At 59.4% G+C, this 115,343-nt stretch carries 103 protein-coding genes and 1 pseudogene (2 of these 104 cut by a window edge); 58 read left to right on the top strand and 46 right to left on the bottom strand.

Annotated features, from left to right (window positions below; genetic code table 11):
- The 11 genes from QSV77_RS19205 to QSV77_RS19155 all read left to right on the top strand — a co-directional run.
- A protein-coding gene (locus QSV77_RS19205; RefSeq protein ID WP_302734697.1) for an ABC transporter permease crosses the window boundary here: on the top strand, positions 1-50 show its 3' portion. 1,075 nt of this gene lie to the left of the window's left edge; only the last 50 of its 1,125 coding nucleotides appear in the window; the start codon falls outside the window, past its left edge; it ends in the stop codon at positions 48-50.
- Between the two features lie 8 nt (positions 51-58).
- Positions 59-1,783 carry an ABC transporter ATP-binding protein gene (locus QSV77_RS19200; RefSeq protein WP_269699989.1) on the top strand — a complete coding sequence of 575 codons (1,725 nt, stop codon included), beginning with the start codon at positions 59-61 and terminating at the stop codon, positions 1,781-1,783.
- Positions 1,784-1,827: 44 nt separating this feature from the next.
- Entirely contained in the window at positions 1,828-3,015 is a 1,188-nt protein-coding gene (locus QSV77_RS19195; RefSeq protein ID WP_142857958.1) for a galactarate dehydratase, read from the top strand.
- Positions 3,002-3,868, top strand: coding sequence for an aldose 1-epimerase (locus QSV77_RS19190; RefSeq protein WP_302734696.1), 867 nt, complete (start codon positions 3,002-3,004; stop codon positions 3,866-3,868). The genes QSV77_RS19195 and QSV77_RS19190 overlap by 14 nt, the downstream gene beginning before the upstream one ends.
- Before the next feature lie 135 nt (positions 3,869-4,003).
- Positions 4,004-4,804 carry a FadR/GntR family transcriptional regulator gene (locus QSV77_RS19185; RefSeq protein ID WP_142842000.1) on the top strand — a complete coding sequence of 267 codons (801 nt, stop codon included), beginning with the start codon at positions 4,004-4,006 and terminating at the stop codon, positions 4,802-4,804.
- A gap of 78 nt (positions 4,805-4,882) precedes the next feature.
- On the top strand, positions 4,883-6,391 hold the full coding sequence (locus tag QSV77_RS19180) for an ABC transporter substrate-binding protein (RefSeq protein ID WP_302734695.1): 1,509 nt from the start codon (positions 4,883-4,885) through the stop codon (positions 6,389-6,391).
- A gap of 68 nt (positions 6,392-6,459) precedes the next feature.
- A complete protein-coding gene (locus QSV77_RS19175; protein WP_006311351.1) occupies positions 6,460-7,407 on the top strand; it encodes an ABC transporter permease in 948 nt (315 codons plus the stop codon).
- Between the two features lie 10 nt (positions 7,408-7,417).
- A complete protein-coding gene (locus QSV77_RS19170) occupies positions 7,418-8,290 on the top strand; it encodes an ABC transporter permease (protein ID WP_302734692.1) in 873 nt (290 codons plus the stop codon).
- A 21-nt stretch (positions 8,291-8,311) separates the two neighbouring features.
- Positions 8,312-10,096, top strand: a complete 1,785-nt coding sequence (locus tag QSV77_RS19165) for a gamma-glutamyltransferase family protein (RefSeq protein WP_302734691.1) — start codon at positions 8,312-8,314, stop codon at positions 10,094-10,096.
- Between the two features lie 4 nt (positions 10,097-10,100).
- Positions 10,101-11,912 (top strand): ABC transporter ATP-binding protein, encoded by a 1,812-nt coding sequence (locus tag QSV77_RS19160; protein WP_302734690.1) that lies wholly within the window; start codon positions 10,101-10,103, stop codon positions 11,910-11,912.
- A 122-nt stretch (positions 11,913-12,034) separates the two neighbouring features.
- Entirely contained in the window at positions 12,035-12,649 is a 615-nt protein-coding gene (locus QSV77_RS19155; protein WP_302734689.1) for an ankyrin repeat domain-containing protein, read from the top strand.
- Between the two features lie 30 nt (positions 12,650-12,679).
- Here QSV77_RS19155 and QSV77_RS19150 read toward each other — a convergent pair whose 3' ends face one another.
- On the bottom strand, positions 12,680-14,797 hold the full coding sequence (locus tag QSV77_RS19150) for a PAS domain-containing sensor histidine kinase (RefSeq protein WP_302734688.1): 2,118 nt from the start codon (positions 14,795-14,797) through the stop codon (positions 12,680-12,682).
- Positions 14,794-15,540 (bottom strand): response regulator transcription factor, encoded by a 747-nt coding sequence (locus QSV77_RS19145; protein ID WP_046801265.1) that lies wholly within the window; start codon positions 15,538-15,540, stop codon positions 14,794-14,796. Before QSV77_RS19145 ends, QSV77_RS19150 begins: the two co-directional genes overlap by 4 nt.
- Before the next feature lie 240 nt (positions 15,541-15,780).
- Here QSV77_RS19145 and QSV77_RS19140 point away from each other — a divergent pair, with 240 nt between their 5' ends.
- The 4 genes from QSV77_RS19140 to QSV77_RS19125 all read left to right on the top strand — a co-directional run bounded on the left by QSV77_RS19140 (position 15,781) and on the right by QSV77_RS19125 (position 21,294).
- Positions 15,781-16,779 (top strand): ABC transporter substrate-binding protein, encoded by a 999-nt coding sequence (locus QSV77_RS19140; protein WP_065116807.1) that lies wholly within the window; start codon positions 15,781-15,783, stop codon positions 16,777-16,779.
- Between the two features lie 114 nt (positions 16,780-16,893).
- The gene (locus QSV77_RS19135) at positions 16,894-17,919 is read left to right on the top strand and encodes an ABC transporter substrate-binding protein (RefSeq protein ID WP_046801267.1); all 1,026 of its coding nucleotides are present in this window, start codon (positions 16,894-16,896) and stop codon (positions 17,917-17,919) included.
- Between the two features lie 85 nt (positions 17,920-18,004).
- The gene (locus QSV77_RS19130; RefSeq protein WP_174033661.1) at positions 18,005-20,236 is read left to right on the top strand and encodes an iron ABC transporter permease; all 2,232 of its coding nucleotides are present in this window, start codon (positions 18,005-18,007) and stop codon (positions 20,234-20,236) included.
- Positions 20,233-21,294, top strand: a complete 1,062-nt coding sequence (locus QSV77_RS19125; RefSeq protein WP_065116804.1) for an ABC transporter ATP-binding protein — start codon at positions 20,233-20,235, stop codon at positions 21,292-21,294. Before QSV77_RS19130 ends, QSV77_RS19125 begins: the two co-directional genes overlap by 4 nt.
- A 6-nt stretch (positions 21,295-21,300) precedes the next feature.
- Here QSV77_RS19125 and QSV77_RS19120 read toward each other — a convergent pair whose 3' ends face one another.
- On the bottom strand, positions 21,301-21,501 hold the full coding sequence (locus QSV77_RS19120) for a hypothetical protein (protein WP_142842009.1): 201 nt from the start codon (positions 21,499-21,501) through the stop codon (positions 21,301-21,303).
- Between the two features lie 185 nt (positions 21,502-21,686).
- Between QSV77_RS19120 and QSV77_RS19115 the strand changes: the two genes are divergently transcribed.
- The 4 genes and pseudogenes from QSV77_RS19115 to QSV77_RS19100 all read left to right on the top strand — a co-directional run bounded on the left by QSV77_RS19115 (position 21,687) and on the right by QSV77_RS19100 (position 27,213).
- Positions 21,687-22,025 carry a hypothetical protein gene (locus QSV77_RS19115; RefSeq protein ID WP_046801270.1) on the top strand — a complete coding sequence of 113 codons (339 nt, stop codon included), beginning with the start codon at positions 21,687-21,689 and terminating at the stop codon, positions 22,023-22,025.
- 258 nt (positions 22,026-22,283) lie between these two features.
- Positions 22,284-23,192: pseudogene (locus tag QSV77_RS19110) on the top strand (Bug family tripartite tricarboxylate transporter substrate binding protein); the annotation flags it as partial.
- A 463-nt stretch (positions 23,193-23,655) separates the two neighbouring features.
- Positions 23,656-25,446: an ABC transporter ATP-binding protein gene (locus QSV77_RS19105; protein ID WP_302734687.1), complete on the top strand. Its 1,791-nt coding sequence runs from the start codon at positions 23,656-23,658 to the stop codon at positions 25,444-25,446.
- Positions 25,447-25,626: 180 nt separating this feature from the next.
- The gene (locus QSV77_RS19100; RefSeq protein ID WP_302734686.1) at positions 25,627-27,213 is read left to right on the top strand and encodes an ABC-F family ATP-binding cassette domain-containing protein; all 1,587 of its coding nucleotides are present in this window, start codon (positions 25,627-25,629) and stop codon (positions 27,211-27,213) included.
- Here the strand turns inward: QSV77_RS19100 and QSV77_RS19095 are convergent.
- Positions 27,194-27,523: a tetratricopeptide repeat protein gene (locus QSV77_RS19095; RefSeq protein ID WP_302734685.1), complete on the bottom strand. Its 330-nt coding sequence runs from the start codon at positions 27,521-27,523 to the stop codon at positions 27,194-27,196. The two genes, QSV77_RS19100 and QSV77_RS19095, sit on opposite strands and share 20 nt — an antisense overlap.
- Positions 27,524-27,640: 117 nt before the next feature.
- Positions 27,641-28,720: a LacI family DNA-binding transcriptional regulator gene (locus QSV77_RS19090; RefSeq protein WP_302734684.1), complete on the bottom strand. Its 1,080-nt coding sequence runs from the start codon at positions 28,718-28,720 to the stop codon at positions 27,641-27,643.
- A 237-nt stretch (positions 28,721-28,957) separates the two neighbouring features.
- On the opposite strand from QSV77_RS19090, the gene QSV77_RS19085 reads away from it, so the two are divergent.
- The 8 genes from QSV77_RS19085 (at position 28,958) to QSV77_RS19050 (ending at position 37,167) form a co-directional block, all read left to right on the top strand.
- A complete protein-coding gene (locus QSV77_RS19085; RefSeq protein ID WP_046801275.1) occupies positions 28,958-29,935 on the top strand; it encodes a substrate-binding domain-containing protein in 978 nt (325 codons plus the stop codon).
- A gap of 118 nt (positions 29,936-30,053) precedes the next feature.
- Positions 30,054-31,544, top strand: a complete 1,491-nt coding sequence (locus tag QSV77_RS19080) for a sugar ABC transporter ATP-binding protein (protein ID WP_302734683.1) — start codon at positions 30,054-30,056, stop codon at positions 31,542-31,544.
- On the top strand, positions 31,537-32,553 hold the full coding sequence (locus QSV77_RS19075) for an ABC transporter permease (RefSeq protein ID WP_302734682.1): 1,017 nt from the start codon (positions 31,537-31,539) through the stop codon (positions 32,551-32,553). The genes QSV77_RS19080 and QSV77_RS19075 overlap by 8 nt, the downstream gene beginning before the upstream one ends.
- Positions 32,550-33,545, top strand: a complete 996-nt coding sequence (locus QSV77_RS19070) for an ABC transporter permease (RefSeq protein ID WP_046801277.1) — start codon at positions 32,550-32,552, stop codon at positions 33,543-33,545. Before QSV77_RS19075 ends, QSV77_RS19070 begins: the two co-directional genes overlap by 4 nt.
- 1 nt (position 33,546) lies before the next feature.
- The gene (locus QSV77_RS19065; protein ID WP_302734681.1) at positions 33,547-34,395 is read left to right on the top strand and encodes a sugar phosphate isomerase/epimerase; all 849 of its coding nucleotides are present in this window, start codon (positions 33,547-33,549) and stop codon (positions 34,393-34,395) included.
- A gap of 29 nt (positions 34,396-34,424) precedes the next feature.
- Entirely contained in the window at positions 34,425-35,096 is a 672-nt protein-coding gene (locus QSV77_RS19060) for a nucleoside triphosphate hydrolase (protein ID WP_302734680.1), read from the top strand.
- Positions 35,097-35,118: 22 nt separating this feature from the next.
- A complete protein-coding gene (locus tag QSV77_RS19055; RefSeq protein ID WP_269700011.1) occupies positions 35,119-35,988 on the top strand; it encodes a sugar phosphate isomerase/epimerase family protein in 870 nt (289 codons plus the stop codon).
- A gap of 183 nt (positions 35,989-36,171) precedes the next feature.
- Entirely contained in the window at positions 36,172-37,167 is a 996-nt protein-coding gene (locus QSV77_RS19050) for a hypothetical protein (RefSeq protein ID WP_302734679.1), read from the top strand.
- A 95-nt stretch (positions 37,168-37,262) separates the two neighbouring features.
- On the opposite strand, the gene QSV77_RS19045 is transcribed toward QSV77_RS19050, so the two are convergent.
- From QSV77_RS19045 to QSV77_RS19035, 3 genes are all read right to left on the bottom strand, one after another.
- Positions 37,263-37,661 carry a hypothetical protein gene (locus QSV77_RS19045; RefSeq protein ID WP_302734678.1) on the bottom strand — a complete coding sequence of 133 codons (399 nt, stop codon included), beginning with the start codon at positions 37,659-37,661 and terminating at the stop codon, positions 37,263-37,265.
- A gap of 215 nt (positions 37,662-37,876) precedes the next feature.
- The gene (locus tag QSV77_RS19040; RefSeq protein WP_302735275.1) at positions 37,877-38,185 is read right to left on the bottom strand and encodes an Atu4866 domain-containing protein; all 309 of its coding nucleotides are present in this window, start codon (positions 38,183-38,185) and stop codon (positions 37,877-37,879) included.
- Between the two features lie 21 nt (positions 38,186-38,206).
- Positions 38,207-38,929, bottom strand: a complete 723-nt coding sequence (locus QSV77_RS19035; protein ID WP_302734677.1) for an SDR family oxidoreductase — start codon at positions 38,927-38,929, stop codon at positions 38,207-38,209.
- Positions 38,930-39,046: 117 nt separating this feature from the next.
- Between QSV77_RS19035 and QSV77_RS19030 the strand changes: the two genes are divergently transcribed.
- A complete protein-coding gene (locus QSV77_RS19030) occupies positions 39,047-39,955 on the top strand; it encodes a LysR family transcriptional regulator (RefSeq protein ID WP_302734676.1) in 909 nt (302 codons plus the stop codon).
- 33 nt (positions 39,956-39,988) lie between these two features.
- On the opposite strand, the gene ehuA is transcribed toward QSV77_RS19030, so the two are convergent.
- The 11 genes from ehuA to QSV77_RS18975 form a co-directional block, all read right to left on the bottom strand.
- The gene (gene ehuA / locus QSV77_RS19025) at positions 39,989-40,768 is read right to left on the bottom strand and encodes an ectoine/hydroxyectoine ABC transporter ATP-binding protein EhuA (RefSeq protein ID WP_269700016.1); all 780 of its coding nucleotides are present in this window, start codon (positions 40,766-40,768) and stop codon (positions 39,989-39,991) included.
- Complete coding sequence (gene ehuD, locus QSV77_RS19020) at positions 40,765-41,457, bottom strand: ectoine/hydroxyectoine ABC transporter permease subunit EhuD (RefSeq protein ID WP_302734675.1); 693 nt, start codon at positions 41,455-41,457, stop codon at positions 40,765-40,767. Before ehuD ends, ehuA begins: the two co-directional genes overlap by 4 nt.
- Positions 41,458-41,469: 12 nt before the next feature.
- Positions 41,470-42,135, bottom strand: a complete 666-nt coding sequence (ehuC, locus tag QSV77_RS19015) for an ectoine/hydroxyectoine ABC transporter permease subunit EhuC (protein ID WP_269700018.1) — start codon at positions 42,133-42,135, stop codon at positions 41,470-41,472.
- Positions 42,136-42,195: 60 nt separating this feature from the next.
- Positions 42,196-43,047 carry an ectoine/hydroxyectoine ABC transporter substrate-binding protein EhuB gene (ehuB, locus tag QSV77_RS19010; RefSeq protein WP_302734674.1) on the bottom strand — a complete coding sequence of 284 codons (852 nt, stop codon included), beginning with the start codon at positions 43,045-43,047 and terminating at the stop codon, positions 42,196-42,198.
- A gap of 61 nt (positions 43,048-43,108) precedes the next feature.
- Positions 43,109-44,122, bottom strand: a complete 1,014-nt coding sequence (doeB, locus tag QSV77_RS19005) for a N(2)-acetyl-L-2,4-diaminobutanoate deacetylase DoeB (protein ID WP_302735274.1) — start codon at positions 44,120-44,122, stop codon at positions 43,109-43,111.
- 4 nt (positions 44,123-44,126) lie between these two features.
- Entirely contained in the window at positions 44,127-45,305 is a 1,179-nt protein-coding gene (gene doeA, locus QSV77_RS19000; protein ID WP_302734673.1) for an ectoine hydrolase DoeA, read from the bottom strand.
- Complete coding sequence (eutC, locus tag QSV77_RS18995) at positions 45,302-46,315, bottom strand: ectoine utilization protein EutC (protein ID WP_302734671.1); 1,014 nt, start codon at positions 46,313-46,315, stop codon at positions 45,302-45,304. The genes doeA and eutC overlap by 4 nt, the downstream gene beginning before the upstream one ends.
- Positions 46,312-47,331 carry a hydroxyectoine utilization dehydratase EutB gene (gene eutB, locus QSV77_RS18990; protein ID WP_302734669.1) on the bottom strand — a complete coding sequence of 340 codons (1,020 nt, stop codon included), beginning with the start codon at positions 47,329-47,331 and terminating at the stop codon, positions 46,312-46,314. The genes eutC and eutB overlap by 4 nt, the downstream gene beginning before the upstream one ends.
- A gap of 70 nt (positions 47,332-47,401) precedes the next feature.
- Positions 47,402-48,850, bottom strand: a complete 1,449-nt coding sequence (locus QSV77_RS18985) for a PLP-dependent aminotransferase family protein (RefSeq protein ID WP_302734667.1) — start codon at positions 48,848-48,850, stop codon at positions 47,402-47,404.
- A gap of 168 nt (positions 48,851-49,018) precedes the next feature.
- Positions 49,019-50,422 carry an aspartate aminotransferase family protein gene (locus tag QSV77_RS18980; protein ID WP_302734665.1) on the bottom strand — a complete coding sequence of 468 codons (1,404 nt, stop codon included), beginning with the start codon at positions 50,420-50,422 and terminating at the stop codon, positions 49,019-49,021.
- Positions 50,423-50,436: 14 nt separating this feature from the next.
- Positions 50,437-51,915 (bottom strand): NAD-dependent succinate-semialdehyde dehydrogenase, encoded by a 1,479-nt coding sequence (locus tag QSV77_RS18975; protein ID WP_302734663.1) that lies wholly within the window; start codon positions 51,913-51,915, stop codon positions 50,437-50,439.
- Between the two features lie 121 nt (positions 51,916-52,036).
- Between QSV77_RS18975 and QSV77_RS18970 the strand changes: the two genes are divergently transcribed.
- Complete coding sequence (locus tag QSV77_RS18970; RefSeq protein ID WP_142842036.1) at positions 52,037-52,504, top strand: Lrp/AsnC family transcriptional regulator; 468 nt, start codon at positions 52,037-52,039, stop codon at positions 52,502-52,504.
- A 157-nt stretch (positions 52,505-52,661) separates the two neighbouring features.
- Here QSV77_RS18970 and QSV77_RS18965 read toward each other — a convergent pair whose 3' ends face one another.
- Together QSV77_RS18965 and QSV77_RS18960 are read right to left on the bottom strand one after the other, a co-directional pair.
- A complete protein-coding gene (locus QSV77_RS18965; protein WP_142842037.1) occupies positions 52,662-53,870 on the bottom strand; it encodes an MFS transporter in 1,209 nt (402 codons plus the stop codon).
- A 137-nt stretch (positions 53,871-54,007) separates the two neighbouring features.
- Positions 54,008-54,421, bottom strand: coding sequence for a 4-oxalocrotonate tautomerase family protein (locus tag QSV77_RS18960; RefSeq protein ID WP_269700025.1), 414 nt, complete (start codon positions 54,419-54,421; stop codon positions 54,008-54,010).
- Between the two features lie 89 nt (positions 54,422-54,510).
- Between QSV77_RS18960 and QSV77_RS18955 the strand changes: the two genes are divergently transcribed.
- The 3 genes from QSV77_RS18955 (at position 54,511) to QSV77_RS18945 (ending at position 57,071) form a co-directional block, all read left to right on the top strand.
- Entirely contained in the window at positions 54,511-55,353 is an 843-nt protein-coding gene (locus QSV77_RS18955) for a LysR family transcriptional regulator (RefSeq protein WP_302734662.1), read from the top strand.
- Positions 55,354-55,545: 192 nt separating this feature from the next.
- Positions 55,546-55,749 carry a CsbD family protein gene (locus QSV77_RS18950; RefSeq protein WP_142842040.1) on the top strand — a complete coding sequence of 68 codons (204 nt, stop codon included), beginning with the start codon at positions 55,546-55,548 and terminating at the stop codon, positions 55,747-55,749.
- Positions 55,750-55,988: 239 nt separating this feature from the next.
- Positions 55,989-57,071, top strand: a complete 1,083-nt coding sequence (locus QSV77_RS18945) for a hypothetical protein (RefSeq protein ID WP_302734661.1) — start codon at positions 55,989-55,991, stop codon at positions 57,069-57,071.
- A gap of 56 nt (positions 57,072-57,127) precedes the next feature.
- Here the strand turns inward: QSV77_RS18945 and QSV77_RS18940 are convergent, their stop codons facing one another.
- Complete coding sequence (locus tag QSV77_RS18940) at positions 57,128-58,897, bottom strand: diguanylate cyclase (protein ID WP_302734660.1); 1,770 nt, start codon at positions 58,895-58,897, stop codon at positions 57,128-57,130.
- Positions 58,898-59,183: 286 nt separating this feature from the next.
- A complete protein-coding gene (locus tag QSV77_RS18935) occupies positions 59,184-60,035 on the bottom strand; it encodes a ferritin family protein (RefSeq protein ID WP_302734658.1) in 852 nt (283 codons plus the stop codon).
- A 177-nt stretch (positions 60,036-60,212) separates the two neighbouring features.
- Between QSV77_RS18935 and QSV77_RS18930 the strand changes: the two genes are divergently transcribed.
- Genes QSV77_RS18930 through QSV77_RS18900 form a run of 7 tightly spaced genes read left to right on the top strand, consistent with a single transcriptional unit; the run spans position 60,213 to position 69,040 of the window.
- Complete coding sequence (locus QSV77_RS18930) at positions 60,213-62,486, top strand: NosR/NirI family protein (RefSeq protein WP_302734657.1); 2,274 nt, start codon at positions 60,213-60,215, stop codon at positions 62,484-62,486.
- A gap of 23 nt (positions 62,487-62,509) precedes the next feature.
- The gene (gene nosZ / locus QSV77_RS18925; protein ID WP_046801298.1) at positions 62,510-64,423 is read left to right on the top strand and encodes a TAT-dependent nitrous-oxide reductase; all 1,914 of its coding nucleotides are present in this window, start codon (positions 62,510-62,512) and stop codon (positions 64,421-64,423) included.
- Positions 64,420-65,799, top strand: coding sequence for a nitrous oxide reductase family maturation protein NosD (locus tag QSV77_RS18920; RefSeq protein WP_302734656.1), 1,380 nt, complete (start codon positions 64,420-64,422; stop codon positions 65,797-65,799). The genes nosZ and QSV77_RS18920 overlap by 4 nt, the downstream gene beginning before the upstream one ends.
- Positions 65,796-66,716: an ABC transporter ATP-binding protein gene (locus QSV77_RS18915; protein ID WP_302734655.1), complete on the top strand. Its 921-nt coding sequence runs from the start codon at positions 65,796-65,798 to the stop codon at positions 66,714-66,716. Before QSV77_RS18920 ends, QSV77_RS18915 begins: the two co-directional genes overlap by 4 nt.
- Positions 66,713-67,540, top strand: a complete 828-nt coding sequence (locus QSV77_RS18910) for an ABC transporter permease (protein ID WP_302734654.1) — start codon at positions 66,713-66,715, stop codon at positions 67,538-67,540. The genes QSV77_RS18915 and QSV77_RS18910 overlap by 4 nt, the downstream gene beginning before the upstream one ends.
- A complete protein-coding gene (locus QSV77_RS18905; protein WP_302734653.1) occupies positions 67,537-68,085 on the top strand; it encodes a nitrous oxide reductase accessory protein NosL in 549 nt (182 codons plus the stop codon). Before QSV77_RS18910 ends, QSV77_RS18905 begins: the two co-directional genes overlap by 4 nt.
- Positions 68,078-69,040, top strand: coding sequence for an FAD:protein FMN transferase (locus QSV77_RS18900; protein WP_302734652.1), 963 nt, complete (start codon positions 68,078-68,080; stop codon positions 69,038-69,040). Before QSV77_RS18905 ends, QSV77_RS18900 begins: the two co-directional genes overlap by 8 nt.
- 395 nt (positions 69,041-69,435) lie before the next feature.
- Here the strand turns inward: QSV77_RS18900 and QSV77_RS18895 are convergent, their stop codons facing one another.
- Positions 69,436-69,831, bottom strand: coding sequence for a hypothetical protein (locus QSV77_RS18895; RefSeq protein WP_302734651.1), 396 nt, complete (start codon positions 69,829-69,831; stop codon positions 69,436-69,438).
- 391 nt (positions 69,832-70,222) lie between these two features.
- On the opposite strand from QSV77_RS18895, the gene catB reads away from it, so the two are divergent.
- Positions 70,223-70,852 (top strand): type B chloramphenicol O-acetyltransferase, encoded by a 630-nt coding sequence (gene catB, locus QSV77_RS18890; protein WP_302734650.1) that lies wholly within the window; start codon positions 70,223-70,225, stop codon positions 70,850-70,852.
- A gap of 96 nt (positions 70,853-70,948) precedes the next feature.
- Here catB and gstA read toward each other — a convergent pair whose 3' ends face one another.
- Positions 70,949-71,584, bottom strand: a complete 636-nt coding sequence (gene gstA, locus QSV77_RS18885; RefSeq protein ID WP_142842052.1) for a glutathione transferase GstA — start codon at positions 71,582-71,584, stop codon at positions 70,949-70,951.
- A gap of 150 nt (positions 71,585-71,734) precedes the next feature.
- Here gstA and QSV77_RS18880 point away from each other — a divergent pair, with 150 nt between their 5' ends.
- Positions 71,735-72,064: a helix-turn-helix domain-containing protein gene (locus QSV77_RS18880; protein WP_302734649.1), complete on the top strand. Its 330-nt coding sequence runs from the start codon at positions 71,735-71,737 to the stop codon at positions 72,062-72,064.
- Positions 72,065-72,156: 92 nt separating this feature from the next.
- Here QSV77_RS18880 and QSV77_RS18875 read toward each other — a convergent pair whose 3' ends face one another.
- The 5 genes from QSV77_RS18875 to QSV77_RS18855 form a co-directional block, all read right to left on the bottom strand.
- Positions 72,157-73,404 (bottom strand): oxalate decarboxylase family bicupin, encoded by a 1,248-nt coding sequence (locus QSV77_RS18875; RefSeq protein WP_142842053.1) that lies wholly within the window; start codon positions 73,402-73,404, stop codon positions 72,157-72,159.
- Position 73,405: 1 nt separating this feature from the next.
- On the bottom strand, positions 73,406-73,885 hold the full coding sequence (locus QSV77_RS18870) for a hypothetical protein (RefSeq protein ID WP_271363197.1): 480 nt from the start codon (positions 73,883-73,885) through the stop codon (positions 73,406-73,408).
- A 311-nt stretch (positions 73,886-74,196) separates the two neighbouring features.
- Entirely contained in the window at positions 74,197-74,571 is a 375-nt protein-coding gene (locus QSV77_RS18865) for a response regulator transcription factor (RefSeq protein ID WP_142842055.1), read from the bottom strand.
- Between the two features lie 67 nt (positions 74,572-74,638).
- Positions 74,639-75,295 carry a response regulator transcription factor gene (locus QSV77_RS18860; protein WP_302734648.1) on the bottom strand — a complete coding sequence of 219 codons (657 nt, stop codon included), beginning with the start codon at positions 75,293-75,295 and terminating at the stop codon, positions 74,639-74,641.
- On the bottom strand, positions 75,288-76,868 hold the full coding sequence (locus QSV77_RS18855; protein WP_302734647.1) for an ATP-binding protein: 1,581 nt from the start codon (positions 76,866-76,868) through the stop codon (positions 75,288-75,290). Before QSV77_RS18855 ends, QSV77_RS18860 begins: the two co-directional genes overlap by 8 nt.
- A gap of 186 nt (positions 76,869-77,054) precedes the next feature.
- On the opposite strand from QSV77_RS18855, the gene QSV77_RS18850 reads away from it, so the two are divergent.
- Positions 77,055-77,456 (top strand): hypothetical protein, encoded by a 402-nt coding sequence (locus QSV77_RS18850; protein ID WP_302734646.1) that lies wholly within the window; start codon positions 77,055-77,057, stop codon positions 77,454-77,456.
- 78 nt (positions 77,457-77,534) lie between these two features.
- On the opposite strand, the gene QSV77_RS18845 is transcribed toward QSV77_RS18850, so the two are convergent.
- From QSV77_RS18845 to QSV77_RS18835, 3 genes are all read right to left on the bottom strand, one after another.
- A complete protein-coding gene (locus QSV77_RS18845) occupies positions 77,535-78,362 on the bottom strand; it encodes a calcium-binding protein (protein WP_302734645.1) in 828 nt (275 codons plus the stop codon).
- Positions 78,363-78,891: 529 nt separating this feature from the next.
- The gene (locus QSV77_RS18840) at positions 78,892-79,254 is read right to left on the bottom strand and encodes a type II toxin-antitoxin system RelE/ParE family toxin (protein ID WP_302734644.1); all 363 of its coding nucleotides are present in this window, start codon (positions 79,252-79,254) and stop codon (positions 78,892-78,894) included.
- A gap of 2 nt (positions 79,255-79,256) precedes the next feature.
- Positions 79,257-79,508, bottom strand: coding sequence for a transcriptional regulator (locus tag QSV77_RS18835; protein ID WP_302734643.1), 252 nt, complete (start codon positions 79,506-79,508; stop codon positions 79,257-79,259).
- Between the two features lie 190 nt (positions 79,509-79,698).
- Between QSV77_RS18835 and QSV77_RS18830 the strand changes: the two genes are divergently transcribed.
- On the top strand, positions 79,699-80,064 hold the full coding sequence (locus QSV77_RS18830; protein WP_302734642.1) for a hypothetical protein: 366 nt from the start codon (positions 79,699-79,701) through the stop codon (positions 80,062-80,064).
- A gap of 128 nt (positions 80,065-80,192) precedes the next feature.
- Here QSV77_RS18830 and QSV77_RS18825 read toward each other — a convergent pair whose 3' ends face one another.
- Positions 80,193-80,939, bottom strand: a complete 747-nt coding sequence (locus tag QSV77_RS18825) for a BPL-N domain-containing protein (RefSeq protein WP_302734641.1) — start codon at positions 80,937-80,939, stop codon at positions 80,193-80,195.
- Between the two features lie 106 nt (positions 80,940-81,045).
- A complete protein-coding gene (locus tag QSV77_RS18820; RefSeq protein WP_302735273.1) occupies positions 81,046-82,500 on the bottom strand; it encodes a hypothetical protein in 1,455 nt (484 codons plus the stop codon).
- 322 nt (positions 82,501-82,822) lie between these two features.
- On the opposite strand from QSV77_RS18820, the gene QSV77_RS18815 reads away from it, so the two are divergent.
- From QSV77_RS18815 to QSV77_RS18805, 3 genes are read left to right on the top strand one after another with little or no spacing between them, the layout of a single operon-like run.
- Positions 82,823-83,278 carry a PepSY domain-containing protein gene (locus tag QSV77_RS18815; protein WP_302734640.1) on the top strand — a complete coding sequence of 152 codons (456 nt, stop codon included), beginning with the start codon at positions 82,823-82,825 and terminating at the stop codon, positions 83,276-83,278.
- 3 nt (positions 83,279-83,281) lie between these two features.
- On the top strand, positions 83,282-83,947 hold the full coding sequence (locus tag QSV77_RS18810) for a response regulator transcription factor (RefSeq protein WP_142843027.1): 666 nt from the start codon (positions 83,282-83,284) through the stop codon (positions 83,945-83,947).
- Positions 83,944-85,299 (top strand): HAMP domain-containing sensor histidine kinase, encoded by a 1,356-nt coding sequence (locus QSV77_RS18805; RefSeq protein WP_302734639.1) that lies wholly within the window; start codon positions 83,944-83,946, stop codon positions 85,297-85,299. Before QSV77_RS18810 ends, QSV77_RS18805 begins: the two co-directional genes overlap by 4 nt.
- A 618-nt stretch (positions 85,300-85,917) precedes the next feature.
- Here QSV77_RS18805 and QSV77_RS18800 read toward each other — a convergent pair.
- The 4 genes from QSV77_RS18800 to QSV77_RS18785 form a co-directional block, all read right to left on the bottom strand.
- Entirely contained in the window at positions 85,918-86,880 is a 963-nt protein-coding gene (locus tag QSV77_RS18800; RefSeq protein WP_302734638.1) for a hypothetical protein, read from the bottom strand.
- 82 nt (positions 86,881-86,962) lie between these two features.
- Positions 86,963-88,648 (bottom strand): iron ABC transporter permease, encoded by a 1,686-nt coding sequence (locus tag QSV77_RS18795; RefSeq protein ID WP_302734637.1) that lies wholly within the window; start codon positions 88,646-88,648, stop codon positions 86,963-86,965.
- A complete protein-coding gene (locus QSV77_RS18790; protein ID WP_237681461.1) occupies positions 88,645-89,742 on the bottom strand; it encodes an ABC transporter ATP-binding protein in 1,098 nt (365 codons plus the stop codon). The genes QSV77_RS18795 and QSV77_RS18790 overlap by 4 nt, the downstream gene beginning before the upstream one ends.
- A gap of 103 nt (positions 89,743-89,845) precedes the next feature.
- Positions 89,846-90,838 carry an ABC transporter substrate-binding protein gene (locus tag QSV77_RS18785; protein WP_302734636.1) on the bottom strand — a complete coding sequence of 331 codons (993 nt, stop codon included), beginning with the start codon at positions 90,836-90,838 and terminating at the stop codon, positions 89,846-89,848.
- A 291-nt stretch (positions 90,839-91,129) separates the two neighbouring features.
- Between QSV77_RS18785 and QSV77_RS18780 the strand changes: the two genes are divergently transcribed.
- The gene (locus tag QSV77_RS18780) at positions 91,130-92,263 is read left to right on the top strand and encodes an ROK family transcriptional regulator (protein ID WP_302734635.1); all 1,134 of its coding nucleotides are present in this window, start codon (positions 91,130-91,132) and stop codon (positions 92,261-92,263) included.
- A gap of 408 nt (positions 92,264-92,671) precedes the next feature.
- On the opposite strand, the gene QSV77_RS18775 is transcribed toward QSV77_RS18780, so the two are convergent.
- The gene (locus QSV77_RS18775) at positions 92,672-93,595 is read right to left on the bottom strand and encodes an SRPBCC family protein (RefSeq protein ID WP_302734634.1); all 924 of its coding nucleotides are present in this window, start codon (positions 93,593-93,595) and stop codon (positions 92,672-92,674) included.
- Complete coding sequence (locus QSV77_RS18770; protein ID WP_302734633.1) at positions 93,592-93,933, bottom strand: helix-turn-helix transcriptional regulator; 342 nt, start codon at positions 93,931-93,933, stop codon at positions 93,592-93,594. Before QSV77_RS18770 ends, QSV77_RS18775 begins: the two co-directional genes overlap by 4 nt.
- Positions 93,934-94,219: 286 nt before the next feature.
- Here QSV77_RS18770 and QSV77_RS18765 point away from each other — a divergent pair, with 286 nt between their 5' ends.
- From QSV77_RS18765 to QSV77_RS18750, 4 genes are all read left to right on the top strand, one after another.
- Positions 94,220-94,438 (top strand): hypothetical protein, encoded by a 219-nt coding sequence (locus tag QSV77_RS18765; RefSeq protein WP_046800490.1) that lies wholly within the window; start codon positions 94,220-94,222, stop codon positions 94,436-94,438.
- A 46-nt stretch (positions 94,439-94,484) separates the two neighbouring features.
- Positions 94,485-94,889 (top strand): hypothetical protein, encoded by a 405-nt coding sequence (locus QSV77_RS18760; protein ID WP_142843079.1) that lies wholly within the window; start codon positions 94,485-94,487, stop codon positions 94,887-94,889.
- Between the two features lie 321 nt (positions 94,890-95,210).
- On the top strand, positions 95,211-96,104 hold the full coding sequence (locus QSV77_RS18755) for a DMT family transporter (RefSeq protein WP_302734632.1): 894 nt from the start codon (positions 95,211-95,213) through the stop codon (positions 96,102-96,104).
- 153 nt (positions 96,105-96,257) lie between these two features.
- Complete coding sequence (locus QSV77_RS18750; protein WP_302734631.1) at positions 96,258-98,267, top strand: hypothetical protein; 2,010 nt, start codon at positions 96,258-96,260, stop codon at positions 98,265-98,267.
- Positions 98,268-98,604: 337 nt separating this feature from the next.
- On the opposite strand, the gene QSV77_RS18745 is transcribed toward QSV77_RS18750, so the two are convergent.
- The 3 genes from QSV77_RS18745 to QSV77_RS18735 all read right to left on the bottom strand — a co-directional run bounded on the left by QSV77_RS18745 (position 98,605) and on the right by QSV77_RS18735 (position 102,623).
- Entirely contained in the window at positions 98,605-99,666 is a 1,062-nt protein-coding gene (locus QSV77_RS18745) for an ABC transporter ATP-binding protein (RefSeq protein ID WP_046800484.1), read from the bottom strand.
- Positions 99,659-101,410 carry an iron ABC transporter permease gene (locus QSV77_RS18740; RefSeq protein ID WP_225341525.1) on the bottom strand — a complete coding sequence of 584 codons (1,752 nt, stop codon included), beginning with the start codon at positions 101,408-101,410 and terminating at the stop codon, positions 99,659-99,661. The genes QSV77_RS18745 and QSV77_RS18740 overlap by 8 nt, the downstream gene beginning before the upstream one ends.
- 148 nt (positions 101,411-101,558) lie before the next feature.
- Positions 101,559-102,623: an ABC transporter substrate-binding protein gene (locus tag QSV77_RS18735; RefSeq protein WP_142843085.1), complete on the bottom strand. Its 1,065-nt coding sequence runs from the start codon at positions 102,621-102,623 to the stop codon at positions 101,559-101,561.
- Between the two features lie 308 nt (positions 102,624-102,931).
- Between QSV77_RS18735 and QSV77_RS18730 the strand changes: the two genes are divergently transcribed.
- Genes QSV77_RS18730 through QSV77_RS18720 form a run of 3 tightly spaced genes read left to right on the top strand, consistent with a single transcriptional unit; the run spans position 102,932 to position 106,081 of the window.
- Positions 102,932-103,606: a response regulator transcription factor gene (locus QSV77_RS18730; protein ID WP_080843196.1), complete on the top strand. Its 675-nt coding sequence runs from the start codon at positions 102,932-102,934 to the stop codon at positions 103,604-103,606.
- A complete protein-coding gene (locus tag QSV77_RS18725) occupies positions 103,593-104,984 on the top strand; it encodes a sensor histidine kinase (protein WP_302734630.1) in 1,392 nt (463 codons plus the stop codon). The genes QSV77_RS18730 and QSV77_RS18725 overlap by 14 nt, the downstream gene beginning before the upstream one ends.
- Complete coding sequence (locus QSV77_RS18720) at positions 104,981-106,081, top strand: ABC transporter substrate-binding protein (protein WP_302734629.1); 1,101 nt, start codon at positions 104,981-104,983, stop codon at positions 106,079-106,081. The genes QSV77_RS18725 and QSV77_RS18720 overlap by 4 nt, the downstream gene beginning before the upstream one ends.
- Before the next feature lie 190 nt (positions 106,082-106,271).
- Here QSV77_RS18720 and QSV77_RS18715 read toward each other — a convergent pair whose 3' ends face one another.
- Positions 106,272-109,061 carry a bifunctional aconitate hydratase 2/2-methylisocitrate dehydratase gene (locus QSV77_RS18715; RefSeq protein ID WP_271363342.1) on the bottom strand — a complete coding sequence of 930 codons (2,790 nt, stop codon included), beginning with the start codon at positions 109,059-109,061 and terminating at the stop codon, positions 106,272-106,274.
- Positions 109,062-109,336: 275 nt separating this feature from the next.
- Complete coding sequence (locus QSV77_RS18710; protein WP_302734627.1) at positions 109,337-111,280, bottom strand: methyl-accepting chemotaxis protein; 1,944 nt, start codon at positions 111,278-111,280, stop codon at positions 109,337-109,339.
- Positions 111,281-111,741: 461 nt separating this feature from the next.
- Between QSV77_RS18710 and QSV77_RS18705 the strand changes: the two genes are divergently transcribed.
- The 4 genes in view from QSV77_RS18705 to QSV77_RS18690 are tightly spaced (at most 41 nt apart) and all read left to right on the top strand, a layout consistent with a single transcriptional unit that may run on beyond the window.
- Positions 111,742-112,893 (top strand): extracellular solute-binding protein, encoded by a 1,152-nt coding sequence (locus QSV77_RS18705; RefSeq protein WP_065116457.1) that lies wholly within the window; start codon positions 111,742-111,744, stop codon positions 112,891-112,893.
- Positions 112,894-112,934: 41 nt separating this feature from the next.
- Positions 112,935-113,774, top strand: coding sequence for an ABC transporter permease (locus tag QSV77_RS18700; protein ID WP_302735272.1), 840 nt, complete (start codon positions 112,935-112,937; stop codon positions 113,772-113,774).
- A gap of 1 nt (position 113,775) precedes the next feature.
- A complete protein-coding gene (locus tag QSV77_RS18695; RefSeq protein WP_110760116.1) occupies positions 113,776-114,600 on the top strand; it encodes an ABC transporter permease in 825 nt (274 codons plus the stop codon).
- A gap of 8 nt (positions 114,601-114,608) precedes the next feature.
- Positions 114,609-115,343 carry the 5' portion of an ABC transporter ATP-binding protein gene (locus QSV77_RS18690; RefSeq protein WP_302734626.1) on the top strand. It continues 300 nt past the right edge of the window, so the window shows 735 of its 1,035 coding nt (coding positions 1-735); its start codon is at positions 114,609-114,611; its stop codon lies beyond the right edge, outside the window.

Raw genomic sequence — 115,343 nt, 5'->3', positions numbered from 1 at the left:
ATCTGCTCGGTGACGGTCTGCGCGACGCAGCCGACCCCTATAACAAGTGAGGCCCCGGATGAGCGATATTCTCTCCATGAAGCCAGCAAAGCCGCTGCTTGAAGTCCGTAATCTGGTCACCGAGTTTCCGGTCAGAAACGGGGTATTCCGGGCGGTCAACGATCTGTCTTTTTCCATCGACCGCGGCAAGACGCTGTGTGTCGTCGGCGAAAGCGGTTCGGGCAAGTCCGTCACCGCCCGCTCGATCCTGCAGATCATCGACAGCCCCGGCTCCATTGCATCCGGGTCGATCATCCTCAACCGCGCCGATGGCACGTCTCTCGACCTCGCAAAGCTCGATCCGCGCAGCCGGGCGATCCGCTCGGTACGCGGCGCAGATATTGCGATGATCTTTCAGGAGCCGATGTCGTCGCTTTCACCCGTGCACACCGTGGGTGACCAGATCACCGAGGTGCTGCGGCTGCATCTGAAGATGAGCAAGGCGCAGGCGCGGGCCGAGGCCATCGAGCTGCTGCGGCAGGTGGAAATCCCCAATCCTGAAAAGGCGCTGGATCGTTATGCCTTCCAGTATTCCGGCGGCATGCGCCAGCGCGCCATGATTGCCATGGCGCTGGCCTGCAAGCCGCAGCTTCTGATCGCCGACGAACCGACGACGGCGCTTGACGTGACGACACAGGCCGAAATCCTCGACCTGATATCGCGGCTGCAAAAGGCGCATGGCATGGCGGTGCTGTTCATCACCCACGACATGGGTGTGGTGGCGCAGATTGCCGATGACGTGCTGGTCATGCATCACGGTGTCGCCAAGGAATATGGCACTGTCGAGCAGATATTCCACAGCCCGCAGGATCCCTATACCCGCATGTTGATCGGCTCGGTGCTGAAACTGGAGCAGAAAGCGGAAATCCGGCTTGCCCGCCCGCCGCTCGATCTTGCCGCAGCGCCCATCCTGGAGGTCAACGACCTCTCCATGCATTTCGGCGAGATGAAGGCGCTGGATGGCGTCTCGATCAAGCTGTTGCCCGGCGAGACGCTCGGCATCGTCGGCGAAAGCGGTTCCGGCAAGACCACGATGGGCCGCTCGATCATGCGCCTTTACGATCCGACCGGCGGCGAAATGCGCTATCGCCGGGCGGATGGCACGGTGGTCGATTTGGCCAAAATCGAAGGTGCCGAGCTGAAAGCCGCACGGCGCGAATTGCGCATGGTCTTCCAGGACCCGTTCGGCTCACTCAATCCGCGCATGACGGTGGCGCAGGTGATCGGCGAGCCGTTGCTGGTCAACGGCATTGCCAGGGGCAGGGAACTGGATGAACGCGTCTGCGCCCTGATGGAGCAGGTGGGTCTCGACCCGACCGGGCGTGAGCGTTACCCGCACGCCTTTTCCGGCGGCCAGCGCCAGCGCATCGGCATCGCCCGTGCCATCACGCTGAAGCCGCGCATCATCGTGGCGGATGAGGCGACATCGGCGCTGGATGTTTCGGTGCGGTTCCAGGTGCTGGATCTGCTCATGCGGCTGCAGGACGAACTGGGGCTTGCGTACATCTTCATCAGCCACGATATCGGCGTCATCAGATACATGTGCGACCGCGTCGGGGTGATGTATCGCGGCAAGCTGGTGGAAGTGGGAGAGGCGGAAAAGGTCTGCAACGCGCCGGATCACCCCTACACGCAGGCGCTTCTTTCCGCCATTCCGCGCCCCGACCCGCGCGACCGGGATCGCACCCGAAGGTTCCGTTATGTCGAGCCATCCGAGATCAAGAACGGGGTTGCGGCCCGATAACGTCGCGGCCGTTGCATCCTGCAATTCACGAGGAAGACTAAAGCATGAAAATCGATCGCATGCGGGTATTCGTCACCCGCGACAAGGACCGTCCCCGCGTTGTCGTCGCTCTCGATACCGATGACGGTCTGACCGGCTGGGGTGAGTGTTACAATCACGGCCCCGATCTCGCCCTGCCGCCGTTGCTGGATTATCTCTATGGTTTCCTTGCCGGGCAGGACCCGACGCGGGTTGAATATCTCTACAATCTCCTTCTGCAGCAAAACCGTTTTCCGCCCGGCGCGCTCGGTCTCTCGGCCATCTCGGCGCTGGACCATTGCCTCTGGGACCTTGCCGCCAAGGCGGCGGGGGTGCCGGTCTACAAGCTGCTGGGCGGCGAAGTGCGCGACCGTATCAAGGTCTATGCCGGGGTCTACACGGCTCCGGACGCTCCGGCTGCAAAGGAAGAGTTCGATCGTCTGAATGAAGACTGGGGCTTCACGGCCTTCAAGCTCAGCCCGTGGCGCCTCGATATCCACGCCCATCGCTGGGGCGAGGTGGTGCGCAGTTCTGCCGAATATTTCCGCTCGCTGCGTGAAACCGTGCGGCCCGACTACGACATTGCCTTCGATGCCCATGCCAAGATTTTCGAGCCTGCGGCCGCCCGCCAGCTCGGCAACGCGCTTGCCCCTTACGATCCGCTGTTCTTCGAGGAGCCGTTGCGTCCGGAAAACATCGAGATGTGGGGAGACCTGAAGCAGGGGCTGAACTGCACGCTGGCAACAGGGGAAAGTCTGTATAATCGCAATGAGTTCCTGCGTCTTCTTCAGGTAAAGGGTGCGGATATCATCCAGCCTGATATCTGCGTCGTTGGCGGCATTTCTGAGATGCGCCGCATCGCCACGCTTGCGGAAGCCCATTTTGTCAGCATCGCGCCGCATAACCCGATGGGGCCGCTCGCCACCGCCGTCAATGTGCATTTTTCCGCTGCCCAGCAGAATTTCCGTATTCTCGAATACCGGCTGCCGAAAGGGCAATGCTACGTCTATGGCGGCACCGATCTGGAAAAACGCGAGGATGAAACCCGTTATGTCGTCGACCCCTATCTGCCGAAGGATGGATATCTGGAACTGAGGCCGGATCGCCCCGGCTGGGGTGTCGAGATGGATGAAAAAGCCATGCAGGAAGATGGTTATGTTCACTGGCAAAGACGGGTGCCGAAACGGCCTGACGGATCCTATGCCTTTGCCTGAAACGGTTGCAATAAGCTGCGGGCCGTTTTCGGCCCGCCTGCGCCCCGCATGGGGCGGCAGGATGACCCATCTGCACCATGCAGACCACGGCGATATTCTGGTGCCGACAAGCGAGGAGGGTTTCGAGCCGCTCAACTGGCCGCGCGCCGGCGCATACCCGCTGTTTCCTTATCACAACCGGCTTTATGGCGGCTCATTCGTTCATGCCGGCGTTCGCCATGACCTCCTGCCACATCCGGCCCTTGCGCCGGATGCCATGCATGGACCTGCTCACCGGCGCGCATGGGAGATTTCCGACCTGGATTCGGATCGGGCACGGCTGTTACTTGACTATGAGGCTGACGGGGAATGGCCCTTTTCCTTCCGTGCCGAACAGTCCTTTCTGCTTGAAAACACCGGCCTCACCGTGGATCTGTCGATCACCAATCTCGCGGACGTGCCCGCGCCGATGGCGCTCGGATGGCATCCCTATCTGGCCGCCGGACTTGGTTGCGACGCGCGCACGGATGCCAGACTGCAATATCCGCTGGACCCGCAGAACGTGCCGACCGGCCAGCCGGCAGTCCCTCGCCACAACGCCGCCATTCCCGCTGCAACGGGATACACGTTGCATTATACCGACTGGTCAAATGCGCATGTGCAATTTGACAGGTTTTCGCTGCGGATCGAGGCCGATCCGGTTTTTGGCCATCTCGCCGTTCACCGCATGGACCGCTATCTTTGCCTCGAGCCCGTTTCCATGGCCGCCGGAGCGCTTGGCCTGCCGGAGACGCAGCAAGAAGCGTCTGGCGTCAGGATCATCCCGCCCGGAGAGCGCCTGTCGGGACGCATCCGGCTTTCCATCGGGCCTTAAGGAACACAGGGCAGGTGAGAACGTCATGCGCCTGCGTCGCACTTCACTCTCAAAAAAACGCCACATGCCCATATTTTGAGCGTGAAAAATCGTCGCTCAAAAATGCGCTTGACGTCGGCAAGAATTTCTCACCAAATGAACCAATATCAGATTGGTTCAGACAAATGGTGCGGCGTGGCAGCAGGCCCTAACGACAATTCCAACTACGCCTTGGCGCGGTTGCGTGACTATATTCAGGCGAATCATCTCGCGAGGGACGGGCGTCTGCCGACGGAACGGGCCTTTGCGGAGACTTTTAGCGTCGGCCGCCGTTCTATCCGTCGGGCGCTGGAGGTTCTGGAAGCCGAAGGCCTGATCTGGCGGCGGCAGGGGGCCGGAACCTTTGTGGGTGAAAAACCGGATGATTGGTCCGCCCAGGTCACGGAACTGGTCGCTGGAACGGATTTCATGGAAATCATGGAAGTGCGCCTGCGCATAGAACCGCAGCTGGCGCAGCTTGCGGCCATGCGCGCCAAACCGGCCGAGGTGGAGCGCATGCGCGCGCTTGTTCAAAAGACCGGCCAGAGCACGGATGCCGACGCCAAGGAATTATGGGATGGCTCGCTCCATCGCCAGATCGCCCAGAGCGCCGGCAACAAGCTTTTCCTGTCGATCTTCGATGTCGTCAACCGCATTCGCCAGGACGATGCATGGCAGTCGATCCGCGAGCTTGCCCGGCGCAGCGGCACGAATGGCAGGGCGTCTTTCGAACAGCATATGGCCATTGTCGAAGCCATTGCCGACCGTGATCCGGCGCGCGCCGGTGAAGCCATGCGCCAGCATCTTCTCATGCATCAGGAAAGGCTGATCCGCGCCACCTCGCTCGGCTTTCTGGAGGAAAACACCGGGGAGGGCAATGCGGCCGAGGCCGATAATTCGCTGACTGAGGCCTCCTGAGGCCACGGATGAAAACTGTCGTCCCGCAAGGGGCGGCCAATGACAAAAAGTCAAAATAACCAGACCAGAGGAACGAACATGAAAAAGATCCAGACACTGACTGCGGCGCTGCTCGCCAGCGCATTGCTCGCCGCACCGGCGCTATCGTCCGAATTGCGCATCGGCCTCAATGACGATGCCGATGTGCTCGACCCTGCGCAATCGCGCACCTTCGTTGGCCGCATCGTCTACACCGCCATGTGCGACAAGCTGGTGGATATCTCGCAGGACATGAAGATCGTGCCCCAGCTTGCCACCGAATGGGCCTGGTCCGAAGGCGGCAAGGTGCTGACCATGAAAATCCGCGATGGTGTCAAGTTCCACAATGGCGAGACGCTTGATGCGGCTGCCGTGGTCGCGACCATCGAGCGCAACATGACGCTGCCGGAATCGCGCCGCAAAAGCGAGTTGTCCTCCGTCGAGAAGGTTGAGGCGACGGGACCGCTGGAGGTGAAATTCACGCTGAAGACGCCCGACGTTACCCTGCTGGCACAGCTTTCCGACCGCGCCGGCATGATCGTTGAACCGAAGGCGGCCAAGGAACTGGGCGCGAATTTTGGTTCGAAACCGGTTTGTGCCGGGCCGTTCAAATTTGTCGAGCGTATCCAGCAGGACCGTATCGTGCTCGAGAAATTCGCTGACTATTGGGACAAGGACAAGGTCCTCGTCGACAAGGTCGTCTATCTGCCGATCCCCGATACAACCGTGAAGCTTGCAAACCTTCGCGCCGGCGACCTCGATATTGCCGAACGCATTTCGGCGTCCGATGCGGAATCCGTCAGGAACGATTCCAAGCTGACCTATGCCGATATAATCGGGCCGGGTTACATGGCCATGTATGTCAACATGAACAATGGCGCGCGTGCGGATAATCCGCTCGGCAAGGACAAGCGCCTGCGGCAGGCGTTTTCCTATGCCATCGACCGCGAGGCGATCGGCCAGATCGTTTTTGAAGGCACCTCCAAGGGTGGCAACCAGGCGTTCCCGCCGACGAGCCCATGGTTCAACCAGAATCTGCCGGTACCACCGCGCGATATCGACAAGGCCAAGCAGTTGATGAAGGAGGCGGGTTACGAGAAGCTCGACGTCGAGCTGCAGCACGCCAACAACACCACACAGACGCAGATGATGCAGGTCATCCAGTCCATGGTGGCGGAGGCCGGTTTCAACGTCACCCTGAAGGCGACGGAATTTGCGACGCTGCTGTCCGAACAGACCGCCGGCAATTACCAGCTCAGCCGTTCCGACTGGTCGGGGCGCATTGATCCCGATGGCAACCTGCACCAATTCGTCACCTGCAAGGGCGGCATCAACGATGTGAAATATTGCAATCCTGAAGTCGACAAGCTGCTGAACGAGGCCCGCGCCTCGACCGAAGATGCGGTGCGCAAGGAAAAATATGATGCCGCAAGCGTCATCCTCAACGATGACATGCCGATCATCTATCTTGGCCACCAGCCCTATGCCTATGCCATTTCCAACAAGGTCAAGGGCTGGGCGCCGTCGCCCGATGGCATGATCCGCCTTCTCGGCGTTTCCAAGGACTGACAGCTTTGAACAGGTCGCACGGCTTGCCGTGCGGCCCCCAGCACCTGACTCAAACGGGGGGCAATGCCATGCCTGTTTATATCGGCAAGCGACTGCTGGTCGCGATCCCGACGCTTCTCATCATTTCGATCTTCGTTTTCTCGCTGCAGAAACTCCTGCCGGGCGATCCGGTTCTTGCCATGGCTGGCGAGGAGCGCGACCCGGCGACGATTGAATTCCTGCGGGAAAAATATCGCCTCAATGACCCCGTTCCACTGCAATATCTCAACTGGCTGGGCGGCGTGGTGACGGGTGATTTCGGCATTTCGCTGCGCACCAACCAGCCGGTGCTGGAACTGATCGGCCAGAAGCTGCCGGTCACCATTCAGCTGGCTGTCATGGCGATGTTCTTTGCCATGGTCATCGGCATTCCCATCGGCATTCTCGCTGCCGTCAAGAAGAATACGTGGATCGACTACACGGCCAATATCGTGGCGCTTTCCGGCCTGTCCATCCCGAATTTCTGGCTCGGCATCATGCTGATCCTGCTGGTGTCGGTGAAGCTCGGCTGGCTGCCGGCGTCCGGTTATGAATCGATCTTCGTCGACCCTGTCCGTTCCATCGAAACCATGATCATGCCGGCCTTCGTGCTGGGCAACGCGCTTGCGGCAACGCTGATGCGTCATACACGTTCGGCGATGGTGGCGGTCTTGAGTTCCGATTATATCCGCACCGCCCGGGCCAAGGGGCTTTCGCCGCGTGAGATCATTCTGTCGCACAGTTTCCGCAACGCGCTGCTGCCGGTCATCACGCTGCTGGCGCTGCTCTTCGGCGAGTTGCTGGCCGGCGCGGTCCTGACGGAGCAGATTTTCACCATTCCCGGCTTCGGCAAGATGACGGTCGATGCGGTGTTCACCCGCGATTATGCCGTCGTGCAGGGCATCGTGCTCTGCACCGCCGTCGGTTTCATTCTCATGAACCTTCTGGCCGACATTGCCTATGTCCTGCTCAACCCCCGCCTCAGGGCGACCATCTGAGGCTGATATCATGACCGTTCTCGATCAAAACCTATCCGTACCGGCGACACGACAGGAAAGCCGCGCCTGGAAAAAAATGAAGCGCAACAAATCGGCGCTTGTTGGCATGACCATTGTGCTGTTCTTCGCCGTGCTTGCCATAGCCGCACCGATCCTGCCGATTGCCGACCCGGTTGCGACCAGCTGGTCGGCCATCCGCAAGGCGCCATCGGCGGCCCACTGGCTCGGCACCGACGATCTTGGCCGCGACATTCTCTCGCGCATGATCTATGGCGCCCGCGCCTCGCTGATGGCAGGTGTCGTCTCGGTGATGATCGCGGTGGTCATCGGCGTGCCCTTCGGCCTGATTTCGGGCTATTTCGGCGGCTGGGTGGACATGGTCATCTCCCGTATCACCGAAGCGCTCCTCGCGATGCCCTTCCTGATCATGGCGATCGCGCTCGCCGCCTTCCTCGGCCCGAGCCTCACCAATGCGATGATCGCCATCGGCCTTTCCGCCATGCCGGTTTTCGTGCGGCTGACGCGCGGGCAGGTGCTGGCGGTCAAGATGGAGGATTATGTCGAAGGCGCGAGGTCCATCGGCCTCAACCACATCGACATCATGACCCGCTACATCCTGCCGAATGTCTTTGCCCCCATCATCGTGCAGGCGACGCTGACGGTGGCGACCGCCATCATCGCAGAGGCGAGCCTTTCCTTCCTCGGGCTTGGCCAGCAGGCACCGGCGCCCTCCTGGGGTTCGATGCTGAACACCGCGAAGAATTTCCTCAGCCAGGCGCCGTGGATGACGATGTGGCCCGGCATCGCCATCTTCCTCGTCGTCATCGGTTTCAACCTTCTGGGTGATGGCCTGCGTGACGCGCTCGATCCGCGCGAAGCATGATTTTTTACAAGGAATATCGGAATGACTGAATTCACAACACGCCCTGAAATCCTTGGCACCTTCGGCGTCGTCACCTCAACGCACTGGATCGCCTCGGCCGTCGGCATGGCCATTCTCGAAAAGGGCGGCAATGCTTTCGACGCCGCCGTCGCCACCGGTTTCGTGCTGCAGATCGTCGAGCCGCATCTCTGCGGTCCGGGCGGGGATATGCCGGCCGTGTTTTATTCAAAGCAGAAGGACAAGGTCGAAGTCATCTGCGCACAGGGTCCGGCCCCGAGCGGTGCGACGATCGAACATTACACTTCGGAAGGGCTGAAACTGATCCCCGGCGACGGGCTGCTGGCCACCGTCATCCCCGGTGCCTTCGACGGCTGGATGCTGATGCTGCGCGATTATGGCACGATGAGCGTGCGCGACGTGCTGGAACCCGCCATCTATTATGCCGAGCAGGGGCATCCAACGCTGCCGCGTGTCTCCGCCACCATCAAGGGGCTGGCCGATTTCTTCGAGAAGGAATGGCCGACATCCCATGAGACATGGCTGCCGGGCGGCGCGGCTCCCGAGCCTCACGCCAATTTCCGTAATCCGGTTCTGGCTGCGACCTATCAGCGGATTATCACCGAAGCCGAAGCGCGCACCGGCCGCGAAAACCAGATCGAGGCGGCGCGCGATGCCTTCTACCGGGGTTTCGTTGCGGAAGCTATCGACAGTTACGTAAAGACGGCGGAAGTCATGGATGCCAGCGGCGCACGGCACAAGGGCGTGCTGACGGCGCAGGATATGGCCGGGTGGAGCGCGACCGTCGAAGCGCCGCAGACGCTTGATTATCACGACTGGACGATTGCGAAGACGCCCGCCTGGGGACAGGGTCCGGTTCTGCTGCAATCGCTTGCGCTGCTGAAGGGCTTCGACATTGCCGCGATGGACCCGTCCGGGCCTGATTTCATCCACACCATCGTTGAGGCCATGAAGCTCGCCTTTGCCGACCGTGAGGTCTATTACGGCGACCCGGAATTTGGTCAGATACCAACGGAATATCTTCTCTCCGAGGGGTATAATTCCGGACGCCGGGCGCTGATCGGCCGCGAGGCCTCGCTGGAGCTGCGCCCCGGCACCGTGCCCGGATACGAAAATCAGGTGGACGCCACCATGGCGATGCTGGCCGAGATGAGCGGCAAGGGCACCGTCTACGAGCCGACCATGTCGCACCTGACGGAGAAGCGCGGTGACACGGTGCATATCGACGTCATCGACCGCTGGGGCAACATGGTGTCCACCACGCCGTCGGGTGGCTGGCTGCAATCGTCGCCGGTCGTGCCGGGCCTCGGTTTCGCACTCAATTCCCGCGCCCAGATGTTCTGGCTGAAGGAAGGTCTGCCGACCTCGCTCGCGCCGGGCAAACGCCCGCGCACCACGCTGACGCCGTCGCTTGCGCTGCATCAGGGCCGGCCCTCGATGGTCTTCGGCACGCCGGGGGGCGATCAGCAGGATCAGTGGCAGCTGCCTTTCTTCCTGCGTTACGCGCATCACGGCAAGAACCTGCAGGCGGCCATCGACATGCCTTTGTTCCACACCTCGCATTTTCCGGGCTCGTTTTATCCGCGCACCAGCTCACCGGGTGAAATCATGGTGGAAAGCACAGCGGGTGAGGCGACGCTCGATGAGCTTCGCCGTCGCGGCCACCGGGTCACGGTTGCCGATGCCTGGTCGGTCGGGCGACTGACCGCAGCAAGGCGGGATGCGGACGGCCTGCTGCGGGCGGCCGCGACACCGCGGCTGATGCAGGCCTATGCGGTGGGGCGGTGAGACCATGGAAACAAAACCCGTCCTCTCCGTCCGTAACCTGACCACGTCCTTTCTCGTTGATGACGAATGGAAAAGCGTCGTGCGCAACGTCTCCTTCGATGTTGCGCCCGGTGAAACCGTTGCAATCGTCGGCGAATCCGGTTCCGGCAAGTCCGTCACTTCGCTGTCGCTCATGCGTCTGCTTGCGCCTTCCTCCAGCCGGATCGAAGGCGAAGTGCTGCTCAATGGGCGCAATCTGCTGGCGCTTTCCGAAAAAGAGATGCGCGGCGTGCGCGGCAACGATATTTCGATGATCTTTCAGGAGCCGATGACCTCGCTCAATCCGATCTTCACCATCGGCCGCCAGATTTCCGAAGTCCTCATCAGGCACAAGGGGCTTTCGAAACAGGAGGCGCGGGCGGAGACGGTGCGGCTTCTGGAAAAGGTGCGTATTCCCAATGCGGCCAGTCGTTTCGACGAATATCCGCACCAGTTTTCCGGTGGCATGCGCCAGCGGGTGATGATTGCCATGGCGCTCGCCTCGCGGCCGAAGCTGCTGATCGCCGATGAGCCGACGACGGCGCTCGACGTCACCATTCAGGGGCAGATCCTCGATCTCATCAAGCTGCTGCAGGAAGAGGAGGGCATGTCGGTTCTCTTCATCACCCACGACATGGGTGTGGTGGCCGAAATCGCCGACCGGACGATCGTCATGTATCGCGGCGACGAGGTCGAGACCGGACCGACCGAGGAGATATTCAAACGCGGCAAGCACCCCTATACGCGGGCGCTGCTTTCGGCGGTGCCGAAGCTCGGCTCGATGCGTGACCGGCAATGGCCGACGCGTTTTCCGGTGCTCGACATGAAAACCGGTCTTTCAACCGAGCCTCAGGAGGTGGCCGAGACCGTGGCGAGCGGTCAGACGCCGGTCCTGTCGGTCAAAAACCTTGTCACGCGTTTCCCCATCCGCTCCGGACTGCTGGCGCGGCAGACGGGTGCGGTTCATGCCGTCGAAAACGTCTCCTTCGATCTGTTCCAGGGCGAGACGCTGGCGCTGGTCGGTGAATCCGGCTGCGGAAAATCCACCACGGGTCGCTCGATCATGCGCCTCGTGGAGCCGTCGTCCGGCGATGTATCGCTCGATGGCTACGATGTGATGCGGCTTGATACCACCGGCCTGCGCAACATGCGCAAATCCGTCCAGATGATCTTTCAGGACCCGTTCTCGTCGCTCAATCCGCGCATGACGGTGGGCACGGCGATTTCCGAACCGTTCATCAAGCACAGGCTGGGCACCACGAAACAGGCGAAGGAAAAAACCGCCGATCTCCTGGAAAAGGTCGGCCTGTCGGCCGATATGGCCGGCCGCTACCCGCATGAGTTTTCCGGCGGCCAGCGCCAGCGCATCGCCATTGCCCGGGCGCTTGCGCTTGATCCCAAGGTGATCGTGGCTGATGAAAGCGTCTCGGCGCTCGATGTCTCGATCAAGGCGCAGGTCTGCAACCTGTTGCTCGACCTGCAGCAGAGCCTAAACCTCGCCTTCCTGTTCATCAGCCATGACATGGCGGTGGTGGAACGCGTCAGTCACCGTGTGGCGGTGATGTATCTCGGCGAGATCGTCGAAATCGGCCCGCGGGCGGCGGTCTTCGACAATCCGCAACATGCCTATACGAAAAAGCTGATGGCGGCGGTGCCGGTGCCCGATCCGGCGCGGCGCGGTATAAGACGCAGCGTTTCCAATGACGAGCTGAAAAGCCCCATACGGGCAATGGGTTATGAAACGCCGGAGCGGACTTACGCGACCGTTTCACCCGGCCATTTCGTGCAGATGGCCTGAGGCGGCAAAAAGCGGGTCTTGAAGCGAATGCGGGTCGTCTGGAATAATGGTGCTGCCCGCACCACCGGTGCCGGCATTCTTTCGAGGTGGTGATGCGACGACTGGTTTTATGTGGAGTGCTGATGATGACCCTTGGCGCAAATGCTCAGGCTGCCGTTCTGGAAGCGGTAACGGCGAAGGATCACGTGCGGCTTGAACAACTGCTGAAAAGCAGTGGCGCCACCGAAGAGCGGAACGCGCAGGGCCAGACGCGTCTGCTGGTGGCGGTATGGCAGAACGACGTAGCGGCGGCGCGCCTGCTTCTCGATGCCGGTGCCGATGTCGATGCCCGCGACAATATCGAGGACAGCCCGTTTCTGGTGGCGGGTGCACAGGGCAGAACCGAAATTCTGCGGATGATTCTGAAAAAGGGTGCAAATCTTGAAAGTACCAACCGCTTTGGCGGTACTGCCCTCATTCCAGCCGCAGAAAAGGGACATCCGGAAGCTGTCGATATGCTGCTTGCAGCCGGTGTGGATGTCGATCACGTCAACCGGCTCGGCTGGACGGCCCTGCTTGAAGTCACAATCCTGAGAGATGGCGGGGCGGTATCGCAGCGGATCGTCCGGTCGCTTCTTGCCGGTGGCGCTGACGTTGCGGTGAAGGATTTTGACGGAAGGACCGCGCTTGCCCATGCCCACGAAAGAGGGCTGACGGAAATCGTTGCGCTGCTGGAGGCCGCCGGCGCGAAGGATTGACCGGCCGCCTGGCCGAGCGCGGAAGCCGCTTCAGGCCGACCTTTGCGCCAGCCCGGTGCCTGCCGGAAATGTCAGCTGCACCTTCGCCCCTTCACCGGGCTTGGAACTGATATGCGCCTCGCCGCCGCTCTGGCGCACGAAGCCATAGACCATGGCAAGGCCAAGGCCCGCGCCGCCATGGTCGCCGCGGGTGGTGAAATAGGGCTCAAACGCCTTGTCCACCGCCTCCGGCGTCATGCCAATGCCTTCGTCGGTGACCGATATCACCAGTGCATCCTTCTCGCAGGCCGCCACGATCGAGATCAGACCGCCATCAGGCATGGCTGCCGCCGCATTGAGGCAGAGATTGAGGATGGATTGCTCGAAAAGTGCCGGGTCGAGCGGGATTGTGGGAAGACCGTCATCGAGGTTGAGCGCGATCCGGCATTTGGGGCCGACCGCGATCTCGAGAATATCGGCCATGCCGCGCAGCAGGTTGGCGACATTGATGGAGCTTGGATGGATCGGCTGCTGGCTGCCGATGGTCAACATGCTGCTGGCGAGAGACCGGCCGCGATCCGCCGCCTTGCGGATGCGGGCGATGTGGCGGTTCTGGCGGTCGTTGAAGCCCGCCTCGCGCTCCAGCAGGCCAAGACTGCCGGTGATGATGCCGATCATGTTGCCCACCTCATGGCTGACCTGGTGGGTCATGCGCATGATGCCGTCCAGACGCTGGGCCTTTACGGCTTCCGCCTCCTGCCGATCTAGTGCCGTGACATCGCGGGCAAGCAGCACGATGCCGCCATCCGGCTGGCGCGACATCGATACTTCGATCACCCGCTCGTCCGTGGTGCGGTGGCGCACGACGGCGCGCTCCATCAGTTCGCCCTTTTCGCTCTCGAAGGGCAGCAGCATCGGATCGATTTCCGGGACCGGCTCGACAAACCGGCGGATCGGCAGTTTTCGCGACGAGCCGGAGCGCCCAACCAGTTCGATGATGCGGCGGTTCATGGTGATCGGCCGGCCGGTTGCATCAAACAGCGCTATGCCCTCATTCATGTTGCGGAAGGTCGAGCGGATGGTGCGGGCCGCCGCTTCCGCCGTGCGCCTGAGGCGCGAGACGCGGTCGACGCTGTCATGAAAGGCGCGGAATGCGTCGAGCAGGCGGATCAGCTCCGTTTCCGAGCCGCTATAGGAGGGTGGGCCGACATCCTTTTCGCCTTTGGCAAGCGCATTCATGCCGTTGGAGAGCGCCGCGATCCCGCGTGACACCCGCATCACCGAGCGGATGGAGAGGATCGCCACCACCAGAACCAGAAGGGAGGCGAGGGCCACGATGACCAGCAGGCGACTGAGCGCATCGGAGGTGGAGATCAGGTCTTCGTTCAGGCTGCGGGCAACCGCATCGCCCTGGGTTTCCGTGACATGGGAAAGATCGCGCGATACGGTGTGAAGGCGGGAGACCGAGGCGCGGATGGCGAACATTTCGAGGAGATAACGGCTCTGGGCCGCAAAGACCCGCTCATAGGGCTGTAGTTCGGCCACGGGCAGGCGCTCGCCGGGGTAACCCTGCTGGCGGGCCGTGGTTTCTGCCACATAACGGCGGCGCAGTTCGCCCAGCTGGAAAAGACTGTCGGATGCGGAGGCGGCCTGCACGATACCGTTCATGCGCCGGCGCAGCTCCGGGTCGAGGATGCCCTGACCGGTGGCGATTTCGCCCAGTGCCGCCGCCGCTTCCGCCTTGTGCGCCTGCGCGGCATCGGCATCCTTCGCAAGATCGAGCGTCTGCGCCCGGATAAGCTGGAGCAGTTCAACGATGCGTTCGCTCGCAAAGCCACGCACTGCCCGCTCGCCGCTGCCCGGCCCGGTCATCTCAAGCAGCAGGTCGACCTGCTGGACCACGGAGCGGCTTTCGCTGGAAACGCGATAGGGCGAGGCGGCATTCATCAGGAAAGGTGCACTGGAGACGAGATCGGAGACCTGCCGCGAGACCAGCGATGCCTTTGCTAGACTGGAAAAGGCCTGCAAACCATAGGCTGCCATCTCATCGCGGGCGCGCTGCAGGCCATAGATGGCGATGGCTGACAGGCTGAAGACGAGGACGCAGGTAAAGACGATCGCAAAAGGCAGGCGAAAGGCAATCGAGGAAAGGAAGGAACGGCTGATCACGGGGAAAGCTCGCCCTCATCGGTATGGAGCACATATCCCTTGCCGCGCCGGGTCTTGATATGGCGCGGCAGATCGGGGTTTATCTCGATCTTGCGCCTGAGCCGCAGCACCAGCACATCGACATTGCGGTCGATATAGCGGTCGCTTTCCGAACCCAGCCGGTCGAGGATCTGCGAGCGGCTGACGGGCTGGTTGGGCGTTTCGGCGAGAATTTCCAGCAGCGCGAATTCGGCACTGGTCAGCGTGCGGCTGCGATCCGCGAGGCAGACGGCCCGGCGGGCATCGAGATCGATCGCCCAGTCACCGAGGCGAAGGGCCGTGCGGCCATGATCACGTTCGCTGTCCTTCTCCTGTTTCAGCGAGGGAATCGTCCGGCGCAACACGGCCTTGATCCGCGCCGTCAGTTCGATGGGTTCAAAGGGTTTGACGACATAATCGTCGGCGGCGGTTTCCAGACCGAGAACCCGGTCGGCGGCGCTGCCGGCGGCCGTGACCATGACAATGCCGATATCACTATCGACCTTGCCGCGCAGCCGCTGGGCAAAGGTGCGGCCGGATGTGCCGGGCAGATTGTGGTCAACGAGCACCAGCTGCATCCTGTCCCGCGCCAGTATCTCGTCCGCTTCCTCGGCGGAGCGGGCGCAGGTGGGCAGCCAGCCCTCGGCCTCGACGAGGTCCGAGATAAGCTCGGCCATATCAGGATCGTCCTCGACGATCAGAATGCGAACCTTCTGATTAAGCACTGCATCTTCCTCCCGCCGTCATCATAGGCTCGGCTGCGGCGATCTTCAAAGGCTCGCTGGTTATCTCCCCTGTCATAATTGTAATATCTGTAATCTTGTTCGGCGGTGCGGTGAAAGATTGGTAACCATTCTTCGATTGCGGTACGGGCCGAATGTGACATGCTGTTGGTGGAGACTGGAACGGGGAGGTTCCAGGCAGGGAGGCTTTAAGTGAAACGATTGACCGCACTTGCGGCGAGCATGGCTTTATGGCTGTGCGGCGCAGGGCATGGCATGGCCGAGCCGAAGTTGAACGTCCTGTGCGGCGTCGACGAGGCCTGGTGCGTGGCCATGCAGCGGGCTTTCGAGGCAAAAAGCGGCCTTGAGATTTCGATGGTTCGCAGGAGCACAGGCGAAATTCTCGACCAGATTCGTGCTGAACGCTCTCACCCGACAGTCGACGTCTGGTGGGGCGGCACCGGTGATACCCATCTGCAGGCCGGCTCGGAAGGGCTGCTGGACGAATATCAGCCGCGGCACCCGCAGGATCTGTTGCCCTGGGCGCAGAATTTTTATGCGATGTCCGGATCAAGGTCCGCCGGCATTTATGCAGGGGCGCTGGGTTTCGCTTATAATTCTGAACTGCTCGCCAGAAACAATCTGCCGGCTCCCACCTGCTGGAAGGATCTGGCCAAGGATATTTATCGCGGCCATATCCTGACCGGCAATCCGAACTATTCCGGCACCGCCTTCACCATGCTCGCCACGCTGGTCCAGCTGTTTGGCGAGGAGGAGGCCTTCGGTTTCATGACGAAACTGAACCAGAATGTCGTGGGTTACACCAAGGTGGGTGCAGCGCCCGTCAAGGCGGCGGCGCGGGGCGAGGTGCTGATCGGGATTTCCTTCATGCATGACGCGGTGACCCAGAAGATCGAAGGATTTCCGCTGGTCATCGTCGCCCCCTGCGAAGGCACCGGTTACGAGATCGGCGCGGTCAGCATCGTCAAGGGCAACCGCAATACGGCCCTTGCGCAGGATTTCGTGGAATTTGCGCTGAGCCCGGAAGGGCAGGCGACCGGGGCTGCGGCCGGCCAGAACCAGGTGCCTTCCAATGCCCGGGCGACACTGCCGCTGACCGCACCCGATATATCGATGATCAAGATGGTGGATTACGACTTCGCCACCTTCGGACAGCCCGAAGAGCGAAGTCGGTTATTGAGCCGCTTCGACAGCGAAATCCACCCGAGCCAGACCCAGTAGGGGTCAGAAAACCGACATCCCAAAAGACAGCGTGCGCGCCGCAGGGCGCCGCGACCGGCAGCGCCATGTCCGCGCGTGCCCAGGAATTCAGACGCAAGCTACAGGAGGATAACCATGCGACTGACGATACTTTCCACCCTGCTTTTTGCCGGCACGGCACTGAGCGCCGTTTCCGCGCAGGCGGCGGGCGAACTGAACCTCATCTGCTCGGCCGATGTCGTGATCTGCGAACAGATGAAGGGCGATTTTGAAAAGTCGCACGACATCAAGGTCAATATGGTGCGCCTGTCTTCTGGCGAGACCTATGCCAAGGTGCGTGCGGAGGCCCGCAACCCGAAGACCGATATCTGGTGGGCCGGTACCGGCGATCCGCATATGCAGGCGGCCTCGGAAAACCTGACGCTGGAATACAAATCGCCGATGCTCGACCAGTTGCAGGACTGGGCCGTGAAACAGGCCGAAAGCACCGGTTACAGGACTGTCGGCGTTTATGCCGGTGCGTTGGGCTGGGGCTACAACACCGAAATCTTCAAGTCGAAGGGTTACAAGGAGCCGAAGTGCTGGGCCGACCTGCTGGCGCCGGAACTGAAGGGCGAAATCCAGATCGCCAATCCGAACTCTTCGGGCACCGCCTATACCGCGCTTGCCTCGCTCGCACAGATCATGGGCGAAGATCAGGCGATCGACTATCTGAAGAAGCTCAACGTCAATATCTCGCAATATACCAAGTCGGGTTCCGCACCGGTCAAGGCGGCGGCGCGTGGCGAGACGGCGCTCGGCATCGTCTTCATGCATGATGCGGTGGCGCAGACGGCGGAAGGCTTCCCCGTCAAGTCGATCGCGCCTTGCGAAGGCACGGGTTACGAAATCGGCTCCATGTCGATCATCAAGGGTGCCCGCAACCTCGACAATGCCAAGACCTGGTACGACTGGGCGCTGAAGCCGGAAGTGCAGTCGCGCATGAAGGACGCCAAGTCCTTCCAGCTTCCCTCCAACAAGACGGCGGAAGTGCCGAAGGAAGCGCCGAAGTTCGAGGACATCAAGCTCATCGACTACGACTTCAAGACCTATGGCGACCCGGCCAAGCGCAAGGCGCTTCTGGAACGCTGGGACCGTGAGGTTGGTGCGGTCGCCAACTGATCTTAACTTCGGCGACAGGCATCCCGGCTTTTAAAGCCGGGGTGTCCGCCACTCTTTCATCGGCATGAAATAAGCGAGGTCGGCCATGACACGTGGCAATCGCAGGCTGGACATCGTCCTGGCGCTCGGGGCTTTTGCCCTCATTCTTCTCCCCTGGTATCGCATCGAAGGCGGCTTTTTCAGCTTCCGCTGGCTGTCCGGATTTTTTTCCACCGCCAGCAATGCGCCGGGCGTGCTGCAGATACTGTCCTATGGAAAACCATGGCTTGTCGGCATCGTTCTTTTCTTCCTCGCCGCATGCCTTGTCCGGCCGATGCGTGATCCGATGCGCCGGGGCGGGTTGCTTGCCTTTATCGGTGCTGCCGGTCTGGTTTTCCTTGCCTTGCAGGGGCTGGCGATCGGCTTTACCGGCTGGACCTGGACGGTGAGTGAAAACCTCTTCGGCATGCTTGCCGATGGTCAGGCGTCCATGGGGGCGGGTGCCGTCGTCATGTCGTTCGTCTTCGTGCTTCTTTTTGCCTTCGGACTTGCCGAACGTGGCGTCATGAAAGGCGACGCTTTTGTCGTCGGCGCCATTTCCGTTCTGGTCTTCCTCGTTGCGGTTTTTGTCTTTTATCCGATCGGCAGCATGCTGATCGCCTCCGTTCAGGATTTCGACGGCTCCTTCAATGCCGATGGCTTTATCCGCAATATCAAGGATCCCGGCATCTGGAGCCTTGGCTGCGTCACGGGTGAAGAGCGTTGCGGCGTTGCCTGGCGCACATTGTTTCTCGCCCTGATGACCGCCTTCGGCTCGACCGTGCTCGGGCTTGGCTTTGCGCTGATCGCCACCCGTACGCGCTTTCCCTTCAAGAAAGGCCTGCGGCTTCTCACCGTTCTGCCGATCATCACGCCGCCTTTTGTCATCGGCCTTGCGCTGACGCTGCTGTTCGGCCGCGCTGGCGTCGTCACCGAATGGCTTTCCTATCTCTTCGGCATCGAACCCGGTCGCTGGCTTTATGGCATGACCGGTATCTGGATCGCGCAGGTTCTTTCCTTCACGCCCATCTCGTTTCTGGTGCTGATCGGCGTGGTCGAAGGCGTCAGCCCGTCGATGGAAGAAGCCTCGCAGACGTTGCGTGCCGACCGCTGGCGCACCTTCTGGCGGGTGTCGTTGCCGCTGATGAAGCCCGGTCTCGCCAATGCCTTCCTGATCGGCTTCATCGAGAGCATGGCGGATTTCGGCAATCCGCTGGTGCTTGGCGGCACCCATGGCGTGCTGTCGACGGAAATCTTCTTTGCCGTCGTCGGCTCCCAAAATGATCCCTCCCGCGCCGCGGTTCTGGCGATCATCCTCCTGTGCTTCACGCTTTCGGCCTTCCTTGCCCAGCGTTTCTGGCTGGCAGGCAAGAATTTCGCCACGGTGACGGGCAAGGGCGACAGCGGCGCGCATATTGCCCTGCCACGCGGCCTGTCCATTGGTGTTCACGCCATCGTCGTGCCGTGGATGGTCTTCACCATCGTCGTTTATGGCATGATCCTTGTAGGCGGTTTCGTGAAGACCTGGGGTCTCGATAATTCCCTGACCTTCGATCACTACATCCGCGCCTTTTCCGTCAGCTTCTCGAACGGCTCGATCGCCTGGACGGGCGTTGCCTGGAATTCGTTCTGGACGACGATGGAGATCGCGCTGGTTTCGGCGCCGCTCACCGCTGCCGTTGGCCTGCTGACCGCCTACATCATCGTGCGGCAGAAATTTGCCGGGCGGAACCTCTTCGAATTTGCGCTGATGATGAGCTTTGCCATTCCCGGCACGGTTATTGGCGTCAGCTACATCATGGCCTTCAACCTGCCGCCGGTGGAAATGACCGGTTCGGCACTCATCCTCATCGCCTGCTTCGTCTTCCGCAACATGCCGGTCGGCGTGCGCGGCGGCATCGCGGCGATGAGCCAGCTCGACAAGAGCCTTGACGAGGCCTCGCTGACGCTGCGGGCCAATAGTTTCCGCACCATCCGCAAGGTCATCCTGCCGCTCTTGAGGCCCGCGATCACGGCCGCACTGGTCTATTCCTTCGTGCGCGCCATCACCTCCATCAGCGCCGTCATCTTCCTTGTCAGCGCCCAGTACAACATGGCGACGTCCTACATCGTCGGCCTTGTCGAAAACGGCGAATATGGTGTGGCGATCGCCTATTCCTCGATGCTGATCGTGGTGATGATCACCGTCATTACCGGCTTCCAGCTCATTGTTGGTGAGCGACGCCTGCGGCGCGAAAACCGCGTCGCCGGCCTGCCATCCGCTTCCTCCGTTCCTCTTGCCCAGGAGAAAACCGCATGATTTCCGTAAAACCCGGCTCCGTCACCTTTCAGAATGTCCGCAAGACCTTCGGCGCCTTCACCGCCATTCCCGACCTGTCACTCACCATCGAGCCCGGCACGCTGGTAACCCTGCTTGGCCCCTCCGGTTGCGGCAAGACGACGACGCTGCGCATGCTGGCGGGTCTCGAACATCCGACCAGCGGCCGCATCCTCATCGGCGACAAGGATGTGACCATGCTGCCTGCCAATGAGCGCGATGTCTCGATGGTCTTCCAGTCCTATGCGCTTTTCCCCCACATGACGGCGCTCGATAATGTCGCCTACGGCTTGCAATCCTCGGGATTGCGCAAGGCGGAAGCGCGGGAGAAAGCGGAAGAGGGGCTGAAGCTCGTGGGCCTCGCCGGCATGGGCCACCGCCTGCCCGCCGAACTTTCCGGCGGCCAGCAGCAGCGCGTGGCGGTCGCCCGCGCTTTGGTGCTGGAACCGCAGGTGCTGCTGCTGGACGAGCCGCTCTCCAACCTCGATGCCCGCCTTCGCCGCCGGGTGCGCACTGAAATTCGCGAATTGCAGCAGCGGCTCGGTTTTACCGCCGTTTATGTGACGCATGATCAGGATGAGGCGCTGGCGGTTTCCGACCGGATCATCGTGATGAAGGATGGCGAGATCGCCCAGTCGGGTGCGCCGCGCGATCTTTACGAGGCCCCGGCCTCTGCCTTCATCGCCGACTTCATGGGCGAGGCGAATGTCGTCGGCTGCGAGGTGATCAGCATTGAGGGGCCCGATGCACTGATTCGCGTCGGCGGTATCGATCATCGCGTTTCGGCGCGCAATGCCCGGCCCGGTCCGGCCAAGCTTGCCGTGCGTCCGGGTTCGATTGCCATCGGCCAGCCGGGCGGGCAAGGGGTTGCCGGCCGGGTGCTGCACAGCGCTTATCTCGGTGGTCATGTCGAATATGAAGTCGAGACCGATATCGGCACGCTCTTCATCGTCGACCATGCGGTCGAGACCAGCCTGCCGCCGCAAAGCGATGTCACCCTCGGATTTAAGAACCGCGGCATTGCGCTGATCCAGTCCTGACGGGCGTCAGTCCTGCGGATCGGGCACGATCCACCAGAATAGCTGCACGAGGTCGCTCCAGGTGCGGGCGAGATCGTCGATCGCGGCATTCACCTCCATATAGAGGTGAATGCCGAGCAGCGTGAAAAGCCCCAGCAGCAGCCATGGCCAGATCGGGCGTCTGCCCGCTGGCTTCGGATCGTGCTTTTCGTCCTGATTGATGTCCAATCGCTGTCTCCCCGTCGCCTTGAGACCTAGGGCCAAAACCACGCGGCCGCAACCATGCGTCAGGCTGCGTGGCCTCATCCTCGCCATGAAGTGCGATTTCCTGCCACGAAAACACCCAGATTCATTCAGCCGCAGTTCACCCGCCGGAGCGCTAAATCCCCCCATCCCATAAGGAGGGAGATGACATGCGTAAGATGATTTTTGGCGCAGGAATGATTCTCAGCGCCCTGTTCGGCACCGGCGCGAACGCCATGCCGGTGGGTCAGCCATCGGCACCCGCGACATCCAATGTTCAGACCGTCGACTATGCCTGCGGACGCGGCTTTCATCTGTCGCCGCGCGGATATTGCCGTCCGAATGGTCCGCCGCGTTACGAGCGTGGCTGGGACAGGCGCGACCGCTGGGAAGGTCGCCGCGAATGGCGCGAACGTCAGGCCCGCAGAGAATGGCGGGAACGGCGAGACCGCCGCGACTGGCGGGAACACCGTGAATGGCGTGACCGTCGCGATTATTATCGCTGGTAACAAGATAAGGCCCTTCCTTAACCGGGAGGGCCTTTCCCGTTGGGGCGCGGCTTCAGGCCCGTGTGTCTGATATCCTCCTGGCGCCGGTTTTCCGGCAGCGGCGGCCCACGGCTTGCTCTCAAGGGCATTTGAGCTACTATGCCGGCATGGCGGGGAGGCCATGTTGAAGGAGGGTTCATGAATTACCGGTTTTCGAAACGGCGTATGGTGTTGAAGCTTGCCGCCACGGCAGCTTCTTTTTGCATGCTGGGAATGACGGCGAGCGCCGAGGGTTTTCCCGATCGGACCATTACACTGGTCGTGCCTTTCGCGGCGGGCGGCTCCACCGATGTGGTGGCGCGCGTCATCGCGCAGAAGATGGGCGATGAGCTTGGCCATCAGATCGTCGTTGAAAACGTTGCCGGTGCCGGTGGCAATCTCGGTGCCGACCGTGTCGCCCGGGCCGAGCCAGACGGCTATACGATCCTGATGGGCACGGTTGCGACCCATGCGCTCAACCCGCTTATTCTCAAAACAAAGCCTTACGATCCGGAAAAGGATTTCGCCCCGGTTTCCTTGCTGGTGGTGGTGCCGAATGTGCTGGTCGTCAATCCGAAGCTCAACGTCAACAGCGTTGCGGAACTGATTGCGCTTCTCAAGGCCGAGCCGGACAAATATGCCTATGCCTCTTCCGGCAATGGCACGCCGCTGCATCTCTCGGGCGAACTGTTCAAGAGCATGGCTGGTGTCAGCATGCAGCATGTTCCCTATAAGGGGGCTGGTCCTGCGCTCAATGATCTTCTTGGCAACCAGATTTCGATCATGTTCGACAATCTGCCGTCGTCGTCAGGCCACATCAAGTCCGGCACGTTGCGGGCACTTGGTGTAACCACGGCCGAGCGCGCCTCATCTTTCCCGGACCTGCCGACCATTGCCGAGACCGTGCCGGGTTATGAAACCTATACCTGGAATGCGCTCTTTGCGCCGGCAGGCACACCGGCCGAAGCGATCGACAAGCTGAATGCCGCCGCCAAGAAAGCGCTTGCCGATCCGAACGTGGCCGCGCGCATGGCGGAGTTCAGTGCCAAGATCGTCGCGTCGTCACCCGATGAGCTGAAGACCCACGTTGCGGCCGAAATCGCCAAGTGGGAACCGGTCGTCAAGAACGCCAATGTGCAGATGGATTGATCGGGAACGGGATCCCGATCCGTTGATATCACGTTGCGCGCCCCCTCCTGGGGTGCGCAGCATGACATGCCAGCTATAAGACCCGTGGACGAAGCCGTTATTGCCCGAGGAGGAACGGGCCTGTCGCATCGGCCAATGTGTCGTTTACGCATCACTTGCCACAAGGTTGCAAAAACCGGCTTGGCAAGCTCAAATCACTCAGCTACAAAACGTATCACCGCGTCAGATCAAACAAAGGGAGGCGTTGCATGACACCAGCATTCACCGAAATCCTCCCGCAGGGAATGACCCGACACTAGGTCATATCCATTCGCGGCCCGCCCTGCGCGCGCCCGACATGCGGTTTATTTTCCTTCATAGCCCGATTGATCTGACGGGATCATTTCGTCTCCCGTCCGGGCTGTGCCATCCAACTTCCGTTTTGAGGACCGGTTGCCGATTTTCTGGCGCCGTGCTGGTTAAAATGTCTCGCAAGAAGCTCGATTTCCGCGCCGATGCCTATCGTCATGTGCTCGGCTTTGTTTTTCACCACTGGAGCCACCGGCCGGCACTGGTGGGTTTCATCATCGTGCTGGTCATTGCCAGCACGCTGGCCGAAGTCATGGTGCCGGTTTTTTCCGGCCAGATCGTTGATGCCATCGCCGGCGGCAACGGGGCGGACAAGGCGCTGCACGCCTTTGTCATCGTAGTGTCGCTTGGTCTCACCAGCGTGGTGCTGCGCTGGTTCATCTTTAACGGCATCATCAGGCTCACGCTGAAAACCATGGCTGACGTCACCAATAACGGCTTCCACAAGGTGCAGCGGTTCTCCACGGACTGGCATGCCAACAGCTTTGCCGGCTCCACGGTGCGCAAGATTACGCGCGGCATGTGGGCGCTGGATTCGCTGAACGACCTGCTGCTCATCGCCCTTCTGCCATCCCTCGTGATGCTGGTCGGCGCCACCATCGTGCTCGGCAGCTACTGGCCGGTCATGGGCCTCATCGTTGGTCTTGGCTCGCTGATCTATGTCGGTGTCACCGTGGCGCTTTCCATGGGTTATGTGTCGCCTGCGGCACGGCTTGCCAATGCCTGGGATACAAGGCTTGGCGGGGCACTGGCGGATGCCATCAGCTGCAACTCGGTCGTCAAGGCCTTTGGCGCTGAAACGCGTGAGGAAACGCGGCTGGGCCACGTGCTGGTGAAATGGGATAACCGCACGCGCAGAACATGGCGGCGCGGCACGCTGAACGGCACCATTCAGAGCTTCATGATGGTGTCCATGCAGGCCGGCATTCTCGGCACCGGTCTCATCATGTGGCGACAGGGGCTGGCGACGCCGGGTGATATCACCTTCGTGCTTGCCATGTTCTTCGTGCTGCAGGGTTACCTGCGTGATGTGGGGCAGGATATCCGCAACCTGCAACGCGCCGTCAACGACATGGAAGAGTTGGTGCTGCTGGACAAGATGCCGCTTGGCGTCGAAGACAGGCCGGATGCCGCGCGGCTTGATATCGGCAAGGGCGAGATCTTCTTCGATCACGTCACGTTCCAATATGGCGCGCATCCCACCCCGCTTTATGATGACTTCTCGGTCACCATCAAGCCGGGCGAACGTGTGGGGCTGGTCGGCCATTCCGGCTCGGGCAAGACGACCTTCGTCAAGCTCATCCAGCGCCTTTACGACATCAGGTCGGGCGCAATCCGCATCGACGGGCAGAATATCGCCGGTGTGACGCAATCGAGCCTGCGCGGCCAGATCGCCATCGTGCAGCAGGAACCCATCCTGTTCCACCGCACGCTGGCGGAAAACATCGCCTATGGCCGTCCGGGTGCCTCGCGGCGTGAAATCGAGCAGGCGGCAAAACAGGCCAGTGCCCATGAGTTCATCATGTCCCTTCCAAAAGGATATGAAACCATGGTCGGCGAACGTGGCGTCAAGCTCTCGGGCGGGGAACGCCAGCGCGTCGCCATTGCCCGTGCATTCCTTGCTGATGCGCCAGTGCTGATCCTTGACGAGGCGACCTCGAGCCTCGACAGCGAAAGCGAAGTGCAGATCCAGCAGGCCATGGAACGGCTGATGGTTGGCCGCACGACGCTGGTCATCGCGCACCGGCTCTCCACCGTCAGGGCGCTGGACCGGCTGCTGGTGTTCGACAGGGGCAAGATTGTCGAAGAAGGCGACCATCAGGCGCTTATCCGCCTCAATGACGGCATCTACCGCCGGCTGTTCGAGCGGCAGGCGCTGGAACTGACCAAGGGCCTGGTGGCCTGAAACAACGAGACGCCGGAGTTCATCCTCCGGCGTTTCATCCGCAACTTCAAACCAGTGCCACGAACGCGCCGCTTTTTTCGGTTAGTGGCGTTCTCTCCGCAATACCAACAGGATGGTGAACCATGGATTTCAACCCGATCACAAAGCCGCAACGCCTTGTCATCAGGGGAAACCATATCCATGCCTTGTTCCATCACCCTTTCAGACCTCTCATGGTCCACGCCTGACGGTCATCCGCTCTTTTCCAACATCAATCTTCGCTTCGGTCTCGAACGGGCTGGCCTCGTCGGGCGCAACGGCGTCGGCAAGACGACGCTTCTGAAGCTGATTGCCGGGGAATTGTCACCGTCCGCCGGCACGGTCTCCGTCTCCGGCAGGATCGGCGTTCTCAGGCAAATCGTGCAGGTCATGCCCGGGGAGACCGTCGCCGATCTTTTCAATGCGCGTGACCCGCTCAAGGTTCTTTCCCGCGCCCAGGCGGGGCTGGCCACACTCGAAGAGCTTGGCGACGTCGACTGGATGCTAGAGGAAAAAATTGCCGATGCGCTGGCTGCGGTCGGGTTGGACGCTTCGCCGTCAACGCTGCTTTCGGCACTGTCCGGCGGGCAGCGCACACGGGCGGCACTTGCGGCCCAAATCCATGCCGCCCCGGACTTCCTTATCCTCGACGAACCGACCAACAATCTCGACCGTGACGGTCGTCTGTTCGTCGCCGATTTTCTGGCGGGTTGGCGTGGCGGAGCGATTGTCGTCAGCCATGATCGGGAACTTCTTGATACATTTGATGCGATCGTCGAAATGACGACGCTGGGCGCAACCCGTTATGGCGGCAACTGGAGCCATTACCGCGCGCAAAAGGCACAGGAACTCGCCGCCGCCGAACAGGATCTCGCCAGCGCCGAGAAGCGCCTTGCCGAGGTAAAACGTCGGTCGCAGGAAGCACTGGAACGCAAGGCAAGGCGCGACGCAAAGGGCGCCGCCAAAGCGGCAAAGGGGGATATGCCCCGCATTGCCGCCGGCGGCATGAAGAGGCGAGCCGAGAAAACCAGCGGCGACAATGCCAATCTCGCCAGTCGCCTGAAAGCCGAAGCGACCGAGGATTTGCAGACGGCGCGCCAGCGGATCGAAATCCTTCAGGACCTTACTGTCACCCTGCCACCCAGCGGGTTGCACAAGACCAGGACCGTGCTGAGCCTGCAAAACCTGACCGCGGGCTATTCGGGAAAACAGCCCGTATTCGCCGATCTGTCCTTCGAAATCACCGGCCCGCAGCGCGTGGCCGTGACAGGCCCGAACGGCTCGGGAAAAACGACGCTGCTTTCCGTGATCAGGAATGAACTGCAGCCATTGTCAGGGACGGCCCACCTCGGTGTGACGTCCGTCTTTCTGGACCAGCAGGTCAGCCTGCTGGATCCGAAGCTGTCGATCCGCGACAATTTCCTTCACCTCAACCCGCAGGCCGGGGAGAACGCCTGCAGGTCAGCGCTTGCCCGCTTCATGTTTCGTGCCGATGCCGCCTTGCAGATCGTCGGAACACTTTCGGGTGGCCAGATGCTGCGCGCAGGTCTCGCCTGCGTTCTTTGTGGTCCGCAGCCGCCGCAACTGCTGATCCTCGATGAACCGACGAACCATCTGGATATCGATTCCATTGCGGCCGTCGAGGCCGGCCTGCGGGCCTATGACGGCGCGCTCCTGGTTGTCAGCCATGATGAAGCGTTTCTCGGCAAGATTGGCATCGACCGACGGCTTACCCTTGGGCGGCCGTGAGGCGCCGTGATTGCGCACGTCGAAGCCGGACGTCCATCTGCCGTTTCGCCTGGATGTCTCCTTTTCTCATGGCGACCGCGCTCCCCTCAACCCACGCGGCAACGGCACCCTCGTCGTCTCCGAGATGCATAAGGCATTCGCCAAGTGCCGCCCAGGCGGCCGAGTAGTCGGGGTCCTGGTGAACCGCCTCGCGCAGATGTTGCGCCGCATCGTCGAATTGCCGCGCGGCCATCAGGGCCTTCGCCAGTGAAAAGCGCAGGAGCGGAGCATCTTTACCGTCTTCCAGCATCTTCAGGAGTTTCTCGATCATCGTCATTCCATTGCAATGGTGGGCTTCATGCAAATCGATACGACGTCAAGCGCGGTTGAGGTCAAGCGGAGATTGGCACTTCCCCGGAGGAAACCTCCGCTGATGGAGCGGAGTGTTTCATCTTGATATGCGGCGTACCGCGACCGGATCCCAGATATCATCAAGCGGCCCTTCAAGGGCGGTGCGTGGGGGAATGAGCTGCGGTTCGATAATGGTGACTTCGGGCTCTGCGCGGTTCTCTTCCAGTAGTTCGAACCCTTTTTCGAGCATTTGCGCAATATCGGGTTTGATCATGTAAACGGGAAAGGGAAGAAATGACGCGAAGGGGTCGTAGTCAAAACAGCCGACGACGATGTCGCCAAACGCTTCCCCGTCATGACGCCCCATGAAACGAAGCAACCCTTCGAAGTTGATCGATGAATTGACGAAGAAACAGCGGGGAAGGCGGCCCCTGCGCTCGAAGAAGCGTTCGAAGGCCAGTTCTGTCATGTGCGGCGAATAGCCGGTGATCTCGATATCGTCACCACTCTGCACGCCGAAATAATCGGCTTTCGCGGCATGAAAGCCGTCAATTCGCTCGCGGCTGGCGTGGTCGTCATGACCACCGAACAGGATGACGTCGTCAGGACCGAGCGACCCACCCTTTGCCGCATGGGCAAGGATTGCCGATGTCAGGATTTCCGCGCCGTGCCGGTTGTTGGAAATGACGGACGACGCAAATTTGCCGGGCAGGTCGATATTGACGTGGGGAAGGGCTGCGCGGGCGCAGACCTGGTGAACGCCATCGGGATCGGTGACGCCAGCAATGAACAGGGCATCAATCGAATAGGCGATCAGTGTCTCGACGGTGCGACGTTCCTCCTCGGGGTCGCGCCGCCCGGAAACCACCATCGGCGACAGGCCGCGTTTGCGTGCCTGCCCCTCGAAGGTCTGCGCCATGGATGAAAAGAACCGGTTGTCATAAACCGGCACCAGAAGCCCGACGAGACCGGATTTTGAGCTCCTGAGGCCACGGGCCTGCAGATTGGTGGTGTAGCGCTGTGCCTTGGCGAGCGAGAGAATCTTGTCTGCGGTTTCCTCCGAAATCCGCCGCTTGCGCCACGATCCGTTCAACACTGCGCTCACTGTCGAGGCGGATGCGCCAGACAATAGCGACAAGTCATAAATGGTGGCTTTCTTGGAACTTATGCCTGTCACTTCGATCTCCCCAACTGATTCCGATTATTAGAGCACGCATCCCCTTGACGGAAGGGAGCTTCATGATATGGTTATTGCACCATCGATTGTGCAGTTTGGCAATATCGATTGTGCAGGATGGTTGCTATGGGAGTGGCAAGGGAGAGTCTCGAATATGCGAGATGAGAGATTTGAAGCGCGGCAGGGAAAAACTGGCTGCGGCGGATTTCGTTTGCCGATTTTTTGAGGAGGAACATCATGAAGAAAATTATTGCTGCGGCGCTCGGCCTGTCGCTTGCGCTGCTCTCATCCGCGGCCTTCGCCGAAGGGCCGAAGGTTGGCGTCGTCGTCAAGATCGGCGGTATTCCGTGGTTCAACGCCATGGAGGCCGGCATCAAGGAGCAGAGCAAGAAGCTCGGCGTTGACGGTTTCATGGTTGGCCCGACCAGCGCCGACCCGGCGCTGCAGGTCCGTGCCATCGAAGACCTGATCGCCCAGAAGGTCGATTTCATCGGTGTCGTGCCGAATGATGCGAAGGTGCTGGAACCGGTGCTGAAGAAGGCCCAGGCCGCCGGCATCAAGGTCATCACCCATGAATCGCCCAAGCAGCTCGGCGCCGACTGGGATTTCGAACTGGCTTCCGCCAAGGGTTTTGGTGAAGCGCATGGCAAGCTTCTGGCGGAAAAGATGGGCGGCAAGGGTTCTTATGCCGTCTTCGTCGGTTCGCTCACCGTGCCGCTTCACAATGCCTGGGCCGATGCCGCCATCGCCTATATCAAGGCCAATTATCCGGACATGAAGCTCGTCGGCGATCGCTACGGCGTCGCCGAAGATCTCGACAAGAGCCGGTCGACGGCGCTTGACCTGATGTCCGCCAATGCCGACCTGAGCGGTTTCCTTGCCTTTGGTTCGCAGGGACCGATCGGTGCCGGGCGTGCCGTCGAAGAGCGGCGCAAGGATGGCAAGGTCTTCGTCATCGGCCCGTTTTCGCCGGGGCAGGGCGCTAAGCTGATCAAATCGGGCGCGTTGACAGGCGGATTCATGTGGAACCCGAAACAGGCCGGTGAGGTCTTCATCACGCTCGCCGACCGTATCGCCAAGGGCGAAACGCCCAAGGCCGGCGACAATATCGAAGGTCTCGGCACCATCAATCCCGAGGGTAACACCATCGTCGTCGATCAGCTTTTGAAGATCGACAAGGAAAGCATCGACAAGCTCGTTTCCATGGGCCTCTGATCCTCCCCGGAGCCGCAGGCGTCGCGCGAGACGAAAAGCTCGCGCGACGCCCATCCCAAGAAACATGCCGAGCGCCACGTCTGCGATGCTTTCGCGGCGAAAGGAGAGATACGCTATCATGAGCGCAGAACCGCTCCTGTCCCTCAAGAATGTCAAAGTCACCTTTGGCGGCGTGCGCGCCCTGAAAGGCGTTTCTTTCGAGGTCAATCCCGGTGAAGTGCATTGCCTGGCCGGTGAAAACGGCTGTGGCAAAAGCACGCTGATCAAGGTCATAACAGGCGTTTATACACCCGAAAATGATGCTGAACTGTATTTCGACGGCAAGCCGATAGCCGCAATGACCCCGACACTTGCGCAAGCGCTTGGCATTCAGGTGATCTGGCAGGATCTGGCGCTGTTTGATGAAATGTCGGTGGCGGAAAATATCGGCTTTCAGTACGCGGTGAACGGCAGATACGGGCTGGTCGACAAAGGCGCGATCGCAAAAGCGGCCGAGAAGGCTTTGGCCCGGCTCGGCGTCGAGATCGATCTCGACAAGCCGCTCAAGGAACTGCCCATCGCCCAGCGTCAGATCGTGGCGATTGCCCGTGCACTGGTCGGGGAAGCGCGCCTCGTTTTCATGGACGAGCCCACCGCGTCGCTGACGCAATCGGAAACGGACTACCTGATCGACATCGTCCGCAACCTCTCCGCCTCCGGCGTTGCGGTTGTGTTCGTCTCGCACCGGCTGGCGGAAGTGCTTGAGATTTCGGACCGCATCACCGTGCTGCGCGATGGGTCGCTTGTCGGAGTCTTCCCGGTTGAAGGCATGACCCAGTCACGCGTGACCGAACTGATGACCGGCCGCAACTTCGACAGCGCCGTCATCGCTGCCGATCACGATGACAAGCCGGTCGTTCTGTCCGTCCGCGGGCTCAGCCGGGTCGGTGAGTTTGAAGATGTGTCTTTCGATCTGCGGCAGGGCGAAACGCTGGGGATTACCGGCCTGCTGGGAGCCGGACGCACCGAACTGGCCTTGACCCTTTTCGGCATGCATCGGCCGCAATCGGGTGAAATCCTGATCGACGGGAAGAAGGTGAATTTCCACTCCAACCGGGATGCGATCCGGGCCGGCGTTGCCTATCTTTCCGAAGACCGGCTGGCGCTTGGTCTCAATCAGCCCCAGTCGATTGCCGATAATCTCGTCATGGCCTCGCTTGACCGTTTGCTGACGGGCGGCCTTATCTCGCCATCGAAAAAGGCGGATGTGGTTTCCCGCTGGATTTCAGCGCTCGGTGTCAAGATCGGCCTGCCGGAAGACCCGATCCGTACGCTTTCGGGCGGAAACCAGCAGCGTGTCGCCATTGCCAAGTGGCTGGCGATCGGGCCGAAAATCCTCATTCTGGATGCGCCGACCGTGGGTGTCGATGTCGGCGCGCGTGCCGGCATCTTCGAAATCGTCCGCAAGCTCGCAGCCGAAGGTCTGTCGATCATCGTCATCTCAGATGAACCGCCGGAAGTCTATTTCAACACAGACAGGATCATTCACATGGTCGAAGGCCGGTTCCACGCCACCCATGATCCGCGACATGTGTCGCTTACCGAACTGGAGTCCGCCATCTATGCGTAGGCTCATCCTCGGACATACGACCGAATTCACGCTGCTTGTGGTCATGGTGCTGCTCTGCACGGGCCTGTCCCTTGCAACCGACCGTTTCCTCACCATCTCCAACGCCTTCGACGTGCTGAATGTCTCGGCGGTCAACATCATTTTTGCGGTCGGCCTGCTTGTCGTGCTGATTTCGGGCGGTATCGACATCTCCTTCGCGGTTGCCGCTTCCGTCGTGCAATATGTCACGGTGCTGGCGCTCAATGCGCTCGGCGGCGGCAACTGGGCGGAGGGTTTCATCATTGCCGGCGCCGTCGGCCTTGGTCTCGGCTTCGTCAACGCCTTTCTGGTCTGGCGGCTCAATATCATTTCCATCGTTGCGACCATTTCCACCTTCAACATCTTCTTCGGCCTGCTGATGTTCTTCACCAAGGGCGTGTCGATCTACGATCTGCCGGAATGGCTTTCGACCCGCGTGGTGTTTTATGAGCGCGAGATGCCGGATGGTTCCTGGGTCGAGCTGACATTGCCGGTCGTGGTCATGATCCTCTGCTGCTTCGCCACCTGGTTCATGATTTCTCGCACCACCGTCGGCCGCAAACTTTATGCTTTCGGTGACAATCCGGAAGGCGCACGCCGCTTTGGCATCAATATTGGCGCCATGCATTATATTTCCTTCGGCTGGCTCGGCCTGATGGCGGGCATTGCCGGGCTCATGCAGGCGCATTACGCGCAGGAGGTCGTGCCCAACGCGCTTTATGGCCGCGAGCTGGATGTTCTTGCTGCCACCGTGCTTGGCGGCGCGCGGCTTGGCGGCGGCAAGGGTTCGGTCATCGGCTGCGTGCTTGGTGTGTTGATGGTGTCCATCACCCAGAACGGCCTCAACCTGATGGGCGTGTCTCCCTTTGCATTCAAGATGATCGTCGGCGCCATCATTCTCATCGCAATCACGCTTTCCTCCACCCGGTTCGACAAGCTGCTGCCGGCAGCTTTGCGGACCTCCGCTAAAAAGGGGCGTGCGCAGCGATGAGCAGCTTCGTTCGGAAATTCAACGCGATTTTCGGTGCTGACATGGCCGGGCCGGTGATTGCCTTTGTCGCGGTCATGCTCATCTTCGGGACGCTGGCGGATAATTTCCTGTCGCTCGCCACATTCGGTTCGGTCGCCTTCCAGCTGCCCGAACTCGGTCTTTTGACACTGGCGATGCTGCTGCCGCTGCTGACCGGCGGGATCAATCTTTCCGTCACCTTCGCCGCCAATCTGTCGGGGCTTGCGGCAGCATGGGTGCTGCAGGCCCATGGCGGCGTGGACGCACCGCCGAGCGCCTTCCTGCTCGCCTGCCTCGCCGCCCTTGCCACCGGTGGTGCTGCCGGCGCCATGACCGGCGCGGCGATTGCCTATACCCGCGCGCATCCGATCCTCGTCACCCTGTCGATGATGATTTTCCTGCGCGGGCTCGGGGAGTTCCTGACGCGTGGCGGTGATGTTTCCGGTTTTCCGGCCTATATGGCGCCGCTTGGTCACGGCACGCTTTTCGGGCTGCCCATCCCGCTGCTGATCTTCATCGCCTGCGTCGGGCTGTGGCACGTGCTGCTGACCCGCACGAAGCTCGGTTTCGGTCTGCTGATGATCGGCTCCAATATCGAGGCGGCGCGTTATTCCGGTCTCAATACCCGCAAGATCCAGGTGCTCGTCTACACGCTCTCGGGTCTCATGTGTGCCGTCGCCGGCATCATCATGCTTGCCCGTTTCAACTCGGTGCGTGTGGGACACGGTGAATCCTACCTGTTGATCACGGTGCTGGCGGCGTTCCTCGGCGGCATCAATCCATTCGGCGGCTTTGGCCGTGTGCTGCCCGTCTTCGTCGCCCTGATCGTGCTGCAGCTCCTGTCGTCCGGGCTCAACCTTCTCGGCGCCAACCAGCATCTGGCAACGGCGCTGTGGGGTGTGCTGATGATTGTCGTCATGGCGGCGCGCGGCCTGTTTTCAGGTTACTTCGCATCTCTCAGAAAGAAGGTATGACGTGCAAGGCTTCGGTGTTCACGCAATGATGTGGTCCCTCAACTGGGATCATGAAAGCGCCAGGCGGGCCATTGCCGGTGCTGCGGATTATGGGCAGGATTTCATCGAGATTCCGCTTGTCGATCTCCCATCGGTCGATACGGCGCATACCCGCGCCCTGCTGGAGAAATACGGTCTGCGGGCTGTCTGCTCGCTGGTTCTGCCGGAGCCTGCCTGGGCCTCCATCCGCCCGGAAGCAGCCGTCGCGCATCTGAAGGCCGCGCTGGACAAGGCCTCCGAAATGGGGGCGGAAGCGCTGACGGGCGTCACCTATGGCGGCACCAGCGAGCGTACGGGTTTCCCGCCGACACAGGCTGAATACGACAATCTGACACGCGCACTATCTCAGGCTGCCGGCCACGCGAAGACGCTTGGCCTGCAATTCGGTATCGAGGCCGTCAACCGCTACGAAAACCATCTGGTCAACTCAGCCGAGCAGGCCGTGGCGCTGGTTGAGCGTATCGGTGCCGACAATATCTTTGTCCATCTCGATACCTTCCACATGAACATGGAAGAGAAGGGCATCGCCAGTGGCATCATCGCTGCCCGTAACCATCTGAAATACATGCATATGTCGGAAAGCGACCGCGGTACGCCGGGCTTCGGCAACGTTGCCTGGGACGCGGTGTTTGCCGCACTCGCGGCCATTGGCTTCAAGGGCGTGCTGACGCTCGAGAGTTTCGCCGCGATGCCGCAGGAGATGGCGGGTGCGATTTCCACCTGGCGGCCGGTTGCTTCAGGCGCAGACGAGGTCCTCGACAAGGGGCTGGCCTTCCTGCGCGACAAGGCAAGCCAGTACCGGATTTTCTGACCGCAATCATTATCGGGGCGAGGAACACCTTGAGCACAATTGACGATAATGCCCGTGAGATTGCGGGCTTGGCCCTCCAGCGTCTGGAAAAGGCAAAAGGCCGGCGCGTGATGATCGCGATTGCCGGCGCCCCGGGATCGGGAAAATCGACCATTGCCGAAGGTGTGGTGGATGTGTTGAACGCCGGCGGAGGCGAGCCAGCCGCGCTTTTTCCGATGGATGGTTATCACTATGACGATGCCGTGCTCGAAGAGATGAACCGCCGACCGTTCAAGGGCGCCATCGATACGTTCGATGCCCACGGGTTGCGACACATGCTCGGGCGCCTCAAGGCCAATGAGGATGATGTCATCGCCGTTCCAGTCTTTGACCGGGCGATTGAAATTGCCCGCGCAGGCGGCCGGTTAATCCCGCAATCCGTCGATATCATCGTCTGTGAAGGCAATTATCTCCTCGCCGGCCAGTCGCCGTGGAACCGCCTCAAGCCGATCTTCGATCTGACGGTTTTCGTCGATGTCGGCGAGGACGATCTGCGTGCGCGGCTCAGAAACCGCTGGCTGGGCTTCGGTCTTGCCGAGGACGAGATCAACCGGAAGGTCGAGGAGAACGATCTTCCGAACGGCCGTTTCATCATCTCGACGAGCACCGAACCCGATCTTCGCATCGGCAATCCGGGAAGCGGGCACATCCTAACCAATTGAAACAAAACTGAAAGAAATCCCCATGAAACACGGCATCTATTATTCTTACTGGGAACATGAGTGGAGCGCCAAGTTCGGCCCCTATATCGAAAAGGTCGCCAAACTCGGTTTCGATATCATCGAAGTCGCCGCCCACCATATCAACGAATACAGCGACGCCGAACTCGCCGCGATCAAGCAGAGCGCGAAGGATAACGGCATCATCCTCACTGCGGGCATCGGCCCGTCGAAATCAAAGAACCTGTCGTCGGAAAATGCGGCCGTGCGCGCAGCGGGCAAGGCTTTTTTTGAGAGGACGCTCACCAATGTCGCCAAGCTCGACATCCGCACCATCGGCGGCGCATTGCATTCCTACTGGCCGATCGATTATTCGCAGCCGGTCGACAAGCCGGGTGATTACGCGCGTGGAGTCGAGGGTATTCACGGCATTGCCGATTTCGCCAATGATCTCGGCATCAACCTTTGCATCGAAGTCCTCAACCGCTTTGAAAACCACGTGCTCAACACGGCGGCCGAAGGCGTCGCCTTCGTCAAGGATGTCGGGAAGAACAATGTGAAGGTCATGCTGGATACCTTCCACATGAACATCGAGGAAGACAGTTTCGGCGAAGCCATCCGCACGGCCGGCCCGCTGCTGGGTCACTTCCACACCGGCGAGAGCAATCGCCGTGTTCCAGGCAAAGGCAGGATGCCCTGGCAGGAAATCGGTCTCGCTCTTCGCGATATCAATTACACCGGTGCCGTCGTCATGGAGCCCTTCGTCAAGACCGGTGGCACCATCGGTTCTGATATCAAGGTGTGGCGTGATCTGAGCAACGGCGCTGATGTCGCCAGAATGGACGAGGACGCCCGCAACTCCCTGGCATTTTCCCGTTTCGTCCTCGGCGGCTGATGTCCGGTACGTGGCGCTGACCATGCGGCCGTCATATGGCGCCGCCTGGTCTCGCAGGGATAACGCATGAGCGCCGGCGGCTGGCAGAGATCGCAATCTGCGAGTTGAAGAAAACACCTCTTATGCGCTAAAGCTCCGGGATATCCCGGGATCGGAAACGATCCGCCCAAGGCCATTATTCGCATGATCCCTGTCGCACTCCCGTCCGTCGAAGCGGTGCTTCTTGTCGCCTTCCTTCTTGCCACGACCTTTGTCTGGGCCGTCTGGACGCTGGGGCTGCTCATTCGATATGCGAGCGGCCGGCGGAAGCGCCCGGTGATCTTGCCCTACGGGCTGGTGACCGCCATCGCGGTTTTCACCCTGTTGCAGATCGCTGGTTTTTGTCTCGAGATGCGGGCCTATGACCGGGATAGGACGGCAAACTACCAGCCGGAACTGCTTGAACCAACCCGGCTTGGCCAGATCGATATGCCCGAAGGCACGAAACTCGAACTGGCCATTGCCAATAACAGGGATGCCTTCAGCCGCGCGGTGTTTCCGCATCCCGTGCGCGTTGCAGATATCGATGCCGTCGAAATCGCCCGCTATATCGCGATAAAAACCAACGACAACTACGAAACCATTGGCTTCACCCCCGACAACATGCGGATAACCGGCAATGGCGTAACCACCCAGAGCGGCTGGCGTTGCGACGCGACCCGGCCGGTGGAGTTTGATCTGCGGCTCGATGGCGGCATATCCGCCTTCAGCAGATGCATTCTTGCCGATGGCAATGTCGTTGATGGCATCACGCTGCCGATGGGCACCTCCCTGTACGCCTCTACCGGCAATGTCTATATCGACGGCTTCGTCGATTCCGACAGATGGGTTCTCGGCACGCCGCAGGGTCAGACCATCCACGTCGATAATTTCGATCTCTCCGATGCGACGATTGCCCTTGATGATGAACGAAAACTCTACGAAATCAAAAGCGCGGTCCTGTCAAAGGAGGCGATGCTCGGCACGCGCCGCCATGCGGCCGGAACCCATGTTCGCTATAATGCCCGGCACCTTCGGAAAGATTACCCAGCCGCATGGCTGCTCACCCCACCTCTGCCTGATGTTGATCCTCAGCCGTCATCGCCCGCAAGCCTCGTGCAGAACAGGGAAGGAGAGGTTCTGGCCACCCCGGCGGATTGAACAGGACCGGGCAGGGATGCGGCGAAATGGCCCGCCCGCGAGCACGCGCTGAACGCTGGGATCAAGCAAAATTGAGTCCTGTTAAAGGGCTGTGGTCAGGCCTGTTTGCGATTGGCCGTTGCCGTTTCGATGCCTGAAGCCAGGTGGCTATCGAACCAGGCGATCATTTTGCGAAGCTTCTCTTCGGCGGGCGTGACGTCACCTGCGTTCACGAGTTCAGCCGCAGCCTGAGACATGGCAAGCAGAATGCGCGCGGTTTCTGGCACATAGGGCAGATCGACCCCCGCATCGTGGCGTTCGCGTATAATCTGATAACGTAGCTTTTCAGGGTAAGTCCATGCGCTCACAAGCAAATCCTGGACGCTGACCTCTTGGCCTGCGATATCGATCACCGCATCGCGGTCGGCCTCAACATATCCTGACGCCTCTATGCGCTCGCAGGCATTGATTGCGGCATTCATCAGGTCCCTGACCACGTTCCAATCTGTTTTCATCGCATCCTCCTTACCGACTGCGCAGGCCGGCCGACGGTATGTCGATGCTCCGTCGCATGCAATGTCTACGGAAAGTGGCCAGCGAAATCGTTTTTCCCACGTGTATCGAGAACGATCTCAAACACCGCGAACAGCTGTCAAAAGATACTGTGATGTCGCAGGTGGCAGCCGGTGATGGATCGCGGGCAGGCGCGATCCATCATTGCAATCGTTTTTCACCGTTCCCGGTAAAAGATCATGCCGCCATGGTGGAGGACGTCATCTATGAACGTTCCATCTGCGGTAAAGCCGGTATCGTCCCGGTAATCGATGTGATTGCCGGTCACGACGTAACGGCCCTGATAGGCGCTTTTGCGGTTGCCGCGGGCTTCATCATAACGCCCGTTGGCCAAAAGCTCCTGACGGACATGGCCGTCACCTGTCACCCACATGCCGACATACGGGTGAGCTTGCGGGGGCGTGGAACCGGCGCCGGTTTCGCTCCCCGTCAGCATGGCGATGGCAGCGGCAACGGGTATTGTCATGTTTTTCATCTGTTTTCCTCCTCAGGCGGCAGCCGTTGGGCGAACAACGATCTCGTTCAGATCGACGTCATCAGGCTGTTCGATGGCGAAACGCACCGCGCGGCCGATGGCATCGGGCTTCAGCGCAATGGCGCGGTAGGTTTTCATGGCCTCGGCTGCTGCCGGATCGGTGATCGTTTCCGCCAGTTCGCTTTCCACCACACCGGGATGAATGCAGGTGACGCGCAGATCCGGCCGTTCCTGCCGCAACCCGTCCGAAATCGCCCGGACGGCAAATTTCGTGGCGCAGTAGACGGCCGCGGTTGGCACCACCGACAGCGCCCCGATGGAAGCGATATTGATGATGTGGCCGGAACCGCGCGACGTCATTTCCGGCAGCACGGCCGCGATGCCGTGCAATACGCCCTTGATGTTGACGTCCACCATGCGGTCCCATTCGTCGACCTTCATCGAGGCCATCAGGGAAAGCGGCATGACGCCGGCATTGTTGATCATGACATCGACCCGGCCGAAGGTTTCGCGGGCCTTCTCCGCGAAGTCGGCCACGTCGGCACGGTTGGTGACATCCAGTCGGCTGACCGCCACCTGGACGTTGCCCGCTTCCCGGATCTCCTTTGCGAGTTCCTCCAGCCGCTCCGTGCGGCGGGCGCCGAGCATGAGTTTTGCACCAGCCTTGCCGAGTTCACGCGCGATACCCGCGCCAATGCCGCTGGAGGCTCCCGTGATGAGAACAACCTTGTCCATCGTTCTGTCCTTCCTTTTTGAAATCACCGCTCTTTTGCGGTTGCATGAAAGATAGACAGGCAGCATTGTTGAGATAAGATGCCTATTAATTTCCATAGTGGTAAGGAGAGCTAAACAGTGACGCTCGATCTGAACGCTCTCTCGGTCTTTGCGCTGGTGGCGGAGCTGAAGAGTTTTAGCGCTGCGGCCGACCGTATGGGCGTGTCACGTTCCGCCGTCAGCCAGACAATTCGGCGGCTGGAGGAAATGCTCGGCCTGGCGCTGGTGCTGCGCACCACCCGCAGCGTCAGTCTCACTGAGGCGGGTGAGGGGCTTTATGCCAATATCGCGCCGGCCATAGCCGAAATGTCGGCGGCGGTGGAACAGGCGGGCGAATTGCGCGAAAGTCCGAACGGGCTGTTGCGGCTTGCCGTTTCTTCCATTGCAGAAAACTTCCTGTCCGGCCCGCTTCTTGCTGGCTTCACCGCCGCCTATCCCGACGTTCACCTCGATGTCGTGGTGACCGATGAGGAATTCGATATCGTTGCCGAAGGCTATGACGCAGCCGTGCGGCTGGGCGAAGTGATCGATGAGGACATGATCATCGTGCCGATATCCGGGGATGTGCGGCAGCTGGCAGTCTGTTCGCCTGATTATCTCAAAGGCAGCAGCAAGCCCATTCACCCGAAAGAACTGGCGCATCACCGGTGCATTGGCTGGCGGTCGGCTCCGCGCAGTGCACCCTATCGCTGGGAGTTTGCTGAGGCCGGGCGGGAATTCAGCGTCGCGGTCGCGCCGGAGATCACCACCAACGACATGGCACTGATGATCCGGATGGCGGTGGCGGGAGCGGGTATCACCTTCGGCATCGAAGATACATTCCGCAGCTGGATCGATCGCGGCGAGCTGATGCCGCTGCTTGAAGATTACTCGCCTTATTTTCCCGGCTTCTACCTCTATTATCCGAACAGGCGTAATCTGGCGCCCAAACTCCGGGCGCTGATCGATCACGTCAAGATATCGAGGCAACGCACGCGGTCGCTTTAAACGGTTATGGCCTGCCTTGGCGTGGATGCTGCTTTATCGCAAAACCGATGACAGAAATTCGCGGGTCCGCTCTTCTTTCGGCCCGCCGAAAATTTCCTCCGGTGCTCCCTGCTCGCAGATGCGGCCCTTGTCGAAAAAGCAGACCCGGTCTGACACTTCGCGGGCAAAGCGCATCTCATGGGTAACAAGCAGCATCGTCAGATCGTGTTCATGGGCCAGATCACGAATGACGGAAAGCACTTCGCCCACCAGTTGCGGGTCAAGTGCCGAGGTTGGCTCATCAAAAAGCAGGACACGCGGACGCATGGCAAGCGAGCGGGCAATGGCGACGCGCTGCTGCTGACCGCCGGAAAGCTGCACCGGATAATGATCCTTCTTGTCGGCCAGCCCGACCATCTTCAGCAATTCGATTGCCCGCGCTTCCGCTTCTGCGCGGGCGATGCCCAGCACCCGCACCGGCGCTTCCACGATGTTGCGAAGCACCGTCATATGCGGAAAGAGGTTGAAGCTCTGGAAGACCATGCCGACGTGATTGCGGATCTGGCGAAGATGCTTCTCCGAAGCCTGAAAGGGGCCTTTGCCGCCCTGTTCATGATAGGAGATGTCGGCAAGGGTAAGCTTGCCCTCCTGGAACGGTTCCAGCGTCATGAGGATGCGCAGAACCGTTGATTTGCCGGAGCCGGAAGGGCCGATAAGCGTTACTTTCTCGCCCTTTGTCACGCTGAAATTGAACTGGTCGAGAACCGTCAGAATGCCGAAACGCTTCGTGACATCGGAAAATTCGATCAGCGGCTGATTGGTGGTGTTGGTCATCGCAAGGGTATTCCTGCTTTTGGAAGCGCCCTTTGCAGGCGGCTGAGGCCTGCCGAGCAGATTATTGTCAGAAGGAGGAAGATCAGGCCGACGAGCGTCAGCGGGACCAGATATTCGAAGGTGCGCTCGCCGATCATGTTGGCAAGCCCCATCATCTCCAGAACCGTGACGACGGAAAGCACCGGCGTTTCCTTGATCATGGCGACGAGGTAGTTGCCCATGGCCGGAACGATGCGCGGAATGGCCTGAGGAATGATGATATCCCGATAGGTCTGCATGCGTGTGAGATTAAGTGCAGTCGCCGCTTCCCACTGGCCGTGATGCACGGCCTCGATGCCGCCGCGATAGACCTCGGACGTGTAGGCCGCATATTGCAGGCCGAGCGCCAGCGCGCCGGTCAGGAAGGCGGGCAGCACGATGCCGAAATCCGGAAGCACGTAATAAAGGAAGAACAGCTGCACCAGAAGCGGCGTATCGCGAAGGAACTCGACAACCAGCGCAGTCGGCCAGGAGATCAGCTTGACCCGGCTGCGGCGCAGCAGCGCAAAAACGAGCCCCAGAACCAGCGCGATGGCGAAGCCGGCGGCTGCCGCCTTCAACGTTACCATCAGGCCGATCAGTATGATCGGCAGGATCGAGGTTGTGTAGGTGAGCCATGTGGTGGTGTCCCATTCGTAGCCATACATCATGAGAAGATATCCTTACGAATGGCGGGTGCGGGGGAAGACGTTGCCGCGCCTGACGAAATGTTCGATCACCCGGATGATGACCATCAGGACGAGGGACATCGCGAAATAGCAGAGCAGCGTGATCGAATAGATGCTGGTGCTATCCAGCGTCAGGTTGCGGATCGACTGCGCCGCGAATGTCAGGTCGGCAATCGAGATCAGCGACACGAGTGAAGAAAGCTTCAGCGTTTCTATCGCCAGATTGCCGAATGCCGGCATCATCTCGACGATTGCCTGCGGCAGGGAGATGCGAAACAGCGTCTGCATCCGCGTAAAATTCAGCGCGCGGGCTGCTTCCAGCTGCTGCACGGAAACGGAGGACAACGCACCGCGCACGATCTCCGCGCCATAACCGCCGGCATGGGCGGCAAGCACCAGAATACCCGTGGTGATCGGATCAAAGCTCAGCCCGACCAGCGGCAGCGCGTAATAGAACCAGAAGAGCTGAACCAGCAACGAGGTGCCGCGAAACACCTCCGTATAACAAAGCGCGACCCTGGACAGGATCGGTCCGCCCTCGACACGCAGAATCCCGAAAAAGAAGGCAAGCAGCGTGCCGACCACAAGCGCTGCGAGCGTGATCGTCATGGTGACGACGGCACCTTGCCACATCATCGGCAGGTAGGCGGTCATGTCCATCTGGCGTTTTCCCAAGTTCCTGACGAGCGGTGCCCGGCGAAAACCGGGCGCCGCTGAGCTTTATTTTCCGGCGCAGAGATCGGCGACCTTCTTTTCGGCCGCTGCCGCGATACTCTGTTCGGACAGACCGTATTTGGACAGGATTTTCTTGTAGTCATCCGTCTTGCGGAACTCGACCAGAGCGGCGTCAAATGCGTCGCGCAACTCCTTGTCCTCGGGGCGGAAGGCGAAGCCGCCATAGTTGCGGACCGGATTACCCTTTACCACCGGATCCTCAAATGGCGTGACCTGCTCGACATTGGCCTGGTTCTTGGCCAGTTCGGAGACGGTGAGCTCCGTGGCCGCATAGGCGTCCGCGCGGCTCTGGACGGTGGGGATCGCGTCGGCATTGGCCGGAATGAAGACGATCTGCTCGTCCTTGACGCCGACTGCCCGCAGGAAGTCGACATTGTTGGCGCCCGAGACGACGGCCACCTTCAAGGACGGATCCTTGGCGATATCGGCATAGGTCGTCAGCTTCTTCGGATTGCCCTTCTTCACCAGCAGGCCTTCGCCGTAGGAAGAATTCGGCTCGGTGAAGGAGACCTGCTTGCAGCGTTCGGGCGAGATGTTCTGTTCTGCCGCCGCGAAATCGAAACGACGGGCCTTGAGGCCGGGGATCAGCGTGCCGAAGGGCGTCACCGTCCAGTTGACCTCCTCGATACCCATCGATTTCAGAACCGCATTTGCCACATCAGGGCCGATCCCGGCAGATGTGCCGTCGGGCTGCATGTAGGAATAGGGCACTTCGTTTGCCGTGGCGGCACGAATATATCCCTGGCTTTTGACCTCCTCGAGGGTCAAGGCGCTGGCCGAAGTCACGCCGATGGCAAGGGCAAGGGCGGAAAGCCCGGCGATTTTGGTGATGTGCATGGTATTACTCCTCTGGTTGGGTTGCGTGGTCCGTTTTCGGATCTCACGTGGGTTCGTTTGACTATGTGTTCTCCGTTACCGTGGCGATGACGGAAAGGCAGTCGCCGGCCTTGATCAGACCGGGAACGTGGCGTGCCGCGAGCACGCCATGCATGGATGCGCGATAATCGACTGGCGCGAGGCCGGTTTTTCCAACCGGATAGACCCGGGCGATGATTTCACCTGCCGTGACCGCGTCTCCCAGATCGCGGACAAAGGCGACGAGCCCGTCATCTTCGGCAAAGGTGAAGCAATCGCTGGAGGGCATGTCCAGCCAGCGGCTTGGTTGAACATCCAGCGAACCAGCCAGTATGCCGGCGTGGCGCAGCAGGTTGAGGCTGCCTTTTCGGGCGATGTCGATCGATCTAGCGCTCGCCGTGCCGGCCCCGCCAAGTTCGGTCGTGACAAAGACCTTGCCGAGTTCCTCGACGGTCGTATCGAGCATGCCGACGGCGTCGATTTCCAGCATCTTCATCGAATAGGGCGCTGCAAAGGCCGCCACCGCCTCAAAACAACGGGTCTCCTGCGCCTTGTCGGGCAATTCGTGAGCGGCGGCATAGGGCAGGAAGTCAAGTGTCCTGCCGCCGGAATGGAAATCGAGAACGATATCCGCAAGCGGTATCAGATGTCGGGTCACGTAATCGGCGATCTTCTCCGTCACCGTGCCGTCGGGCCGGCCGGGAAAGCTGCGGTTCAGGTTTCCCCGGTCGATTGGCGACGTCCGTGTGCCCGCGCGAAAGGCCGGATAGTTAAGCGCCGGCACGATGATGATGCGCCCGCTTACCTCACCCGGATCAAGCGTATGGGCAAGCTCGAAAAGTGCCGCCGGCCCCTCATATTCGTCGCCGTGATTGGCGCCGGTCAAAAGGGCTGTCGGGCCTTCGCCATTGGCGATGATGCAGATCGGTATCATCACCGAACCCCAGGCGCTGTCATCGCGGCTATAGGGGAGCCGCAAATGACCGTGCTGCACGCCTTTCGCGTCGAAATCGACGGAGGGCGTGATCGGCGAGGGGCGAGGAGCGGTGCTCAACATCATCTCAGCCCTTCACGAAGAGTTGCCGCGGCACATTCGACAGGCACTCGACGCCGGTTTCGGTGATCGCGATGCTTTCGGTGATTTCGAGTCCCATGTCCTCAAGCCACAGACCCGTCATGAAATGGAACGTCATGCCGGGTTTCAGCTCGGTGCGGTCACCGGGCCGCAGGCTCATGGTGCGCTCGCCCCAGTCAGGCGGATAGGACAGGCCGATCGGATAACCGGTACGGTTGTCCTTGATGATCCCGTATTTTTTCAGCACGGCGAAAAAGGCATTGGCGATGTCTTCGCAGGTGTTGCCTGGCTTCGCTGCCGAAAGTCCGGCTTCCATGCCTTCGAGCGTTGCTTTTTCCGCATCGAGAAATGCCTGTGTCGGCTTGCCGAGAAAAACGGTGCGCGACAGCGGGCAATGATAACGCCTGTAGGCGCCGGCGATCTCAAAGAATGTCCCTTCTCCAAGGCGCATGGGTTTGTCGTCCCACGTCAGATGCGGCGCCGATGCGTCGGCTCCGGACGGTAAAAGCGGAACAATGGCGGGATAGTCACCGCCGAATTCGGCGGTGCCGCGAATGCCGGCATCGTAAATCTCGGCAACAAGATCACATTTGCGCATGCCGGGCTCCACCACATCGACGATGCGCTTGTGCATCAACTCGACGATCTTGCCTGCCTTGCGCATATAATCGAGTTCGGTCGGGCTCTTGACTGCGCGCTGCCAGTTCACGAGACCGGCCGCATCCTTGAAGCGGGCGTTCGGCAGATGTTTCTGCAGCGACGCAAAGGCGGCGGCGGAAAAATAGTAGTTATCCATCTCGACGCCGACGGTGAGGCCGGACCAGCCCCGGTCTTCGATGATCTGCGACAGCAGATCCATCGGGTGCCGTTCGGTGGATTGAACGTAATGATCAGGATAGCCGATAATATTGTCATGGGCGAGGTAGGCCGTGCGCTTTGCGCCATTGGCGTCCTGTTTTCGGCCATACCAGATCGGCTCGCCATCCGGTGGCACCAGAACGCATTGATGCACATAAAAGGACCAGCCGTCATAACCGGTCAGCCAGTGCATGTTGGACGGGTCGGTGACCACAAGAAGGTCGATGCCGGCCTTTTCCATGGCTTTGCGGGTTTTTGACAGGCGCGCGGCATATTCCTCGCGCGTAAAGTTCAGCGTTATGCTCACGCTGCGTCTCCCATTTTTATGCTGTTTTCGATGATCTGGCCGCTATTGGCTTCCCTTGCACGGGTGAAGGCGAGATTGGCGATGGCGGTATCCTGCACGCCGGTGCCGGTCAGGTCGGCAAAGGTTATCTGGTCGCGGTTCACTCTTCCCTGCGCCTTGCCGGCGATGATCGCCCCAAGCTCGGGAAATTGCTGATCCGGCATGACACGCCCTGCGGCGATGGCATGGTGCAGCTCGCCGAGAATGCGGGTTTGGGTCAGACGGTCTGCAACATAGGTTGTCCGGGCAAAGACGCCGGGATCAATCTCGTTCTTGTGTTCGGCGTCCGATCCCATCGCGGTCAGATGCTGGCCCGGTTCCAGCCAGTCGGCAAACAGGATCGGCTTTTCGGATGGCGTTGTGGTGATGATGATGTCCGCGCCTCGTATTGCGGCACGCGGGTCGGGCAAGGCGGTGATCTCGATACCGTGTTCGCGGGAGAAATCGCCGGCGAGTTTCTGCGCCCTGTCATGGTTTCGGGCCCATATCCGGGCCGATCTTATCGGGCGCACCAGCATCAGGGCTTCCAGCTGCAACCGTGCCTGCATGCCTGCGCCGAAAATCGTGGCGGTGGAGGCATCCTCGCGCGACAGGTGGCGCGCAGCGACTGCGCCGGCTGCGGCGGTGCGAACATCGGTGAGATAACCATTGTCGAGAAGCAGCGCCTCCACCAGTCCCGTTTTCGCACTGAAGAGGATCATCAGGCCGTTGAGGCTCGGCAGGCCAAGCTTCGGATTGTCGAAGAAGCCGGGGCTGACCTTGATGGCGAAACCTTCAAAGCCGGGCACGTAAGCCGTCTTTACATCCACTTCGCCGCGGAACTCCGGAATATCGAGACGCAGGATCGGCGGCATGGCGACGGCTTCGGTGGCCAGTGCCGCAAAGGCCCGTTCGATGCAGTCGATGGAAGACAGGTCGAGCTTGATGATGGCGCGCAGGTCGTTTTCGGTCAGGATGGTGATGCGGCTCATGCGACAGCTCCCTCGACGATCGTCTTGTGAATGGCCGGGTCGATATTGCCGCCGGATACGATAAGAGCGGTGGGGCCGCTGATTTTGATCTTGCCCGATGAGATCGCAGCAAAACCAACCGCGCCGGCTCCTTCCACGATCAAACCTTCTTCGCGTGCCGCATGGCAGATCCCGGCAGCTATCTCGGCCTCGGAAACCAGCACGATCTCGTCAAGCAGCGCGCGGCAGAGTGCAAAAGTCACGCGGTTTTCCAGCCCGATGCCACCACCCAGCGAATCCGCCAGTGTTTCCTCCTCCCGCACGGAGACAGGCCTGCCGGCCGAGAACGATGCATGCATGGCCGCGCCGCGCTCCATGGAAATGCCGATGATACGGGCCTGCGGTCGCAACGCCTTGATGGCCACGGCAATGCCGCCTGCCAGGCCGCCACCGGAGAGGGGAATGAGGATGGTTTCCAGATCAGGCATGTCCTCGACAATTTCGATGCCGATCGTGCCCTGACCGGCCACGACATTCACATCATCAAAGGGCGGGATCGCCGTCAGGCCGTGGCTGCCTGTCAGGCGTTCAACTTCCTCCTGCGCGTCGTCCTGCGATGTGCCGACGATGCGAATATCAGCGCCGAGGGCACGGATGGCTTCGACCTTGTTTGCCGGCACGAGCGACGACATGCAGACCGTGGCGGGAATGCCGAGTTTGCGCGCGGCATAGGCGACAGCGCGGCCATGATTGCCCGTCGAGGCGGTGACAAGGCCCCGCCTGCGTGCCTCGTCGTCAAGCGACAGGATCGCATTCATCGCGCCGCGCAGCTTGAAGGCGCCAACCGGCTGAAGGGTTTCCAGTTTGAGATGGACCGGCGCGCCGTGACCTTGCGACAGGGCACCGGAGCGAACCAGCGGCGTCCGCTCCACGTGGCCGAGGATACGTGTGGCAGCCTGCTCGATATCTGTCAGCGAGACCGGCAGCAGGAATGTGTCAGCGGATATGGAAAGGTTTTCGCTCTTCATGATTGTCATGTTGAGAGCGAAGTAAAATCATGTCAATTATTATATTGTAATGATTCAATGATTTTCGGGCAAGGGCGTTTCAGCCGATGGAACCGATGTCATAAACCGGCGGCAATTGCTCGAAGGCCTGGCGCACCGTCGTCAGTGCCTTGGCGAGGCTTTGATGGTTGAGGCGTCCACCGAGACATATGCGGATGCCGCCGCCGTGGCCTGGCCCGGCAACAAAGGGCTCCGATGGCGTGACCGCAACGTTCTGGTTGGTCAGGGAGCGGACCAGGCCGTCTTCCGTCCAGTGCGGCGGAACCCTGAGCCAGGCGCAGAAGGAGAGGGGATGGCTCGAGGCGATATGGTTGCCGAGGATTTCCATTGCAATGGTCTGTCGGGCGCGGGCTTCGGCGCGCTGGACGTCCAGCAGCCGGCGCGCCGTGCCGTTTTCAACCCAGCGTGTGGCGATTTCGGCGGTCAGATATGTACCGCTCCAGCTCGACACCCGCAGGATGGAGGCGGCGCGGATGGAATAGGCGGGTGGTACGACGAGATAACCGACCCGCAGCCCTGTCAGGACCGTCTTGGTAAAGCTGGTAACGAAAAAGCCCAGATCCGGCAGCATCTCGGTGATGGACGGCAACCCGTCTTCGATCATCGGGCGATACACTTCATCCTCAATGACGAAGACGCCGTGTCGTTGCGCAATCGCGGCGATGTCGCGCCGGCGTTCCGCGCCCGCGACGTGGCCGGTGGGATTGTTGAGGGTGGGGATGAGAACGAGCGCCCGCACCCCGCCCGCAGCACAGGCGGCCTCCAGCGCGTCGGGCAGAATGCCCTCGCCATCGGTGGGCAGCCCCTTGAGGCTGAACCCCAGGATGTTCGAAAGACCGATAATGCCGTGGTCGGTAAGGTTTTCGCACAGCACGACGTCGCTCGAACGGACGATGCAGCTGAGCGCGAGAAAAATGCCGTGTGCGGCGCCGTTGGTGACAAGGATACGCTCCGCACCGGCCGTGACGCCCATCATGCCGAGCCAGCTGCGTGCCGTCTCGCGATGACTGTCCAGTCCCGCGACCGGACGGCAGGGGCGCATGAAGCCTGAATTGTCACTATCCGCCAGTTCGCGCAGGATCGCGCGCGAGGCAGCTTCGTGCTCCTCGAGATAAACGCCGCGGATGATGGAAAGATCAAGCACCTCGGTCGGGCTGTGATCCAGCATCATGCGGCCCGCCCGGTCTGTTACCCGCGCCTTGACGAAGGTGCCGCGGCCGATTTCGCCGCTCAGATAACCCAGCCGTTCAGCCTCCTTGTAGGAGAGGCTGACGGTCTGGACGGAAAGGCCAAGATCACGGGCCAGATCACGATGGGTCGGCATGCGGTCCATCGGCTTCAAGACGCCGGCATCGATATCGGCGATGATCCGTTCCGTCAGTGCCGAATGTTTGGTCTCGCCCTTCTGCTTGGTCAGGCTTGGCCGCCATGCCACCGGTTTTGTTGCGGGAACCGGATCGGGGCTGAGCGGATTGGCTTGACGACGCATGAAATTGTCTCGTTTTTGGCGAAGGTAATTTCATGACATTATGCACGGTTCTTCAAAAAGATGAAGCCTTATGCATTGCCGGTGACGATTGCACGGCGAATATGCGCAATCGTCACGCTGTTGCCGCTCAAACAGGCATTGATGGTGGAAGCGGGATGGCGCGGATCCTCAGATTTTTTCGCCCGCCTGTACCAGTTCATCCATGACGCTGCGAACGGCAGCTTCGGCGATGGTGATGATTTCGTCCACCTCTGCCTTTGTCGTGACGAGTGGCGGCGCAAAACCCAGAATATCGCCATGCGGCATGGCACGTGCAATGAGACCGCCGTTGCGCGCCGCCTTGGAAACGCGCGCGCCGACCGCAAGACCGGGGGCAAAGCGGGTTTTCCTGTCACGATCGGCGACAAATTCGATTGCGCCCATCAGGCCCACACCGCGCACTTCACCGACGATTGGCAGCTGGGCAAACTTCGCCTTGAGCTGTTCCTGGAAGTAGCTGCCGACAGCCCTTGCATTGCCCGGCAGGTCTTCCTTTTCCACGATGTCGAGTACGGCATTTGCCGCTGCCGCACCAATTGGATGGCCCGAATAGGTATAGCCGTGCGAGAAGGCACCGACGCGATCGGCGCCTTCCTCCATCACCTTGTAAACCTTCTCGCCGACGATTGCGCCGGACAGCGGGAAATAGGCGGAGGTCAGGCCCTTGGCGACGGTAATCAGATCCGGTTCGATGCCATAATGCTGCGAGCCGAACATGGAGCCGGTACGCCCGAAACCAGTGATCACTTCATCGGCGATCAGCAGGATGTCGTATTTCCTGAGGACAGTCTGTATCGCCGCCCAATAACCTTCCGGTGGCGGTGTAATGCCGCCGGTGCCGAGTACCGGTTCGGCAATGAAGGCACCAATCGTATCGGGATTTTCCCGGAGGATAAGGGCCTCGAGCTCGTCGGCACGCCGTTTTGAAAATTCGAGTTCGGTTTCACCTGCTTCCGCGCCCCAATAATGATGGGGAGCGCCGGTGTGCAGAATGCCCGCACGCGGCAGGTCCATATGATCATGATAGAAGCTCATGCCGGTCATGGAGCCGGAGACGACGCTGCAGCCGTGATATCCGCGCTCACGCGAGATGATCTTCTTCTTTTCCGGCTTGCCGCGCAGGTTGCTGTAATACCAGACAAGCTTTGCCTGGGTCTCGTTGGCATCCGAACCGGACATGCCATAAAAGACCTTGCTCATCCTGCCTGGCGCCATTTTCACCAGCCGGTCAGAAAGGATTGCCAGTTCGTCGGTCGTGTGGGCGGCGTAGGAATGGTAATAGGCAAGGCGATAGGCCTGACGGGAAATAGCCTCGGCCACCTCGGTGCGGCCATATCCGACATTGACGCAATAAAGCCCGGCGAAACCATCGATCAATTGTTTGCCATGCGCGTCCTGAATGCGAATGCCCTTGCCGGTTTCAACGATCGTCGGTTCGCCGAGCTTGCCGCTGGCGAAATCCTTCAGCTGCGTAAAGGGGTGCAGAACTGCGTTGCGATCCATTTCGGCGATACGTTTGATGTCGATGGTCATGACAGAAATTCCTTTCAGGCAGCAAGATTGCCGAAGCAGACATATTTGGGTTCGAGATATTCCAGGAGACCATGGCGCGACCCCTCGCGGCCAAGCCCGGATTGTTTCCAGCCGCCGAATGGAATGGGCGCGCCGGTGAATTTCGGCGTGTTGACGGCCACCATGCCGTATTCCAGCTGGTTGGTGAGACGCATCGCGCGGCCGAGGTCGTTGGTGTAGAGATAGGCTGCAAGCCCCATTTCCGTCGCGTTGGCGCGGCGGACTACCTCCTGCTCATCGTCGAACGGCAATATGGCGGCGACCGGCCCGAAGGTTTCTTCGCGGGCGATCAGCATGTCGTCGGTAACGTCGGCAAGAACCGTCGGCGTAACAAAATTGCCGCCCAGGGGACTATCCTGCCCGCCGCAGACCAGACGTGCGCCGGCTGACAGAGCCTGGGCGATCTGCTGACGGCATTTCTCGGCGACAGAAGCGCGTGTCATCGGGCCGATATCGATATCGGGTTCAAGGCCGTGGCCGACCACAAGTTCGGACGTCGCTTTGGCAAACTTGTCGATGAACCGTTCGTAAACTGCGCGTTGAACGTAGATGCGGTTTGCCGCAAGGCAGTCCTGTCCCGATGTGGCGAATTTGGCGCCGAGGCAGCCTTTGACCGCCTGGGACAGGTTGGTATCCTCGAACACGATGAAAGGCGCATGGCCACCAAGCTCAAGCGATGCTTTTTTGACGGTTGCCGCCGATTGTTCGAGGAGGACCCGTCCGACCTGCGTCGAACCGGTGAAGGAAAATGCGCGAACATCGGTGTGGTCCAGAAGGCGGCGCGCCAGCGGGGCAGCTTCGCCAGGCAACACCTGTAAAACGCCTGATGGCATTCCCGCCTCTTCCGCAAGCTTTGCCAGAGCCAGAGCCGAGAGCGGCGTTTCCGGTGCCGGTTTGACGATCATGGTGCAACCGGCGGCAAGAGCGGCACCGGCCTTGCGGGTTATCATGGCGGAAGGGAAGTTCCATGGGGTGATTGCCACGGTAACGCCGATTGGCTGCATCTGCACGGACAGGCTACCGCCCTTCAAATGGCTCGGGATGGTTTCACCATAGGACCGTTCGCCTTCGCTCGCGAACCAGTCGAGAAAATTGGCGGCATAGGAAATCTCGCCAAGGGATTCAGAAAGCGGTTTACCCTGTTCGGCGGTTATGATGGTGGCGAGATCATCCGCGTTTTCACGCATCAACCTGCCCCAGGCGCGCAGGATGTCGCCCCGTTCGACGGGCAGCCGTTCGCGCCAGTCGAGAAAGGCTTTGCCGGCGGCATCGATTGCGACATCGACATCGTCGAGCGAGCAGGAGGACACGCTGGCGAGGTGGTCGCCGGTGGCCGGATCGATAACGCTCAGTTTCTCGTCACGCGCCACCCATGCCCCATCAAGAAAGGCACGATGCTCGACCAGATCGGGCCGATGCAGACTTTTTAGCGCCGCGCTGGCGATATCTTTCATGAGGAGGCTCCCTTTTTATTTGCAAGGAGCTTAACGGCGCGGCATCATCGATCGGCGGCGTTTGTTCCTGTCGTTACGCAGGAATAGTGCTTAGTTTCTCATATTGACGCAGGAATTCTGCATGACCACCATAGATCGAGCCGACAGGGCGCTGCTTGACGCCGTGCAGAAGAACAACCGCCTGACATCGGAAGAACTGGCGCAGATCGTCAACCTGTCGCCCACGGCATGTCAAAGGCGGCTGAAGCGCCTGCGCGAGGAGGGGGTGATTGAAGCGGATGTGGCAATCATCTCACCCAAAGCCGTCGGGCGCGGCATCACCATGATCGTTCTGGTATCGCTGGAGCGCGAGCGGGCGGACATCGTCGATCGCTTCAAGGCCGCCATTCGCGCCACGCGGGAAGTCATGATCGGTTATTATGTCACCGGCGACGCCGACTTCATCCTGGTCATCACGGCAAAGGACATGGAGGATTACGAGGCCTTCACCCGCCGGTTCTTTTATGAAAACCACGACATTAAAGGCTTCAAGACCATGGTTGTGATGGATCGGGTTAAAGCCGGTTTTGCCTTTCCAATCGAAGCGTGATTGGAGCGCCTCTGGTTTTCCGCTGAGCGTTTTGGGTGCCGTTTGAATGAACCCGCACCCGCGGCATGAGCCTCTTGGAAAGGAAAGCTAAAAAAACGCGCGTGCTGGCGTAAGTAACGCCAGCACAATTTCTGGATCGGCTCCGTGCCCCGAATGATCAGTCGGGACGCTGCAGCAGAGCGAGACCGACTGTGGATGCGGCGAGGATGGCGGTGAGAGCCAATGGCGCAGTAGCCCCATAGGAATCAACGATGTAACCGCCGAAAACCGCACCGATACTGATGGCAACCTGAAATGAAACGACCATCAGGCTGCCAGCTGCCTCCAGGGCGTCGGGTGCGCCACGGGAAAGGTTGGTCGGCAGCACCACGGGCGCCATGCCGAAGGCAAGGCCCCAAAGGGCGACGAGTGCAAATGCGGCACTGGTATGAGCACCCCAGACAACGAGGGCGATCGTCGCAAATGCCATCAGGGCGGCGGTGACGATGAGCGCAAGGCGGATACTGGTGTCAGCCATTCGGCCTCCCAGCACATTGCCGATCACCGAAGCGACGCCAAAGCCGAGCAGGGCAAGAGCAATCGGCGTGGTTTCAAGCAATGTTACCTGTTCGAGGAACGGACGCACATAGACCGAGCCGGCAAAATGCCCCGTCATCAGCAGCAGGATCGCAAGCATCCCCAATTGTACGCTGCGCCGTCGCGTCAGCCGCAGGACATCGGAAAGACTGTTGCTCGTGCTTGCCGGCAGCGACGGCAGGCTGAGGATCTGCAGCAGCATGGCAATGATTGCAAGTCCCGCCGTCATCGACATGGCGATGCGCCATCCCAGCCAGTCGCTGATCAAGGCGCCCATCGAGGGTGCTGCGATGGTGGCAAGTGAAACGCCGAGGGTGACGATGGCCATGCCGCGCCCGGTGGAATTTGCGCCGACGAGCCGCGCCACGACGGCAACGGAAAGAGCCCAGAAGCCGCTGAGCGCGATACCCAGTCCGGCCCGGCCCACCAGCAATAGCCAGAAATCGGCAGCAACTGATGCGAGAATGTTGGAGCCTATCGCCAGCGCGCTAAGACCGACAAGCACGGTCTTGCGGTTCAGTTTGCCGATGAGAACATTGCTCAGCAAAGCCGTCACGGCGCCCACGGAAGCTGTCGCCGTGACGACCTGCCCGGCGGTTCCCTCGGTGATGCCGAGATCGCGCGCCATGGGCGTCAACAATCCCGCTGGCAGGAACTCGGCCGATACCAGCGCAAAGCTGGTGGCCGCCATCGAAAGAACCGCAAACCAGGTCGCAGCCGTCCATGCGGGTTCCTCGGCGGCCTCCAGCCCAATTGTTGCCCCATCAAATTCTGATGTCGTGTCCGTCATGGTGTCTCTCCTTGAGTTGGGAGAGTTTTAGACGAATTTTTCCGGATGATATGTATCTAAAAATCCGAATTTCATGCCTATTCCTCCGAAATTTGTGCGTTGCACAACATTCGGCACGTCGATCCAAAGTGATCCTTTCACTCTCTCACATTCGTGCGGCTGCGCGCCCATCGCTGATTCTGGGTTTGCCCGCCATAACCATAGGCGTCGCCATCAACGGCGTGAACCAGAACATAGCTGGCCTCATGCACCGGGCCAACCAGCGCATTCATTTCGTCATAGACGCGCCGGACCCATTCGGTCGTTTCATCCTTGATATTGGTGTGGTCGGTAATCGAAACCTCGACATAAAAGGTGCCGATCTTCTGGTCTGCGACACTCGATCCGGCAATGATCCAGTCGGCGGGATCAGCACTTTCGACGAGGACTGCGGTGACGCCCGGATCCTTGTGCAGGATTTCCGCCGTGAGGCGGGACAGCAAGGCCGCGACCTCCTGTTTTGGGTCGTTTCCGTTCTGCGGTCTGGTGTATCGGGCTTTGATCATGGGCATCGGTCTATCTCCTTGTTGCGGGATGACCTTGCGCAAATTTCATCATAATGAGAAGATGATGATAAATATTCCATACATAGTGATTTCATATGATTGATCTCGAAAGCGTTCGCCTGTTCATTCTTTGCGTCGAACTCGGCAGCCTGACGAAGGCGGCCGAGGCGGCGGGAACCGTGCAACCTGTCGTCAGCCAGAAACTGAAGTTGCTGGAACAGCGCATCGGCAGAAGGCTCATCGACCGCTCGCCCCGCCACCTGCGGCTCACGGAGGACGGTCAGGTCTTCCTGCCGAAGGCGCGCGAGCTACTTACCAAACACGAGGAAGCGCTTGTTTTCAGCGATGAAACCCCGCTGCATTTCAGCCTTGCCGCCAGTGACCACGCGATTGGCAGCCGTCTTTCGACAGCCATACGGGCGATGCGCGCGGCGCTGCCCGCCAATGCGGTGATTGAGGTGGAAATCGGCTTTTCGCGGCGCGCGAAGGATCGTTTTGCGTCCGGGCAGGCCGACGCCGCCATCATCCGGCGCAATGGCGGTGGCCCCGAGGGAGAAATCCTTCGCACCGACAGGATGGGATGGCGGGCCGCGCCGGACTGGCGGCGGCGCGCAAATGGCGCCGTCCCGCTGGTCTCACTGGGGTCTGAATGCGCAGTCCGGGAAATCGCGGTATCGGAGCTTGGAAGGGCAGGCGTTGAATGGCGTGACGCCTTCACGGCCGGAAGCTGTTCGGTGCTGCATGAAGCACTTCTTGCAGGGGCGGGCGTCGCGCCGCTTGGCGACATCAGCGCCCGTGGGCTGCCCGACAGGGGTGCCGAGCTGGGGTTACCAACACTCCCACCCTCCGACATCGTCCTGCTGTCGCGAGCGCGAACACCAGCCCACGCATCGGCAATCCGGGCGCTGGCCGCTGCCGTATCGGGCACTGGCGACTAGGCGCGGCGGCCGGGATCTCTTCCCTGTTCGGCTGTGGTCAATCTCTGGTGCGTCGTCCCGCTATTCACGCATATGCTCAGACTGCCTGCCCACATATTCCGCGATTGAAATGTCGCGCTGGTGATCCATTTCGGAACCTCTGCGATGTGCGGTCATTTACATGGTGTAACCACAAAGCAAAGGAAGGCCCAAATGGATTGGAATCGTGTCGAAGGTAACTGGAAGCAGATGAAGGGCAAGGTCAAGGAGCAGTGGGGCAAACTCACCGACGACGACCTTGACGTCATCAACGGCAAGCGCGAGCAGCTCGAAGGCAAGCTCCAGGAGCGTTACGGTTACGAGAAGGATCGTACAAAGAAGGACGTTGACGACTGGTATGGTCGTCAGAACTGGTAACCAACAGACCCCGCTTCGGCGGGGTTTTCTTTATCCGAACCTGCCGTCGTGAAACTTTTTCAGGTGCTGCGAGTTTGGTCTGTAGAGCAATCAGCTCGCACCTGTCACCAGCACATAATCAACCGCTACGCGGAGGATTTATCGTCCTTTCGGAGGGGATACCCTATGAACTCTATCATCTATCTCGTCGGGCTCGTCGTAATCGTCTTGTTCATTCTTTCACTGCTGGGGTTACGCTAATGGTCGATTCAATCGGTACTGAAACCAATCGCAGCTATGTCGACTGGCCTGCCATTTTCGCCGGCGCGGTCATTGCATCTGGGGCCATGGCGGTACTAACCACCTTTGCCGGCGGATTGGGTCTGAGTTCAATCTCGGTGGATGATGGCGGCGAGGTCAGCTCGATCTGGCTGATCATAACCGGCCTGTTCGTTATTATTTCCATGGTCGGTTCTTACATGCTGGGCGGCTACATCACCGGCCGGATGCGTCGTCCAGCCGGGCAGGCTGACCGAAACGAACAGACTGTTCGAGACGGTCTCAATGGCCTGGTGGTCTGGGGGATCGGCACAGTCGTCTCCGCTTTCCTTGCTCTCGGCGTGCTGTCCGGCGGAGCGAAAGCCGTGGGAAGTGTGGCGCAAACCGCAGTTGAAGCCACCGGATCGGCGGTTGGCGGAGTGGTGCAAGGCGCCGGTCAGGTCGCAGGCGGTTTGATCTCGGGAGCCGGCAGTGCCGCGGGCGGTATCGCACAAGGTGCCGGTCAGGCTGCAGCGCCCAGCATTGAGCAGATGCTTCCGCAGGGCATGAGGGCAAATCCCATCGACTACTTCACCGATACATTGTTGCGAACGGATGCGCAGGCCACCCAGCCGCAGGGTGATCAAACCGCTGGCGATTATCAGCGGCAGATCAGCGGCATTCTCGGCAATCTGCTCACGACCGGTGAGATTTCTGATGCAGACAGAACCTGGCTCACAAATCAGATCGCGGCTCGCACCGGCATCAGCCAGACCGATGCGCAGGCAAGGGTAAACGAGACGGTTGAACGTGTTCAGGCCGTGCGAACCGAAGCGCAGAAAAAGGTCGATGAAGCTCAAAAGCAGATCGATGACGTGAAGGCCCAGGCTCAGAAGGCATTGGACGACGCCAAGACAAAGGCAGCTGATGCGGCTGAGAAGGCACGCGTTGCAGGCATCCTCACGGCATTCCTGCTGGCGGCTTCAGCCATTGTGGCATCTGCCGCGGCCTATATCGGTGCCGTTCATGGCGGTCGACATCGGGATGAAGGGCGGATTTGGGGCGGTCTCGCCTACCGGAAATGATCGGCTTTGAATAGCAGACAGGAGCCTCCAGCCTAACGGGCTGGAGGCTCTTTAGCTTAAAGACCGTCCGATGAAACCCACCGGTTCCGGCCTGTCTGCTTGGCGTTCAGAAGCGCGGCGTCCGCGCGTTCCAACACGCTGCTCACGGTCCCCGCATCCGGTGATGTCGCGATACCGATCGATATGGTGATTGGGTCAAGCAGGCGACCTCGGTAGGTGAAAGGCGCTCGCTCGACGGCGTGCCGCAGTTTCTCCGCCACCTTGATGGCATCTTCAACACCGGCAGCCGGCATGAGCACGGTGAATTCCTCGCCGCCAAAACGGAATAATTCACCCAGACCACCGATCGCTTCTGAAAGGACCTGGGCGACATATTGCATCACTGCATCTCCGGCGTCATGGCCAAAGCGGTCATTGAAGCGCTTGAAATGGTCTATATCGAGCATCAGGCAGGCGAGATTTTGGCTTGGCTTCTCGATATGCCTGTTCAGTTCCTCATCAAGAGACCGGCGGTTCAGGAGACCCGTCAGGGCGTCCTGTCTCGCCATGCCGACCAGTCGCTGCCGAAGCTGGAGATTTGCGACGGCAAGGCCGACATTCTCGGCGAGGAGTTCCAGATATAGTCTCTCGGTCTCCAGTGTCTCGTTGCCCTGCGGAATTTCAAGATATAACAAGCCAACGGTGTCACCCAGTGCCGTGAGTGGTATACACAGGCCTGTTCCGACACTGCCCTTGATATGATGGCAGGCGACGTCGTCTCCATCAGGGTTACTGGCATGGGGACGCCCGCGTCGGAGCGCCCAGCAATCGTCGATCGAAAACTCCGGAGCGGAAAACGACGGATTGGACCACTGCCCTGTCGATTGGAGAACCGAGCTGTGTTCTTTGATGACAAGCAGGCGGCCGGCGATGGCGGGGAAAATCTGCGGCATGAATTTCGAAACGACGTCGGACAATTCATCCTGGTTTTGACATGCCTGAATCCGATGCATCATTTGCAGGATCAGGTCCTTTATGCGCTGGTTCTTGCGGTGTTCCGCGTCAAGCCGGTCCCGCTCAAGCCCGTTGCTGCGGAAGATGCGGATGGCCTGGTTCATGTCGCCGATTTCGTCACGACGTCCCTCGTCGGGCACATCGATACTGTAGTCCTGCCTGGCAAGGCGCGTAACGATATTGCTCATCCGGATAAGCGGCGCGGCAACACGTCTGGTCAGGACGAAATAAAGTACGGCCACAAACATCAGGGCGGTGAGCGCAAGCATCGCCTTGGCGATCGATCCATAGAAATCGCTCCGGCTTTTTGCCTGGTCAACCGTTGCCTGCGAGCGGGCTGCGATACCCTCTCTCAAACCAGCGACGGTGTTTATCAGCCCCGCATGCAGCCGATAATGCTCATCGCCGAACAGGATCTGCTGTGCATCGTTCTGGCGGCCGGATCGATAGAGGCTGATGGCCTCTCGCTCCATCCTGTCCAGCGCGTCAGCGCTCTTGCGGATCTCCTGAAATGAGCCTGCCTCTTCCGGCGAAACACCGAGCGCGGAGAGCTTATCCACGGCGTTTTCGAGGTGCTTTTCCTGATCTTCGTCGACGTAGAATTTCGCCAGGTGCTGCTCGTCACCGCGCATGACGTAAAGACGAGCCTCCTCGGTACGCTCGTCCGCAATGAGCGCCAGTTCCTCGGCAAGATCATTCAACTGGAGGTGATCCTGGATGGCCACCCGTTCTTGAGAAGCGCTTCTGGCTGACAGAATGAATGTGGTCGCCGATACCGTCGTGAGTACGAGGGTCACGGCATAGGCCAGATTCGTGATGGTGCTAAGTCGCATGATGGCGCCGTCTGCTTGCCGCAAGCCATGATAACCGGGTGCGGCGAATCCAATATCAGAATCCGCTTATTTTAGTGCATCTCGTAAAAACGGGAAGTTAACCTGCTGGAGATTATCGGGTGAGCACCGATCGCCTGAAAATCCGCCAGGGATTCCACTTTCACATGGCGGTTTCGGCAGGGCTATCTCGCCCAGCGGCTTGTCGCGGTCAATGACATCCGGCTGCAGGGTACAGGTGGAGTTTCGCGTGCTTCTGCCGCATGTTCGCGACGGGCGAGGAACGTCATCAAGCCGCGGAAGCGAGGCTGCGCAAGAAGGCGAGGCAACGGACGAGCTGCGACGCGGCGGCAGCGCAGAAGTCCAGAGCCGGTTCGGATTTCTCGCAGTTCATCCCGTCGAGATAATAGTCGAGCAGGATGCCGCAAAGCGTAACCGGCTGACCAAGCACCAGATCCAGTTGCCCGGACAATCGTGGCTTGTGACGAAATTTAAGGCCGGGGATGGACCTGATCCGCGCCTGCGTTTCCTCGATAAATGCCCTTGAGGTCTGATCGTCCTGCCATTCTGCCACAGCGGTGAGGAGTTTTAAAAAATGCTCCTCCAGCCCGAGAATATCCGGCGTGTCTCCCGGTGGTGCGGCGACCCTTGCGGCATGAAACGCCTGACGCCTTTCCCGGCGCATCGTCGCGACATGGCCGAGTTCCTCGCGCGCCATTTTTTCCGCCGCCTGCCGCACGTCGGCGCTGGGCGCCTGGGCGGCAACGTAGCTCCAGAACATAAATGCCCGTTCCTCGTTCCTGACGGCGGCCGAAAAAGCGCGGTAGGCGTCGAGCGTTTCTGGCGGCACCATATCGGCGCCTTCCGCATCGAACATGGGTGAAAGGTCCGGGGCGGCGATGGTGCCCGCAGTGTCGGTCGGTGCCGTCTCGGCAGCCCATACGCCGACCTGACGCAGATGCGTTTCCTCCTCGGCAATCAGCCGTTCGAAAACGACGGCAAGCGCCGGCTGGTTTTCATCCAGCATTCGTTGTCTGAGGGCGACATAGCCGTCGATTGCTTCCTGTTCCATGCGGGCTGCGGTTTCCAGCACGGCGTGCATCGTCGTCAGAACGGGCGGTTCGGCATTCAGTCTAGACATGGGTTTCTCTTCAAAATCCTTGTCCCACACTGCCACATCAAACAACGCGGTATTTGTTCTGGATCAATGAGGCATCCGGCGGCGCGACTATTTTGCATTCAACCCACCGAGGCCCGACCGATGCGACATGGCCGAGCGTGGGAGTGAACGTCGTGTCGCACCCCGATGGAATGCCCAATGCCGAAAAATACTCATATCGGGAAACAAGGTCTGGCTGTTTTTCTTTCTTTTCTGATCGCGCTTTTCACCCTCGCAGGCCAGGCCTTCGCTGCCGGCAGTCTTGTCGATTATCTCGCCAAGGTTCAGCCGGCGGAGCTGTTTGCCGCGGCCGACCGCTTCGGCGAGCCGGTGGGGGAGCCTGCCATCGTGCCCGTCTACAAGGGCAGCGATATCGCCGGTTACGCTTACCTCAACTCGGATTTCACCAATTCGACCGGCTATTCAGGAAAACCGATTCACATCGTTGTCGGCATTGACAGGGCCGGCGTCGTGCGTGGTCTGAAGCTCGTCGATCACAAGGAGCCGATCGTGCTGATCGGCATACCGGAAACCCGGGTCGTGGCTGCGCTGAATTCGGTGATCGGCCGCGATCTGGCCAAGGTCGCTACCGGTGCGGAACGCCCGCCGCAGGTCGATATCGTCAGCGGCGCAACGGTGACCGTTCTTGTAATGGGCGACAGCGTCGTCCGCTCGGCGGTCAAACTCATTCGCAGCGGCAGGCTCGGAGATGGCACAAATGCTGCAGTCGCGGCTGCGTCGCCGCAGCCGGTCAAAAAACTCGATGTTTCGAAACAGGAGGTTTCCGACTGGCAGACGCTGCTCGGCGATGGTTCCATCCGCGCCCTGCGCCTCAGTGTCGGTGAAGTCTCGGATGCCTTTGCAAAGGCCGGCCAGCCGGATGCGGCCCGGACACCGGAAGCGCCCAATCCGCAGGACCCGTTCATCGATCTCTACGTCGCTCCGGTCAGCGTTCCCGCCATCGGCCGCAGCCTGCTGGGTGAAGAAGGTTATGGAAGGCTGGTAAAACGCCTGAAGCCGGGTCAGTCCGCCATTCTCGTGGCGGGTGACGGCGCCTATTCGTTCAAGGGGTCGGGTTATGTGCGAGGCGGTATTTTCGACCGTATCGAGCTGCTTCAGGACGGGCAGGGCATTCGCTTCCGCGATCGGGATCACACGCGGCTGACGCAGATCGCCGCCGAGGGCGCGCCGCATCTGCGTGAAATCGCCCTTTACGTGATCCCTGACAGTTTCGCTTTCGACGTGACGGAGCCGTGGGAGTTACAGTTGCTGGTGCAGCGCACCACGGGTGTGCGGGACAAGGCAACGATGCCATACGATCTCGGCTACACGCTGCCCGCCGGCTACGTCAGCATCGAGACGCCGGCAGCCCCACCCGTGGCCCCACCGGTAGCCGCAGCAACGACGCCGGCAGATGTGCCGTTCGATCTGGAAAACGCGCCGCTCTGGGTTAGCATCTGGGAAATGAACCGCGTCTCGGTCGCCGTAACCTTTGCCGGGCTGCTGGTTCTCACCGCCATCTTCTTTTTTCAGGACTGGCTGGTCAAACGTCCCAGGCTGTTCGGCTGGATCAGGCGCGGCTATCTGCTTTTCGCGCTGGTCTGGCTCGGCTGGTATGCCAATGCGCAGCTTTCGGTGGTCAATGTCCTCACCTTCATCAATGCGCTGATCTCCGGTTTCCACTGGGATTTCTTCCTGTCCGCGCCGTTGATCTTCATTCTCTGGGCAGCGGTTGCAGCGGGTCTGCTGTTCTGGGGGCGCGGGCCCTTCTGCGGCTGGCTCTGCCCCTTTGGTGCGCTTCAGGAACTGACCAACGGCGTCGCGAAATGGCTGAAGGTGCCGCAGGTCAAGCTGCCCTGGGGGCTGCATGAGCGCCTCTGGCCGGTCAAATATATCATCTTCCTCGGCCTCTTCGGCCTGTCGCTTTATTCGCTGGCGCTGGCGGAGACCTTTGCCGAGATCGAACCGTTCAAGACGGCGATCATCCTGAAATTCGCCCGCGAATGGCCCTTCGTGATCTTTGCGCTGACGCTGCTCGCCGCCGGTCTTTTCATCGAACGTTTCTATTGCCGGTATCTCTGCCCGCTGGGTGCCGCACTCGCCATTCCCGGTCGCCTGCGCATGTTCGAATGGCTGAAACGCTGGCCGGAATGCGGCTCGCCCTGCCAGCGCTGCGCCAAGGAATGTCCCGTGCAGTCGATCCATCCCGAAGGGCAGATCAACGTCAACGAGTGCATCTACTGCATGCATTGCCAGGAACTTTACCAGGACGACCACCGCTGTCCGCACATGATTCAGGTGCGGTTGAAGCGGGAAAAATTCGTGGCGCTCTCCACCCCTCCGGAAAAGGGAAAAGAGCGTCCGAAAACCGTGGTTACCCACAAGGGCAAACCGATCGGCACAGATGAAGGAGTGGCTGGCGAACAGGCCTGAGCCACCATCAAAGGAGAGAAGACATGTCGGATCGAAATATCGAAACTGGCCTCAGCAGGCGCCAGCTTCTCGGCTCCACGGCGGTTGCCGCGGTGGCGGGCGCAGCGACGGTCGGCGGCGCGCTGGCGGTTTCCAGCATCACGGCGGCACCGGCGCTCGCCGCAGGCGGACAGGCCTTCGAGGTCAAGCCCGGTGAACTGGACGAATATTACGTCTTTTTCTCAGGCGGCCACAGCGGTGAACTGCGCATTCTCGGCCTGCCGTCGATGCGTGAACTGATGCGTATTCCGGTCTTTAACCGCGATAGCGCCACCGGCTGGGGTCAGACCAATGAAAGCCGCAAGATCCTGACGGAGGGGCTGCTGCCTGAAACGAAGGAATATCTGAAGGACAAGGGCGACATCTACCTCAACGGTGACCTGCACCACCCGCATCCGTCCTTTACGGAAGGCACCTATGACGGCCGTTATCTCTTCGCCAACGACAAGGCCAATACCCGCGTCTGCCGCATTCGCCTTGACGTGATGAAATGCGACAAGATCATCCAGCTGCCCAACCAGCACACGGTTCACGGCCTGCGTGTGCAGAAATATCCGCGCACCGGTTATGTCTTCGCGAATGGCGAGGACCGGGTGCCGATCCCCAATGACGGTTCGGTTCTCGATGATCACAAGCAGTATCATGCCATCTTCTCGGCCATTGACGGCGACACGATGAAGGTTGCCTGGCAGGTGATGGTCGACGGCAATCTCGACAATGTCGATGCCGACTATCAGGGCAAATATGCCTTCGCCACCTGCTACAATTCCGAAGAGGGCGTGAACCTTGAGGAAATGATGGCGAAGGATCAGGACTGGATCGTCGTCTTCAACCTGAAGCGCATCGAGGAAGCCGTCGCCAAGGGCGAATTCAAGGAAATGGGCGGTGTGCCGGTTGTGGATGGTCGCCATGGCTCGCCATTCACCCGCTACATCCCGGTGTCCAACGGCCCTCACGGCATGAACACCGCGCCGGATGGCATCCATGTGGTCGCCAATGGTAAGCTGTCGCCGACGGTCACCGTCTTCGACGTCCGGCTGTTCGACGACCTTTTCGCCGACAAGATCAAGCCGCGTGATACCGTGGTTGCCGAACCCGAACTCGGTCTTGGGCCGCTTCACACGGCCTATGATGGTCGCGGCAATTGCTACACGACCCTGTTCATCGACAGCCAGATCTGCAAATGGAACCTTGAGGATGCCAAACGCGCCTACAAGGGCGAGAAGGTCAATCCGGTCCGCCAGAAGCTCGATGTGCAGTATCAGCCAGGCCACAACCACACATCCATGGGCCAGACCAAGGATGCGGACGGCAAATGGCTCATCTCGCTCAACAAGTTCTCGAAGGACCGGTATTTGAACGTCGGTCCGCTGAAACCGGAAAACGATCAGCTGATCGATATTTCCGGCGACGAGATGGTGCTGGTTCACGACAATCCCACCTTTGCCGAGCCGCATGACGCCACCATCGTCCATAATTCCAAGATCAACCCGGTCAGCATCTGGAGCCGCGACGACAGCTTCTTTGCCGATGCGGTGGCCCAGGCGAAGGCCGACAACATCGATCTGCTGATCGATTCCGAAGTCATTCGTGACGGCGACAAGGTTCGCGTCTACATGACATCGGCGGCGCCCGCTTTCGGTCTGGAAAGCTTCACCGTCAAGCAGGGTGATGAGGTGACCGTCTACGTCACCAATATCGATGAGGTGGAAGACCTGACCCACGGCTTCTCGATCATCAATTACGGCATCAACATGGAAGTGGCGCCGCAGGCCACGGCATCCGTCACCTTCAAGGCCGATAAGCCCGGTGTGTGGTGGTATTATTGCTCGTGGTTCTGCCATGCCATGCACATGGAAATGAAGGGCCGCATGCTGGTGGAGCCGAAAAAGGCATGAGGCATCCAAAAGATGCGGCGAGATGGGGGATGGTGGCGATTGTCGCCGCCATTCCCGGCTTGGCGGATGCTGAAACCATCCGCCTTTCCGCTGCCGCGACCCCAATACTTCAACAGGCCATCGACCGTGCACAGACGGGCGACGAACTGGTGCTGGAAAGCGGTGATTTTTCCGGGCCGGTGACCATTGGCACGTCCATTACGCTGCGCGGCGAGCCGGGTGCGGCCATTCGCGGCACCGGTCAGGGCAGTGTCGTCACCATCACCGCCGAAGACGTGATCTTCAGCGGCATTACCGTATCCGGCTCGGGCGGTTCGCTGGAAGACATGAATTCGGGCGTCTTCGTCGCCCGCACCGCCAAACGGGCGATTGTCGAAAACAGCCGCTTCGAAGAAAATCTGTATGGCGTCTATCTGCATGGCGCCGACGATTCCATCGCGCGCAACAATGTCATTATCGGTACGGGCGAAGGTCGTTTAAGCGAAACCGGCAACGGGGTAACCCTGTGGAACGCGCCCGGCGCACGCGTCACCGGCAATGACATCAGCTTCGGGCGCGACGGCATCGCCACCAATGCCAGCAAACGCAACGTGTTCAGCGGTAACCGGTTCAGCAAGCTGCGATTTGCCATCCACTACATGTACACCAACGACAGCGAGATCAGCGATAATGTCTCCACCGGCAATTCGGTGGGATACGCCATCATGTTTTCCAGCCGCCTGAAGATCACCGGAAACGTCTCCGATGGCGACCGGGACCACGGCCTGCTTTTGAATTACGCCAACAGTTCAACTGTCACCGGCAACACGGTGCGCGGCCATATGCAGCCCGCATCGCGCTGGAGCGAGCGCGGCATCCGCTCGCAGGAACATGGTGTGCCGGCCGCCGATGACGAGACTGCCGCGGATACCTCGGGAATGCGACCCGGCCCGGAAAAATGCGTCTTCATCTACAATGCCAACCGCAACCGCCTGCGCGACAATCGTTTCGAAGGTTGCGATATCGGCATTCATTTCACCGCCGGTTCGGAAGGCAACATGATGAGCGGCAATGCCTTCATCGCCAATCGCAACCAGGTCAAATATGTCGGCACGCGTTATGTCGATTGGTCGGAAAAGGGGCGCGGCAATTACTGGAGCGACAACCCCGCTTTCGATCTGGATGGTGACGGCATAGCCGACAATCCCTATCGCCCGAATGATCTGATTGACCGCGTGCTGTGGACCGCGCCGCAGGCGCGGGTGCTGACCAGCAGCCCCGCCGTGCAGGTGGTGCGCTGGGCGCAGGCGCGGTTTCCAGCCCTTTTGCCGGGCGGGGTCACCGACAGTCATCCCTTGATGTCGCCGCCGCAGCCTCCCAGGGAACCACGCTCATGAGCACGACCGTAAGCGTTCACGATGTGACCAAGACCTATGGCGGCAAGGTCAATGCCCTGCGCGAGCTGAGCTTTAACCTTCATGAAGGGGAGACCGTAGCTCTGGTCGGCCACAATGGCGCCGGAAAAACCACGCTGATCAAATTGCTGCTCGGGCTTATTCGCCCGACGTCGGGGCATGTGGAGGTGCTGGGCGAGAACCCGGCGAATGGCGATTTCGCCGTGCGTCAGGCGCTTGGTTACCTGCCGGAAAGCGTGTCTTTCCACCTGGCGCTGACGGGGCGGGAAACGCTTGCCTTCTACGCGCGCCTCAAACGGGTGCCCATGCAATCCGCCGACAGCCTGTTCGAGCGTGTCGGCCTTGCCGCTGTGGCCGCCGACCGCCCCATCCGCACCTATTCCAAGGGCATGCGGCAGAGGCTTGGCCTTGCCCAGGCATTGCTCGGTGCACCAAGGGTTCTGCTGCTCGATGAACCGACCAGCGGCCTCGACCCGGCCCTGCGGCGCAATTTCTACAACCTCGTCGATGAATTGCGGGCAGGCGGCGCGACGATCCTCCTGTCGTCGCATGCGCTGGGGGAACTGGAAGACCGGGCCGGACGCGTCATCATCGTCAATCGTGGCGTGCGCATTGCCGATGGCACGCTGGATGATTTGAGACGGATCGCCAGCCTGCCGTCGCGTATCCGTATCCGCCCGACTGGCGGCGGCGGAGCCACAGCGCCCGCCGATCCCGCGGTGCAATGGACACCGACCGGAGACGGCGCTTACGAGACGGAGGTGGCGCATGCCGCAAGGCTGCCGCTGCTGCACCGCCTCACGGCTGCTGCCGCCGGTATCGAAGCCCTGAGCCTAATCGAGCCGACGCTCGATGATCTCTATGCCCATTTCCTGAACAGCCAGGAGGCCGCGTCGTGAATAATATCCTGATCATTGCGGGAAAGGAAATTCGCGAAGGCATGCGCAATCGCTGGGTGCTGGCCACGACATTGCTGCTGGCAATGCTCGCCCTGACGCTGACGTTTCTCGGCAGCGCACCGACCGGCAATGTCGGCGCCAGCCGCATGGATGTGGTCATCGTCAGTCTCTCCAGCCTGACGATCTTCCTTGTGCCGCTGATCGCGCTGCTGATTTCCCACGATGCCATCGTGGGTGAGGTGGAGCGTGGCACCATGCTGCTGCTGCTCGCCTATCCGGTAGGGCGCAGCCAGATCGTTCTGGGCAAATTTCTCGGCCACATCGCCATCCTCTGTTTCGCCACCACCTGCGGATATGGCACGGCGGCGCTTGCGCTGGCGCTGATGGGCGGCGCGACCGGCCTTGAGGGCTGGCTGTCGTTTATTTCGATGACGGCATCGTCCGTGCTGCTTGGCGCGGTCTTCGTCGCCATCGGTTATCTCGTCAGTGCGCTATCTTCGGAGCGCAGCACGGCGGGTGGCGTGACGATCGGCATCTGGCTGTTCTTCGTGCTGATCTACGACATGGCCCTGCTTGGCGGGCTGGTGGCGGCGCAGGGCCGTTCGCTGCCCGGCGGATTGCTGGATTTCCTGCTGCTCGCCAATCCGACGGATGCCTATCGGCTCCTCAATCTCGGGAGCGGCGGGGCGGCGGCCCTTTCCGGCATGGGCGGGCTTGCCAAAAACTCCATCCTCACCGGTGGCGTGCTGCTTGCCGCCCTTTGCGCCTGGACAGCTGTTCCGCTCGGCCTCGCTTCGCTGTTTTTCTCAAGGAGGGATGTATGAAAACGGCCCGTTTTGCCCTTGTTCTTGTGGCTTCGCTGCTGCTTGCCGCCTGCGAAAATGAGCAGCAGGCGGAAACGCCGCCGCCCTTTTCGCTCACCGCCGAGGCCATGGGGCGATATTGCGGCATGAACGTCTTGGAACATGCCGGGCCGAAGGGGCAGATCATCCTGCGCCAGATACCGGAAGCCATATGGTTCTCCTCAGCACGGGACACGGTGGCCTTCACCATGCTGCCGGACGAACCGAAGGAGATCGCGGCGATTTACGTGTCCGATATGGGCAAGGCTGCAAGCTGGGAAAAGCCCGGCGCGGAAAACTGGATCGACGCGCGCAAGGCCTTCTTCGTGATCGGCAGTTCCCTGCGCGGCGGCATGGGCGCGGAGGAAGCCGTGCCTTTTTCCGAAGAGGCGGCAGCAAGGCAATTCGTCGGCAAGAACGGCGGCGAAGTCGTGAAATTCAACGATCTGCCCGAGAATTACATTCTTGGCGCCGGTGGCGAGGCGGCGGACGATCCGGCCGCGGAAGGGGCGCATGATCATGGATAACAAACCAGGCCGTCGCCGCTTCATCACGCTCATGGCTGCCTTTGCGGGCCTGCCGCTTTTACCTGACAGTGGTTTTGCCTCAGTCTCCCCCGTTGTCTGGCGGGGACAGGCACTCGGCGCGCCGGCAACGCTTGTGCTCAATCATCAAAACCCTGCAGAGGCGGAGCGCCTCCTGCGCAGGGTGGTGGTCGAGGTGGCGCGCCTCGAGAGTATCTTCAGCCTGTTTCGACCGGAATCGGCGCTGAGCGAGCTTAATCGCACCGGCGCCCTTGCCACGCCGCCCTCCGAAATGGTGGAGCTGCTGGAATTGTGCCGCAGCTTCCATGGGCTTGGGGACGGATGTTTCGATCCGACGATACAGCCGCTCTGGCTGCTGCATGCCCGGCATTTTTCGCGCGACGGTGCCGATCCCGCCGGCCCATCCGCACGGGATTTGAGAAAGGCATTGGCGCTGGTGGGCTTCGACAAGGTAAGTTTCGACGCGAACCGTATTGCACTGGGGCAGCGCGGCATGGCGCTGACGCTGAACGGTATTGCCCAGGGCTATATTACCGACCGCATCGTTGCCCTCTTGCGGGATGCGGGTGTGACCAGCAGCCTGGTGGATATGGGCGAAAATCGCGCCATCGGCAATAATGCGCAAGGCGCGCCGTGGCGCATCGGTCTTGCGCAATCGGAAGATGCCACCCTTCCTGACATGGTTCTCGATATCACCGACCGTGCCGTGGCGACCTCGGCGGGTGCCGGGTTCCAGTTCGACCACGCCGGCAATTTCAGTCATATCCTCGATCCGCGCACGGGCCTCAGCGCGCGCCGTTATGCGCGGGTCTCGGTGGTTGCCGACGATGCGGCGACGGCCGATGCGCTATCGACCGCCTTCAGCCTGATGGATGAGCGGGAGGTGGAAACGCTGCGCGCATCGCTTCGCAATGTCGAGGTGTATCTGCGCGCCTGAATCCGCAGGTTTCAGAAGCGGTTTTCCGGACGTGGCGCGTGTCGCGCCGCGAGATTGAGGTCGTGCATCGCCATCAGAACCAGTGTCGAGGGATCGTCACTTCCCGGTCCCGCAGGCCTTTTGCGGTAATATTGGCCTATGCCGGAGATGCAAGGCCGGAAAGCACGTCGGCGAGCACGCCAGCAAGTGCCAGCCGGAAAGTGCGTGTCGCCTGCCAGCCCGTCCGATCCCGGCGCCCCGCCGATCAACGTGGCGGAAGAGCCGGAAATCCGACACCGTTCCGGAAAAACGGCTGCCATGGCCGGCCTGGGGCGGCATCGGGGAGGGAAGGAGAGAAACCCGTCTGCCGGCCCGCAGGACCTCAGGGCTGTCGCAGGGACACGCCTTTCATGCGGTCAGGCGGAAAGAGGTGGTGCGCGCGGCGCGGCGCTCATCAGAAGAACTGTTGGCCTGAACGCGGCCGTATCCGCCACGAAACCTTCACCGGTCTTGATGAGGAGCGGCATGCCGGTCACATCGGCCGGCTGCGGCAGCAGGATGCCGGCCACGATCCGGCAAACCTCGCAGAGGCGAACAACGGCGTGCCGGTCGGGGTGGGACTGGCCATCGTCGTGATCGAAAGTGTGGCAAAGATCCGGCAGGCTGCCATCCGGCAGCATATAGGCGGAGATTTCAGTTGCGGCAAACCCGGCTTCTGCCACCGGCACGCGATGGGCGAAACCGATGGCGAACAGGGCAAGAGCGCACAGAATGCGCATCCCCTTCTGCCATGTCGTCGCCTTTGTGATCATTGCCGGAATTCCCGCCCGAACACTCTCTGAAATTCGCTTGATATTCCCATCCTGCCGCTTCACCCGAGACGGACAATTGCGACGGCGGGGATGACATGACGTTACGGAGGTACTCTGTGGCATCGCGTGTGCTTCGTCTGTGCGATAGGTCAAACAGCTCCGAGTTTGGTGACGAGCGCCAGGCGATTTCCCCCACACTGCCGGTCAGCATGGCTTGGCCTTCGAGGCTTTTTGCGCTAATCAGACCGGATGATAAAAACCTCGAGTATCACCTGCATCTAGCTCCCGCCGCAGCGCGAGGAGCATCGAGCGGGAAGCCGGCCGGCTTCACGCTTGGCGTCGGCTTGCCTGAAGGCGAGCGAATGCGAACACTTGCAGTGAGACTAACTCGATGGAAAATTATTTCGAAAGCCCCTTCCGGGGCATCACGCTCGACAGGCAGGTAAAGAACCCGAACCTCGTCGTCGGTAAATACAGCTATTATTCCGGCTATTATCACGGCCACAGCTTTGAAGATTGCGCCCGTTATCTGCTGCCGGATGAGGGTGCGGACAGGCTGGTGATCGGAAGCTTCTGCTCAATCGGTTCAGGCGCCGCCTTCATCATGGCGGGCAATCAGGGCCATCGGAATGAGTGGATCAGCACCTTCCCGTTCTTCTTCATGCCGGAGGTGCCGGAATTCGAGAAAGCCGAGAATGGCTATCTGCCGGCGGGCGACACCGTCATCGGCAATGATGTCTGGATAGGATCGGAAGCGATCATCATGCCCGGCATCAAGATCGGCGATGGCGCCGTCATCGGAACCCGGGCGCTGGTGACGAAGAATGTCGAACCCTACGCCATCGTCGGCGGCAGCCCCGCCAGAACCATTCGCAAGCGGTTTGATGACGATGACATTGCCCGCCTGCTGGAGATGAAATGGTGGGAGTGGCCGGCAGAAAGGCTCAAGGCCGCAATGCCGCTCATGACCAGCAGCAATGTCGCGGAGCTGTATCGGTTCTGGCAATCTGACATTCTGTAGGTTTGAAGCTGCCGGCTCGTCTCCTTGGGGCGGGCCGGCGATCGCTCCAGATCCCGGAGCTGTTTCCGGATATGTGAAGGCCAGACACCCACCCTGTCAGTGCAATTCCAGGCCTTCCTGAAGAATGGATTTTTGAACCGCCTCGCGCCCCTTCACGCGGCTGTACCAGGCTTGCAGGTTATGCAGGTGATCGAAGTGGATTGGCGCATTGTAATAGGATTTCAGCCATGGGGCCTGCCCCCAACCCGCCAGGGCAAACAGATAAGCATCAGCGACCGTGAACCTGTCCCCCATCAGAAAATCCTTGTCGGCAAGATGCTCGTTGATCCACGCGAAGCGTTTCTCCAGCTTCGGCCTTGCCGTCTCGATATAATCACCAGCCTGACGCGCATAAAGGAGCGGGATGAAGCCCTTGTGGATTTCGGTCGAAAGGAAGCTCAGCATCTCCTGCAGCCTGTAGCGCGCAAAGGTTCCATTCGCCGGCGCAAGGCCCGCCTCGGGCTTCTGGTCTGCAAGATATTGAACGATGACGGGACCTTCCCGCAGCACGTTGCCGTCTTCAAGCTCCAGCGCCGGAATATAGCCATGCGGGTTGATGTTGTAGAAGTTCTTCCCCTGATCCGTTGTGCGATCATTCTGATCGACCTTGATGAATTCGACGTCGAGACCCAGCTCGTTTGCGACGATATGGGGAGAAAGCGAGCAGGCGGCGGGCATGAAATACAACTTCATTCTGATAGGTCTCCATGGATTTCGGCGCCATTCTTCCGTTGCAGGAAAGGCGTGATTTCCATGTAGGTCAGGCGGTATAAAAACGTAAGAACGCAAAAACTTGTCATCTAGGTACATAAATTATACCTGGTGCAGCTGAAAGGCTAACCGATGAAGGACACCGTATCGGGCTGCTCCGTTGAACAAGCCATGCATCTGCTCGGCGGGCGCTGGCGTCTGCTCATCGTGTCTTATCTTGTGGACGGGCCGAAGCGGTTCAACGAACTCAGGAGACTGGTGCCGGGCATTTCCCAGAGAATGCTCACCCTCGATCTCCGCGCACTTGAAGACGCAGAACTCGTGGCGCGCACGGTCTATCCGACCACGCCAATCAAGGTGGAATATGCTCTGACGGAGGAAGGCCGGCGGCTGGAGAAGGTGGTGGCCGTTGTTCAGGAATTCGGCCTGTGGCTGAAGGCGCGGGACGCTGCGTCAAGTTGAATGGCCATTCGGGTCAGATGTCGCCTTGTCTCGGTAGGCAAGGACCGGCGGATCGGACATGCCGAAACGCCGGTCTTTGGGCTCATGGATGTTCAGCCCGGCATCATCGCCGGCTGGTTTGCGGGAAATTTCGCCACGTCCTCAATGCTGACGTTGAGATGCTGGGCCACCAGCGCCGGCGGGGTGTGCGTGAGCCATGAGGACAGGCTGACCTCCTGATATTCGGCAGTCTTGAAGACCGCGACGAATTGCAGGTCGGTCGTCCCAGTATTTTCGATGATGTGGCCCTGGCTTCTTTTCACGTAACCAATATCGCCGGCGCGGAAGTCGGCCGTCTGGCTGCGCGGGCCCGCGTCGAACACGGTCATCCGGCCTTCGCCCTTGATCCAGTATTGCCATTCATCCGCATTGGGGTGCCAGTGCATTTCGCGCACACCGCCGGGCTTGATCGTTTCAATGGCGGCGGCGATGGTTTTGGACACGGTGAAGGCGCTGCTGTCCGCAAGGCGAATAATGCCCGCGGCATTTTCCTTCAGCGGTTTTGATGCAGCGAGTTTATAGGTGAACGGGAACGGGGGAAGACCGGCACCGGCAACGGCCTCCTGATCCCCGGAGAGCGGTCCTGGCTCCTTGCCCTGGAAAATCCAGAGGTTCTGCAGCGGAATGTTCCGGAACACGTCCTGCGCGACGCCGAAATTCTTGGCCAGCAGTTCCGGTGAGGTATGCGCCAGCCAGTCAGTGAGAAGCAGGGTGCCATATTCGGACTGATCGCCTTCATCGAATACGATGACGAATTCGCATCCTTCAGGGCCAAGCCCCTGCAGCGAATGCGGGTAACCGGCCGGAAAATACCAGAGATCACCGGCCTCGACATCCTGTACATAGGCGCGGCCCTGCGTATCGAGCACAGTGATGCGGCAACGCCCATTGGTCATGATCGCCCATTCTGCGGCGCGGTGCCAGTGCATCTCGCGAATGCCGCCCGGTCCCAGCCGCATGTTGACGCCGGACACGGCATCCGAAATCGCGAAGTCCGACTTGGTGACCTGGCGTGCCCATCCGCCGTTCTGGATACGTTTGGCGGCGTTGTTGAACGAGCCCCAGAAGAGCTGCATGTCGCCCACATCGGTCGCCGGCGGGCTCTGGAAGGATGGGAACTGGTCGTTGATCGCGGGGTTCTTCGGGCCGGGATCGCTGAGGCCCGCGGCATTGGCATTGATTGCTCCTTCGGCGGGCTGATCAGGATTGCCGAAAGATGCTGCTCCGGCCGTGCTGGCGGCAAGAGCAGTGCCGCCGACGGCGCCGATTGCGAGGACTGCGCGTCTGGTCAATGTTTCCATTTCAGAACTCCTTGTTCATGGCGAATTGGGCCGAGGTATCGGCCGAGGTGTCGATAGAGCGGGTCTGTGATGCGAGCTGGAGCACGGCGATGCGGTCGATCAGCTCGGCATTAAAAAGGCGGTGTTGCAGCTGGCAGAAGGCTTTTGGATCGAGCGCGTCGCGCCGGTCGGTTTTCCGGGTGGCGCGGGTGGCGATGCAGGATGTCTTGTCCAGTGCTGGAACAGCCTGTGTGCCTTCGGACGTTTCACTGAGCGCCGGCACGGGAGCGGAAAGTCCGCCCAGCCTGTCAATCGTCTGCGGTGTGAGGATGCGGAAGGCGCTGGCTGATGCGACGTCTTCGGAGGCCGCAAGCGCCGGTTCGCTATTCCTGATCAGGAAAGCATTGCCACCGAGCACGGCAACCGTACCCAGTGCCAACACCGCTGCGACTTTGAGACGACGGGGTCTCTGCTGGTCGGCATTCTTGCTGATGGAGGTCATACCCTGCTCCTAAAAAGGGGTGATGGTGTCGTCAGGAACGTTCGGTGGGGAAGCGCTTGACTGGAGCAAAGGCTACGGCGGAGAAGCGGAGCCGGCATCTATACAGAGGTCTAGTTCGTATAGCGGAAGGTGTTGGCGGCGGGCTAAGCGCCGTGAGGTATCCGCTCAACGGCAATGCCTGCCCGGACGCCAGGCGTCGGAGCATGAAGTAGCGACGGATTTTACCTGAGAGGATGCAGTTAAAGCGATGGAAGGCTTGTCTGTGAGCGGATATGGGCTGGCTCACTTGCTCGGTGGCGAAGCGTCAGCCGTCAGGACGGCCGGGCGAGAACGGATTCCAGGCATCCGATCAGACTGACGATATTCACCGGCTTGCCGAGAAAGGCCAAAGCGCCGCCGTTCAAGGCCGCATTCCGGGTGCGCTCATCCTGGTAGGAGGTGACGAAGATCATCGGCGCATGCTCGCCGCGCCGGTTCAACTCACTCTGCAATTCGATGCCGGAGAGTCCGGGCATCTTCACATCCACGATGATGCAGTCGATGTCCGTCTGCTGCTGCGCTTCCAGAAAGTGTTCGGCAGAAGCATACAGGCGGCATTCGTAACCGAAGGACATGATGAGATCATCCATGGCTTCGCGAATGGCGGGATCGTCGTCGACGACGGCAATGACGGGAACGGGGGGCAATGAAAGCGACCTTTTTCTGTTTTTCTTTCATCTTCTATGCGCGCGTGCCCGTGCGAAAGATACCATACTAAGATACAGGTGGCCTGGGCTTCTCGCCGACCAACTCTGCTTTCCGCACGAGGTCGGCGACCGATCTGGCCTCCATTTTTCGCATGACATTGCCACGGTGCAGTTTCACGGTAACTTCGCTGATGCCGAGTTCATAGGCGATCTGCTTGTTCATCAGGCCGCGGACAACAGCGCCCATGACCTCGCGTTCCCTTGGTGTCAGCTGTTCGGCAAGGGAGGTGACGGCCTCATTCTGGGCGCTTTCGCGGCGTTGCGACGCATCCCTTTCCATCGCTGCCGCAACGGCGTCAAGAATGTCCTGTTCCTTGAAGGGCTTGGTCAAAAAATCGACGGCGCCGGCCTTCATCGCCCGTACGCTCATGGGGATATCGCCGAAGCCGGTCATGAAAATGATCGGCATCCTGTTTCCGACGCGTTCCAGCTGCATCTGGAAATCAAGGCCGCTTATGCCCGGAAGCCGCACATCAAGCAGCAGGCAGCCGGGCCGGTTCAGATTGGCTTTTTCGAGAAAGGCGGCGGCGCTGTCGAAAGCTTCGGCATCGAATTTCATGGAGTGGAAAAGATCGGTGAGTGCTTCGCGCATCGACAAATCGTCGTCGACGATGAACACGATGGGTGATGGTGGCTCCTTTGCCGACTTGCGCAATTCAGGCATGTTCCATCTCCTGGCTAACCGGCATGGAAATGGTAAAGACCGCCCCGCCGAGAGGATGATTGTCACCGGTAAGCCTGCCGCCCCGTGCTTCCAGTGTCGTGCGGCAGATGGAAAGCCCCATGCCCATTCCGGTCTCCTTGGTCGTGAAAAACGGAGAGAACAGCTTTTCCTTCATCTGCACCGGGAAACCCGGTCCATTGTCGTGAACGGCAATATGGATATTGTCGCTGTCTTCGCGCTCCTTTCGCACCGTGATGGTGCGATTGCCGGTACCCGCCTCGTCCATGGCCTGAATGGCATTGGTGAGAAGGTTGATGAGAACCTGCTGCAACTCGATCCTGACAGCCATTATCGGCGGCGTGGCGGTTTTTTCCACATATACCGTGGTTCCGCTGCGTTCCAGCTCATGTTCCAGAAGACTGAGCGTTTCATCGATGAATTCATCCAGGTCGAAGGTTTCCATCTTGCCGCTCGTATGGGCGAGCAGGCTGCGTGTGTTCTGGATGATTTCACTGGCGCGCTGCCCGTCGCGGATCATGCGTTCGGCCGACCGGCGGGCGGCGGCAATATCCGGCGGATCGCGATCGAGCCACCGCAGCAATGTCTGCGCGTTGACGATGATGGCGCCAAGCGGCTGGTTCAGTTCGTGGGAGAGCGATGCGGACATGGCGCCGACGGCCGCCGCCTTCGAGGCCTTTGTCAGCTCCGCCTGCGCTTCCGCCAGTGCCTTCAGCGCCATTTCGCGCTGGGTGATATCCACCATGCTGACCACCACACGGTTGAAGGAGGCCGCTTCCGCAGGAAAACTGATGGAAAGAAGCACCAGCTTGTCTTCGCCGGTGTCTGTGCGCACCACCACCCTGTCTTCGAAGACAGGCCGGTTGTCGATGATCGCCTGCAGGACATCGACGAATTTGCCTGAAGAAGAAACGACCGATTGCTGGAGAGTGCCGCGGATTGAGGAGTCGTAACCCAGCATTTCCTTTCCGGCCTCATTCGACGCAACGACGGTGATGAGATCGATGCATTGCTGCGCAAAGTCCGGATTGGCGCGAGCATGGGCGCGCATGTCGGTGATGCCCTGTTGCTTGAGGCCCATCAGCAGGGCGTGAAGTTTCGAATAGTCGCGTTCCCAGAGTGCGACGCGCGTGCGGTCGAAGATAGAGCGATAACGCTCTTCGCTTTCCTTCAGTGCCGTATTGACCGACACCATCGCTAACCGGGCGGTCTCCGTTTTCAGAAGCAGCACGGTCGTGACGGCAAGCGCTGCAAGGGCGACGACCAACCGAAGGGCCGACTGGAAGTCCGCGTCCTGCGCATGGGTCGCTGCATAGGACAGGAGGGAGAGAATGGCGCAGGCGCAGGAGATCGCGATCAGTCCCGACCAGCTTACAGCCTGCGCGGCCAAAAGCATCGTGATGACATAGAGGACGGCAATCGCCCCTTCTATGTCGGTATAGGTATCGACGTAAAATACCGCGGCCGCCAGCGCCAGCGCCCCAAGGCCGAAGGCCAGATGGTGCGTCCCGCCTTCCGGATCACGCGCGCGAAACATCCTTGACGCAATCGACATTGTTCCCCCGATGCGATTTTTGCCGACAATACGGTTTTTTCAGCACAACCTGACCTATACATAGTCAACATCGCAGAGCTATCAGAAGAAGAATATCGAAATTTCGTCGAGTCGGATGAAAGAGCTATAGAAGCGAATCGAAGTTACCTTGAACGTGAATATAGCAACGACGAAAAAATACCTGATATGTCAAAATATTCCGACATAAAACTCTACGCGACCGTGAGTGTCAGCGGGACAATTGTTGCAAAAATCGATAACCAAGGTGGAGTAGAAACCACCGACGAAGCTCTTGGAAAGAGTCTGATGAGCTTACTAATAAGCGACATGAATGGTACAAACGGCCCCAACCTTGCGCAAGCTCGGGCCGAACAAATCTCTAAGCTTCTGGGCGGCAGCATTGTAAAAGCAGATACGGCCCTGACACAATTACAGTTCAGTACGTTTTCTAATACAAATCAAACCGAGCGCGTCGTGAACTACGAGGCCATGAAGCAAGATCCGATATATCATCACACTCAAAATCTTCTAGAAAATATAGAGAAAATCAAGCAGCAGAGACAAAATTTCCTGTCTCAGAGACAATAAAATTCTTAAAATCGCTTATCGACATATGTATACGGGCGGAAGAGTACGTCGCCCGTATACATAGCTTAAAATATTCAATTAAATAAAATTATCTGTCGGAGCATAATTTGCGATATTGAAAGTCATGCTATCGGCCGTTTGTAAAAATTCTACTGTGTAGTGACCGCCGAGATAATAATCTTCGATTTTTACCCCTGCATCTATGGTTTCATCAGCAAAATCGGTTGTTGATGTGATCCACAGATCGTTCGAATTCTGAAAGCGAATGAGCTCAATTTCGTTCGAAAGATAGGAAACAACAATTCGATCTTGGGTGTCATAGACGGAGTCAGTACGAGGACTTCCTCCCTCATTTACGCCGTCGTTGACGACATCAATGCCACCCTCAAGGAACTCGTAGCGATCGTTACCAGCTCCGCCCCACAGCCTGTCGTTACCCGTTCCGCCATTGAGAATGTCGTTTCCAGCGCCATCAAGAATGACATCATTTCCACTCCCGCCTCGATTGACGTCGTTACCGATCCCGCCAATAAGCGTATCATCCCCAGGACCACCTTCAAGTGTGTCATTTCCGTCATCGCCGGACAACCAGTCGCTATTACCTTGGCCTCGTAAGAGGTCGTCGCCTGCGCCACCATTGAGGTTGTCGTCCCCATCGTGACCATAGAGGAAATCATTACCGTTACGGCCATACAGAGAGTCGTTCCCAGTGTAGCCAAAGAGCGCGTCGGAGCCATCTCCTCCATCAATATAATCGTTCCAGCGCGATCCTATAATACGGTCATCTCCTCCCAAGCCTAGGAGTTGCCACCAAGCCTGATAGGCAGGCCAACCTGCCGATGGCGCATAAGTATTGTTGCTGTAGTCAATATTGTTCGCGTTATTGTCTCCGGAATAATAAGGCATCTCAGTCTCCGTTGTTTCGGCAGAACTCTGCCTGTCGTCCAACGCATGACCCTAGGCCCCATGCCGAGGTTCATGCTCAGTGTTACGTCATGAAAAACTTATTAGGCATCATCGCGTTACATCTTTTGGCGGAACTGCATTTATAGCTTCATCATTCTGCCGACCTACAAGGCAAGTGAAATTTCACCGCCTGAACCGGAACGGCAGATACACTTAAAATACAAACTAAGTAAAATCAAAAGTAAAAAACGATAAATTCTCTATATCAACAAAATTTGAATAAATTAACAAGCATTAAATATTAATTATACAATGAAATACAAATATAAATATGTAATAATTTAACAAAAATGTCATAACCACCTAAATCATCTTCTCTATATCTCGCAACATAGGACGACAGAAGTAAAAACGCCGGAGCACAGTCCGGCGTTTGGTTGTAGGCCACCAACCCTTTGTTAGGTCCGGACTGAACTACCTCCATTTCAACCGGACAGTCAGCATAAGCAGAAAGGCTCACGCACCCACTCTAGTCAGTGGGGATAATGCCTCTGGCATCGAGTGCCGTGAGATCTTCTCTCAAGCGAACGGCCATATCCATCCGCTCGTGCAGAATACTCATCACACCCAGGTCACCGTTATCAAGCTCTCGGAAAAACAGGTAGTGATGCTCATACCGGCTGAAATAAGCCTCGCTCTTGAGGTCGCCGGGGACGGCAAGTCTTTGGGGAAGGCGCCGCCAAAGCAAGTGGTCGCCGCAGAGGCGCTGCAAATGCGCGTGCAGGCCACGTATATAGGCCTCAGCCTGCGCTTCACCCCAAGTATCTGCGGTGTCGCGCCAGATTTTATCCTGTGCGGCATCGGCAGGCGCATAAAAGCGATAAGCTGCCATAACTAGCGACGCTTGTTTCGGCCGATTACATCATCAGCAGAGACGGCTCTAAACTCGCTGTCGTCCGCGCGCATTGCGGGAGCCAGTTCCTTTTGCAATGTATCCCAGGCCTCGTCGCGGGTTTGCAGGTCACGCCGAATAAGCGCACGAATATATTCGCTCGCATTCTCATAAAGACCGTCATCACCAATCTGCTGCTGGATATGGTCTTGCAGCGCACCGCTGACTTTGACGTGAATGCTTCCGGACGCCATGGCGTTTTCCTTTCGGTCTCCTCGATTATGAAAAGCGTAGCATATATTGTCAATATTCATCACGGCGTGGGCAACGCGTGCTCTTTGGTCGATCGTGAGCGCCACAGGAGTCAAATCGCTATATCGTTTACTTTGCCGACCGGTTGAAATATTTCTAGTCTAACGAGAAAACGCGAATGAGGATCAGGAATTGAAAGTCATCACAGGAACCGGATTTGCCGTTACTGCCCTGCTTTTTTCGAGCTCTGTCGCCTTTACCGCACCGACATATCTCAGCTGTGAATTCGCAACTTCGAAGGGAACACCCCAGGTGTTCAATTTCGCTCTCGACGAAGCCGCCGGAACATTTGGAGTTTATGTCCCGGCTTCTGGCAGTCAGAGGATGGAAAAGGGCACCTTTGCCGGTGGTAAGGCGAGCCTGAATGAAGGCTCGGTGGCATGGGAGATCGACATCGCCAAGGGTTCAGTCATTCGTGACAAGCGCATGGTGGGCGAGAAGGACAGCGGGACCTGCAAGACGATCTCGCACGCGCAGAGCGGCTTTGAAGAGGAATAGCCGATCCGCACAAGAGGCCGGTATCGAGACGTTTACAGGGCGCTGAGGCGCCTAACGTGCCATGAGGCCAACATCACCGGCAGATCGCCATCATGCCTCGCAGGGTATCCTCTACGATACGGCCCACATCATTCGTGAAGCTCGCCCATAACGGAGCGGAGCAAGCTTTGATCCGGCATCTTGCTGATTGATATGCCTGCTTCACGAAACCACGATGTATCCGCCTCCGGATGAGGCCCCGTCAGCACGACGACACCTTTGCCGAAACGGTAACGAGCAGCGGCAATATCGCCATTCTGATACGTAGCAATCTTCTTGAACTCGCTGCTGTCTTTCGGCTCAGGCATATACGGCCCGTCCTGAAAGAAGACTGTCTGTTCTTTACCGCTCCACCTTGTCGACACCACCGTGCTTATGATCGAATTTACCGGAAAGCCGGGCCGCCCGACCTCGGATTCCAGCTCGTCATCGATCAATCCTATGCCCGAACCGCTTGCGAGATAGGCTCCCATGCACGAGCCGAAAAAGCCGCCTCCTGCCTTAACAAACCTGCGGATGGCCTCAACCCGTTGCTCACCAAGGCTTTCAAATGCAGCTGGAATATCCTGTCCCCCACCCGGTTGGACGTAGATGTCATATTTTGAAAGCGTCTCGTCGCGAATATCGATCCGCTCTTTAGCACCGACGTAATCGACCCGATACTCAGGTCCGAGCGCCATAATCGATTGACGCATCGTTTCAGAACAATCCTCGCAACTGGCCGGCCCGCGGTAAACTGCAACCCGAACGATGCCTTCCTTTGCATTTGAAGAAGAAACCACCCCGGTGGTGGCAGCGATAATGGTGAGTGCCGCGGTCATGGTTTTGATGATCATGTCTTATCTCGCTTATCTGGCGCTGGTTGGCCGAGGGAAGAGGCACAGCTGGCAGGAACTGGAACACAGCTTATGAGGCGCGCAACGCGCCGAGGCTCAGCGTGGCTCATGGCCTGGTATTCACCATGGGGTCCTCGTCCGGGCCTTGATCGTCCGGCGCAGGAGCAACGCTTGCCCCGCTCGAATCCTCATTGGACGGCCATGTATCAGATGTTGAATGATCGGGCGGCGTCCAGTCCTCACGATCCTCCCGCTTGTCCTCATGGTGTGGCGAAGTGCCGTCTGTGGCAGGATCGAAAGCGCCCCTCTCCGCAGCATCAGGGTGTTGTTCCAGCGGAGACGGAACCACAGGCGGCGGGTTGTCCTGACCGCCAGGAGTAGCGGGATCCTGATCCTTCAGGCGGCTGTCGATCGGGACTTCAGGGCCTTGATCGGAAGCCTCTGCCGACGGAGGAACAGCGTTGTTTCTGAACTCATCAACCGGCGGAGCAGCCAGGGTCTGGTCTGTGGAAACGTCTTCCACGCTGAAGTTCACATCCTGTGGAACGGGCGCGACGGCGACATCCGACAAATCTTCCTCGGGCATCGTCTGGTAGATATTCGTCGTCTCGTTCGTGACGTTGTATATCGTTTCATAAGTGACGTTCTGGAAGATTTCGGGGCGGCTTTCGGTCATGATCGGAGCAGAAATGATCACGGGTTCGCTGTAATAGCTGTCAGCAACGCCTTGGTAATACCCGTCGTAATATCCGTCCCAGTAACTGTCGATTGACCGGTCGCTTTCAAAATCGACGATCCTTACATAATAGCCTGGATAATACTCCCTCGTGGTGAGTGAGAGAGCTGCGAAGGAGCCGGACAGGACCGTCAGTGTGAACGAAAGGCGCTGGTAGTCGTATCCACTTGCAGGCGCGCGCTGCGCTATCACAATTTCACGCCGCATCCTGATAACCTCAGTGCGAAGAGCTGCGTTGTCGGCGACCTCGTCCTCCAACTGCTGCATTCTATACGACAAGTCGGCAACTTTTCGTTTGAGCGCTTTCACATCCGATGCATTTGCATTTGTCGCAAATCCCTTATGTTTTGCGAGAACGAAACGGCTCGAATATTCCGCCCAGGCCGCATTGAAGCGCTGGAGAGCTCTCGTCGCCCCGTCGCATTTGGCTGATGACAGGGAGTAACGCGTCTGCAGATTACCGACCGCATGGGACAGCGCCTTGGTGGCCCGCGAAATGCGGGCGGGTTCACGCGATGCAATTGCCGCTTCAAGGCCCTGCACAGACCGTGTCGCCTCCGTGAGGGCAGCGAGCACCGCCACGCCACTGCGACGCCGTTTCTCGCCCTTCGCTTCGCTGAACGAAAAAGCGATTTCCCCCAGAGAGGCGCGCATGTCTCCAAGAAGGGCCGGCGCGTTCATCCGGACGGGCGAGCCGGCAACCGCTCGCACTGACGAGAGCGAAACGACGGCGGTTGCCAGAACAGTCTGCTGGACCAGGGGACTAACCGTAAGCGCCGCGAGAACCGGAAGAAGCGACACAAGTTTCATTTTGTTTTCAGGCATTTTCAAATCTCTCGTACCTATTGTATGTCATCGCAGGAGCGCGCAATCCGTATATGTCCGGTCACGGCACCTTAAGGGTCCGTCCACGGACCAACCGGGCGGATTTCGTGTGGCCAGGATCGTGAGCGCAATCATCCAGAAGATGGCAACAAACACGGCGGCTGGAAGTAGGCGCAAGAACATCGGTGAACCTCACTGAACCTGACGAGCCAAAACGCGTCAGGCAGTGATATATTCCACTGGACCTGACAGCCCCTTGAAGCCGTTGTCAGCGAATTGTCATCTTCAATCGTCTAAAGGTGCTGCGACCAAGGAGGTCCATGTGAAACCCACCAAGCCAAAGCGATGCGTCCGATACTCCGTCGTGCTGGCGTTGATGCTCTCCACCGTGGTCCACGCGCGCGCCTATGCTGAAGATGACACGGGCGCAGGCGCTGAAAGCGAGACCTCCTCCGAGACCGAAAGCGACGATGGCGTGGCCGAGGGCGTCTATAATGGCAGCGACGCTGCCAGCTCGATGCGCGGCTTTTCCAACGAGATCGAAGATTACCAACAGCAGGATCAAGGGGCCCCAAATGGTCTTCAGGGGCAAAATATCCTTTCGCTCGACAGCATTGCGGCAAAAACCCAGGCGCTCACGGACGGCCGCATTCTGGACGCTGAGCTCAAACCGCGCCGCAACGGCCTCAGATACGAGCTCAAAGTCCTGGAAAATGACGACCGGTTGCGACGATACTCCTTCGACGCGCATAACGGCCGTCTCATCGGAGTGAAGTGAACCATGCGCGTTCTCATCGCCGAAGATGATAAACGGATCGCTCAGTCGCTCTCGATTGCGCTTGCGGCTGCCGGTTTCGTGACAGAGATCTCGCTCGATGGCGAAGACGCCTGGTTTCGAGGCGAAACCGAGGCATTTGATGCCGTCATTTTAGATCTCGGCCTTCCAGGCCTCGACGGACTGACCATTCTCAAGCGATGGCGCCGCGACGGCAGGGCTGCGCCGGTTCTCATCCTGACAGCCCGTGGAGACTGGAGCGAACGGGTCGAAGGTATCGAATCCGGTGCAGATGATTATGTCGTGAAGCCTTTCAGGATGGAGGAAGTCGTGGCGCGTATCCGGGCGCTGGTGAGGCGCGCAGCCGGGTTTTCCTCGCCGAACATCACGATAGGCCGCTACACCCTGGACACGCGGCTGAAACAGGTCTCGATCGGTGGATTGCCCGTCGCACTCTCTCCCCAGGAATACCGCCTGTTAGCCTTCATGGCGCACAGGCCGGGGAAGGTCGTTTCCCAGCTGGAAATCACGGAACATCTCTATGCACAGGATGATGACCGCCTGTCCAACGCCGTCGAGGTGCTGGTCGGACGGCTTCGCCGCCGACTGGGCGCCGATATCATCATTACACGCAGAGGGTTGGGATATCTCCTGGGCGGCGATGCCGCATGAAGTCAAGATCGCTGAAATCCCGCATGATCGTAGCCGGTGCGGTGTGGATTTTTTTCGCGCTCATACTTGCCGGTTCTGCAATATCCTATCTGTTCATTGAAAATGTCGAAAAGGGAGTTCGGTCCGATCTCAGCGCGACACTCTCGCGGCTCGTTGCCATCATCGACCTTGATGCGCGGCAAGATCGGCCCCGTCTGACACGACAACTGCCCGACCCGAGATATGAAACCCCGTTTAGCGGCGTTTACTGGCAGATCACCGACATAGACAATCAAAAGGCGCTGCGCTCGCGCTCTTTGTGGGATAAAAATCTCGAGACGGAGGTTAGCACCGACGGCGAGCATTTCGCCAGTATTGACGGCCCGGCAGGCCAATCCCTGCTGGCACTGTCGTTGACGACGCGCTTCAAGGCCAGGGATATTGAACGTCACTATCAGATCGTCGTCGCACTGGACCGTTCCATCCTCGACGAAACCATTCACAAATTTGCATGGGAAATGACCGCGGCGCTCGCCGTACTCGGTGCGTCGCTCGTCCTTGCCGCCCTGTTGCAGGTTCATTTCGGCCTCCTGCCGTTCCGGCAATTGAAGAGCGAAGTCGAGATCATCCGCAAAGGCGCCGCCACCTCGCTGGAGAGCGAATATCCGACAGAGGTGTATCCGCTTGTTGCCGAAGTGAACGAACTGTTGAAACTGCAGGAAACATCGATCGAATTTGCAAGGGCGCGCGCTTCCGATCTTGCGCACGGATTGAAGACGCCCCTCTCCGTCCTTGTGACGGTTGCCGACGACCTCAGACGCCGTGGCGAAACGTCCGCCGCGTCTGTCCTGTTCGATCTGTCCGACGAAATGAACAGTCGGGTGGACTATCAACTCAAATTGTCGAAACTCCGACAGAGAGCGCGGCTGCACACATTGCGGGCTCCACTTGGATCGATCGTCAGCCGGGCCGTCGCCGTTCTCAAGAAAACCAAAGAAGGCGAGCAACTGAACTGGCAGATCGACATGACGCAGAACATCGACGTCGATATCGATGAAAACGATCTCGTCGAACTGGTCGGCGTCGTTTTGGAAAACGCAGCAAAGTGGGCCACCTCGACGGTACGGGTGTCAGCATCAAGGCGGAAGGACGTCGCAGAGCTGCGCATCTTTGATGACGGGCCGGGTATCGGCCAGTCCCACCTCAAGCTCATTGGGAAACGCGGCCAACGCTTCGATGAAAGCGTTGGCGGGTCTGGACTTGGCTTGGCGATTGCAACGGAAATTCTCGCGATAAACCACGGTTCGATCCTCTTCGAAGGCGATCAGGGCATGGGAACCCTTGTCATCGTGAGGCTTCCCCTTGCCGTCTGATCTCGACAAATCTGCAACGACTTGATGTTCATCTGAAGGGATATTCAGCGACAAGGGAGCACTAAAATTACCGACCAGCTGACCTAGTGCCATTCAGGAGTTTATCGAGTTCAGCAGCGCGGGATCTGGATAGCCGAACTTCTTCAGCAAACAGCGGCCAGCGGTCTACGGCCGCTCGAACCTGTTCGACAACTTCCCGGGCATCCGGATCTGAAATCGAGGCCCCTGGAGACTGCCGAAAGGTGAGACACGTCCTCAGATCGTCGGACGTGCCATCATGATCGTTTGTTTACTGCGTCTTTGTTTCGAGGGCCTTCACAATGGCCTCACCGAATGCCTTGGCCGAGTCGAGAATGTTGGTCCTGATTGAGGTTAATGCCAAATTGGCATGGAGTATGTTGTTGCCGGTTGAACATCGATACATTTTCAACTTTGGCTTCAGCTTGGTCTCCAGTCCTAAATGAACCGGGCACGGGGGAGAACAAACCTTCAGTTTCTTGCTCCTTGCAGGCACAGCATGACCATCTCTTTCAGCAAGCATCTCAGGCTGGCTGACCGCGAATGACGCCGACATCGATACGCGATGTCGGCCGGCTCACATGAGGTTCGTAAACTGGACTATCCTTGAACCAGGTTGAGGCAAATGACGGTCCTGTCATCGCTGAATTCCGCCGTTGTCGAACCTTTGACGGACGGATACTCACGCAGCTTGTGAAAATCCGCCGCTTCGACACGTGCGAATTCCGCTTCCCAGGCCGTAACATCCGTCCCCGCCGGCAGGGACAAATAGCCGTCGGAGAATATTTCAACGCTAGAGAGTCCGTCTTTGGCGATGCGAAGGTCAACCGTCCCCTCGTGCATGACGGTTCCGCCATTCACCGAGGCGTAACCCAGTACATGCCCATGCCGGTTTGCGAATTGCGGCTGGACACGGATTCCACCCATCAGGAATTCCTCGACCGTTTCGATGTTATTCTCGAGACCGCTCATGCCCGCTGCGGCAATGACGACATTTTCCGCTTCCCGCGCCGTCATGATGCCGCTTGCGACGGCCGAACGCAGGCCTGAGAAGATCGTCGCGCGTGTGCGCGCCTCGGCCGCATCACCATCACCGATGGCGGCAAGAAGCTGTTTGAACACGAATATACGCGCCGAAGTGCTTACCGTATCGATCAGCTTTGTGTGCTGAAACAGACGGGTGCCGTTGATCCTGACGCCGGAATCGCCGGCAAGCAGCAGGCGGAAGCTGTCGCCCATATCCGCCACGATCGCCAGGGTGGTCGATGGCGGATGGCCGGCATTGATGCGCTGCGCCTCCTTTTTCAGAATATCGCTGATATTCTGAAAAAGCGCGGGCGCGGCGAGCGTTTCCAACCTGCCGTCAAGGCTCATCTCAGCAACGGCATTGGCGGCGGCAAGGGCTGCGATGCGGCCGGAACTAAGCCCACTGTAACTTGCTCCGGTCGGATCGGTCGCGCCGTCGAAAACGGCCAGAACCCGTCCGGGAATGAGAAGTGCCACATCGTCCCCCGGCTTTGCGGCGTTCTTGTATTTCGATTGCGAAAAGCTCGCGATATTCATCTTTCTGGTGTCCTTGCAGAGGGAGGCTGGCGGCGACACATGGGTCGCCGCTGCTGCAGTTTTGAATGATATTTGGATGGTTTCAGACGAAAGAGGCTTCCTTTTCCTCCGAAAGCCGGAAGACGACGAAGACGCAAAGTCCGGTGCTGACGAGAAGTAAGGTGGAAAGTGCCGCGGCCGTGCCGAACTCGCCGTCAATCACCTGAATATAGATCAGGACGGGCATCGTGATCGTCCGCGCCGTGTAGAGGATCAGCGTCGAGGACAATTCGTTGATAGCGGTGATGAAGCTCATTAAGGAACCGATGATGAGCCCGGGCAACATCAGCGGCACCGTCACCGTTATGAACGTCTTCGCCGGCGAAGCGCCGAGATTGACCGCGGCCTCCTCGATGGACGGCTTGATCTGCCGCAGGATCGAGGTCGTGGAGCGCACGCCATAAGGCAGGCGGCGGATAAACACCAGCAGGATGATGATGAGTGCCGTGCCGGTAATGTCAAAAGGCGGATAACGGAACGTCGTGACATAGCCAATCGCCATGACGACGCCGGGTATCAGGTAGGGAACCATCAGCAGAAGATCGAGCGAGCCTGATACTGCATTGTCCCGCCTGACCACGATGAAAGAGAGCAGGCCGGAAACGATGGCGATCAACACCACAGCGGCAAGCGCAAAGGTGAAGCTGTTGGCAATCGCCTGCGGTGAATCGCGAAGAATGCGGGCATAGCTGTCCAACCCGAAGCCGCCTGTGAAGACGGGACCGTTTGTTGCGAGGAACGATGTGTAGATGACCGTAAGGGACGGCAGCATGGCGACAAAGATGACCAGATAGCAGAAGCCGTGCACGATGAAAGATTTCAGCGGGCGCATGGAGAGCTTTACCGGCCGATTGGTCAATGAGCTGGCATAACGGCGCTTGGCGAGAATGTGCCGCTGCAACAGAAGTGCGGCCATGGAAATGGCGATCATCACCATGGAAATCGTGACTGCCATGGTCGGTGTGCCGGCCATTTCGGAGGTATATTGCGCATAGGCGATGGTCGACAGTGTCCTGATGCCCTTGCCGAGGATTGCCGGCGTTCCGAAGTCTGCAATGGACAATACGAAGCAGATGATCGCGCCGGTGCTGACTGCCGGAAAGACCAGCGGCAAGGTGATCTTGCGGAACCGTTGGAACGCCGTGCAGCCGAGGTTTTCCGCCGCATCCTCATAGGATTTGTTGATGGTGTTCAGCGCATTTTCCGTCATCAGGAAGATATAGGGAAAGAACTTCAGGCTGAAGACCATGACGATACCCGGTATCCCGTAGATGGTCGGCAGTGAAATGCCGGCGAAAGACAGGAGATTGGTGACCGCACCGTTGGCGCCGAACAGCATGATCCAGGCATAGGCGCCGATGAAGGGCGGCGCGCACAGAACCAGCACAGCAAAGGTGGCAATGAAGGTGCGGCCCTTGATGCGGTATCGCGACGTGCAGAAGGCAAGCGGAATACCGAGCAGGCAGGCCCCCAACATGCCGAGCACGCCGATGACGAGCGTATTCCACAATGCCACGGTATAAAAACGCCGCGTCAGCACCTGAACATAGTTGCCGAAACCGAAAGCACCCGTCTTGGCATCGAAGAAACTGATGAAGAATACGCTGAAGATCGGCAGGATCAGGAATATCCCCAGTAGGATAACGGCGAGTACCGTTACGCTTGTCCAGAAACCCGGCATTCGCAGGCGAAAACCTCCAGGCATTGAAGTCGCAGTCATATCCGTCATGACAGGCGCTCCCCGGTAACGCCCTCGCCAAAGAGCTTGGTATCAACAGCAGGCCAGGAGAAAACCGTTTTTTGGCCGGGCTGAAGGGCGATGATATCAGCCGACGGCTTGGTGATAGCCTCGATTTCCTCTCCCGACGACAGCACTGCGGCAACATTCATCTCGCGGCCGGTGAAGCTCACCTGTCTTATGGTGACAGGTAGTTCGATGCGGTCTCCGCCATCGGTTGCCCGCGAGCCAACGGTAATCGCTTCGGGACGGATGGCGGCAACGACCGTTCGTTGCGGCGCAATGGCATCGACCTGTGGCAGCCCCACCCTGTGCCCGGAAATGGATGTCTGGCCACCCGAACGATTCAGCGTCAGGAAGTTGTTTGCCCCCACGAAGGAGGCGACAAAACGGTTGGCGGGATTGTTATAAACGTCCCAGGGTGCGGCTGCCTGCTGGATGACGCCACCATACATCACACAGACCAGATCGGACATGGCAAGCGCCTCCTCCTGATCATGGGTCACATAAACCGTGGTAATGTTCATGGCCTGCTGAATTTCGCGCAACTCGCGCCGCAGATCGACGCGCAGTTTGGCATCGAGGTTGGATAGTGGCTCGTCCATCAACAGCACTTTCGGATTGATGACGAGCGCTCGCGCCAGACCGACGCGCTGCTGCTGACCGCCGGATAATTCATGCGGCATGCGCTTGGCGTAGGGAGCGAGCTGCACGATATCGAGAATCTTGCCGACACGTTCACGAATTTCGGCGGAAGACGCCTTGCGCTGCTTCAAACCGAAGGCGATGTTGTCGAAGACGGAAATATGCGGAAATACCGCATAATCCTGAAAAACCATGCCGACATCGCGCTTATGTGCGGGCACATGCTCGATCGCCTGTCTTTCGATACTGATACTGCCGCTGTCCTGCTGGTGAAAACCGGCAATCGTGCGCAGGAGGGTCGTCTTGCCGCATCCGCTCGGACCGAGAAGCGTAAAGAACGATCCCGAGGGGATGGAGATATTGATGTCGGAAAGGGCAACGACATCCCGGTAGCTCTTTTTTATGCTGGTAATTTCCACGGCGGCCATGTGCTGCTCCATGACAGATCCTGCACGGCCGGTGACCACGCTGGACAAACGAAAAGCGAATTGTGAATGGGATAAAGGGGGGGACGCCGCTTCTGCGCCGTCCCCGGCAATTATCTTACTGAACGTCGAGCAATGTCTCGTTCCACTTTTCCATCAGGCGCGCGCGATTGTCCGCAGCCCATTTGAAATCGTATTTCGCGTCTGGAACATCGGAAAGCGGAACGAGTGCCGGATTGGCGGGAACATCGGTTCGAACCGAACGACGACCCGCCTTCACCACGATTTCCTGCGCTTCCCTGGAGACGATGAAATCGATGAAGGCCTTGCCATTGTCGGCATTCGGCGCTCCTTTCACGAGCGCCATGCCGTCAGGCGCGATTGCCGTACCCTCTTTCGGATAAACGATTTCGACCGGCGCGCTGCCAAGCTTGTAGCGCAGCGCGGCATCTTCCAGCGTAATGCCAACGGCCTGTTCGCCATCGTTGACGAAACGCGGCACCGCGCCTGAAGAGGTGGAAAGAACCGAGTTGCCGAGGATGCCGGTATAAATTTCCCAGCCTTTTTCCTCGCTGTCGAAATCCTGCAATACCGTTGCCATCTGAATATAGGCCGAGCCGGACTGATCGGCGCGGGCGGACGAAATCAGGCCCTTGTATTCCGGCTTTGCGAGATCGGCCCAGGATGTCGGAACGGGAGCGCCTTTCAGGGCCTCCTTATTGACGATAAAGGCCGTGACGACAGCCGTGAAAGGCACCCAGTTCGCGCTCGGTGAGAAGGCAGGGTTGATCGACGCAGCCTCAACCGGCTTGTATGGCTCGAAAAGGTCGGCGGAGAAATCGATGACCGTCCCATCGACGCTCCAGATCACATCGCCCGCCGCCTTGCCGCTCTCCGCCTTGATGCGGTTCATCAGCTCCCCGGACCCGGCTTTGACAAGCTCAACCTTGGTGCCGGTTTTCTTTTCGAACATGGGCAACAACTCGTCCATGAGCTGCTGCGGGGCGGCGGAATAGACCACGACGGTACCTTCGGCATGAGCGAAAGCCGCGCTGGCAAGGAAAGTGGCGCCGGCAAAAAGGCGCGCGAAAATAGTGCATGATTGACGCATAAGGGGTCTCCGTTTTTTTGTTCCCTGACAGTCCGGCCCTGCGACATGATTTCTTTTTGGTTTTGCCTGTCGCCACCCGCTGTCTGTTATTTATTTTCTTTACGTAAATTAATTAGTCAAGCCGAAATTTATTTCGAATATAAAAATAAAATATCCGATTGAAAAAGCACAATTCTTTATGATTTTCATTCACAGGCCTCCGATCTCTACGGCGGATTTTCCGGGAAAGCGCGGTGTACAATCGCGTAATTTTCGCTAATCATCCGGCATGATTTCTCGCGGGAGACTTTTTTGATCGATCTCGGCTACAACGAGCGGCGTCTGCTCGAGATTTTGCGCGGTAAGGGAGGCATGTCGCGTATCGAACTGGCGCGGGAGATGGATGTTTCCGCACCGACCCTTACTCGCCTGACCGCCAATCTTCTGGAATCCGGCCTCATCGTCGAAGCGGAGGAAGTCCGCAATGACGGAAAACGGGGCAAACCCTCCACCGCCATCGAGATCAATCCGAACGGGCTTTTCACGCTGGGGGTCTACTTCAATCCAGACGATCTGCGTGTCTGCGTGGCCGATCTCAACGGCACGATAAGGCAGGAAATCAGGTCGGAACTGGAGGGGCACAGTTTTGAGCATATCATGGAGATGGCCGAGGCGTCCGCCCGGCAAGTGCTTGAAAAAGCGAAGATACGAAAGAAAGATGTGCTGGGCTGCGGCATCAGCTTTCCCGGCCATTTCAGGCGGGATCGCGGCCATGTCTTCCGTATCAAGCAGTTCGAAAGCTGGCGCGACATCGACGTCGACAAGGACTTCCAGCCCTATTTCGACTTCCCGGTCTTTCACGAAAATGACGGCAATACCGTCATTCTTTCCGAGCTCTATTATGGCGCAGGCCGCAATATCCGCAATTTCGCGATGATCTGGCTGACATATGGCATTGGTGGCGCCGTGGTGGTGCAGCGCCATCTCTATCGCGGCACCAATGGCAATGCCGGCGAGTTCGGCGGACTGTTTCCAAAATCCCATCCCCGCCCCTCGGGACAGGACCTGTGCGACACTCTGGCTGCTCAGGGCATCGGCATTCGACGCCTGAAAGACATTGACGAAAGTTATGCCGACCATCCTGCCGTGGGTTCCTGGCTGGAACGGGCAACGGATCAGCTTCGTCTTCTTTCATTGACGGTCGCCCGCACGATGGATCCGGCAGCCATTATTTTCGGTGGATCGCTGCCGGACTGGATTCTCGAACATATCGTGCGGCGTATCGGTTCGCTGGACATACTCGGCGAAGATTTTTTCGTCGAGCCCCCGGAAATACGCAAATCAATTATGAGCGACTCGCCTCATCTCGGCGCCGCCAGCATACCGATCTACCGCGCCATCACGCCCAGCTATTACTCCGGGCGGGCGCTGAAAGGCTGGGCATGACACGCCATGGCCACCAGAGCGTTTTCCCCTATTGGTCTGCGTGTTGATGACAGGGGACGCCGTTACCTGGATATACGCCGCCGGAATTCCTCCTTACCCGCTGATTGTCAGGCACGGCCAGGTTTATCTCGACGGGCTGCCCGGCGAGGAAAAGATGGACGATCCCGCCGATTTTCCCGACCGGTGGTCGATGGGAGCGTATGATGCATCTCTCCATACCGGCGAGCGTGAAGATCGACATATACCGCCATGGCGCTCGCGAGCGAATTCGACTGATCAATGAAGCAATCGAGAAGCCGCGTTAATGCGGTTCGCGACCGCAGGCCGCGATGGCCACGCACGTTGCCACTGGCAGACAGACCGCCGATATCAAGAGGCCTTGCATATTATGCTGCTGGCCCGGTACATTTACAGCGCTCTGGCGAAGCGCTCCAGTTTGCCCAGCGTTTGCTGACCCAGCTCCACGGCACCGAAACCCTTTGCCTGCTGGAACTCGGCTTCCGTGCTGAACACCATGCCCAGCACAACTTTCGTCGCGCCATCCTGATCTTCGAAGGAGGCCCAGGCATCGGCATGTTTTGGCCCGTTTTCGCCCCACAGCAGCGTATAGGAGAGCCTCTCTTCGGGGCGGACCTCGATATAACGATGGTGGTTCGGGAAGACTGTGCCGTCAGGGCCGATCATGTCGAATACCCATTCGCCGCCGGTTCGCAGGTCAATTCTCTTCGTGCGGCAGGAAAATCCTTCAGGACCCCACCATTGCGGCAGCGTCTTCTCGTTCATCCAGGCTTTCCAGACGATGTCTCGCGGCACCTTTATCACTCGTTCCAGCACCATGGTTCGACCGGCCACACCGGCCAGATTGTTGAGACCCGCGCTGAAACCCTGTTGATAACCATCCCGCATATCCTCGGCCAGCGAGGAAAGCTGAACCGTTACGGTCAAACGGCTACGCTCTTCCACAGCCCGAAAATCGGCAGTGACCAGCGCTGCCGACTGCGTTACGCCGCCGGAGGACACCACCTCGTAATTCACGCTGCGGCGGGCCGGCTGCAACTCCAGCCAGCCGCATTCACAGCGAATATCCGGCTGGCCGGCGACCTTGCAGAGGGAAACTTCGCGACCGCCCACCCTGCTGTCCGCCTCCAGGAACTCCACGGTGACCGCGGGCGTGGGAGAAGCCCACACCGCCCGGGCGGCGGGTGACAGCCAGACCTGCCAGAGCGCTGATGGCGGAACGGCAATTTCCCGTTCGAAACTCAGCGTCGCAAAACGGTCCTGTGTCAGATGCGGTTCGGCGCGCGCGCCTTCCTGATCCGGTTTCGTCGTCATTTTGAATCCTCCTTCATGGCCTGCATTGCAAATGCCTCCAACCGGTCAAGCCGGCTCTCCCACATCGCCCGCTGCTCATCGAGCCACGTGCGTACCGGCTCCAGCGCTTCCGGCACGATCGCGCAGGTGCGCACCCGCCCATCCTTGGACGTGACAATCAGCCCCGCCTCCTCCAGCACGGAAAGATGCCGCATAACCGTGGGCAGACGCAGCCCCGTGGGAGCGGACAGCTCCATGACCGGTGCCGGCCCTGCGCCAAGTCGCGCCAGAATGGCCCGCCGCGTCGGATCGGCAAGAGCCTGGAAGATCAGTGATAACTCGGGATGATGCTTAGTCATGTTGCTAACTATCACGTTCCACTGGGACGCCGCAAGGGAAACTTAGTAAATCAACTAAGTTTTCGTTTGTGGAGTGGTGCAGGGAATGAGGCGCCGATGCCTCGCCTCGGCATTTCGTTCAGGCAACCGAGCTTTTAATCTCTCCAGCGCCTGCCGGTCGGCAGCCGGCAGCAGATGCAACTGTCGAGCCGGAAATTAGCCATCAAAAGTTGCAGAAAAGGATTGACTCTCTTGGCTGTGTGAGTGAGCCTTGCCCGGAAAAAGACGGGGAAAATATCAAATCATCATGTCACCAGAACGCTTTAATCAATGCCTGCGGGTCATCCGCTGGACGCCGATCAATATTGCGTCCGCCCTGCAATGTGAGCTTTCGTGGATCGAGGCACTGGAAGCGGGCAATGAGGAAGTTCCCGCCGGTTTGGCCACGTGGCTTGAAACGCTTGCACAGGCCCATGAGGCTCTCCCGCCTCCATCCACCTACAGAGGAAAACGGTCGGCATTCTGATGCGGCCGATAGCTCTCAATCTTCATCAACAACTGGATTGTTCGAAATGAAATATGTCATAGCAGCTCTTGGCCTGATCAGCTTCTCAAGCCCTGCCCTTGCGGCATCCTGCGAGAAGAACTTCGCTGTCTCCGGCGTGCCGATGGTGACGGCTGTCTCTTACAAATCATGGCAGGAATTGCCGAAGGCAAAAGCGCCCGCCGTGCTTCAAAAGCTCGCTCAGGCTGTGGCAGCAGAAGGCTTTTCCGGCATCCAAGTCAACAAGGCGCTGTCCTCGATCGATGCGCACCAGGAGACCAGCGGCAGCGGCAGAATTCAGACGCTGCGGGTTGTGGCCCGGCAGAAAGGCGCCGGCGTACGGATCGACGCTGTTTTCAACATTCAGGCAGGACAGATTGCGGACAAGAACGTCATCCGCGAAGGCATTTGCAATATCATCAACGGCGTGTGAAGCGCTGTAGATAAGACTGTCCATTCGACGGAGCGGGCCAGCCGCTTCGTCTGCATTGGCCTTGGCGTGACGGCCGCTTCTGCGGGTGGCAACAGGAAGCAGCCTCAGGCCTCACCATTCATTCGCAGTCTCTATGACGATGGACACCGACATCGGAAATGGCACGCCGCCTGCTGACCCGGCACGGACGGTGAGCCAGGCGCTGCTCCATGCTGTTTATGACGATGCTTATGGTATGGTGGGCGAACCCGGAATCTGCGATGGGTGCAGGCAGGGATAGTGTCCGTGGCCGCAAGCACGCCATGAAGCGACGGGGAAAAAATGCCGATTTATGAACTGGCTGCCGTGGGCGCCGCAACCTGCTGGGCGATGACCGGACTTCTGGCGGCACGTCCGGCGGGGCATCTGGGAGCGCTCGCCTTCAACAGGACACGGCAGCTTTTTGTCGCTTCCCTGCTCGGGGTCTATGTCCTCGCTTCGGGAACCTGGCGGGAACTGCAGCCCGAGGCGCTGTCGGCGCTTCTGCTATCCGGTTTCATCGGCATCTTCGTTGGCGATACGCTACTGTTCACCTGCCTCAATCGGGTGGGGCCACGCCGCTCGGGAATCCTGTTTGCCCTCAACGCCCCAATCGCCGCGCTGCTGGGATGGGCGGTGCTTGGCGAGGAGCTTTCCGTAACAACTGTCACCGGCATAGGCCTGACGCTGTGCGGTGTTCTGCTCGCAATCCTCTTCGGCAAGCGCAAGGCGCAGCTGCACGAATGGGAAAGAGTGAAGGGATCACTCTGGCTCGGCGTGCTCCTCGGCTTGCTGGCCGCGCTCAGTCAGGCCGTCGGCTCGCTGATCGCAAGACCCGTCATGGCGAGCGGCATCGATCCGATTACCGCTTCGATGCTGCGCGTTGGGATCGCGGCAGTCTGCCTGACCGCGCTCACCATGCTGCCCATCAAGGCAGTGCGGCCGAACGGCCCGCTGACGATGAACATTTTCCTGCAGACGGCGCTTACCGGCATCATCGCCCTTGCCTTTGGCATGACGCTGCTTCTTTTCGCACTTTCCGGCGGCAAGATCGGCATCGTCTCGACACTGTCTGCAACAACGCCCGTCATCATCCTGCCATTGCTCTGGCTGAAAACGCGGGAATTGCCGGCACCCGGCGCATGGGCCGGGGCAGCGCTGGTCGTGGCCGGCATGGCGCTGATGTTCTGGAAGTGACCGAAGCCTTCAAAAACGCCACAGATGACGCCGCTCGCGCCACGATCTACCACTGCAAATAATGTCGAGCTGTTCCGGCGGTACACTTGCGCGGCAACTTTCGCGTGTCTAAAAGACGCGCAAAGTTAATTCGCATTACAGAGGACCAACTTCGTGGAACAGGTAAACACTCCAGTCGGCAAGGGCCGGCGCAAGGCTTTATGGGCAGCGGTTGCGGTTATTGCCATCGCGGCTGCAGGTGTCATCGGTGGTAAAGCCTTCTACGAAGCAAAGGTCGACGAGCTGATTGCCCGCAGCGGCGCAACCGCCCGTTCCGTGGACGTCGACTTTCTCGGACAAATCCATATTCGCGAGCTGACCCTGCCGCTTGAAGACGGCAAGAAAATCCAGATTGCAGCTATCGACGGGCGTCCCAAACTTCCTTTCCTGGAAGGCGCGCTCGATATGAATGGCATCGATATTGACGTGCCGACCGGCAAGATCTCCATGGCGCATGCCCGTGTCGAGAACGCCGCTTTCAAGAAAGTGGAAACGGTATCTGGCGATGGCAATGCAAACTCCCTGTCCCGGCGCATGGAGCGCTTCGCAGCGACGCGCATTTCCACGCCTGAACTGACATTCACCCAGTCTATCGCCGACACCGAGCAGAAGACCGTTTACAACAACGCGGCTCTGCTTGATATCGCCGATGGCCGGGTCGCCCGCTATACGATCGACAATGCCAGCTATGACATCAAGATGGCTCTGCCGGACAGCACTGGCACGATGGAAAAGAAGCACATGGTCGTCTCGACGGGTGCAATAACCGGCCAGGACTTCGACGCCGCCTACCTTGCAAGGCTCTATACGGAAAAAGCCGGGCCCGAAGACAAGGACGCAAAACCTCTTTACGGACCACTCTCCGTCAGCAAGATTTCCTTCTCCGACGGTGACGGTCAGTTCAGCTACGACGAAATACGCAGCGACGGCTTTACCGCTCGCATGCCGGCCGAGCCGCTGCTGGAAACCCTGAAGGCGCTGACGACAACCCAAAATGCCGATGAGCTTTCACCACAGGAGCGCCAGGCATTTTTCGGCAAGGTCGTGTCCATTCTGGACATGATGGGCAAGAGCAACATGCAGCTGCTGGGCTTCAAGGTCGACGCGCCTGATCAAAGCGAAGGGGCGGACGGCAAGCGGGTCAAGGCCACCATCGAGCGCATCGACATGCAGATGGACAGCCGCAAGCTCGATTTCGGCCTGAACGGCATGTCGATTGGCGATGGCGACGGCAAGATCGAAGTCGCCGAGGCAAGCCTCAAGGGCTTTGACTGGAGTTCCACAATCGAAGGTCTCTCCCAGATCGTCGGTTTCGATGAAACGAAAATCGAGACATTTCCGTTCAATCGGCTGATACCGGAACTCGGCAAGGTGCGTGTCGGTGGCATCAACGTTGATATCGCCGCACCGGAAAAGACCGATGAAGAGGCCGCAGGCACGCCTGAGCGCATCAAGTTCACGCTCAAGAATTTCGAGATGGGACTGACCAAACCCTTCAATGGCATCCCGACCGATATCGAGATCAGGCAGGAGGACCTCTCCCTGCCCATCCCGGCGGATTCGACCGAGGAAGTTTTTGTTGAAGCGCGCAAACTGGGTCTTGAGTCGATCGCCATGTCTTACGCTCTCGCCGCAGGCTGGGATGAACCCAACAAAAACCTGCTGATCCGCGAAGTTTCGCTCAGCAGCAAGGATATTGGCAGCGTCAACTTTTCCGGTCTGGTGAGCGGCTTCACGGAAGAGTTTTTCTCCTTCGACCTTGGCCGCGCCCAAGCTGCGCTTTTCGGGCTTGCCGGTCGCGAGGTGAAATTCACGATCAAGGACGAAGGCATGATGGCCAAGGCGATCACGCTTTATGCCCTGCAGAACGAGGTGACCGAAGATCAGGTGCGTAGCATGTTTACGTTGGTTGCCAACGCGATGCTGCAGCAGGTGGCCGCCGAACAACCGAAACTCCAGGGCGCGGTGGACGCACTTGTCCAGTTCATCAACAAGCCGGGAACCTTGACGGTAACAGTCAAATCAACGGGCCCAAATGGCCTTGGCCTTTTTGATCTTGCTGCAGCCTCCGATAATCCGATGCTTCTCCTCGACAAGGTCGACATTCAGGCAACCGCTGAATAAGCCGGCCTACCAGCCGCCAGTAATCTCAAGCTCAGTTACCTGAGCCTGAGATTACCTGAACATACATCCTGCCGCCCCATTTACGGGGCGGCACGTTGGAACTTCGAATATAATTTTTACAAGATTATTTAATTAGTTATTCCGAAAATCGAAAGTCAGACATTAACAGAGATCACAATATCCCTGGCGCATCAGCCGCGCGACACAAAACCGGCCGATTGAAAAATCGCATTGCGGTCCATCGCAGCTCCCGTGAAGGACGCAACGATGGACCATAGGCTACTCTTACCGGCCATACTGGTCCGCCACAGACAGGCCCGACCGGACGGACGGGATATTATCGAGCACCGGCAAAAAGCCAGACGCTTTCACGGGGAATATCCACCCAGACCGGGCCTTCCGGTAACGCCTTCGCGCCAAAGGCCTTGGCGGCGAAGTCGCCGGCCTTCAGGCGGTATTCCCAGCGGTCGCCGAGATAGAGGCAGGCGTCCAGATGCATTTCCCTGCGGTTCTGGCCAGGATTGTCATGCACAGCGATCTGCTCGACGCGGATGACCGCCTTGTCCTCTTTTTCTTCGTTCCTGCCGAAAACAATGCCATCAAGCTGCCAGTTTGGCCCGTGAATGCTGGCATCTTCACCCAGACCGCGTATCTCGCCGCTGGCGACATTGTTTGCGCCGAGAAAGTCGGCTGCATAAAAGCTCTTCGGCTTGGTGTAGATGTCCTGCGGTGTGCCTTCCTGAACGATGGCGCCGTTGCGCAGAAGCAGGATATTGTCGGATGCGGCGAGCGCTTCCGACTGATCGTGGGTGACGAGAACACCGCATATTTCCAGATCGAGGATGAGCTTGCGGATCCAGTAACGCGCCTCTTCGCGCAGCTTCGCGTCAAGATTGGAAAGCGGTTCGTCCATCAACAGGACACGCGGCTCATAGACCAGCGCGCGGCAGATTGCGACGCGTTGCTGCTGGCCGCCGGAAAGCTGGTCGGGATAACGCTCGGCAAGATGGCCGAGTCCGATCTTTTCCAGCGTCGCCTGAACACGTTTGCCGGCATCCACCCGGTTCACGCCACGCAGCTTCAGGCCATAGGCGACATTTTCCATCACGGTGCGATGCGGCCACAGCGCATAGGACTGAAAGACAAGGCCGATATTGCGGTTTTCCGGTGCAACCGTCAGGCCCTTGCTGCCATCGAGCATCGGTTTTCCACCGATGCTGATGAGGCCCTGTTCGGGCTGCTCCAGCCCGGCAATGCAGCGCAGCAGGGTTGTTTTGCCGCTACCCGACGCGCCGAGCAGGGAAACGATCGAGCCGCGTTCGGCGGTGAAGGATGCGCCCTGAAGAATATGCAGGCCGCCGAGATATTTGTGAACGTCACGAACAGTAAGTTCAGTCATGGATTTTTGCTCCCAGACGAAGGGCGAGACCGAGGCCTGCGCCGGTAAGAACGATGCTGACGAATGCCAGCGCGGCAATCGTGTCCATTGCGCCGGACTGAATCATGGAAACCATGAGCGAGCCGATGACTTCGGTTCCGGCGCTCATGAGATAGATGCCGGTGGCATAGTCGCGCAGGAAGACAATCATGATCAGCGCCCATGCGCCGACGAGACCGGGGCGCACGATGGGAATGACGACGTCACGCCAGGTCTGGCCGATTGTCGCACCCGTCGTGCGTGCGGCCTCCTCCAGTTCGGGGCTGACCTGAATGAGCGTGCCCTGCAGCAGCCGCAGGCCATAGGAAAGGCCAACGATCAGATAAGCGATGAACAGGCTTATCAGCGTCGTGCGCAGCGGCACCAGGAACGGAATGAACAGGAACAGCCAGAAGAAGGCGAGACCGATGATCAGGCTCGGCATGGAGCGCGGCAGGAGAACCATGTAATCGAGAACGGTGTTGGATACGTCCCGATTGCGGTGCCCGGCAAGACCGACGACCAGATAGAAGGCGACGGCCACGGCGCCACCAACGACCGCGAGAATGATCGTGTTGAGAACACCGCGATAAAGGCTCGGAACCTCGAAAAGCGCATTGAAATGCTTGGTGGTGAGATGAGCGAAAGGATTGACGCCCTGCCCCCACGCATCGACAAAGGCGCGCAGGATAATTCCGCCGATCGGCAGGATGACCGACAGGAACAGCCAGAAACCGATGATGGAAAGCGCGATGATCTGGCCGGCGCGCCCCAGCCGCATGACGGTGGTGCGCGAACCTTTTCCGCCAAGGGCCGCATAACGGCGGCTGTGGCGCAGCAGCCGGCGCTGATACCACACCAGCGGCAGGGTCAGGAGCACGAGCAGTACAACGACGACAGCCATCAGCTGATAGGTAGGGACGCCGAAAAGTGTCGTGAGCTTGTAGATATAGGTGGTGAGGACGTTGATGCCGCTCGGATCGCCAAGCACCAGCGGCACACCGAACATTTCAAAGCCGATCAACAGGTTAAGCGCGGTGGCGAAGATCAGCGCGGGCAGCACCATGGGCACGGTGACATCCCAGCACACACGCCAGATGGGCGCGCCGGTGATGCGGGCCGCTTCTTCAAGATCAGACGGCAGGTTGCGCATCGCCGCCGACACGTAAAGATAGACATGCGGGACATGCGCCAGCCCCGTGACAAGCACGATGCCGCTCAGGGAATAGATGTTCCACGGCACGAAACCGATGATATCGCGCACGAGGATCGAGACGAAGCCGGACGGCCCGATGGCAACCGTATACCCGAAAGCAAGCACCAGCGCCGAAATGAACATCGGAACCAGCACGATGATTTCCAGCGCCTTGCGGAAATGCACATCGGTACGGGTGAGCAGGAAGGAGAGTGCTGCGCCCAGCGGGACGGCGATCGCCACCATGCCCACAGCCATGATGACCGTGTTCCACAAGGCGTCGTAAAACATCGGGTCGACGAGAATATATTCATATGCGCTCAGGCCGAGGCTGGCGCTCGGGCTGAAGAACGGACCATCGAGAAAGCTCTGGTAGATGATCAGGCAAATGGGCGTCAGGACGCACAGCGTCAGGAAACCGATGACGAGCCGGCGGAAGAGCAGCGCTTCGCCGGGCGGACGCGGCGTCTTCAGTCGCGGCTCGCGGGATAGTTCTCGGGGTGGGTTTTGGGTAATGGTATCCACCGGCATGGGTTGTAACCTCCGGGAAACAGACGTTTGTTGAATGGATTTTCATAGGAATGGCACGACCGCGGCCCTGGGCCAGACACCGTTCTGTGCCTTTAAAAAAGCTCGGTGCCTGGCCCCGTCCTGGGGGACTTGCGTGCCCGGGGCGCGATCAGCCCTTGAGCGCTGCGCGCCACTCGTTGAGGAACTTCAACCGTTTCATGGGTTCCATGAAACCGAGGAGCGTTTCATCGAGCGCGATCGGCTTCAAATTGCCGCCGACCAGTGCGTTGAGCGTGTCGATATTATAACCTTCGGTGGTGTCCTTGCGCAGAGCCGGCATGCCCTTTGAAGCAAGCGCGTTCTGCCCGTCCTGCGACAGCAGGAAGTCCATGAACAACTTGCCGGCATTTGGGTGCGGCGCGTCCTTCAGCAAGCCGGCAACACGCGAGAAGGCAAGCGTGTAATCCTTGCCGAAAGCAACACCAAGGTTCGGCGCGCTCTTTACCCAGTCCAGCGCGTAGGAGCCGATCAGGTTGTAGGCGAGGACATTTTCACCGGAAACCACGGTTTCGCGCATCGAGCCTGTCGAGGAATAGGATTTTCCCTTCGCCTTGCCGAGCCCCTTGGTCATGTCCCAGAAATTGCTGGTTTTTTCCAGATCGCTGGTCTGAATCAGAAATCCGACGCCGGACTTTTCCGGATCGAAAGTGCCGATACGGCCGTTATATTCACCGCTGGAAATGAATTTGATCAGGTCTTCGCGTGTCTGCGGCACCTTGTCTTCCGGCAGCGCGGTCTTGTTGTAGATCATGCCGACAGGCTCGACCGAGGTGGCGTAAACAATGTCCTTGAAGACCGCCCAGCTGGGCAGCGACGGCATTTCGGGCGACTTGTAGGCCTCCAGATAACCATCCGTCGCAAGCTTCACGCCCTGATCCATCGCCGAAGTCCAGAAGACGTCGCCACCCACCTGCTTGGCGGCGGCCTCCGAAATGATGCGGTTATAAACGCCATTGGTGCCGATATCGTTGTAGTCGACACGGATGCCGGGATATTTCTTCGTGAATGCGTCGAGCGCTGCCTGCGCCTGCGCCTGGTCGGTGGCCGCGTAGATCGTGACCGAACCCTCCTTGCGTGCGGCCTCGACAAGATCGTCACTGGCCGCAAATACCGGCATGGCCAGCAGCAGGGCCGCCGCATTCGCGGTCAGCGCATAAGAGAAAAATTGCTTCATTTCTGGTCCTCCCACAATGATTCAAGAAATCCGGGGGAAGAGAAGCGACCAAGTTACGACAGATTTTACTTGCCGACACACGCCTGAATGTCTCGATTATTTTAAGCAAAGCAATAGTACTTCCACTTCTTACGAAGCAGATCAAGCCGCCAATAAAATCGATATCCTCCCACGGATATAGTGAAAACCATCCGATAAACCGAATAGATCGCCACGCTACATAAATTTATCCATGAATCTGTCAGCAACCTGTCACGTTCAAATATGTTTTTGTTGTCATGTTTGATTTTTCATGCAATTCATGGTCCATGCGCATCCTCTTGGTCGAAGACACACGGGATGTCGGGGAGGCAATCAATCAACGGCTGGAGCGGGTGGGACACTCGGTTGATTGGGAGGCAGACGGACTTGTCGCGGCTGAAATTCTCGACTTCACCGATTACGATCTGATCATTCTTGACGTCATGCTGCCCGGGCTTGACGGGTTCGAGATATTGCGCCGTGTGCGGGCCGCCAAAAAAACGGTTCCCGTGCTGGTACTGACGGCCCGCTCGGAAATCGAGGACCGCGTCAGCGCTCTTGATCTTGGCGCGGACGATTATCTGGTCAAACCGTTCGATTTTCGCGAGCTGGATGCGCGTGTGCGCGTGCTGTTGCGGCGCAACCGCGGCGAAACCACCAATATCATCACCTGCGGCAATCTGCAGCTCGATCAGCAGAGCCGCAATGTTCGGATCGGCAAACGGGAAGTGCAGCTGAAGCGGCGCGAAATTGCCATTCTCGAGGTTTTTGCCACCCGTCCCGGCCGTCTGTTCAGCAAGGACGAGTTGATGGATGCGCTGTTCGGCTTTGACGAGGGCGTCAACCACAATGCGGTCGAGCTTTATGTCAGCCGGATACGCAAGAAGATCGAGGGTTCAGGCGTATCGATCATTACCCAGCGCGGCATGGGTTATCAGCTGGTGATCGATGACAACCCGTGAGCCATCGCTGTTTTCACGCCTCGTCATTCGCGTGGGCATGGTTCTGCTCATAGTGGCGAGTATCCTGATTTCCGCCGCCGGTTATTATGCCCAGACGGCCGCCAACAAGACCTATGACCAGCTTCTGCGCGGTGCCGCCATGCAGATTGCCGACGGCATTACCCAGAATGACGGCAAGCTGATCGTCAATCTGCCGCTCTCGGCTTTCGAACTGCTTGGCTTTGCGGAAAGGGACCGCATCTTCTATCGCATCGTCGGACCGGATGGCGCGATCGTCAGCGGTTATCCCGACCTCAATGCCGATTATGATTATGTCGCTGCCCGTTACGATCCGCAGCTCGAAACGGAACAATATCGCGGCGTGGAAGTGCGGGTCATCACCGTTTCGCGCGCGCTGGCCGATCAGGCGCAGGGCGGATGGATCTACGTCATCCTGGCGCAGACCACCGAGGCGCGCCGGGCGCTGGCCGCCGAGATAACCCAGGGCGCCATATTGATTGTCGGCATCATGATCCTGCTTGGACTTGGCGGCACCTTTCTCGCCGTGCGTTATGCGCTGAAGCCCGTCACCCGGCTGGCGCTTGCCCTGCGGCAGCGCAACCCCGAAGACCTGACAACCATGGAAATGCCCGCACCGCAGGAGCTGCAGCCGTTTCTGGGCGCCATCAACCACTTCATGAGGCGGCTGGACGAACGTGTCGTGCGGCTGCAGCAGTTCATCGCCGATGCCGCACACCAGATACGCACGCCGCTGACCGGGCTTTCCGCCCAGGTGGACATGCTTGATGAAGCGAGCATGATCCCGGAAAATCGCGAGCGCACCCAGCGCATCAAGATACGCACGGGCGAACTGGCGCAGCTGACCAACCAGCTGCTCAGCCACGCCATGGTCATCCATCGCTCCGGCACCATCCAGCTCGAAAACATCAATCTGGTTGCGGTGGCGCGCACGGCGTTCCACCATGCCGTTCCGCTGACCGTCGATCCCGACATGGTGATTTCGTTCGAGGCCGACGAAGCGTTGATGCCGGTCAAAGGCGACCCGGTCAGCCTGCGGGAAGCTATCGCCAACATCATCAGCAATGCGCTGCGCCATGGCGCGGTGTCGCGCCTTGACGTCCGGGTGATGCAACATGGCGAGCGGATCTGCGTCGAGGTGGAAGACGACGGACCGGGCATTCCGCCGGAAAGATGGGATCAGATGTCACGCCGTTTCAACGCCACATCTCCCAATGTCGGCACCGCCTCGGGGCTCGGGTTTGCCATAGCAGCGGAAGTCGCGGTCGCGCATGGCGGCCTGATCCGCTTTCGCGAAAAGGGCGACGCGGGTTTCACCGTCATCCTTGACTTGCCTTGCGCCGGGGAGGACAGCGCGTGAAAAAACTTTTCCTGGCAATCCTGTTTTCAGCGCTGGCCACGGGCTCGGCCCTCCCGCAGCCGACGGAGGGCACCTCGACATATTTTCCCGCCCCGGCCGAAGAGACGGGCCGTCTCGTCATCAACGGCGCGGCCGACACATCCGCCCTGACACCGCTTCTGCTCGATTTTCAGCAGATCGAACCGAACATCGCCATCGACTACACCGATTTCGTCACCAATGATCTCTATCGCGAGGCGGACGCCGCCTGCCGGGAGGACAAGGATTTCGGCGACCTTCTGATGTCATCCTCGGTGGACCAGATGGTGAAGCTCGCCAATGACGGATGTGCCCTGTCGCATGTGTCGACAGAGACGCGCGCGGTGGAGAACCACGCCAATAGCTGGCGTGACGAGGTCTATGGCTTCACATTCGAGCCAAGTGTCATCGTTTATAACAGCGATTATGTTCCGCCGCAGGACGTGCCGCATACGCGCGCCGAACTTGCCGATCTGCTGCGCCGAAAACAGGAGTTCTACCGCGGCCACGTCGCGACCTATGATCTTCGCCAGTCAGGCGTCGGTTATCTTCTGGCCTTCCTCGACGCGGAGCAGAATTCCACCGCCTATGGCCGCCTGCTGGAAAGCATGAGCCGCGTCGACACCCAGCTGCGCTGCTGCAACAGTTCCGTGCTCTCCGATATTTCCAACCAGAAAATATATATAGGCTACAATGTCATAGGCTCCTACGCCTATGCGGCGACCCTGCGCGATCCGAAGCTGAAGATCGTCTTGCCGCGTGATTATACCCTTGTTCTGAGCAGGGCGGCGCTCATTCCGCAAAAGGCAAGGCGGCCAGCGCTTGCCGGACGCTTCATTGATTATCTTCTTTCGGAACGCGGCCGGCGTATCGCCCGGGAAAAATCCTTCTTCTTCTCGCAGGACGGAACCATGCCGACCGGTGTCGATGGCCCTCCCTCGCTCATCGAAAGTGGTGTCGGACGCCTCATCCGCATCGGCCCCGCCCTTCTGGCGACGCAGGACGCCGCCCAGCGCAAACGTTTCATCGACGACTGGACCGGCGTGATGACGTCCGGAAACAATTCCGGAGCGAACTGATATCTTGGAAAAAATAGGACGGCACCCGGCGCATTCGGGCTGGCGGTGCGACTATTGCCGCCTCCATGCTGCGATGGACCGGCGCATGGTTTCGGATGCCCGCCTTTCGGCAGGCACCCTTCAGATCATTATGACGCGCTTCAGATAACGTGTCATGTCCGGGAGGCTTTCACCTCCCGGTGCCGAAACCTCAATAATGGACCGAGAGGGAATCGATCGGCGTGCCCTTCGACGGGGTGAACTTGGTCAGATCGATCCCTTCGACGGCTGCCTTATACTCTTCCGCACTCGGCGTGCGGCCAAGGATTGCCGACAGGACGACGACCGGGGTCGAGGCCAGAAGCGATTCACCCTTCTTTTCAGCCGTGTCTTCCACGACGCGGCCCTGGAACAGGCGGGTCGAGGTTGCCAGAACGGTGTCGCCCTTTTCCGCCTTCTCCTGGTTGCCCATGCACAGGTTGCAGCCCGGGCGTTCCAGATAGAGGATGTTCTCGTATTCGGTGCGGTTGGTGGTCTTCGGCTTCAGGTCATCGAATTCGAAGCCGGAATACTTCTGCAGGATTTCCCAATCCCCTTCCGCCTTCAGCTCGTCGATGATGTTGTAGGTCGGTGCAGCGACGACGAGCGGCGCCTTGAACTCGACCTTGCCTTCGGCTTTTTCGATGTTCTTCAACATCTGGGCGACGATCTTCATGTCGCCCTTATGCACCATGCACGAACCGACGAAGCCCAGATCGACCTTCTTGGTGCCGCCATAATAGGAGACCGGGCGGATCGTATCATGGGTATAACGCCGGGAGACATCGGCATTGTTGACGTCGGGGTCGGCGATCATCGGTTCGTCGATGACATCCAGATCCACAACGACTTCGGCGAAATATTTCGCATTGTCGTCGGGGGTCAAGGCAGGCTTTTCGCCCGAGCGGATTTCGGCAATACGCTGATCCGCCTTGGCGATCAGGCCCTTCAGCGTCTGGGCGGCATTGTCCATGCCCTTGTCAATCATGATCTGGATGCGCGACTTGGCGATCTCCAGCGACTCGATCAGCGTCTCGTCCTCAGAGATGCAGATCGACGCCTTGGCCTTCATCTCGGCCGTCCAGTCGGTGAAGGTGAAGGCCTGGTCGGCGAGCAGCGTGCCGATATGGACTTCGATGATGCGGCCCTGGAACACGTTATCGCCATGCTGCTTCAGCATCTGCGCCTGCGTCGCATGCACGACGTCGCGGAAGTCCATATGCGGCTGCATCGTGCCCTTGAACGTGACCTTGACCGATTGCGGGATCGGCATGGTCGCCTCACCCGTCGCCAGCGCCAGCGCCACGGTGCCCGAGTCGGCGCCGAAGGCGACGCCCTTGGACATGCGCGTATGGCTGTCGCCGCCGATGATGATCGCCCAGTCATCCACGGTGATGTCGTTCAGCACCTTGTGGATCACGTCCGTCATCGAATGATAGACGCCCTTCGGGTCGCGCGCGGTGATGACGCCGAAATTGTTCATGAAGGACATGAGCTTCGGAATATTCGCCTGCGCCTTCTTGTCCCAGACGGAGGCCGTGTGGCAGCCCGACTGATAGGCGCCATCCACCAGCGGCGAGATGACGGTTGCCGCCATCGCCTCAAGTTCCTGCGCGGTCATCAGGCCGGTCGTATCCTGCGAGCCGACGATGTTGACCTTGACGCGAACGTCCGAACCGGCATGCAGCACCTTGCCGGGGGTCACGCCGACGGCGTTGCGGTTGAAGATCTTCTCAACGGCAGTGAGGCCCTGACCTTCGATCGCGATTTCCTTGTTCGGGGCAAAGACCGGCGTCGCCTCGATGCCGAGCGTCTGAGCCGCAAAGGTCTGGAGCTTCTTGCCGAAGACGATCGCATAAGAGCTGCCCGCCTTCATGAATTCCATCTTCTGGGGCGTGAAGGCGGCGGCAACGTCGACCAGCTCATTGCCGCTTTCGTCGCGAAGCTTGCGGTTCTTGGCGTCGATCTTCAGGACAGTGCCGGTCTCGACCGAATATTTCTGCTCGAGGATCGGGTTGCCGTCATTGTTGAGGATCGGCTTGCCGTCTTCACCGAGCTTCTTCACCCAGTTCTTCAGGTTGATGCCGATACCACCCGTCACATCGACGGTGGTGGCGAAGATCGGCGAGATGCCGTTGGTGCCGGCAACGACGGGTGCGAAATTGACGAAGGGCACATAGGGGCTGGCCTGCTTGCCGGTCCACAGCGCCACGTTGTTGACGCCGGACATGCGTGACGAGCCAACGCCCATCGTGCCCTTTTCGGCGATCATCATCACCCGCTTGTCGGGATGCTGCTTCTGAAGCGCGACGATTTCCGCCTGCGCTTCCGGCGTGATCATACACTGGCCGTGCAGCTGGCGGTCGGAGCGCGAATGCGCCTGGTTGCCGGGCGACAAAAGGTCGGTCGAAATATCGCCTTCGGCGGCGATGAAGGTCACGACCTTGATCTCGTCTTCCACATCCGGAAGCTTGGTGAAGAATTCAGCCTTGGCATAGCTTTCAAGCACGCCTTTGGCGACGGCATTGCCTGCCTTGAAGGCATCGCGCAGCCGGAACATGTCGGCGTCATAAAGGAAGACCTGGGTCTTCAGAACCTCACCCGCCTGCTCGGCAAGTGCCGCGTCATCACCGAGTGTGATGTCGAGCAGCACTTCGACAGAAGGGCCACCCTTCATGTGCGACAGCAGTTCCAGTGCAAAGGCAGGCGTGATCTCTGGCACGACGACTTCGCCGAGAATGATCTGCTTGAGGAAAGCCGCCTTGACGCCCGCAGCACTCGTGGTGCCCGGCAGCGAGTTGTAGATGAAAAATTTGAGGGCGTCCGTCCGGTATTCGCTACCGGCATCCTTGATCAGCGCAATGATTTCGGCGGTCAATGCGCCGTCATCAATCGGCTTGGGTGCGAGCCCTTGTTGTTCTCTGCTTTTGATCTCAGCCAGGTAATCCAAGTAAAGGTTCATCGCTATCCCAACGTCCTGATATGTATGGAGCCAAAACCCAGCACCACCGAACTGTCACGTCAATAGGTCTGGGTCTTGTACCGGTTTCGAGTACGCCAACCGGGGCCGGCTGACAAGATGTCGCATTTCAGTATAATCGTTTCAATCGTTCCGTTGTCCGACTGTCGCGACAAAAATGGGCGGCCCTTCTGCGAACCGCCCATTCCTATATCAGACCATCGTCTTTTCGGCGATCAAAAGGAGCCGTGAATCCGCCGTCAAAAACGCGGCAATCATCAAAACTCCTCCCAGCTGTCCGCAGAGGTGCTCAGTGCGGCATTGCCGGAAAATGCAGCCCTGATCCTGCCGCCGAGCGCGCGCGCCGGAGATGCCGCGGGCCTGTCGGACGAAGAGACGGTGCGGACCGGCGCGGAAGCTTCACTGTAACCGCCTTCGGACAGCTTGAACTGGGCAATAAGGCCGTTGAGCGAAGACGCCTCGCGTGCAAGACCGTGGCTTGCAGCCGTGCTTTCTTCCACCATGGCGGCGTTCTTCTGGGTATCCTGATCCATCTGGTTCACAGCCGTGTTGATCTGCTGGAGGCCGGAGGACTGTTCCTGTGCCGATTCCGCGATCGCCGCGACGTGCCGGTTGATGTCCTGCACTTCGGTGACGATCAGTTCCAGCGCCCTGCCGGTTTCGCCAACCAGCTGCACGCCCTGCTCCACCTGACTGTTCGATGTCGTGATCAGGTTCTTGATTTCCTTGGCGGCACCGGCGGAACGCTGCGCCAGTTCACGAACTTCCTGCGCGACAACGGCAAAGCCCTTGCCCGCATCACCGGCACGCGCCGCTTCCACGCCGGCATTCAGCGCCAGAAGGTTGGTCTGGAAGGCGATCTCGTCGATCACGCCGATGATGTTGGAAATCTGATTGGCGGATGTCGCGATCTGTTCCATCGCCGCGACGGCCTTCTGCACAACTTCGCCCGACTTTTCCGCGCCGACCTTTGCGCGGCCGACGAGATGACCGGCTTCCTGTGCACGTTTGGTGGAGTCCTTCACCGTGATGGTGATTTCTTCCAGCGCCGCCGCAGTCTCTTCAACGGCCGCCGCCTGCTGTTCGGTACGTCTCGCCAGATCATCTGCCGCAGACCGGATTTCGTTGGCGCCGGCATCGATGCCACGGGCATTCTGTGCCACCTGGGTAAGGGTCGACTGCAGCTGTTCGGCCGCCCGGTTGAAATCACCGCGAATACCGTCAAGGCCGGCAACGAACGGCTGCACGATCCGATAGGTAACGTCGCCCTGAGCGATCTTCGAAAGCGCGGTGGCAAGATTGTCGACGGCAAACTGTACGTCGGCAGCCTCTTTCGCCTTCTGCTTCTCGCGCTCTATCCGGTCCTTTTCAGAAGTCGACCGGTTGGCCTCGGTTTCATTTTCGAGCCGCACACGCTCGATTGCATTTTCACGGAAGGCCTGAACCGCAGCGGCCATCTGGCCAACTTCATCCTTGCGGTCCATTCCGTCGATTTCGCCTGCCGTATCACCGGCCGCCAGCGATCCCATGCGCTCACGAAGCCGCGCAATCGGGGTGGTGATGCCACGCGACGAGACAAACAGGCCAAGTCCGATCAGGGCCAGGGAAACAAGCGCAATGCCGATCAGGCCCGTCCAGATCGTCGTATCGGTGCTTGCGCTGAGCTGCTGCCGGCCGTCATTCATGACCTGGATAAGCTGCTCGTTGCCGGCGCTGATCTTCGGCGACACTTCGCCGATTTTCCGAAGGACGTTCAGCGCCATCTGCTGCGCTTCGGCGGTTTTTCCCGCCTGCATCAGGGCGATGACCTGATTGCCGATCTCCTCGACTTCAACGACACCCTTCAGGATATCGCGGGCGGCATCCGTGCGGGCCGGCACCAGCTCCATGATCTTGTTCTGGCGCTCTTCGAGCTGTTTGCGGTCTGCCCTGAACGTCTTGACTGCCGATTCGAAATCACTGCCGGCGGGATCATTGAGGCTGGCGCGAAGCATCTGCATGCCGAGCGCATTGAGATTGCCGCTGGTCCGGGCGTTCAGCACCGCCGCAAGAGCCTCGTTGGCGATGAAGTCGCTATAAACGCGGTCGGTATTGTTATATTGCAGGCTGACGTAGCTAATGCCGGAAAGCGACATCAAACTCATCAGCGAAATGACAAAAACGACCTTCGTTTTTATCTTGGTATTCTTCAGGAAAGACATGAATGGCCTCGGGGCAAGCGCTCCGCCAGCCGTCCGCATGGGGTGGCCGGGGAAAGATATAAAGAAACATCGCGGGTAGCTGTGCCCCTCATAGGGCTACAAGCGGACATCAACTCAAAACCGCAAAGCGTGGGTGAGATGGGGGTCCGATTGCTCTACCGGCTCCGCCGATGAAACCTTGGAACCTGCGTATTTTAGATTTCACAAAACCACTGAATGAAGTGTTACCCGGCCCATGCAAGTCATGACAATTTGCGACATTGCTAAATTATTTAGACGCTAATTTTCGTCAGCCGATCCGCGTGTCCGGGTGTCACGAAAGCGTTAAGGAAAGTCATTAGAAACGCCGCCGACCCGTTAAAAAATGCACGGCTGTGCAAAGGCGGGCCAGCGCCGTTCCGATCTTTCTAAAAAGGGTCAGCGCTCAACAATTCCACTCGCCGAGAGCACTGGAGACAGAGATGAAACGCCGCACCTTCATGATATCAGCAGCAGGCGCCGCCGCTGGCCTTGCCCTTGCGCCGCGCATGAGCTTCGCCGCCCCGGGCACGATCGACTGGTATACTGGCGCCGACAGCAACATCCTCGATTTCTGGACCAACACGGTCAAACCCGCTTTCGAGGCGGCCAATCCGGGTATCAAACTCAATCTCGTGGACGCCGGTGACAATGCCGGCATTATCGCCATCGGCGAACGCGCCATTGCAGCAAAGCAGACAGGCACCGATCCGCAGGCTGACTATTTCGAGCATTCCGATCCGCTGCTGCCCGCAGGCGCGATCGATGCCGGCATCTATGTGAACATGGCGAAAGCCGGTCTCTCCAACTATTCGCGCGTCAACCCGCTTGCCATCCGCAGCGAATACAGCCTGCCCTATCGCGGCAGCCAGGTTCTGCTCGCCTATGACACAGCCAAGCTGAAGCCCGCGGATGCCCCGAAGACCTGGGAGCAGCTGGTTACCTGGATCAAGGCCAATCCCGGCCAGTTCGTCTATAACCGTCCCGACAAGGGCGGTTCCGGCGGCAATTTCGTTCGCCGCGCCATCCATCAGGCCAATGGTCTCGACCCCAAGGCTTTCACGGTCGACAACTACACCCAGGAATTCGGCGACAAGGCACTGGGCAAGGCGTGGGATCTGCTGACCGATATCGCCCCGTCGCTTTATGACAAGGGCGCCTATGCCTCCGGCAACACCCAGTCTCTGCAGCTGCTGTCGCAAGGCGTCGTGACGATGACGCCCGTCTGGTCCGATCAGGTTCTGAAGGCGATCGATCAGGGTGTGCTTCCTGCGGAAACAGGCCTCGTTCAGCTTCAGGATCTCGCGCTTTGCGGCGATTTTTCCCGGGCCGTGGTGCTGGCGAACGGCACCAATCGCGATGCCGCCCTCAAGCTGGCGAATTTCGTTCTCTCCGAAGAAATCCAGGGCGCCATCCTAACCGAGCTCGGCGGTTTCCCCGGCGTTTCCTGGGACTATGTCCCAGCCGATTTGCGCAAGCGCTTCGCCGACATCATTCCTCAGACCATTCCGACCTTCCCGGCCGGCAAATGGGAAACCGCCATCAATGACGGCTGGTACCGTCACGTTGCTCCGAACGTCGACCGCAAGTCGTGACCGAGGCAGCAGAAGGAGCGGTCCGCCCGCTCATCGACAATATGGCAGGCAGGAGACCAATCGGCCTCCTGCTCGTCGCCATTCCCGTTTTCCTGATGATCTGGCTCGTCATCTGGCCGGCCATCAACGCCATAGGGCGCACCGTCTGGCGTACCGGGACCAATGGAAAAACGACGTTCGATCTTTCGAGCTACGTCTTCTTCTTTTCGGATCGCTACAGCCTCGACAATCTCGCCGTCACGCTCTGGACCACTCTGGTCTGCGCCATGCTGCTTCTGGTGATCTGCCTGCCGGTCGCGCTTTATCTGCGCTTTTCCCAGGGCCGCCTTTCGGCCTATGTGCAGGCGCTGGCGATCTTTCCGATGTTCGTGCCTTCCATCATCCTCGCCTTCGCCTTCATCCGCGTGCTTGGGCCCAATGGCATGGTGGATATTCTGCTCAACGCGGTCGACCTGCCGAAAATCCGCACGCCTTATCTGACCCCCTGGGGGCCGGTCATCGGCCTTGTCTGGGACAATATCCCGCTGACGGTGCTGATTTTGCTGGCGGGCCTCGGCAGTGTCGCCAACCAGTCCGTGGAAGCGGCGCGGGATGTGGGCGCCAACGCGCTGCAGGTCTTCTGGCACATCATCCTGCCGCGCATCTCCAATTCCATTCTCGTGGCGCTTTCCTTTTCGGTGCTCGGCATCTTCTCCTCCTTCACCCTTCCTTATCTGCTTGGCCCCGCATCGCCGGAAATGATTGGTCCCTTCATGCAGCGCACCCTTCGCGATATGCAGGACCCCATCGGCGCCATGACCCAGGCCGTTATCGCCTTCGGCTTCTGCATTGCCTTCGGCCTCTTTTATGTGCGCTCAGTCGCACGCAATCAGGGGAAGTAACATGGCCGCTTTTGCACCGGCGCGCAGGCGCCTCGACTGGCCCGGCATATTCTTCGCCGCCCTTCTGACCGTTGCGATCGTCGGGCCGCTCATCGTCGTCGGCACCTGGGCTTTCACCGAAGTCTGGCGTTACCCCAACGTCGTGCCGCAACAGTTCGGCTTCCGTTTCTGGGGCCAGACACTCGGACGCCCCGATGTATGGAACGCCCTGATGCTGAGCTTTCGGCTGACGACGGTGGTGACCCTGCTTTCGGCGCTGATCTGCCTTCCCGCCGCCTATGCCTTTGCCCGCATGAGCTTTCCCGGCCGCAATCTCTTGTTCTTCTCCTTCCTTGCCGGTCATGCCTTCCCGAAATTCGGGCTGCTGGTGGCAATTGCGGCGATCTTTCTGCAGCTCAACCTCATCGGCACATTCTGGGGCGTCGTCCTGATCCAACTCGTCGGCACGCTGATGTTCATGATCTGGATACCCGTCGCCGCGTTTCAGGCCGTCGATCGCCGCATGGAAGAGGCGGCCCGCGATGTGGGGGCCAGTCCCCTGCGGGTCTTCTGGTCGATCACGCTGCCACAGGCCGGGCCGACCATTGCCGCCGCCGTGCTCCTGAGCTTCGTCGGCACCTTCTATGAAACCGAAGGGGCATGGCTCATCGGCGCCCCCGGCATCCGCACGATGCCGGTGCTGATGATCAGCTACATCAACAACCAGATGGTCATCCAGTATGGCGCGGTCCTGTCCGTCGTGCTCTGGGTGCCGTCATTCATTGCCCTCATGTTCGCCCGCCGCGTCATTGGCGGCGGCGCCTTCGCCCGCGGCTTCGGCGGTTAGGAATATTCATGTCCGTACTTCATATCCGCGGGGTTACGAAAACCTTCGCCGGTGGCACCAAGGCAGTCGACAACTTCTCGCTCGACGTCGCCGATGGTGAACTCGTCTGCCTTCTCGGCCCCTCCGGTTCCGGCAAATCAACGCTGCTGCGCATGGTCGGTGGTTTCGAACAGCCGACCGGCGGACGGATCACCATCGACGGCGAAGACGTCACCCATCTGCCACCCGAGCGCCGGCCCACCGGCATGGTGTTCCAGAGCCACGCGCTCTGGACCCATATGAACGTCTTCAAGAACCTCGCATTCGGCCTCAAGCTGCGGCGCATGCCGGCCTCCCAGATCAAGGAGAAGGTCGAAGCGGTACTCGAACTGGTCGGGCTTTCCGGTTATGGCGAACGCGCCACCAGCCAGCTCTCCGGCGGCCAGCAGCAACGCGTGGCGCTCGCCCGCTCACTGGTCCTGGAGCCGAAAATCCTGCTTCTGGATGAACCCTTCGCCAGCCTCGACCAGCATCTGCGCGAGCGCCTGCGGGAAGAGGTGCGCGATATCCAGCAGCGTCTCGGCATCACCACGCTGTTTGTCACGCATGGACAGGACGAAGCCCTTTCCATGGCCGACCGCATCGTCGTGATGGCCAATGGCAAGACCGAGCAGATCGACCGGCCAAACGTCATCTACCGCGAGCCGCAGACCCCCTTCGTCGCCGGCTTCATCGGCACCATGAACCTGATCGAAGGCGTGGTT

Origin of the sequence: Agrobacterium sp. V1 (genome assembly GCF_030518355.1) — a bacterium.
In the GTDB taxonomy this organism is placed as follows: domain Bacteria; phylum Pseudomonadota; class Alphaproteobacteria; order Rhizobiales; family Rhizobiaceae; genus Agrobacterium; species Agrobacterium cucumeris.
The sequence above is the reverse complement of the archived record's forward strand: the minus strand, read 5'-3'. Positions and strand labels throughout refer to the sequence as shown.

Excerpts from the sequence above, each read along its gene's own strand:
- QSV77_RS18810 (WP_142843027.1), top strand. The coding sequence starts at position 83,282 with ATGCGCGTTCTCATCGCCGAAGATGATAAACGGATCGCTCAGTCGCTC.
- QSV77_RS18820 (WP_302735273.1), bottom strand. The coding sequence starts at position 82,500 with ATGCCTGAAAACAAAATGAAACTTGTGTCGCTTCTTCCGGTTCTCGCG.
- QSV77_RS19185 (WP_142842000.1), top strand. The coding sequence starts at position 4,004 with ATGAACCAATATCAGATTGGTTCAGACAAATGGTGCGGCGTGGCAGCA.
- QSV77_RS19170 (WP_302734692.1), top strand. The coding sequence starts at position 7,418 with ATGACCGTTCTCGATCAAAACCTATCCGTACCGGCGACACGACAGGAA.
- QSV77_RS18930 (WP_302734657.1), top strand. The coding sequence starts at position 60,213 with ATGCCGAAAAATACTCATATCGGGAAACAAGGTCTGGCTGTTTTTCTT.
- QSV77_RS19135 (WP_046801267.1), top strand. The coding sequence starts at position 16,894 with ATGCGACTGACGATACTTTCCACCCTGCTTTTTGCCGGCACGGCACTG.
- QSV77_RS19190 (WP_302734696.1), top strand. The coding sequence starts at position 3,002 with ATGCCTTTGCCTGAAACGGTTGCAATAAGCTGCGGGCCGTTTTCGGCC.
- QSV77_RS18915 (WP_302734655.1), top strand. The coding sequence starts at position 65,796 with ATGAGCACGACCGTAAGCGTTCACGATGTGACCAAGACCTATGGCGGC.
- QSV77_RS18975 (WP_302734663.1), bottom strand. The coding sequence starts at position 51,915 with ATGAAAGATATCGCCAGCGCGGCGCTAAAAAGTCTGCATCGGCCCGAT.
- QSV77_RS18935 (WP_302734658.1), bottom strand. The coding sequence starts at position 60,035 with ATGTCTAGACTGAATGCCGAACCGCCCGTTCTGACGACGATGCACGCC.
- QSV77_RS18730 (WP_080843196.1), top strand. The coding sequence starts at position 102,932 with ATGCGCATCCTCTTGGTCGAAGACACACGGGATGTCGGGGAGGCAATC.
- nosZ (WP_046801298.1), top strand. The coding sequence starts at position 62,510 with ATGTCGGATCGAAATATCGAAACTGGCCTCAGCAGGCGCCAGCTTCTC.
- QSV77_RS18800 (WP_302734638.1), bottom strand. The coding sequence starts at position 86,880 with ATGAATATCGCGAGCTTTTCGCAATCGAAATACAAGAACGCCGCAAAG.
- QSV77_RS18790 (WP_237681461.1), bottom strand. The coding sequence starts at position 89,742 with ATGGAGCAGCACATGGCCGCCGTGGAAATTACCAGCATAAAAAAGAGC.
- QSV77_RS18920 (WP_302734656.1), top strand. The coding sequence starts at position 64,420 with ATGAGGCATCCAAAAGATGCGGCGAGATGGGGGATGGTGGCGATTGTC.
- QSV77_RS18960 (WP_269700025.1), bottom strand. The coding sequence starts at position 54,421 with ATGCCCATGATCAAAGCCCGATACACCAGACCGCAGAACGGAAACGAC.
- QSV77_RS19160 (WP_302734690.1), top strand. The coding sequence starts at position 10,101 with ATGGAAACAAAACCCGTCCTCTCCGTCCGTAACCTGACCACGTCCTTT.
- QSV77_RS18695 (WP_110760116.1), top strand. The coding sequence starts at position 113,776 with ATGGCCGCTTTTGCACCGGCGCGCAGGCGCCTCGACTGGCCCGGCATA.
- QSV77_RS18765 (WP_046800490.1), top strand. The coding sequence starts at position 94,220 with ATGTCACCAGAACGCTTTAATCAATGCCTGCGGGTCATCCGCTGGACG.
- QSV77_RS19080 (WP_302734683.1), top strand. The coding sequence starts at position 30,054 with ATGAGCGCAGAACCGCTCCTGTCCCTCAAGAATGTCAAAGTCACCTTT.
- QSV77_RS18795 (WP_302734637.1), bottom strand. The coding sequence starts at position 88,648 with ATGACGGATATGACTGCGACTTCAATGCCTGGAGGTTTTCGCCTGCGA.
- QSV77_RS19045 (WP_302734678.1), bottom strand. The coding sequence starts at position 37,661 with ATGAAAACAGATTGGAACGTGGTCAGGGACCTGATGAATGCCGCAATC.
- QSV77_RS19125 (WP_065116804.1), top strand. The coding sequence starts at position 20,233 with ATGATTTCCGTAAAACCCGGCTCCGTCACCTTTCAGAATGTCCGCAAG.
- QSV77_RS18880 (WP_302734649.1), top strand. The coding sequence starts at position 71,735 with ATGAAGGACACCGTATCGGGCTGCTCCGTTGAACAAGCCATGCATCTG.
- QSV77_RS18845 (WP_302734645.1), bottom strand. The coding sequence starts at position 78,362 with ATGCCTTATTATTCCGGAGACAATAACGCGAACAATATTGACTACAGC.
- QSV77_RS19200 (WP_269699989.1), top strand. The coding sequence starts at position 59 with ATGAGCGATATTCTCTCCATGAAGCCAGCAAAGCCGCTGCTTGAAGTC.
- QSV77_RS18860 (WP_302734648.1), bottom strand. The coding sequence starts at position 75,295 with ATGCCTGAATTGCGCAAGTCGGCAAAGGAGCCACCATCACCCATCGTG.
- QSV77_RS19175 (WP_006311351.1), top strand. The coding sequence starts at position 6,460 with ATGCCTGTTTATATCGGCAAGCGACTGCTGGTCGCGATCCCGACGCTT.
- QSV77_RS18805 (WP_302734639.1), top strand. The coding sequence starts at position 83,944 with ATGAAGTCAAGATCGCTGAAATCCCGCATGATCGTAGCCGGTGCGGTG.
- QSV77_RS18715 (WP_271363342.1), bottom strand. The coding sequence starts at position 109,061 with ATGAACCTTTACTTGGATTACCTGGCTGAGATCAAAAGCAGAGAACAA.
- QSV77_RS18705 (WP_065116457.1), top strand. The coding sequence starts at position 111,742 with ATGAAACGCCGCACCTTCATGATATCAGCAGCAGGCGCCGCCGCTGGC.
- QSV77_RS18785 (WP_302734636.1), bottom strand. The coding sequence starts at position 90,838 with ATGCGTCAATCATGCACTATTTTCGCGCGCCTTTTTGCCGGCGCCACT.
- QSV77_RS18855 (WP_302734647.1), bottom strand. The coding sequence starts at position 76,868 with ATGTCGATTGCGTCAAGGATGTTTCGCGCGCGTGATCCGGAAGGCGGG.
- QSV77_RS19100 (WP_302734686.1), top strand. The coding sequence starts at position 25,627 with ATGCCTTGTTCCATCACCCTTTCAGACCTCTCATGGTCCACGCCTGAC.
- eutC (WP_302734671.1), bottom strand. The coding sequence starts at position 46,315 with ATGAGCCGCATCACCATCCTGACCGAAAACGACCTGCGCGCCATCATC.
- QSV77_RS18905 (WP_302734653.1), top strand. The coding sequence starts at position 67,537 with ATGAAAACGGCCCGTTTTGCCCTTGTTCTTGTGGCTTCGCTGCTGCTT.
- QSV77_RS19195 (WP_142857958.1), top strand. The coding sequence starts at position 1,828 with ATGAAAATCGATCGCATGCGGGTATTCGTCACCCGCGACAAGGACCGT.
- ehuD (WP_302734675.1), bottom strand. The coding sequence starts at position 41,457 with ATGATGTATGGCTACGAATGGGACACCACCACATGGCTCACCTACACA.
- QSV77_RS18745 (WP_046800484.1), bottom strand. The coding sequence starts at position 99,666 with ATGACTGAACTTACTGTTCGTGACGTTCACAAATATCTCGGCGGCCTG.
- QSV77_RS18875 (WP_142842053.1), bottom strand. The coding sequence starts at position 73,404 with ATGGAAACATTGACCAGACGCGCAGTCCTCGCAATCGGCGCCGTCGGC.
- QSV77_RS18710 (WP_302734627.1), bottom strand. The coding sequence starts at position 111,280 with ATGTCTTTCCTGAAGAATACCAAGATAAAAACGAAGGTCGTTTTTGTC.
- QSV77_RS18970 (WP_142842036.1), top strand. The coding sequence starts at position 52,037 with ATGACCACCATAGATCGAGCCGACAGGGCGCTGCTTGACGCCGTGCAG.
- gstA (WP_142842052.1), bottom strand. The coding sequence starts at position 71,584 with ATGAAGTTGTATTTCATGCCCGCCGCCTGCTCGCTTTCTCCCCATATC.
- QSV77_RS18825 (WP_302734641.1), bottom strand. The coding sequence starts at position 80,939 with ATGATCATCAAAACCATGACCGCGGCACTCACCATTATCGCTGCCACC.
- QSV77_RS18965 (WP_142842037.1), bottom strand. The coding sequence starts at position 53,870 with ATGACGGACACGACATCAGAATTTGATGGGGCAACAATTGGGCTGGAG.
- QSV77_RS19040 (WP_302735275.1), bottom strand. The coding sequence starts at position 38,185 with ATGACAATACCCGTTGCCGCTGCCATCGCCATGCTGACGGGGAGCGAA.
- QSV77_RS18755 (WP_302734632.1), top strand. The coding sequence starts at position 95,211 with ATGCCGATTTATGAACTGGCTGCCGTGGGCGCCGCAACCTGCTGGGCG.
- QSV77_RS18980 (WP_302734665.1), bottom strand. The coding sequence starts at position 50,422 with ATGACCATCGACATCAAACGTATCGCCGAAATGGATCGCAACGCAGTT.
- QSV77_RS18850 (WP_302734646.1), top strand. The coding sequence starts at position 77,055 with ATGTCAAAATATTCCGACATAAAACTCTACGCGACCGTGAGTGTCAGC.
- QSV77_RS19035 (WP_302734677.1), bottom strand. The coding sequence starts at position 38,929 with ATGGACAAGGTTGTTCTCATCACGGGAGCCTCCAGCGGCATTGGCGCG.
- QSV77_RS18955 (WP_302734662.1), top strand. The coding sequence starts at position 54,511 with ATGATTGATCTCGAAAGCGTTCGCCTGTTCATTCTTTGCGTCGAACTC.
- QSV77_RS18725 (WP_302734630.1), top strand. The coding sequence starts at position 103,593 with ATGACAACCCGTGAGCCATCGCTGTTTTCACGCCTCGTCATTCGCGTG.
- QSV77_RS19115 (WP_046801270.1), top strand. The coding sequence starts at position 21,687 with ATGCGTAAGATGATTTTTGGCGCAGGAATGATTCTCAGCGCCCTGTTC.
- QSV77_RS18840 (WP_302734644.1), bottom strand. The coding sequence starts at position 79,254 with ATGGCAGCTTATCGCTTTTATGCGCCTGCCGATGCCGCACAGGATAAA.
- QSV77_RS19050 (WP_302734679.1), top strand. The coding sequence starts at position 36,172 with ATGATCCCTGTCGCACTCCCGTCCGTCGAAGCGGTGCTTCTTGTCGCC.
- QSV77_RS19140 (WP_065116807.1), top strand. The coding sequence starts at position 15,781 with ATGGCTTTATGGCTGTGCGGCGCAGGGCATGGCATGGCCGAGCCGAAG.
- QSV77_RS18950 (WP_142842040.1), top strand. The coding sequence starts at position 55,546 with ATGGATTGGAATCGTGTCGAAGGTAACTGGAAGCAGATGAAGGGCAAG.
- eutB (WP_302734669.1), bottom strand. The coding sequence starts at position 47,331 with ATGACAATCATGAAGAGCGAAAACCTTTCCATATCCGCTGACACATTC.
- QSV77_RS18900 (WP_302734652.1), top strand. The coding sequence starts at position 68,078 with ATGGATAACAAACCAGGCCGTCGCCGCTTCATCACGCTCATGGCTGCC.
- QSV77_RS18945 (WP_302734661.1), top strand. The coding sequence starts at position 55,989 with ATGGTCGATTCAATCGGTACTGAAACCAATCGCAGCTATGTCGACTGG.
- QSV77_RS19095 (WP_302734685.1), bottom strand. The coding sequence starts at position 27,523 with ATGATCGAGAAACTCCTGAAGATGCTGGAAGACGGTAAAGATGCTCCG.
- QSV77_RS19085 (WP_046801275.1), top strand. The coding sequence starts at position 28,958 with ATGAAGAAAATTATTGCTGCGGCGCTCGGCCTGTCGCTTGCGCTGCTC.
- QSV77_RS18760 (WP_142843079.1), top strand. The coding sequence starts at position 94,485 with ATGAAATATGTCATAGCAGCTCTTGGCCTGATCAGCTTCTCAAGCCCT.
- QSV77_RS18740 (WP_225341525.1), bottom strand. The coding sequence starts at position 101,410 with ATGCCGGTGGATACCATTACCCAAAACCCACCCCGAGAACTATCCCGC.
- QSV77_RS18770 (WP_302734633.1), bottom strand. The coding sequence starts at position 93,933 with ATGACTAAGCATCATCCCGAGTTATCACTGATCTTCCAGGCTCTTGCC.
- QSV77_RS19070 (WP_046801277.1), top strand. The coding sequence starts at position 32,550 with ATGAGCAGCTTCGTTCGGAAATTCAACGCGATTTTCGGTGCTGACATG.
- QSV77_RS19165 (WP_302734691.1), top strand. The coding sequence starts at position 8,312 with ATGACTGAATTCACAACACGCCCTGAAATCCTTGGCACCTTCGGCGTC.
- QSV77_RS18895 (WP_302734651.1), bottom strand. The coding sequence starts at position 69,831 with ATGATCACAAAGGCGACGACATGGCAGAAGGGGATGCGCATTCTGTGC.
- QSV77_RS18870 (WP_271363197.1), bottom strand. The coding sequence starts at position 73,885 with ATGACCTCCATCAGCAAGAATGCCGACCAGCAGAGACCCCGTCGTCTC.
- QSV77_RS19105 (WP_302734687.1), top strand. The coding sequence starts at position 23,656 with ATGTCTCGCAAGAAGCTCGATTTCCGCGCCGATGCCTATCGTCATGTG.
- QSV77_RS18775 (WP_302734634.1), bottom strand. The coding sequence starts at position 93,595 with ATGACGACGAAACCGGATCAGGAAGGCGCGCGCGCCGAACCGCATCTG.
- QSV77_RS19155 (WP_302734689.1), top strand. The coding sequence starts at position 12,035 with ATGATGACCCTTGGCGCAAATGCTCAGGCTGCCGTTCTGGAAGCGGTA.
- QSV77_RS19180 (WP_302734695.1), top strand. The coding sequence starts at position 4,883 with ATGAAAAAGATCCAGACACTGACTGCGGCGCTGCTCGCCAGCGCATTG.
- ehuB (WP_302734674.1), bottom strand. The coding sequence starts at position 43,047 with ATGCACATCACCAAAATCGCCGGGCTTTCCGCCCTTGCCCTTGCCATC.
- QSV77_RS18940 (WP_302734660.1), bottom strand. The coding sequence starts at position 58,897 with ATGCGACTTAGCACCATCACGAATCTGGCCTATGCCGTGACCCTCGTA.
- QSV77_RS18700 (WP_302735272.1), top strand. The coding sequence starts at position 112,935 with ATGGCAGGCAGGAGACCAATCGGCCTCCTGCTCGTCGCCATTCCCGTT.
- doeB (WP_302735274.1), bottom strand. The coding sequence starts at position 44,122 with ATGTTGAGCACCGCTCCTCGCCCCTCGCCGATCACGCCCTCCGTCGAT.
- QSV77_RS19075 (WP_302734682.1), top strand. The coding sequence starts at position 31,537 with ATGCGTAGGCTCATCCTCGGACATACGACCGAATTCACGCTGCTTGTG.
- QSV77_RS18835 (WP_302734643.1), bottom strand. The coding sequence starts at position 79,508 with ATGGCGTCCGGAAGCATTCACGTCAAAGTCAGCGGTGCGCTGCAAGAC.
- QSV77_RS18985 (WP_302734667.1), bottom strand. The coding sequence starts at position 48,850 with ATGCGTCGTCAAGCCAATCCGCTCAGCCCCGATCCGGTTCCCGCAACA.
- QSV77_RS19130 (WP_174033661.1), top strand. The coding sequence starts at position 18,005 with ATGACACGTGGCAATCGCAGGCTGGACATCGTCCTGGCGCTCGGGGCT.
- QSV77_RS18735 (WP_142843085.1), bottom strand. The coding sequence starts at position 102,623 with ATGAAGCAATTTTTCTCTTATGCGCTGACCGCGAATGCGGCGGCCCTG.
- ehuA (WP_269700016.1), bottom strand. The coding sequence starts at position 40,768 with ATGACCAACACCACCAATCAGCCGCTGATCGAATTTTCCGATGTCACG.
- QSV77_RS19055 (WP_269700011.1), top strand. The coding sequence starts at position 35,119 with ATGAAACACGGCATCTATTATTCTTACTGGGAACATGAGTGGAGCGCC.
- catB (WP_302734650.1), top strand. The coding sequence starts at position 70,223 with ATGGAAAATTATTTCGAAAGCCCCTTCCGGGGCATCACGCTCGACAGG.
- ehuC (WP_269700018.1), bottom strand. The coding sequence starts at position 42,135 with ATGGACATGACCGCCTACCTGCCGATGATGTGGCAAGGTGCCGTCGTC.